The 115343-nt window shown below is 44.5% G+C and carries 98 protein-coding genes, 3 tRNA genes, 2 pseudogenes and 1 other annotated feature (2 of these 104 cut by a window edge); of the genes and pseudogenes, 79 read left to right on the forward strand and 24 right to left on the reverse strand.

The window, feature by feature from the left end; genetic code table 11:
- The 5 genes from AB4114_RS13875 to AB4114_RS13895 all read left to right on the forward strand — a co-directional run.
- On the forward strand, positions 1-246 hold the final stretch of the coding sequence (locus AB4114_RS13875) for an ABC transporter permease (protein ID WP_441988987.1). It extends 687 nt beyond the left edge of the window; 246 of the gene's 933 nt are visible here — the last part of the coding sequence; its start codon lies beyond the left edge, outside the window; it ends in the stop codon at positions 244-246.
- A 13-nt stretch (positions 247-259) separates the two neighbouring features.
- The gene (locus tag AB4114_RS13880; RefSeq protein WP_441988988.1) at positions 260-1297 is read left to right on the forward strand and encodes an ABC transporter ATP-binding protein; all 1038 of its coding nucleotides are present in this window, start codon (positions 260-262) and stop codon (positions 1295-1297) included.
- Positions 1290-2264: an ABC transporter ATP-binding protein gene (locus tag AB4114_RS13885; protein ID WP_441988989.1), complete on the forward strand. Its 975-nt coding sequence runs from the start codon at positions 1290-1292 to the stop codon at positions 2262-2264. Before AB4114_RS13880 ends, AB4114_RS13885 begins: the two co-directional genes overlap by 8 nt.
- Positions 2265-2421: 157 nt before the next feature.
- Complete coding sequence (gene bshC / locus AB4114_RS13890; protein ID WP_441988990.1) at positions 2422-4056, forward strand: bacillithiol biosynthesis cysteine-adding enzyme BshC; 1635 nt, start codon at positions 2422-2424, stop codon at positions 4054-4056.
- Between the two features lie 11 nt (positions 4057-4067).
- The gene (locus AB4114_RS13895; RefSeq protein ID WP_441988991.1) at positions 4068-5330 is read left to right on the forward strand and encodes an adenosylhomocysteinase; all 1263 of its coding nucleotides are present in this window, start codon (positions 4068-4070) and stop codon (positions 5328-5330) included.
- A gap of 703 nt (positions 5331-6033) precedes the next feature.
- Here the strand turns inward: AB4114_RS13895 and AB4114_RS13900 are convergent.
- On the reverse strand, positions 6034-6195 hold the full coding sequence (locus AB4114_RS13900) for a hypothetical protein (protein WP_441988992.1): 162 nt from the start codon (positions 6193-6195) through the stop codon (positions 6034-6036).
- A 148-nt stretch (positions 6196-6343) separates the two neighbouring features.
- Here AB4114_RS13900 and AB4114_RS13905 point away from each other — a divergent pair, with 148 nt between their 5' ends.
- The 28 genes from AB4114_RS13905 to ileS all read left to right on the forward strand — a co-directional run bounded on the left by AB4114_RS13905 (position 6344) and on the right by ileS (position 38006).
- The gene (locus AB4114_RS13905) at positions 6344-7429 is read left to right on the forward strand and encodes a DUF4349 domain-containing protein (RefSeq protein WP_441988993.1); all 1086 of its coding nucleotides are present in this window, start codon (positions 6344-6346) and stop codon (positions 7427-7429) included.
- A gap of 127 nt (positions 7430-7556) precedes the next feature.
- Positions 7557-7994: a division/cell wall cluster transcriptional repressor MraZ gene (mraZ, locus tag AB4114_RS13910; protein ID WP_056612672.1), complete on the forward strand. Its 438-nt coding sequence runs from the start codon at positions 7557-7559 to the stop codon at positions 7992-7994.
- 69 nt (positions 7995-8063) lie between these two features.
- Positions 8064-9014, forward strand: a complete 951-nt coding sequence (gene rsmH, locus AB4114_RS13915) for a 16S rRNA (cytosine(1402)-N(4))-methyltransferase RsmH (protein ID WP_056612670.1) — start codon at positions 8064-8066, stop codon at positions 9012-9014.
- 18 nt (positions 9015-9032) lie between these two features.
- Complete coding sequence (gene ftsL2 / locus AB4114_RS13920; protein ID WP_441988994.1) at positions 9033-9482, forward strand: cell division protein FtsL; 450 nt, start codon at positions 9033-9035, stop codon at positions 9480-9482.
- A gap of 15 nt (positions 9483-9497) precedes the next feature.
- The gene (locus AB4114_RS13925; protein ID WP_441988995.1) at positions 9498-11798 is read left to right on the forward strand and encodes a penicillin-binding transpeptidase domain-containing protein; all 2301 of its coding nucleotides are present in this window, start codon (positions 9498-9500) and stop codon (positions 11796-11798) included.
- An 86-nt stretch (positions 11799-11884) separates the two neighbouring features.
- Positions 11885-13813: a stage V sporulation protein D gene (locus tag AB4114_RS13930; protein WP_441988996.1), complete on the forward strand. Its 1929-nt coding sequence runs from the start codon at positions 11885-11887 to the stop codon at positions 13811-13813.
- 112 nt (positions 13814-13925) lie between these two features.
- Positions 13926-15416, forward strand: a complete 1491-nt coding sequence (locus AB4114_RS13935; RefSeq protein ID WP_441988997.1) for a UDP-N-acetylmuramoyl-L-alanyl-D-glutamate--2,6-diaminopimelate ligase — start codon at positions 13926-13928, stop codon at positions 15414-15416.
- A complete protein-coding gene (locus AB4114_RS13940; protein ID WP_441988998.1) occupies positions 15413-16795 on the forward strand; it encodes a UDP-N-acetylmuramoyl-tripeptide--D-alanyl-D-alanine ligase in 1383 nt (460 codons plus the stop codon). The genes AB4114_RS13935 and AB4114_RS13940 overlap by 4 nt, the downstream gene beginning before the upstream one ends.
- 75 nt (positions 16796-16870) lie before the next feature.
- Entirely contained in the window at positions 16871-17806 is a 936-nt protein-coding gene (mraY, locus tag AB4114_RS13945) for a phospho-N-acetylmuramoyl-pentapeptide-transferase (RefSeq protein ID WP_216626309.1), read from the forward strand.
- Between the two features lie 3 nt (positions 17807-17809).
- The gene (gene murD, locus AB4114_RS13950) at positions 17810-19204 is read left to right on the forward strand and encodes a UDP-N-acetylmuramoyl-L-alanine--D-glutamate ligase (protein WP_441988999.1); all 1395 of its coding nucleotides are present in this window, start codon (positions 17810-17812) and stop codon (positions 19202-19204) included.
- Positions 19205-19306: 102 nt separating this feature from the next.
- Positions 19307-20404: a stage V sporulation protein E gene (gene spoVE / locus AB4114_RS13955; protein ID WP_441989000.1), complete on the forward strand. Its 1098-nt coding sequence runs from the start codon at positions 19307-19309 to the stop codon at positions 20402-20404.
- 7 nt (positions 20405-20411) lie between these two features.
- Positions 20412-21482 (forward strand): undecaprenyldiphospho-muramoylpentapeptide beta-N-acetylglucosaminyltransferase, encoded by a 1071-nt coding sequence (locus AB4114_RS13960; protein WP_441989001.1) that lies wholly within the window; start codon positions 20412-20414, stop codon positions 21480-21482.
- A 212-nt stretch (positions 21483-21694) separates the two neighbouring features.
- The gene (gene murB, locus AB4114_RS13965) at positions 21695-22600 is read left to right on the forward strand and encodes a UDP-N-acetylmuramate dehydrogenase (protein ID WP_441989002.1); all 906 of its coding nucleotides are present in this window, start codon (positions 21695-21697) and stop codon (positions 22598-22600) included.
- A 15-nt stretch (positions 22601-22615) separates the two neighbouring features.
- Positions 22616-23884, forward strand: a complete 1269-nt coding sequence (gene murA / locus AB4114_RS13970; protein ID WP_441989003.1) for a UDP-N-acetylglucosamine 1-carboxyvinyltransferase — start codon at positions 22616-22618, stop codon at positions 23882-23884.
- A 113-nt stretch (positions 23885-23997) separates the two neighbouring features.
- Complete coding sequence (locus tag AB4114_RS13975; RefSeq protein ID WP_441989004.1) at positions 23998-24834, forward strand: cell division protein FtsQ/DivIB; 837 nt, start codon at positions 23998-24000, stop codon at positions 24832-24834.
- Positions 24835-25132: 298 nt separating this feature from the next.
- Positions 25133-26377, forward strand: coding sequence for a cell division protein FtsA (ftsA, locus tag AB4114_RS13980; protein ID WP_441989005.1), 1245 nt, complete (start codon positions 25133-25135; stop codon positions 26375-26377).
- 30 nt (positions 26378-26407) lie between these two features.
- The gene (gene ftsZ, locus AB4114_RS13985; RefSeq protein WP_436235902.1) at positions 26408-27532 is read left to right on the forward strand and encodes a cell division protein FtsZ; all 1125 of its coding nucleotides are present in this window, start codon (positions 26408-26410) and stop codon (positions 27530-27532) included.
- Positions 27533-27765: 233 nt separating this feature from the next.
- On the forward strand, positions 27766-28689 hold the full coding sequence (spoIIGA, locus tag AB4114_RS13990) for a sigma-E processing peptidase SpoIIGA (RefSeq protein ID WP_441989006.1): 924 nt from the start codon (positions 27766-27768) through the stop codon (positions 28687-28689).
- A gap of 149 nt (positions 28690-28838) precedes the next feature.
- The gene (sigE, locus tag AB4114_RS13995) at positions 28839-29561 is read left to right on the forward strand and encodes an RNA polymerase sporulation sigma factor SigE (protein WP_171635332.1); all 723 of its coding nucleotides are present in this window, start codon (positions 28839-28841) and stop codon (positions 29559-29561) included.
- A 160-nt stretch (positions 29562-29721) separates the two neighbouring features.
- Positions 29722-30504, forward strand: coding sequence for an RNA polymerase sporulation sigma factor SigG (gene sigG / locus AB4114_RS14000; protein ID WP_056612640.1), 783 nt, complete (start codon positions 29722-29724; stop codon positions 30502-30504).
- Between the two features lie 142 nt (positions 30505-30646).
- Positions 30647-30946: a YlmC/YmxH family sporulation protein gene (locus tag AB4114_RS14005; RefSeq protein ID WP_056612638.1), complete on the forward strand. Its 300-nt coding sequence runs from the start codon at positions 30647-30649 to the stop codon at positions 30944-30946.
- A 112-nt stretch (positions 30947-31058) separates the two neighbouring features.
- The gene (gene pgeF / locus AB4114_RS14010) at positions 31059-31919 is read left to right on the forward strand and encodes a peptidoglycan editing factor PgeF (RefSeq protein WP_441989007.1); all 861 of its coding nucleotides are present in this window, start codon (positions 31059-31061) and stop codon (positions 31917-31919) included.
- Between the two features lie 43 nt (positions 31920-31962).
- The gene (locus AB4114_RS14015; protein ID WP_441989008.1) at positions 31963-32649 is read left to right on the forward strand and encodes a YggS family pyridoxal phosphate-dependent enzyme; all 687 of its coding nucleotides are present in this window, start codon (positions 31963-31965) and stop codon (positions 32647-32649) included.
- Between the two features lie 53 nt (positions 32650-32702).
- Positions 32703-33125 carry a cell division protein SepF gene (locus AB4114_RS14020; protein ID WP_441989009.1) on the forward strand — a complete coding sequence of 141 codons (423 nt, stop codon included), beginning with the start codon at positions 32703-32705 and terminating at the stop codon, positions 33123-33125.
- A gap of 40 nt (positions 33126-33165) precedes the next feature.
- Positions 33166-33438 carry a YggT family protein gene (locus AB4114_RS14025; RefSeq protein ID WP_157256863.1) on the forward strand — a complete coding sequence of 91 codons (273 nt, stop codon included), beginning with the start codon at positions 33166-33168 and terminating at the stop codon, positions 33436-33438.
- A gap of 2 nt (positions 33439-33440) precedes the next feature.
- Positions 33441-34223, forward strand: coding sequence for an RNA-binding protein (locus AB4114_RS14030; protein WP_441989010.1), 783 nt, complete (start codon positions 33441-33443; stop codon positions 34221-34223).
- Between the two features lie 151 nt (positions 34224-34374).
- On the forward strand, positions 34375-34851 hold the full coding sequence (locus AB4114_RS14035) for a DivIVA domain-containing protein (protein ID WP_171635339.1): 477 nt from the start codon (positions 34375-34377) through the stop codon (positions 34849-34851).
- Between the two features lie 72 nt (positions 34852-34923).
- Positions 34924-35172: a binding site (T-box leader), on the forward strand.
- Between the two features lie 65 nt (positions 35173-35237).
- Positions 35238-38006, forward strand: coding sequence for an isoleucine--tRNA ligase (gene ileS / locus AB4114_RS14040; protein WP_441989011.1), 2769 nt, complete (start codon positions 35238-35240; stop codon positions 38004-38006).
- A gap of 71 nt (positions 38007-38077) precedes the next feature.
- Here the strand turns inward: ileS and AB4114_RS14045 are convergent, their stop codons facing one another.
- Positions 38078-38815, reverse strand: a complete 738-nt coding sequence (locus AB4114_RS14045; RefSeq protein WP_171635343.1) for a molecular chaperone DnaK — start codon at positions 38813-38815, stop codon at positions 38078-38080.
- Between the two features lie 139 nt (positions 38816-38954).
- Here AB4114_RS14045 and lspA point away from each other — a divergent pair, with 139 nt between their 5' ends.
- The 3 genes from lspA (at position 38955) to AB4114_RS14060 (ending at position 41680) form a co-directional block, all read left to right on the forward strand.
- Complete coding sequence (gene lspA, locus AB4114_RS14050) at positions 38955-39473, forward strand: signal peptidase II (protein ID WP_436242956.1); 519 nt, start codon at positions 38955-38957, stop codon at positions 39471-39473.
- Complete coding sequence (locus AB4114_RS14055; RefSeq protein ID WP_441989012.1) at positions 39448-40398, forward strand: RluA family pseudouridine synthase; 951 nt, start codon at positions 39448-39450, stop codon at positions 40396-40398. Before lspA ends, AB4114_RS14055 begins: the two co-directional genes overlap by 26 nt.
- Before the next feature lie 127 nt (positions 40399-40525).
- Positions 40526-41680 (forward strand): aminotransferase A, encoded by a 1155-nt coding sequence (locus AB4114_RS14060; protein ID WP_441989123.1) that lies wholly within the window; start codon positions 40526-40528, stop codon positions 41678-41680.
- Positions 41681-42483: 803 nt separating this feature from the next.
- On the opposite strand, the gene AB4114_RS14065 is transcribed toward AB4114_RS14060, so the two are convergent.
- The 4 genes from AB4114_RS14065 to AB4114_RS14080 form a co-directional block, all read right to left on the reverse strand.
- Complete coding sequence (locus tag AB4114_RS14065) at positions 42484-43605, reverse strand: N-acetyldiaminopimelate deacetylase (protein ID WP_441989013.1); 1122 nt, start codon at positions 43603-43605, stop codon at positions 42484-42486.
- Between the two features lie 27 nt (positions 43606-43632).
- On the reverse strand, positions 43633-44343 hold the full coding sequence (dapD, locus tag AB4114_RS14070; protein WP_310227073.1) for a 2,3,4,5-tetrahydropyridine-2,6-dicarboxylate N-acetyltransferase: 711 nt from the start codon (positions 44341-44343) through the stop codon (positions 43633-43635).
- Positions 44344-44415: 72 nt separating this feature from the next.
- Positions 44416-46293: an ABC transporter ATP-binding protein gene (locus AB4114_RS14075; RefSeq protein ID WP_441989014.1), complete on the reverse strand. Its 1878-nt coding sequence runs from the start codon at positions 46291-46293 to the stop codon at positions 44416-44418.
- Positions 46290-48014 carry an ABC transporter ATP-binding protein gene (locus AB4114_RS14080; RefSeq protein WP_441989015.1) on the reverse strand — a complete coding sequence of 575 codons (1725 nt, stop codon included), beginning with the start codon at positions 48012-48014 and terminating at the stop codon, positions 46290-46292. The genes AB4114_RS14075 and AB4114_RS14080 overlap by 4 nt, the downstream gene beginning before the upstream one ends.
- 408 nt (positions 48015-48422) lie before the next feature.
- Between AB4114_RS14080 and pyrR the strand changes: the two genes are divergently transcribed.
- The 7 genes from pyrR to pyrE all read left to right on the forward strand — a co-directional run bounded on the left by pyrR (position 48423) and on the right by pyrE (position 57237).
- Positions 48423-48971 (forward strand): bifunctional pyr operon transcriptional regulator/uracil phosphoribosyltransferase PyrR, encoded by a 549-nt coding sequence (pyrR, locus tag AB4114_RS14085; protein WP_171635353.1) that lies wholly within the window; start codon positions 48423-48425, stop codon positions 48969-48971.
- Between the two features lie 5 nt (positions 48972-48976).
- Positions 48977-49876 carry an aspartate carbamoyltransferase catalytic subunit gene (locus AB4114_RS14090; protein ID WP_441989016.1) on the forward strand — a complete coding sequence of 300 codons (900 nt, stop codon included), beginning with the start codon at positions 48977-48979 and terminating at the stop codon, positions 49874-49876.
- Between the two features lie 89 nt (positions 49877-49965).
- Positions 49966-51249: a dihydroorotase gene (locus AB4114_RS14095; RefSeq protein ID WP_441989017.1), complete on the forward strand. Its 1284-nt coding sequence runs from the start codon at positions 49966-49968 to the stop codon at positions 51247-51249.
- Positions 51250-51432: 183 nt separating this feature from the next.
- Positions 51433-52605, forward strand: a complete 1173-nt coding sequence (carA, locus tag AB4114_RS14100) for a glutamine-hydrolyzing carbamoyl-phosphate synthase small subunit (protein WP_441989018.1) — start codon at positions 51433-51435, stop codon at positions 52603-52605.
- Positions 52592-55801, forward strand: coding sequence for a carbamoyl-phosphate synthase large subunit (gene carB, locus AB4114_RS14105; RefSeq protein ID WP_441989019.1), 3210 nt, complete (start codon positions 52592-52594; stop codon positions 55799-55801). The genes carA and carB overlap by 14 nt, the downstream gene beginning before the upstream one ends.
- A gap of 15 nt (positions 55802-55816) precedes the next feature.
- On the forward strand, positions 55817-56545 hold the full coding sequence (pyrF, locus tag AB4114_RS14110; protein WP_441989020.1) for an orotidine-5'-phosphate decarboxylase: 729 nt from the start codon (positions 55817-55819) through the stop codon (positions 56543-56545).
- A gap of 50 nt (positions 56546-56595) precedes the next feature.
- Positions 56596-57237 (forward strand): orotate phosphoribosyltransferase, encoded by a 642-nt coding sequence (gene pyrE, locus AB4114_RS14115; protein ID WP_441989021.1) that lies wholly within the window; start codon positions 56596-56598, stop codon positions 57235-57237.
- 194 nt (positions 57238-57431) lie between these two features.
- Here the strand turns inward: pyrE and AB4114_RS14120 are convergent, their stop codons facing one another.
- Positions 57432-58313, reverse strand: a complete 882-nt coding sequence (locus AB4114_RS14120) for a LysR family transcriptional regulator (protein ID WP_441989022.1) — start codon at positions 58311-58313, stop codon at positions 57432-57434.
- 112 nt (positions 58314-58425) lie between these two features.
- Here AB4114_RS14120 and dapA point away from each other — a divergent pair, with 112 nt between their 5' ends.
- Positions 58426-59310, forward strand: coding sequence for a 4-hydroxy-tetrahydrodipicolinate synthase (gene dapA, locus AB4114_RS14125; RefSeq protein ID WP_441989023.1), 885 nt, complete (start codon positions 58426-58428; stop codon positions 59308-59310).
- Between the two features lie 21 nt (positions 59311-59331).
- Positions 59332-59715 carry a RidA family protein gene (locus AB4114_RS14130; protein ID WP_441989024.1) on the forward strand — a complete coding sequence of 128 codons (384 nt, stop codon included), beginning with the start codon at positions 59332-59334 and terminating at the stop codon, positions 59713-59715.
- Between the two features lie 502 nt (positions 59716-60217).
- Here the strand turns inward: AB4114_RS14130 and AB4114_RS14135 are convergent.
- Both AB4114_RS14135 and AB4114_RS14140 read right to left on the reverse strand, forming a co-directional pair.
- Positions 60218-60721 (reverse strand): GNAT family N-acetyltransferase, encoded by a 504-nt coding sequence (locus AB4114_RS14135; protein ID WP_441989025.1) that lies wholly within the window; start codon positions 60719-60721, stop codon positions 60218-60220.
- A 24-nt stretch (positions 60722-60745) separates the two neighbouring features.
- On the reverse strand, positions 60746-62140 hold the full coding sequence (locus AB4114_RS14140; protein ID WP_441989026.1) for a dipeptidase: 1395 nt from the start codon (positions 62138-62140) through the stop codon (positions 60746-60748).
- Between the two features lie 225 nt (positions 62141-62365).
- On the opposite strand from AB4114_RS14140, the gene AB4114_RS14145 reads away from it, so the two are divergent.
- The 3 genes from AB4114_RS14145 (at position 62366) to AB4114_RS14155 (ending at position 62780) form a co-directional block, all read left to right on the forward strand.
- Positions 62366-62530 (forward strand): hypothetical protein, encoded by a 165-nt coding sequence (locus AB4114_RS14145; RefSeq protein WP_167356966.1) that lies wholly within the window; start codon positions 62366-62368, stop codon positions 62528-62530.
- Between the two features lie 89 nt (positions 62531-62619).
- Positions 62620-62696, forward strand: a tRNA-Met gene (locus AB4114_RS14150).
- A gap of 10 nt (positions 62697-62706) precedes the next feature.
- Positions 62707-62780 (forward strand) — tRNA-Ile (locus AB4114_RS14155).
- Positions 62781-62915: 135 nt separating this feature from the next.
- Here AB4114_RS14155 and AB4114_RS14160 read toward each other — a convergent pair.
- Positions 62916-63521 carry a DUF7010 family protein gene (locus tag AB4114_RS14160; protein WP_441989027.1) on the reverse strand — a complete coding sequence of 202 codons (606 nt, stop codon included), beginning with the start codon at positions 63519-63521 and terminating at the stop codon, positions 62916-62918.
- Positions 63522-63676: 155 nt separating this feature from the next.
- On the opposite strand from AB4114_RS14160, the gene AB4114_RS14165 reads away from it, so the two are divergent.
- The 7 genes from AB4114_RS14165 to AB4114_RS14195 all read left to right on the forward strand — a co-directional run bounded on the left by AB4114_RS14165 (position 63677) and on the right by AB4114_RS14195 (position 69801).
- Positions 63677-64930 carry a hypothetical protein gene (locus tag AB4114_RS14165; RefSeq protein ID WP_441989028.1) on the forward strand — a complete coding sequence of 418 codons (1254 nt, stop codon included), beginning with the start codon at positions 63677-63679 and terminating at the stop codon, positions 64928-64930.
- Between the two features lie 60 nt (positions 64931-64990).
- Positions 64991-65716, forward strand: coding sequence for an ABC transporter ATP-binding protein (locus tag AB4114_RS14170; protein ID WP_441989029.1), 726 nt, complete (start codon positions 64991-64993; stop codon positions 65714-65716).
- Positions 65703-66455 (forward strand): ABC transporter permease, encoded by a 753-nt coding sequence (locus tag AB4114_RS14175; protein ID WP_441989030.1) that lies wholly within the window; start codon positions 65703-65705, stop codon positions 66453-66455. Before AB4114_RS14170 ends, AB4114_RS14175 begins: the two co-directional genes overlap by 14 nt.
- A 12-nt stretch (positions 66456-66467) precedes the next feature.
- Complete coding sequence (locus AB4114_RS14180) at positions 66468-67892, forward strand: sensor histidine kinase (RefSeq protein ID WP_441989031.1); 1425 nt, start codon at positions 66468-66470, stop codon at positions 67890-67892.
- Positions 67893-67910: 18 nt separating this feature from the next.
- Positions 67911-68606 carry a response regulator transcription factor gene (locus AB4114_RS14185; RefSeq protein ID WP_441989124.1) on the forward strand — a complete coding sequence of 232 codons (696 nt, stop codon included), beginning with the start codon at positions 67911-67913 and terminating at the stop codon, positions 68604-68606.
- Positions 68607-68638: 32 nt separating this feature from the next.
- Positions 68639-68917: a DUF2277 domain-containing protein gene (locus tag AB4114_RS14190; protein WP_056612580.1), complete on the forward strand. Its 279-nt coding sequence runs from the start codon at positions 68639-68641 to the stop codon at positions 68915-68917.
- A gap of 140 nt (positions 68918-69057) precedes the next feature.
- Positions 69058-69801 (forward strand): DUF1906 domain-containing protein, encoded by a 744-nt coding sequence (locus AB4114_RS14195; RefSeq protein WP_441989032.1) that lies wholly within the window; start codon positions 69058-69060, stop codon positions 69799-69801.
- A 65-nt stretch (positions 69802-69866) separates the two neighbouring features.
- Here AB4114_RS14195 and AB4114_RS14200 read toward each other — a convergent pair whose 3' ends face one another.
- Positions 69867-71204, reverse strand: a complete 1338-nt coding sequence (locus tag AB4114_RS14200; protein WP_441989033.1) for a hypothetical protein — start codon at positions 71202-71204, stop codon at positions 69867-69869.
- Here AB4114_RS14200 and AB4114_RS14205 point away from each other — a divergent pair.
- Positions 71180-72010: an alpha/beta hydrolase family protein gene (locus AB4114_RS14205; RefSeq protein WP_441989034.1), complete on the forward strand. Its 831-nt coding sequence runs from the start codon at positions 71180-71182 to the stop codon at positions 72008-72010. The two genes, AB4114_RS14200 and AB4114_RS14205, sit on opposite strands and share 25 nt — an antisense overlap.
- Positions 72011-72919: 909 nt before the next feature.
- Here AB4114_RS14205 and AB4114_RS14210 read toward each other — a convergent pair.
- Both AB4114_RS14210 and AB4114_RS14215 read right to left on the reverse strand, forming a co-directional pair.
- Positions 72920-74380, reverse strand: a complete 1461-nt coding sequence (locus AB4114_RS14210; protein WP_441989035.1) for an IS1182 family transposase — start codon at positions 74378-74380, stop codon at positions 72920-72922.
- A 113-nt stretch (positions 74381-74493) separates the two neighbouring features.
- A pseudogene (locus AB4114_RS14215) lies at positions 74494-75621 on the reverse strand (IS3 family transposase); the annotation flags it as partial.
- 360 nt (positions 75622-75981) lie between these two features.
- Here AB4114_RS14215 and AB4114_RS14220 point away from each other — a divergent pair.
- Complete coding sequence (locus AB4114_RS14220) at positions 75982-77007, forward strand: S-layer homology domain-containing protein (protein ID WP_441989036.1); 1026 nt, start codon at positions 75982-75984, stop codon at positions 77005-77007.
- A 205-nt stretch (positions 77008-77212) separates the two neighbouring features.
- On the opposite strand, the gene AB4114_RS14225 is transcribed toward AB4114_RS14220, so the two are convergent.
- Positions 77213-77806, reverse strand: coding sequence for a helix-turn-helix transcriptional regulator (locus AB4114_RS14225; protein WP_441989037.1), 594 nt, complete (start codon positions 77804-77806; stop codon positions 77213-77215).
- Between the two features lie 457 nt (positions 77807-78263).
- Between AB4114_RS14225 and AB4114_RS14230 the strand changes: the two genes are divergently transcribed.
- From AB4114_RS14230 to AB4114_RS14280, 11 genes and pseudogenes are all read left to right on the forward strand, one after another.
- Positions 78264-80222, forward strand: a complete 1959-nt coding sequence (locus tag AB4114_RS14230; RefSeq protein WP_441989038.1) for a glycoside hydrolase family 127 protein — start codon at positions 78264-78266, stop codon at positions 80220-80222.
- A 231-nt stretch (positions 80223-80453) separates the two neighbouring features.
- Complete coding sequence (locus tag AB4114_RS14235) at positions 80454-81884, forward strand: ABC transporter substrate-binding protein (RefSeq protein ID WP_441989039.1); 1431 nt, start codon at positions 80454-80456, stop codon at positions 81882-81884.
- 81 nt (positions 81885-81965) lie between these two features.
- Positions 81966-82880 (forward strand): carbohydrate ABC transporter permease, encoded by a 915-nt coding sequence (locus AB4114_RS14240; RefSeq protein ID WP_441989040.1) that lies wholly within the window; start codon positions 81966-81968, stop codon positions 82878-82880.
- Entirely contained in the window at positions 82877-83746 is an 870-nt protein-coding gene (locus AB4114_RS14245; protein ID WP_441989041.1) for a carbohydrate ABC transporter permease, read from the forward strand. Before AB4114_RS14240 ends, AB4114_RS14245 begins: the two co-directional genes overlap by 4 nt.
- A gap of 36 nt (positions 83747-83782) precedes the next feature.
- The gene (locus AB4114_RS14250) at positions 83783-84133 is read left to right on the forward strand and encodes a hypothetical protein (RefSeq protein WP_441989042.1); all 351 of its coding nucleotides are present in this window, start codon (positions 83783-83785) and stop codon (positions 84131-84133) included.
- A 373-nt stretch (positions 84134-84506) separates the two neighbouring features.
- Positions 84507-91196, forward strand: coding sequence for a DUF5695 domain-containing protein (locus tag AB4114_RS14255; protein WP_441989043.1), 6690 nt, complete (start codon positions 84507-84509; stop codon positions 91194-91196).
- 102 nt (positions 91197-91298) lie between these two features.
- Positions 91299-97016, forward strand: coding sequence for an Ig-like domain-containing protein (locus tag AB4114_RS14260; protein WP_441989044.1), 5718 nt, complete (start codon positions 91299-91301; stop codon positions 97014-97016).
- A gap of 91 nt (positions 97017-97107) precedes the next feature.
- On the forward strand, positions 97108-97203 hold the full coding sequence (gene prli42 / locus AB4114_RS14265; RefSeq protein ID WP_441989125.1) for a stressosome-associated protein Prli42: 96 nt from the start codon (positions 97108-97110) through the stop codon (positions 97201-97203).
- A gap of 1012 nt (positions 97204-98215) precedes the next feature.
- Positions 98216-99703: an arabinosylfuranosidase ArfA gene (arfA, locus tag AB4114_RS14270; RefSeq protein ID WP_441989126.1), complete on the forward strand. Its 1488-nt coding sequence runs from the start codon at positions 98216-98218 to the stop codon at positions 99701-99703.
- Between the two features lie 245 nt (positions 99704-99948).
- Positions 99949-100125, forward strand: a complete 177-nt coding sequence (locus tag AB4114_RS14275) for a hypothetical protein (RefSeq protein ID WP_441989045.1) — start codon at positions 99949-99951, stop codon at positions 100123-100125.
- 24 nt (positions 100126-100149) lie between these two features.
- A pseudogene (locus AB4114_RS14280) lies at positions 100150-100302 on the forward strand (iron-containing alcohol dehydrogenase); the annotation flags it as partial.
- A gap of 261 nt (positions 100303-100563) precedes the next feature.
- On the opposite strand, the gene AB4114_RS14285 reads toward AB4114_RS14280, so the two are convergent.
- Positions 100564-100636 (reverse strand) — tRNA-Val (locus AB4114_RS14285).
- A 266-nt stretch (positions 100637-100902) separates the two neighbouring features.
- On the opposite strand from AB4114_RS14285, the gene AB4114_RS14290 reads away from it, so the two are divergent.
- Positions 100903-101097 (forward strand): hypothetical protein, encoded by a 195-nt coding sequence (locus AB4114_RS14290; protein WP_028558119.1) that lies wholly within the window; start codon positions 100903-100905, stop codon positions 101095-101097.
- 48 nt (positions 101098-101145) lie between these two features.
- On the opposite strand, the gene AB4114_RS14295 is transcribed toward AB4114_RS14290, so the two are convergent.
- The 3 genes from AB4114_RS14295 to AB4114_RS14305 all read right to left on the reverse strand — a co-directional run bounded on the left by AB4114_RS14295 (position 101146) and on the right by AB4114_RS14305 (position 102162).
- On the reverse strand, positions 101146-101436 hold the full coding sequence (locus AB4114_RS14295; protein ID WP_236287618.1) for a hypothetical protein: 291 nt from the start codon (positions 101434-101436) through the stop codon (positions 101146-101148).
- A gap of 200 nt (positions 101437-101636) precedes the next feature.
- Positions 101637-101849 (reverse strand): alpha/beta-type small acid-soluble spore protein, encoded by a 213-nt coding sequence (locus tag AB4114_RS14300; RefSeq protein WP_056612568.1) that lies wholly within the window; start codon positions 101847-101849, stop codon positions 101637-101639.
- 154 nt (positions 101850-102003) lie between these two features.
- Positions 102004-102162: a hypothetical protein gene (locus AB4114_RS14305; RefSeq protein WP_171635404.1), complete on the reverse strand. Its 159-nt coding sequence runs from the start codon at positions 102160-102162 to the stop codon at positions 102004-102006.
- 287 nt (positions 102163-102449) lie between these two features.
- Between AB4114_RS14305 and AB4114_RS14310 the strand changes: the two genes are divergently transcribed.
- From AB4114_RS14310 to AB4114_RS14320, 3 genes are all read left to right on the forward strand, one after another.
- Positions 102450-102776, forward strand: coding sequence for a hypothetical protein (locus AB4114_RS14310; protein ID WP_056612566.1), 327 nt, complete (start codon positions 102450-102452; stop codon positions 102774-102776).
- Positions 102777-102953: 177 nt separating this feature from the next.
- On the forward strand, positions 102954-103505 hold the full coding sequence (locus tag AB4114_RS14315; protein ID WP_441989046.1) for a superoxide dismutase family protein: 552 nt from the start codon (positions 102954-102956) through the stop codon (positions 103503-103505).
- 22 nt (positions 103506-103527) lie between these two features.
- Positions 103528-104082: a hypothetical protein gene (locus AB4114_RS14320; protein ID WP_441989047.1), complete on the forward strand. Its 555-nt coding sequence runs from the start codon at positions 103528-103530 to the stop codon at positions 104080-104082.
- 72 nt (positions 104083-104154) lie between these two features.
- Here AB4114_RS14320 and AB4114_RS14325 read toward each other — a convergent pair whose 3' ends face one another.
- Positions 104155-104580 (reverse strand): CBS domain-containing protein, encoded by a 426-nt coding sequence (locus AB4114_RS14325; RefSeq protein ID WP_441989048.1) that lies wholly within the window; start codon positions 104578-104580, stop codon positions 104155-104157.
- Positions 104581-104679: 99 nt separating this feature from the next.
- Between AB4114_RS14325 and AB4114_RS14330 the strand changes: the two genes are divergently transcribed.
- Positions 104680-105138 (forward strand): divergent PAP2 family protein, encoded by a 459-nt coding sequence (locus tag AB4114_RS14330; RefSeq protein WP_441989049.1) that lies wholly within the window; start codon positions 104680-104682, stop codon positions 105136-105138.
- Positions 105139-105217: 79 nt separating this feature from the next.
- The gene (locus tag AB4114_RS14335) at positions 105218-105655 is read left to right on the forward strand and encodes a GNAT family N-acetyltransferase (RefSeq protein WP_441989050.1); all 438 of its coding nucleotides are present in this window, start codon (positions 105218-105220) and stop codon (positions 105653-105655) included.
- Here AB4114_RS14335 and AB4114_RS14340 read toward each other — a convergent pair.
- Together AB4114_RS14340 and AB4114_RS14345 are read right to left on the reverse strand one after the other, a co-directional pair.
- Positions 105652-107265 carry an ATP-binding protein gene (locus AB4114_RS14340; protein WP_441989051.1) on the reverse strand — a complete coding sequence of 538 codons (1614 nt, stop codon included), beginning with the start codon at positions 107263-107265 and terminating at the stop codon, positions 105652-105654. The genes AB4114_RS14335 and AB4114_RS14340 overlap by 4 nt on opposite strands.
- A 169-nt stretch (positions 107266-107434) precedes the next feature.
- The gene (locus AB4114_RS14345) at positions 107435-108187 is read right to left on the reverse strand and encodes an MBL fold metallo-hydrolase (RefSeq protein WP_441989052.1); all 753 of its coding nucleotides are present in this window, start codon (positions 108185-108187) and stop codon (positions 107435-107437) included.
- Positions 108188-108322: 135 nt separating this feature from the next.
- Here AB4114_RS14345 and AB4114_RS14350 point away from each other — a divergent pair, with 135 nt between their 5' ends.
- The 3 genes from AB4114_RS14350 to AB4114_RS14360 all read left to right on the forward strand — a co-directional run bounded on the left by AB4114_RS14350 (position 108323) and on the right by AB4114_RS14360 (position 110320).
- Positions 108323-109222, forward strand: a complete 900-nt coding sequence (locus AB4114_RS14350) for an alpha/beta hydrolase (protein ID WP_441989053.1) — start codon at positions 108323-108325, stop codon at positions 109220-109222.
- Positions 109223-109303: 81 nt separating this feature from the next.
- Positions 109304-109921: a stalk domain-containing protein gene (locus tag AB4114_RS14355; RefSeq protein ID WP_441989054.1), complete on the forward strand. Its 618-nt coding sequence runs from the start codon at positions 109304-109306 to the stop codon at positions 109919-109921.
- 90 nt (positions 109922-110011) lie between these two features.
- On the forward strand, positions 110012-110320 hold the full coding sequence (locus AB4114_RS14360) for a DUF1292 domain-containing protein (RefSeq protein WP_171635424.1): 309 nt from the start codon (positions 110012-110014) through the stop codon (positions 110318-110320).
- Positions 110321-110381: 61 nt separating this feature from the next.
- Here the strand turns inward: AB4114_RS14360 and AB4114_RS14365 are convergent, their stop codons facing one another.
- Together AB4114_RS14365 and AB4114_RS14370 are read right to left on the reverse strand one after the other, a co-directional pair.
- On the reverse strand, positions 110382-110801 hold the full coding sequence (locus AB4114_RS14365; protein WP_171635426.1) for a DUF1885 family protein: 420 nt from the start codon (positions 110799-110801) through the stop codon (positions 110382-110384).
- Positions 110802-110886: 85 nt separating this feature from the next.
- Positions 110887-112356 (reverse strand): aminotransferase class I/II-fold pyridoxal phosphate-dependent enzyme, encoded by a 1470-nt coding sequence (locus tag AB4114_RS14370; protein WP_441989055.1) that lies wholly within the window; start codon positions 112354-112356, stop codon positions 110887-110889.
- 172 nt (positions 112357-112528) lie between these two features.
- Here AB4114_RS14370 and AB4114_RS14375 point away from each other — a divergent pair, with 172 nt between their 5' ends.
- Positions 112529-113794: an MFS transporter gene (locus AB4114_RS14375; protein WP_441989056.1), complete on the forward strand. Its 1266-nt coding sequence runs from the start codon at positions 112529-112531 to the stop codon at positions 113792-113794.
- Between the two features lie 33 nt (positions 113795-113827).
- Positions 113828-114997 carry an MFS transporter gene (locus AB4114_RS14380; protein ID WP_441989057.1) on the forward strand — a complete coding sequence of 390 codons (1170 nt, stop codon included), beginning with the start codon at positions 113828-113830 and terminating at the stop codon, positions 114995-114997.
- Between the two features lie 73 nt (positions 114998-115070).
- On the opposite strand, the gene AB4114_RS14385 is transcribed toward AB4114_RS14380, so the two are convergent.
- Positions 115071-115343: the end of a TetR/AcrR family transcriptional regulator gene (locus tag AB4114_RS14385; RefSeq protein WP_441989058.1), read on the reverse strand. The gene runs 384 nt beyond the window's last position; only the last 273 of its 657 coding nucleotides appear in the window; its start codon lies beyond the right edge, outside the window; it ends in the stop codon at positions 115071-115073.

Consider the following 115343-nt stretch of genomic DNA (forward strand, 5'->3'; position numbering starts at 1 on the left):
ATTGTACAGATCACATTCGTTGTGCCATCTGCGATCTTTACGGAAGCATTCTTGAGTTTTATCGGTCTTGGTGTAAAGCCACCACTGGCATCGCTAGGTAACTTGCTGTCAGACGGTGCTAACTATATTCGGTTATATCCGCATCGCCTTATTTTCCCGACAATTGTGTTCAGCTTAATCTTGTTGAGCTTCAATCTACTCGGCGATGGGCTTCGTGATGCGCTAGATCCAAAAATGCGCAAGTAAGAAGKGGTGAATAATGATGAGCACCAAAGACAATTTACTAGAAGTGAAAGATTTGAGAGTTTCATTCCAGACTTATGCGGGTGAAGTTCAGGCTGTTCGCGGCGTATCTTTTTCTTTGAAAAAAGGTGAAGTGTTGGCGATTGTAGGTGAATCCGGCTGCGGTAAATCCGTAACGGCACAAACGCTCATGCGTTTAATTCCTACTCCGCCTAGTTATATAAAAAGCGGCTCTATCATGTTTGATGGGAAAGTGGATATTACCAAGCTTTCCAACAGACAAATGGAGAAAATTCGTGGCTCGGAAATGGGTATGATTTTCCAAGATCCAATGACTTCGTTGAATCCAACGATGAAAATTGGTGATCAGATCACGGAAGGTTTGATCAAGCACGAAGGTCTAAGTAAAAGTGCTGCAAGAGAAAGAGCTATTGAAATTCTTAAGCTTGTTGKGATCAACTCACCTGAGGGTCGTATTCATCAATATCCACACGAACTTTCTGGTGGTATGCGTCAACGTGTCATGATCGCGATCGCTCTTGCGTGTTCGCCTAAGCTTCTTATTGCAGATGAGCCGACAACAGCGCTAGACGTTACCATTCAGGCTCAAATTATTGATTTGATGAAGAAGATCTCTGTGGAAACGGACTCATCCATTATCTTGATTACACATGATCTTGGTGTTGTTGCTGACATGGCAGGGCGTGTTGTGGTTATGTACGCAGGTAAAATTATTGAGCAGGGCACTGTGGATGAAATATTCTATGAGCCACAGCATCCATATACATGGGGGTTGCTTCGTTCAGTGCCGCGGTTGGATACGAACACGAATGAGGAGCTTGTGCCGATTCCAGGTACACCGCCAGATTTGTTCGCTCCGCCGAAAGGGTGTGCCTTCGCAGCTAGATGTCCTTATGCGATGAATCACTGTCTGGAAGAAGATCCAGCACATTCTGTGCTGTCTGAAACACATTCAGCCGCTTGTTGGTTACTTCACCCGGATGCGCCGAAGGTTGAACGTCCTGTAGGAGTGGGAGGTAATAGGCATGTCTAAAACATTAGCTAAATCGGAACAACCGATATTGCAAATTCGCAATATGAAGAAACATTTTAATCTTGGAAACGGTAAGATCTTGAAAGCCGYGGACAACTTTTCTATAGAAATTAAACGTGGTGAAACGTTTGGTCTTGTTGGTGAATCGGGTTGTGGGAAATCCACAGCAGGAAGAACTATCATTAAACTTTATGACGCAACAGAAGGCGAAGTCATTTTCGATGGTGAAGATGTTCATAAGCTGACTGGGAAAAAATTGAAGGAATTCAACCGGAATATGCAAATGGTATTCCAAGATCCTTACGCATCCCTAAACCCGCGTATGACTGTCGGGAACATCATTGCTGAAGGTATAGATATCCATGGCTTATACAAGGGTGCAAAGCGTAAAGAACGAGTTATGGAACTGCTTCGTGCAGTTGGTTTGAATGATGAGCATGCTAGCCGATTCCCGCATGAATTCTCTGGTGGTCAACGTCAACGTATCGGGATTGCCCGTGCGCTAGCGATTGAACCGAAATTCATTATCGCGGATGAGCCGATTTCTGCTTTGGACGTTTCCGTACAAGCGCAAGTCGTTAACCTTTTCAAAAGATTACAAAAAGAAATGGGCTTAACTTACTTATTTATCGCGCATGATTTGGCGATGGTTAAGCACATCTCTGACCGTATCGGGGTTATGTACTTGGGAAGTCTTGTTGAGGTAACTACATCCGACGCGCTTTACGCGAAGCCGTTACACCCGTATACACAATCCTTGCTTTCTGCGATTCCGATCCCAGATCCGGAAATTGAACGTACTCGTGAGCGTATCATTCTTCAAGGCGACGTACCGAGTCCGCTTAACCCGCCAAGTGGTTGTCCGTTCCGTACACGTTGTCCGCAAGCGATGGCCAAGTGTGCAGATTCCATGCCGCCTAGCAAAGAAGTGGAACCGAATCACTTTGTTGCTTGTCATTTATACTAATGAGATTAGCCGTCCCGAGAGGGGCGGCTTTTTCTCGATGTTCTAAACGCGTAGTAATTGTAATTAGAAAAAATACAGTTTTGACGATTTCAGGGCTACCGTGTACAATTAAAGGATAGTTGTTTTATTTGTTATGAAGAGGAGACACTAGTCGCATATGCAAATGGAAACTTTTCAAYGGAAGAAAAATCAGACATTGGCGGAAGATTATATATCGGGTAAAGGCAAAGCAAAGTCGTTGTTCCCTTATCATTTTGGAAACKKGGAAGATTGGCAAGCTCGTGTCAATTGGTTGGACGGAGCTAAGGTTGCCCCACATGTCGGGCGTGAGCGGCTTGTAGAGGTGCTGGGAGCCTATAATCGACGCGTAGGGAATACGGAAGTCGCTCTGGCACATATCGCAGCATTAGGCGATCAGCAAACGCTAGCGGTTGTTGGCGGTCAACAAGCGGGATTGTTTGGCGGACAGTTGATGATCCTATATAAAGCTATCACGATTATTCAATTGGCGCGGGAATGGCGTACGAAGCTGCAACGCGCAGTCGTTCCGGTTTTCTGGATCGCAGGTGAGGATCACGACTTCGATGAAGTCAATCATGTCCATGTTCTTTCCAATACGCAGCAGATTGAGAAGTTGAAGGTGGAGCATCCAACTGGTGTAAGAACGTCTGTCAGTCGCCTGCCACTTTCCTCTGAAGCGTGGGAAGAGGCATTGAATAAGTTGGATCAATCGTTAATGGATACAGAATTTAAAGCGTCTTTGTTAGATAAAATGCGTTCAGCTTCAGGCGATGGAGCGACGCTTTCTGATGCTTTTGCTCGTTGGATGGCGATGTTGTTTGGCGAGTATGGGCTTGTGTTGATCGATGCGGATGAGCCTTCGGTTCGTGCATTAGAGTCATCTATGTTCGAGCAAATGGTAGAGCAGAATGAGTCATTTACCGCCTCCTTACTGCGCAGTCAAGCTGAAGTCAGTCAAGCGGGTTATGGGATTCAAGCAGAAGTACATGAGGATGCTGCGAACCTCTTCGTTTTCGCCGATGGTGCGAGGTTGCTTCTTCATCGTGAGGGAGAGCACTTTACGGATAAGAAAAATACGGTTAGTTACACGAAGTCTGAACTTCGTGATAAAGCGATGTCAACACCGGAACAGTTGAGTAATAATGTCATGTCTCGGCCGCTTATGCAGGAATATTTATTTCCGGTTCTGGCGACAGTGCTAGGCCCAGGGGAAATTGCTTACTGGGCGCTGACGAAGCAAGCGTTCGAACATTTTCATATGCGTATGCCGATTGTGGTGCCGCGCTTGGAGTTTACTTTGATTGAGGGCACGATAAAGAAACAGATGGACAAATATGAGCTTACTTTGACAGACGTTCTGGAACGCTTTGATGAGAAGAAACAAGCGTGGTTGGATGCGCAAGATACACTTCAGCTCAACGAACGGTTTGAAACTGTTAAGGAGTCATTCCTTAGCGCCTACGCTCCCCTTGTGGAGTCTCTCAGTGGTATTAATCCTGGTGTCAAAAAACTCGGTGATACAAATCTGGCTAAAATCGTGGAACAAATCGATTATTTGCATCATAAGGCAAGCGAAGCGTCACATACGCAATTCGATGCAGCGATCCGGCAGTTGGACCGTGTTCGACTAACTATTTTTCCGTTAGCCAAGCCCCAAGAAAGAGTGTATAATGGGTGTGCTTATCTGAATCGTTATGGGAATGCTTGGCTGCATCATTTACTTGAGACGCCAATACCTGTTGACGGCATGCATCGTATCTATTATTTGTAGGAGGAACGAAGATGACAACTGCAACAAACAGTATTGTAACTGACATGGCGTTAGCGCCGGATGGTCATTTGAAAATTGATTKGGTTCAGGCGCACATGCCTGTTTTGAATCGAATTCGTGAGCAATTTGAGAAAGAACAGCCTTTCAAAGGTTTGAAAGTAACAATCTCCTTGCATTTGGAAGCTAAAACAGCCTACTTAGCGAAGGTTGTTAAAGCTGGTGGAGCTGAAGTTACGATCACGGGTAGTAACCCGCTTTCCACGCAAGATGATGTATGTGCGGCACTTGTTGAAGATGGAATCACAGTATTTGCCAAATACAACCCGAGTCCAGAAGAATACAAAGAGCTTCTTGTTAAATCATTGGAATCCAAACCAGATCTCATTATTGATGACGGTGGCGACTTAGTCTCACTTCTTCACTCCGAGCGTAAGGATTTGGCTATAAATGTGCGCGGTGGTGCGGAAGAAACGACAACGGGTATTCTTCGTTTGAAAGCGATGGAAAAAGACGGGAAACTCGGTTTCCCGATGGTTGCTGTTAACGATGCTTACTGTAAATACTTGTTTGATAACCGATACGGAACAGGCCAATCCGTATGGGATGGCATCAACCGTACAACAAACTTGGTGGTTGCAGGTAAAACTGTCGTTGTAGTTGGCTACGGCTGGTGTGGTAAGGGTGTGGCTATGCGCGCTAAAGGCTTAGGCGCTAACGTAATCGTTACTGAAATCGATGCGATTAAAGGCGTTGAAGCGTATATGGATGGTTTCGCAGTTATGCCAATGATCGAAGCTGCGAAATTGGGTGATTTCTTCGTTACGGTTACAGGTAATCGCGATGTTATCCGTGGCGAACACTACAAAGTGATGAAAGATGGCGCGATTCTATCGAACGCGGGTCACTTTGATGTTGAAGTGAACAAACCTGAGCTAGAGGCGTTGTCTTCCTCCAAGCGTACAGTTCGACGTAACATTGAAGAATATCAATTAACAGATGGTCGCAAAGTGTATATCTTAGCTGAAGGCCGCTTAGTTAACCTAGCTGCTGGGGATGGTCATCCGGCTGAAATCATGGATATGACATTTGCGCTTCAAGCGATGTCCTTGAAATATGTGAACGATTCCTACCAATCCCTTGGAAATACAGTTGTCAATGTTCCTTATGTATTGGATGAGCAAGTTGCTCGCTTCAAGCTCGAATCGCTAGGTACGAGTGTAGATGTTCTCTCAGATGAGCAAAAAGCTTACCTAGACAGCTGGGATGAGCACTAGAATATTTAATGATGTGATATGAAGTGTGAAGTGATGATGATGCCCTTTGATCCACTGATGTGGATTGGAGGGCATTTTGGTTTGAGTTTGTTGGTGAGGGAAATCTGATGTTACAAGGGGAGTCTGGTGGGTGGGGGAATTAACTACATGAAATACTTTAATCGAGTAAGACTACTGTATGTTTGGCTCATTAACTTCATTAACTCATTAACTAATCACTAACCAACGGACCGCCCCCACGAGCGCTCACTCACAAATTGACTCACAAACCAAATCACAAACCAACGAACGAACCCGACTCACAACTCGACTCCCGGACTGATTTATGAACCGACCAACGTACCGATCCACGACTCGACCCGCGGACTGACTTACGAACCGGCCAACAAATCGCCCGACAAGCTCGCCCGCCAACCCGCGAACTAGTGTCATTTGGTCCTTTATTGTGGTTGGGGGTAAGTGATAGTTTGTTAGGGATGATCGGGGTCCAGGAGCAAATAGATGGAAATTGTACAGTTAATTTAGCTAGAATGGGCTGATTGACATGTTTAACTGGATTTTCTGTAGGTAATATCAGGGATTTTCGGCGATTTGAGCAATTGAGGGGAATTTAACTACATGAAATACATCTAAACCGAAAATTTGGAGATTTTCTTCTGAAATAGCTGTATGTTTTCCAGTTAAATATTGTGCAAAGTGCAATTCATGCCCCGCCAACCCTGCTAATCTGACAGATCATACCAATCCAGGTTATTACTAGCGGTTGTAGCCCCGCAAGCCCCGCAAGCCCCGCAAGCCCCGCAAGCCCCGCAAGCCCCACAAATACTCTCAAATACCCAGCAATCCGCAGCCAATGACCGCTCAAACCTCACTCCGATCACACAACCATTCCACCAATCGCAAAAATCTTTAGCACTTTTTCACCGTCTGCGTTGTTTCCATGCAACTTTCGTGTATAGCATTCCGTTTGAAGGGTGTATAACCTATAAATGGAAATTGGGGGTCATGTTGAAATGAACATAAAGACAAGAGTAAGCTTAACGCTATTAATCGTCATGTGTATGCTGGTATTGGCGGTACTGGCAGGATGTAGTTCCTCCTCCAAGAGCCAACAAGACGCGTCCATGGCCGCTTCCAAAGGTGAAATGAATAGCGTGCAAAAGTCAGATGCGACATCGGATAAGTTTGCCGACGCGAAACAAGTGAATCAAAGCAACGCGGCTCCCGCGGCTGAGGCGAAGGAAGCAACGGCCAAAGCTCCCGCGGTGGATGGTAAGACAGCTGCGCCAAATGTTGTGATGCCTCCTAGCGGGAACGACCAAGAGGCAGGTTTTAACCGCAAACTTATTTATCGGGCTAATCTCGTGATGCCAGTTGAAGACTATAGTAAAGCTCAAACCCAGCTAAGGGATCTCGTTGCCTTAAGTGGCGCTTACATCTTGCAGTTTTCCGAGAGTGCGAATACGGGTGAAAGGGGTGGGACGTATACGATTAAAGTCGCAGCGAATGGTTTTGTATCTATGCTGGACGGCCTAGAAAAGATAAGCCCCGCGCTCCAACGGAATGTACAAGGTCAGGACGTGACGGAAGAGTACGTGGATCTAAGCTCTCGTCTAACGGCGAAACAGCTTGTTGAGACCAGATTACTAAGTTTTATGGAGAAAGCATCGAAAACGGATGATTTACTAGCTTTTTCTAATGAGCTTGCTAAGGTACAAGAGGTAATTGAGCAAATCAAAGGCAGGATGCGTTACTTGGATCAAAATGTTTCGTACTCCACCATCGAGCTGCGCATGTATCAACAAACTGGTAAAAAACCGTTGCTGTCTGACCCGAATGAACTAACTTTATCGGAACGTGTGGAAAAAGCATGGGGCTCTAGCCTGAATGTTTTGGTCGCTGTGATGCAAGGTGTCCTCGTTTTCCTCGCTGCCGCGGTACCCGTTATGGTGATATTACTTCTTATTGCACTCCCAATCTGGGTATACAGGCGCAAGAGGAACGCACAGTTGAAGGCATTGCGGTTGCAACTGAAGGAGCAACAAGTATCTGAAAATACACCCCATGATACGGAACAAGGAACAAAAGGCACAGAATAGACCTATAAAACGAAAAAAAATTAATTAATCCTGCTAACTAAGCAGGATTTCTTTTATTTTTAGCGAATATTGATTCAAATGTGGTGAAAAGTGGTACAAAGTGGAGGGAAAGGGGGGGCTTGATGCTATGTTTATGGGTGAATATCAACATAGCATTGATGAGAAAGGCCGAATGATCATTCCGGCTAAATTTCGTGAAGCCCTTGGCGAAGCTTTTGTCATCACCCGTGGTCTGGATCAGTGCTTATTTGTATATCCGCAATCCGAATGGTTAATTCTCGAACAGAAGCTGAAAGCATTGCCATTAATGAAGTCAGATGCACGTGCATTTACCCGGTTTTTCTTCTCTGGTGCAACAGAGTGTGAGCTTGATAAGCAAGGGAGAGCTAACATTCCAAGCAATCTCGTCGACCATGCCAAGTTAGAGAAAGATTGTGTCGTTATCGGTGTTTCTAATCGTGTGGAGATTTGGAGTAAGCAAGTTTGGGAAAGCTATGCCAATGAGTCTGAACAGTCATTCAATGAAATAGCAGAGAAGCTGGTCGATTTTAATTTTGATTTATAGAAATTTAGTGTTTAAGAATATGCTTACGAAGTCAGTTTTGCCAAGGCAAAACTTTTAGGAGGACAACGAGTGTTTCATCATGTGACTGTACTTAAAGAAGAATCTGTAGAAGGTTTACATATAAAACCAGATGGCGTTTACGTGGATTGTACAATGGGAGGCGCGGGACATAGCTCGCTTATCGCTTCCAAACTAGGACCAGAAGGGTTACTCATTGCCCTTGATCAAGATGATGTTGCCTTAGCCAATGCCCAAACGGTGCTTGCACCCTATCTAGATCGCGTAGCTATTATCAAAAGCAACTTCAGAGAAATCGAGCACGTACTACGCGGTGTACCCAAAGCTATGAAAGATGGCAGACCCCAGGTTGACGGCATTTTGTTCGATCTAGGTGTATCTTCTCCACAGTTGGATGATGGTGATCGCGGATTCAGCTACAACCATGATGCGGAGCTTGATATGAGAATGGATCGGGATACGCTGCTCACAGCTAAAACAATCGTTAATGAGTGGCCAGCTGACAAAATTGCTAAAGTTTTATTCGAATATGGGGAAGAAAAGTTCTCAAGACGGATTGCTGGTGTCATTGTGGAAGCAAGAGAGAAGAAAACGATTGAAACGACGGGTGAACTCGTGGAATTGATCAAAGAGGGGATCCCAGCTGCCGCAAGACGGACAGGGGGACACCCGGCCAAACGCAGCTTCCAAGCATTAAGAATTGCTGTGAATGACGAGTTAGGCGCGTTTGAAGAAGCGCTTCAGCAATCACTGAACTGCTTGGCACCTCAAGGACGCATTGCAGTCATTACGTTCCACTCCTTGGAGGATCGCATCTGTAAACAGTTTTTTGTGAAAAATGTGGAGAAATGTACGTGCCCGCCAGCTTTTCCAATGTGTGTTTGTGAGAAGGCTGGAGATTTGAAGCTCGTTACACGTAAACCAATTCTACCAAGTGAACATGAATTAGAAGTCAATCAAAGAGCCAGATCGGCAAAATTAAGAATAGCAGAAAAGCTTTGACCAAGGGAGGAATAAGCGATGTCATATATTCAAGGCAATTTGGCACTTGATCCGAAACGCAAACCGAATCCACAGCAGCGTGTTAAGATAAAAGAAACAACCAAGGTTGTTTATCGCAATTCCTCATTGCCAGCGCAAGAGAAAATGCTCTATTTATTCACAGTTGTACTATGTGTTATCGTTGCTGGCGTGATCATTTGGCGGTTTGCTGCGATCTATCAGATGAATGCGAATATTTTGAAAATGCAAGGTGAAATCCGTGAAATTCAAGCACAGAACAGCGCGCTCAAGCAAGAAGTTGAGAAGTTGCAAAGTCCGGATCGTTTAAAAGAGGAAGCAGTACGTCTCGGGTTTAATTTACAAGATGTGAAGCAAGGTGAAGTCGTAGCTCAATCTACGAAAGCGAAATCTGGTACAACATCAACTGCAACGAGTGGCAAAAGTACGAAAGCTGCTTCTAAACCGTAACAGGCAGGTACTCATATGACAAAAAAAATTAAGTTACGTTCTTTGCTACTTGGAGGGTTTTTCACCCTTCTTTTYGTTGTCCTCATGGTTAAAGTCTATTGGATTCAAGTGGTAGAAGCATCCTGGTTGCTAGAGAAGGCTGAGAAAAGATGGGAAACGGATAAAGTGCTGGCTCCTGTACGCGGTTCGATTTTGGATCGTAATGATAAGGTGCTCGCCGTAGAAGCAACAGCTTATACGATTGCGCTAAATCCGAAAGTGATTGATGCTTTGCACATTGCTGAGGATGTGACTCAGGKATTAGCGGATATTTTGAAGGAATCTGAGGCGAAGCGTGCCGAGCTAGTAAATAAGATTCGCGAAAGAGCAACGAAAAAGAATCTCGATGGTACAGACTTCGCTGCCAATGTAGAAGTGCGCAACGAAGGCTGGAAGATTGAGAAAGAGAAAGCGGATCAAGTTCGCGTGCTCATTGCCAATCTACAAACGAAGCTCAAGCTGGGCACCAGAGCGAGCGTAGGAATTTCAATTCTTGAAGATGAGAAGCGATACTATCCGGGTGAAACGTTGGCATCTCATATTCTAGGGTATACGAACAAAGAAGGTGAAGCATCGCTTGGCCTAGAGTTGAAATTGAACGATACACTTAAGGGTATTCCGGGGATGCTAAGTTATGAAAAAGATGGTAAAGGTGTAGAACTTCCCGATGCCAAAGTTAACTTTAAACCTGCGGAAGATGGAAACAATGTTAGACTCACGATCGACAAAAACATACAGTTTTATTTAGAGAGCGCTTTAGCAAAAGTCAATGACAAATGGCATCCGAAAAGCCTGACAGCTATCGCGGTTGATCCGAAAACGATGGAAATTCTAGGGATGGCAAATACGCCGAACTTTAATCCGAATACGTACTGGAATTATGATCCGCAGAAAGATTTTAGAAATGGCGCCGTTTCTTCCCGATATGAACCTGGATCTACCTTTAAGTTAGTTACCCTAGCAGGAGCGGTGGAAGAGGGATTGTTTAATCCGACAGAAACCTATCAATCGGGTTCGATAAAAGTCTCAGACCGTATTCTCCATGACCATAATCTCGTCGGATGGGGGAAAATCACCTTCTTAGAGGGTCTGAAGAGGTCTAGTAACGTTGCTTTTGTAAAGCTAGGAATTGAGAAATTAACTCAGAATAAGCTGCGTGATTATATTAATAAGTTTGGTTTCGATCAAAAAACGAACATCGATATGCCTGGGGAAGTCTCAGGTCTAATTGACATGAAATATCCGTCTGAGTACGCTACAGCGACCTACGGACAAGGAAAAGTCGTTGTGACAGCCATCCAACAAACCGCAGCTTATGCAGCCATTGCGAATGGTGGTAAATTGATGTGGCCCCACATTGTGAAGGACATTCTTGATCCTAAAACTGGCAAAGTAATCACAGCGTATGAACCCCAAGTAATCAGACAAGTTGTGAGTCCGCAAACGGCAACGCAAGTGAGTGGTTATTTAGAGCAAGTCGTATCCGACCAAGAAGTAGGGACTGGTAAGCTTGCCTATATGGAGGATTATCGGATAGCAGCCAAGACGGGGACAGCGAATATCGTACTTCCTGGTGAAAAAACGTACTCATCCGATACTTGGGTAATCTCGTTTATTGGCTATGCGCCAGTAGAAGATCCACGGATTTTAATTACACTTATCGCAGATCAGCCTGATTTAGGTGGGAATTATCATTTAGGCGGTCAAGTCCTAGCGCCTGCGTTCAAAGAAATAGTGGGTGAGTCTTTGCAGTACATGGGTGTTGCCTCAAGTAAAAAGCCGAAAACGATCACTAAAGAAGCGAATCGTCTTAATGTACCGAATTTGTTAGATATTACATCGACAAGCGCTAAAGATACGGCCAAAGATATTGGCCTATCGCTTGAAGTGTTCGGTAAAGGTGAGAAAGTGGTTGATCAGTTCCCGAAAGCTGGCACTCAAATTCTATCAACGCAGCATATTTACGTTGCCATGCAGCCTGTCGAGGAAATGCCGCTTCCTAATCTAGTTGGCAGATCTCTGAGAGACGCTGTTGAGACATGTTCTTTCTTCAAAATTGATTGTCAAACCTCAGGGGAAGGGTATGTATCTGAACAATCCGCAGCAGGAGAAGGACGTGGCGTAACGCTGCAACTTAAACCGTTAAGTGATAAAACAGATACGGCAAGCGGATCAACCCCTGTTGCGGCGCCTACAGGTTCACCGATGCCCTCATCAACGCCTAACGCCAAAACGGAGACACAACGAACGACAACGACAGCAAATAAACAACGTTAGTGAACAGCTTGTTCTAACCCTTGTTTGTCCCGAATAGTCATGTTAGGAATGAACATGACAATAGTGGGAAGGGAGACTGAACGTTCATGCGGGCTTCTAACGTTACCGTTCGTCGCAGATTGTTTACGGCGTTAATCATTGGAACTGTCATCTTTACAGCACTTATTATCCGTCTTGCCTATGTTCAACTTTGGATCGGACAAGACCTCGCGAAGTTGGCAGAGAACAGTTGGCGAAGAGAGATTGGTTTTGCACCCAAACGAGGCGAAATTCAAGACCGTAATGGCTTGACGCTTACGTATAGTATGAGTACCCCTACACTTGTGGCGATTCCTATACAAATTAAAGATGCTCACGCTACAGCCGCTAAGCTGGCAGAAGTGTTGGATGGCAATGAAGATGACATATACAAACAAATTACGAAGAAAGAAATGCAAAACTATATAAAGCCTTCGGGCCGTAAAATTACGATAGAAAAGGCGCAGGAAGTGCGTAATTTGCAACTGCCTGGCATCATCGTAGCGGAAGATAATAAGCGCTACTATCCGTATGGTTCGCTTGCAGCGCATATCCTTGGCTTCGCAGGGATAGATAAAGGGTTAACGGGGATTGAGTCGAAATATAATTCACAACTGACAGGCATCGCAGGCAATATTGCCTATATGACAGATGCAGCAGGCCGGAAATTAGCAGGTACAACAGATACCTACACACCGCCGAAAGATGGGCTAAACGTGAAGTTGACCATCGACAGCCATCTGCAATCAGTGATGGAACGTTCGTTAGACCAAGCGATGGTGCAATATCAAGCGCAGAATGTCATTGCCATCATGATGGATCCGAATACCGGCGAGATCCTGGCTATGGGCAGCCGTCCGACGTATGATCCAGGCAAATATATGGAGTCGCCGGCTGAAACGTATAATCGGAATTTACCAATTTGGAAAACGTATGAGCCGGGTTCTACCTTCAAGATTATTACACTTGCCGCAGCGCTAGAAGAAAAGAAAATAGATTTAAAGAATGAACAATTCTACGATCCAGGTTCCATTGAAGTTGGGGGTGCTCGGTTACGGTGTTGGAAACGTGGTGGACATGGCAGTGAAACAATGTTGCAAGTTGTTCAAAATTCATGTAACCCGGGATTCGTCGTGATGGGGCAGCGATTAKGCAAAGAGAAATTATTCGACTATATTTCCAGATTTGGTTTTGGTAAAAAGACAGGTATTGATCTTGGCGGTGAAGAGAATGGGATTATGTTCAAACCATCGCAAGTAGGTCCAGTGGAGTTAGCAACAACCGCTTTCGGTCAAGGGGTTTCTGTGACACCGATCCAGCAAATTACTGCGGTCTCAGCGGCGATCAATGGCGGCAAGCTATTTAAGCCTTATGTTGCCAAATCCTTTTCCAATCCAGATACGGGTGAAGTTGTCGATGTTGTTGAGCCAGAGTTAGTCCGGAATGTGATCTCGGAGGATACGTCCAGACAAGTTCGTGAAGCGCTGGAGAGCGTTGTCGCGAAAGGGACAGGGCGCAATGCGTTTATTGACGGCTATCGAGTTGGCGGAAAAACAGGAACAGCCCAGAAAGTTATTAATGGACGTTATTCACCTGATGAGCATATCGTGTCATTCATTGGCTTTGCGCCAGCGGACAATCCGAAGATTGTAGTCTATGCGGCTGTGGATGACCCGAAAGGGATCCAATTCGGTGGTCTGATTGCAGCTCCGCTCGTCAGAGATATCATGGCAGATGCACTGCGTTACATGAAGGTTGAACCGGACAAAAATCAACTTGATAAAGAATATCGCTATGGTGAAATTCCAATTGTTGAAGTGCCGGACTTGGTTGGAGCGTCAGTTGATGATATATTAGAAGACCTGAACATGAATTTTAAGCTGGCCAAATCAGGGAATGGRAAGTATGTCATCTCTCAAGCACCTAAAGCAGGCTCACGTGTGGATCAGGGTTCTACAATTCGTATATTCTTATCAAATGTGGATCCAGAGAAATAGAGAAAACCTTACGGTTTTAAAAAAAAGATTTACAAAGAAGACATGTTTAGCTTTTCTACTTGCATAAAATTGTCCATAATAGATAGATAAATCTAGGAAGAGAGGGTTGCTTATGAAACTGCAGGAGCTTGCTTCCGCTCTGCTCATTACCCACATACATGGCGATAAAGACACGGAGATCACGGGAATTGAGGCAGACTCTCGTAAAATAAAACAGGGAGATTTGTTTTTTTGCATCCCTGGATTAACAGCTGATGGCCACGACTATGCCCCCAAAGCGATTGCGCTCGGGGCTTCTGCTCTTGTCACGGAAAGAGTTCTGGATGTACCTGTCCCTCAACTCGTGGTGAAAGATGCTAGATATGCGATGGCGGCTCTTTCCTCCCATTTCTTCGGATATCCAAGCAAAGAGCTCAAGATTATCGGTATTACGGGGACGAACGGTAAAACAACCTCTACGTATATATTGGAGAAAATCATCGCGGATCAAGGTTATGTGACAGGGTTAATGGGTAATATCCATATCAAAATTGGTGAGGAATACATAGAAAATAAAGCCACGAATACACAGGAAGCTTTGGAACTACAACGTATTCTAAGAAAAATGGCGGATGCAGGGACCGATTATTGCATCATGGAGGTCTCTTCTCATGGTCTTGATATGGGAAGAGTGAAGGGGATTCAATTCCGTTCAGGTATATTTACGAATTTGACACAGGATCATTTGGATTATCACAAAACGATGGATGGCTATGCGGCAGCAAAAGGATTGCTATTCTCTCGACTTGGTAATGGTTTCTCCGAGGATCCGAATGCTCGCCAATATGCCATCCTTAATGCGGATGATGAAGCTTCACAGACGTTTCATCGCTTGACAGCTGCACAAGTCATTACGTATGGCATTGAAAAAGATTGCGATGTGCGGGCTTCCGATATTCGGATGACTTCACAGGGGACGGAATTTCAACTGCATTCCTTTGCAGGTGAAGCTTCCATTCGCATGCAATTGGTAGGGAAATTCAATGTGTATAATGTATTGGGGGCAATCGCTGCTGCTTTAGCGGAAGGGATTCCTTTGGAGGCCATCCGTACTAGTATAGAGCGTATTGCAGTTGTAGAAGGCAGAATGGAAGTTGTCAACGAGGGACAGGATTATTTGGTCTTAGTCGACTATGCGCATACGCCAGATGGTTTAGAGAATGCTCTTTCTACCTTAAGTGAATTCGCAGAAGGTAAGATTATTACCGTTTTCGGCTGTGGCGGTGATCGTGACAGAACGAAACGCCCAATCATGGGGAAAGTTGCAGCGCACTACAGCGACTTTGTATTTGTGACGTCTGATAATCCTCGGACGGAACATCCAGAGGCGATTCTTGCAGATATTGAGCCTGGGCTTAAAGAGGTTAATTACCCAGAAAATCAGTATATCTTACTGGCTGATCGTAAAAAAGCGATACAAAAGGCTATTGAAGAGGCAGGCCCTAAAGATGTAATATTGATAGCGGGAAAAGGCCACGAAACGTATCAGGATATCATGGGTGTCAAGCATGATTTCGACGATCGTTTGGTGGCTAAGGCTGCGATAAGKGGGAGAACACAGTGATTCAGCGTACATTAGGTCAAATAGCAACGATGCTCCACAGCGAGGTGTCGGGTGTTCATGGCGACATTTTGATTAAAGGAGTTTCTACCGATACACGTTCCATTCAGGCTGGCAGTCTGTTTATCCCGCTTATCGGAGAGAATTTTGATGGTCACCAGTATGCGGAAGATGCCTATCAGAAGGGGGCTGCGGCCATTCTCTGGCAAGATGACCATGGTGCGGCGCCAAGCGGTATCCCTTACATTCTAGTTGAGGATACACTCACAGCCCTTCAGGGTCTGGCTAAAGCATACCGAAAAGAACTATCGGTGCGAATCATCGGCATTACTGGCAGTAATGGGAAAACGACAACCAAAGATTTGGTTGCAGCTGTCCTAGGAAGCACCTATGAGGTTCATAAAACAAAGGGAAACCTGAATAACCATATTGGTTTACCACTTACACTCCTGCTACTTGAAGAAACGACGCAATTTGCAGTCGTCGAAATGGGCATGAGCGGACGCGGCGAAATTGCTTTATTGTCTGAAATCGCAGAGCCAGAAGCTGCTATTATCACCATGATTGGTGAGTCGCACATGCTTCAGCTAGGTTCCAGAGATGAAATCGCCCGTGCGAAAGCGGAAATTGTTACCGGCATGCCGAGTGACAGCTTGATCATTTATAACGGGGATGAGCCGTTAATTGAACAAGCACTGGGCGAGCTGGTGCTGCCTGTGGGCTTGCGACGTATTCGTTTCGGTCAAGGCCACGATAACGATCGCTACCCAATCGATATCCGGATGGATGCGGATGGCGCTTACTTCACCATCAATTCATCGGGGTACGAGGAATTGTTCATTCCCTTGCTTGGCACGCATAACGTCGTGAACACGCTCGCGGCCATTGCCGTCGGCGAGGCCTTCGGCGTCACGCCAAGTGCTGTTGCAGCGGGGCTTCGCGCGCTGCAGATGACAAGCATGCGCATCGAGAAGCTCACGGCAGCCTCTGGGCTGACCGTGCTTAACGATGCTTACAACGCCAGCCCCGCCTCGATGCGGGCGGCGATTGCCCTGACCGAGCAGCTGAGCGGCTTCGGTCGGAAGTTCCTCGTGCTCGGCGACATGCTGGAGCTTGGCGAGCACGAAGAGCAGTTCCATCGCGGCATTGGCGCGATGTTGTCCCCGGAACGTGTAGACTACGTCTTCACGTTCGGGCGTCTCGGCCGCTTCATTGCGGATGAAGCGACTCCGAACTTCCCGCAGGCGCAGGTGCGCGCCTACGACGACAAGGCGCAGCTCGCGGAGGAGCTCGCGGCACTCGCACGCGCCGAGGATCTCGTGCTCGTGAAGGGCTCGCGCGGGATGCGGCTCGAGCAGGTTGTCCATAGCTTATTAGCCTAATAGAATGCCTTAATTGAAATAGAGTGACGGAAATGAGCAGGGGGAACCAACGTGGAAAACGCGGTATTATTAACAATGGGTGTGGCATTTGTGCTTGCGCTAATCATGGGGCCATTATGTATACCTATTTTAAGACGGATGAAATTTGGTCAGCAAATTCGTGAAGATGGCCCGCAGGGACATCTCAAAAAACAAGGTACACCAACGATGGGCGGGGTCATTATTTTACTCGCGCTTTCCTTGGCTACGCTTCGTTTTGCTGACAAAAATACAGATTTACTCATTTTATTAATAGCTTCATTAGGTTATGGACTTGTTGGCTTCCTTGATGACTATATCAAAATTATTTTTAAGCGATCATTGGGACTTACAGCAAAGCAAAAACTGTTTGGTCAATTATTGATTTCAGCCATTGTCTGTTATTTACTTGTTATGCAAGGACACAGCACAGATATTTATATTCCTTTCGTTTCGTATCATATGAATGCGGGTTGGTTGTATTTCCCGTTAATGGCCATTTTGATGCTGGGCGCTTCGAATGCCGTTAACTTTACAGATGGCTTGGACGGCTTGTTAGCGGGGACAAGTGCAATTGCATTTGGGGCTTACACCATTATTGCCATGAATAATACACAACCTGAAGCAGCCATCTTCTCAGCAGCAATGGTTGGTGCTGTACTTGGATTCCTCGTCTTCAATGCGCATCCTGCCAAAGTATTCATGGGTGACACCGGCTCTTTAGGAATCGGTGGTGGACTTGTGGCTGTTGCCATTTTAACGAAAGCAGAACTTCTTCTAGCTATCATTGGTGGAGTTTTCTTAATCGAAATCTTATCTGTTGTGATCCAAGTGGTATCTTTCAAAACAAGAAAGAAACGCGTATTCAAAATGAGTCCGATTCATCATCACTTTGAGTTAGTTGGATGGTCCGAATGGCGAGTCGTAATTACTTTCTGGGTGGTAGGTCTAGTGCTTGCTGTGCTCGGATTATATATGAATGAGGTGTTGTAGAACATGAAGCATCCGCGGGATTATCGTGGACTTGAAGTGATCGTACTTGGCTTGGCTCGCAGCGGTGTCGCTGCAGCTAAGCTTTTTCATCAAAAAGGAGCTCTCGTCACTGTCAATGACAAAAAGGAACGAAGCGCGTGCCCTGAAGCCGACGAGTTGGAGGCTCTGGGTATTTCTGTTGTTTGCGGGTTTCATCCGGAGTCCCTCGTGCATGAGGGGGTTGCGTTAGTTGTGAAAAATCCTGGAATTCCGTATTCGGTAGACCCGATTCGTAAAGCAGAAGAGCTAGGTATTGAGGTTGTGACAGAGGTTGAGGTAGCTTATCAATTCTGTGAAGCGCCAATTATTGGGATCACGGGCTCCAACGGGAAAACAACCACAACTACACTGATCGGCTTGATGTTGGATGCAGCGGGCTTGAAGCCGGTTGTCGCAGGCAACATTGGCCGTGCTTTAACGGAAGCTACACCTGAGGTGACAGCTGAGAATTGGATGGTTGTTGAATTAAGCTCGTTCCAATTAAAAGGCACAACAGCGTTCCGTCCAAACATTGGTTTATTTTTAAATGTATATGAGACACATCTGGATTATCATGGCTCCATGGACGATTATATCGCCTCTAAAGCCAAAATTTTTGAAAATCAAACAGAAGCTGACACCGCTATTTTGAATTGGGATGACGAAGTGTGTCGACGTTTGATGCCAAGTTTGAAGGCAAAACAGTTTCATTTCTCATTGAAAGAAAAGCTTGCTTATGGCGTCTATTTGGATGCGGAGACGGACTGTCTTGTGTATGCAAACGGTCAGAACTCTGTCCAATCCATTATGCCGGCTTCTGAAATGGGCATGCCGGGTAGCTTTAACGTTGGAAATGCCTTGGCAGCTGCTGCAGCGGCCATTACAGCTGGCGTAGCTCTGCCTGTGATTGCTAATGTGTTGAGAAACTTCCATGGCGTAGAGCACCGTCTGGAGCTTGTGAGAGTACTGGATGGCGTAACTTTTTACAATAACTCTAAAGCAACGAATTCAGCTGCTACTGTGAATTCAATAGAGGCTTTCGATCAATCTGTTGTTTTAATTGCTGGCGGTTTGGATCGTGGTTCGGATTACATGGAGCTATTGCCAACTTTCCGTGAGCGTATCAAAGGAATTGTTACAATCGGGCAAACAAAAGAAAAAATCAAGCATATTGCCGAGTTGGCAGGGATTAGTAAGGTACAAACCGTCGATACTGCTAAGGATGCAGCGGACGCGGTTTCACAAGCCGTGCAGCTTGCCTGGCAAATGTGTGAACAAGGAGACATCGTGCTTCTATCACCTGCTTGTGCAAGTTGGGATATGTTTCCATCCTATGAGGACAGGGGACGCATGTTTAAGGAGTCCGTGCATAACCTTTAAGTAGGGCTTATCCACTCGAATGGACTAGTATTAGAACAGAACGATGTCTTCTGTAAACTAGTTAGTAAGAGGAAGCCCACAACTGACAAAGAGGTGTCTGTAATGGGTAAAGCACGCTCCGCTCCTGACATTTGGATTATTATTCCGACCTTGCTGCTTTTGACAATCGGCGTTATTATGGTCTACAGCGCTAGTAGTGTACTTGCGTTTCGTGAGTTTGGTGATTCTTTTTATTATTTAAAAAGACAACTGATTTTCGCCGTACTAGGAATTGTAGCGATGTTCTTCACGATGAATGTTGATTATTTGGTGTGGAAACGATTTGCTAAGTTGGCCTTGTTTGTTTGCTTTGGCATGTTGGTCATTGTTTTGATTCCTGGTATCGGCGTGATTCGTGGCGGTGCCAGAAGTTGGCTAGGTATCGGAGCTTTCGGGATTCAACCTTCTGAATTTATGAAAATAGGGATGATTCTCTTTCTTTCCAAGATGCTATCCGAAAATCAGTCCAAGATAACACTGCTTACCAAAGGGTTGTTGCCGCCTCTAGGTATTATGGGGTTGGCATTCGGTCTGATCATGCTGCAGCCGGACTTAGGAACTGGGGTTGTACTCGTTGGTGCGTCACTTCTAATCATTTATACGGCTGGCGCGAGATTGCTGCATCTTTCCTATCTAGGTATGATAGGAGTTGCGGGTTTTGTTGGTCTCGTTATTGCCGCTCCCTATCGTCTTAAGCGGATCACAGCCTTTCTCGACCCATGGCAAGATCCACTTGGTGCTGGTTATCAATCTATTCAATCCTTATATGCGATTGGACCAGGCGGATTAGTAGGACTTGGACTCGGGATGAGCCGGCAAAAGTATAGTTACTTACCAGAGCCGCAAACCGATTTTATTTTTTCGATCATCGCTGAAGAACTTGGTTTTATTGGAGGCACATTGGTTCTGCTGCTCTTCACCATCTTAGTATGGCGGGGAATGCGTGCGGCCATTACGGCACCAGATACATTTGCCAGCTTAATAGCAGTAGGAATTATCGGCATGATCGCCGTTCAAGTCATTATTAACATCGGCGTTGTTATTGGGATGTTCCCGGTAACGGGTATCACGCTGCCATTCATAAGTGCAGGGGGGTCTTCACTGACACTCATGCTGACATCTGTCGGCATCCTGCTTAATATATCCCGCTATTCGAGGTGACAGGGGAATGAAGACAATTGTATTTACCGGAGGAGGCTCCGCAGGCCATGTAACCCCTAATTTAGCGCTGATGCATAAGCTGAAGCAGCAAGGTTGGGATGTCAAATACATAGGCTCGGCTACAGGTATTGAAAAAGAGATCATTGATCGGGAAGGGGTTTCCTTTTACCCGATTTCTTCTGGGAAATTGCGTCGATATTTTGATCTCAAAAATATAAAAGACCCATTTAAAGTCATGAAAGGTGTTTATGAATCGTATCGGTTACTTAAACGTTTGAAACCCGCCATAGTCTTTTCGAAAGGCGGGTTCGTTTCCGTTCCTGTCGTTCTTGGGAGCCGTATGAACAATATTCCTGTTATTATCCATGAATCCGATATGACGCCAGGACTGGCGAATAAAATTTCGATCCCATTTGCAACGAAGGTATGTGTGACATTTCCTGAATCCCTTTCGCATATTAAGGGCGGGAAGTCTGTTCTTACGGGCTTGCCGATCCGTGAACATATTAACAGTGGTAAAGCAGCGCGTGCGCTTCAGCTTTGCGATTTCCATTCTCAGAAGCCTGTGATATTAGTTATGGGTGGAAGCTTAGGGTCGCAGGTGCTGAATCAGGCTGTGCGCGCTAACTTAGGTCGCTTACTCCAACAATTTCAAATTGTGCATCTGTGTGGCAAAGGGAATGTGTCTGCCCAGCATCTTCAAACCCGTGGATACAAACAATTTGAGTACTTGAACGAAGATCTTCCTGATGTGCTGGCGATGACGGACCTCGTCATCTCTCGTGCAGGCGCAACGTCTATCTTTGAGTTTCTAGGTTTAGAGAAACCTATGCTGTTAATCCCGCTATCCCGTCAAGCCAGTCGGGGGGATCAAATTCTGAATGCAGCATCTTTTCAGAAGGCAGGTTATGCCGATGTGATTCAGGAAGAAGATTTAACCACTGAAGGACTTGGCGATCATGTCGAAGCGCTTTATAAGAACCGCGAGACGTATAAATCAGCGATGCAATCACGTAATGAGAGTGATGCCGTAGCTGCTATCGTGAAATTGATCGAAACGCATAGCCATTCATTGTGAATTTGTTAAAGCGTATAGGCGATTGTCACACTCTAACCGATTTTACATAAACTACACTATAACCGTGACAGACACCTAAGGCTTCATAAGTGAACAAGGAACGAAGAACGGCCGTCTTCGCTCAGCTCCTTATGACTGAAATGTTAGAACTTGTATGTCTAAAATCTTACATTTCTACATTTCGCCCTACGTTCTGTGAAGGAGGTTTTCCCATGCAGAAGTTAATAGCCGACTTACAGGCATCAAATATTGGCGAGATAAGAACGAATGAACGACTAGCTCCATACACCACTTGGAAAATCGGCGGTCCGGCTGATTGCTTGATTATTCCTCACTCCAAAGAGCAGGTAGCTGCATCTATCAAGTTTCTTCATGAGCGTGGCGTACCTTGGACCGTTATCGGTAGGGGCTCCAACTTGCTTGTCGGAGACAAAGGGATTCGAGGCGTCGTGATTAAGCTGGGCCAGGCGCTTGATACCCTTCGTTTTGAAGGCGCGATGGTATATGCAGGAGGTTCCTATTCGTTCATTAAATTGTCCGTACTCGCAGCCAGAGAAGGTTTGACCGGACTGGAGTTTGCTTCAGGAATCCCCGGTACTGTGGGAGGCGCCGTCTACATGAATGCAGGGGCTCACGGGTCCGATGTGTCACGCATACTCAAGCAGGCTGAAGTCATCCTGGCTACAGGGGAATTGGTCGTCATGCAGGCAGAAGATTTACAATATGCTTATCGACATTCTATTTTGCACACATTGCCTGGCATTGTAACAGAGGCTGTCTTTGAATTACAGGTTGGAGACCGCAACGAAATTGCAGGGGCTATGGCTGCTTACCGAGACCGGCGACTGCGTACCCAACCTTTGCAATTAGCTTGCGCAGGAAGTGTATTCCGCAACCCCGAAGGGGGCTTCGCAGCGAAGCTCATCGAAGAAGCAGGCCTGAAAGGCAAACGTGTCGGTGGAGCAGAGATCTCTATGCTTCACGCCAATTTCATTGTTAACACAGGAGAAGCTACAGCCGAGGACGTTCTTGCCCTTATCAACGAAGTACAGCAGATCGTAGAGCAATCGTACGGTATTAAGCTAGTACCTGAGGTTCTGGTAATGGGTGAGAGGTAAATCGGAGGTGGAATTTTGGAGAAGCTCGTTATCGAAGGTGGAAGACCTCTTACGGGAGCCATCCAGATACACGGCGCTAAAAACGCCGCATTACCCATATTAGCTGCATGCTTACTTGCTAGTGGTACGCATACTTTACACAATGTTCCTAATCTGCTCGATATCGACACCATGCTTCGAATTCTTCGTTCACTTGGTTGTCGAGCCGAGCAGCAAGGAGATACAGTAACCATAACAACATCCACAGTTCATTCCTCCCACATCCCCGAAGAATTGATGGGTCAGATGCGTTCTTCCATCTTTCTCATGGGTCCGCTACTCGCTAGATTCGGCAGTGTCACAGTATATCAACCTGGTGGTTGTGCGATCGGCGAACGTAAAATTGATTTGCACCTCAAAGGTTTGCAGGCTCTTGGAGCTGAGATTGAAGAATTTTCCAATAAAATCGTCTGTACGGCAGAAACCTTACAAGGTAATGAGATATTCTTGGACTTTCCTAGCGTCGGGGCGACCGAGAATATCATGATGGCCGCCGTGAGAGCGGAAGGTACGACAACGATCTATAATGCTGCTCGCGAGCCAGAGATACAGGATTTGCAAAATTTCTTGAATGCGATGGGCGCGGATATTATTGGAGGAGGAACGGATACGATCACGATTCGTGGCGTTACTACGTTGTCTCCTTGCACATATCGGATTATTCCAGATCGTATTGTTGCAGGGACCTTTCTAGTTGCTGCAGCGGCTACCAGAGGTAATATTACTTTGGAAAGAGTAAACCCTGCTCATTTAACATCGGTTATCCATGTGCTTAAGCGTGCAGGTGTTCAAATCAGCGCAGACGGTGATATAATACATGTAAGCTGCAAGGCAAGACCCAAAGCAGTTGAACGTATCGTGACGTCGCCTCATCCWTCTTTCCCAACGGATTTACAATCACAAGTCATGGTGCTCTTATCTCTAGCAGATGGATTAAGTGTGATGAAAGAAACGATATTTGAAGGTAGATTTAAGCACGTGGATGAATTGTCCCGAATGGGCGCAGATATTCGCGTAGATATGAGTTCAGCCTTTATCCGTGGTGTGCCTAGATTGTATGGAGCTACTGTTGAAGCAACTGATTTACGGGCTGGTGCTGCTCTTGTAATCGCCGGTCTAGCTGCGCATGGCACAACGATCGTTGAGCAAATTCATCACATCGATAGAGGTTATGATAGGATCGAACATATGCTAGTCAGACTTGGTGCTTCTGTGCGTCGTCAAGCTCCGGTTCCCAGTGAGTAATAGCTTGTGTGGCTATCGCGTATCCCTTCCTGCAAACAGGAGGGGATTCACGATATTCATTTTAAATGTGTGGCTTCATTCAATGTAATAAATATAAATAGGTGGTGCCCCTCTTGTCCGAAGATAACAAAGTACCAACGCTGCCTGTACCTAAGCCGCGTACGCGTACGAATCGGAAGCTGCTTGCTTTTTTGATCATTTTTTTCCTAACTGTTCTAGTCATTTTGTTCTTCCAATCCTCACTTAGTCGGATCAGTCGGATTGATGTTGAGGGAAATGTGCTATTAGCCTCCGATTCAATTGGACAAGCTAGTCAAGTTGCAGTGGGAGATCGTTTTTTTGCTGTAAGCTCCAAGACGATTGGACAGCGGATCTCTGAGATGCCTATGATCAAGAATGCTGCCGTGGAGAAGATGTTCCCAGGAGTCATTCACATTCAAGTCGAAGAATTCCCTAAAGTAGCTTTCCAAATCGATCCTAATGGTAAAAAGCAAGCTGTGCTCGCAGATGGCAACGTCATTGAACTGCCAGCTGGCAGCGGTATCCCGCTCGATATGCCAATCTTAACGGGGTGGACCGATACGGATCCGAATAAAGCGGCGCTTTGTAAAATACTAGGGGAAATCCCGCAGAGTGCTTTGTCAGACGTTTCAGAGATTAAGCCGGATCCTTCGGAATCGTACCCTGACAAAATTAAGATATATACACGCTCACAATTTGAAATCCATACAACCATTTCCTATCTGCCTGATCGAATAGATAACCTGCCAGGTTATATTGCTGGTTTAGCAGAGGACCACATTTCCAATGGCGTCATTACAATGCTCGAAGCTGAATACCACACACCATTTGCAACAAGCGGGGATTCCAAGACAGATAACAAAACAGATTCCAAAACGGAACCTAAGACCAACCCGAAACCTACGCCGAAAGCAACACCAAAGCCATAACAACCGCCATAGTGCRGAGAAACTCACAAAAATTCTAGCAGAGACTACTCAATCTCTGAAAATAATGTTAAAATTAGTTTTATGGTTAAATAGGCTCTATCTGCATACTCTATTTTTTCTTGTATTTACTAGGCGAAATTGTTTGCATTTTACAACATTGAAATGAGAAGTTGAAGTTGGTTTTCAAATGCAAAAAAAATGTTGAAAAAAGAGGGAATATGGCGGTTGTGTGGAATACGTATAAAAGTATTTGTGAAGATTTTGCAATTTTACCTAAGTTACAGGAGGTGCCAGGGGCTTGAGCAACAATGATATCATTGTTAGTTTAGACATCGGTACATCCAAAGTTCGAGCTATTATTGGGGAAGTTGTTAACGGAACCATTAATATAATAGGAGTGGGATCTGCCGAGTCAGAGGGTATTCGTAAAGGCGCAATCGTTGACATTGATCAAACGGTACATTCAATTCGAAGTGCCATTGATCATGCTGAACGAATGGTCGGTATACAAATTTCCGAGGTTTACGTTGGAATTTCAGGAAATCATATTTCTCTTCAATCAAGTCACGGCGTAGTTGCTGTTTCAAATGAGGACCGTGAAATCGGAGAAGAAGATATTGATCGCGTCATTCAAGCGGCTAGGGTCATCGCATTACCTCCCGAACGTGAAATAGTTGGAGTTGTACCTAAGCAATATTTGGTTGATGGGCAAGAAGGTATTAATGATCCACGCGGAATGATCGGTGTTCGTTTGGAAGTTGAAGCGACGATTATTACTGGAGCGAAAACGGGCATACATAATTTAATGCGTGTTGTGGAAAAATCCGAACTGAAAGTTGCAGGACTTATTCTAATGTCGCTCGCATCTGGTAATTTGGCACTTTCCAAAGATGAGAAGGCTGTAGGGACCGTATTGGTTGATATTGGAGCTGGAGCAACGACGATTGCTGTCTTCGACGAGGGTAATTTAGTTGCAACGTCAACGATTCAGATTGGCGGAGAATTTATCAGCAATGATATTTCTATTGGCTTACATACGCAGTTGGAAATTGCTGAGAAGATCAAATTGAAATATGGCTGTGCATCCGTTGATGATTCCGCGCCTGATCAAGTGTTTAAAGTGACGAGAATGGGCAGCAATGTTGAAAAAGAGTTCTCTCAGGTTGATCTTGCAAATATCGTTGAACCTCGTGTCGAAGAGATTTTTCAATTAATTCGTGCCGAAGTTCACCGTTTGGGATTTGGAAATCTTGCAGGTGGGTATGTACTTACAGGTGGAACAGTTTGTATCCCAGGTATACTGGCGATTGCACAATCCGAACTGGCTACATCTGTACGCATTGCAGTGCCTGATTTCATCGGGGTACGTGATCCTTCCTACACAAGTGGTGTTGGTATTATTCAATTCGTCTCCAAATACATGAAGAATCGTAATTCAGGCATCACCAAAAAAGTGGCTGCAAAGACTACCAAAAAATCCTCCGATAGTCAAAAGCCAGGTTGGGTTGATCGAGTTAAAAATTTCTTCAGTGAATTCATTTAGTGAACGTTAAGTTAGGGGGATATGGCTCATATGTTTGAATTTGATATGGATTTAGACCAATTGGCTCAAATTAAAGTCATTGGTGTTGGTGGCGGCGGTAGCAATGCAGTTAATCGCATGATTGAAAACGGTGTTAAAGGTGTAGAATTTATTACCGTAAATACGGATGCACAGGCGCTTCATCTGGCCAAGTCCGTTCATAAATTGCAAATTGGCGATAAATTGACCCGCGGTCTTGGTGCAGGTGCAAATCCTGAAGTCGGGAAGAAAGCAGCAGAAGAGTCAAGGGAGACGATTCTGAATACGCTTCGCGGCGCAGATATGGTGTTCGTAACGGCAGGTATGGGCGGCGGTACAGGTACAGGAGCTGCTCCAGTCATTGCGGAAATCGCAAAAGAGGTGGGCGCACTTACGGTTGGTGTGGTGACGCGACCGTTTACTTTCGAAGGACGTAAGCGTTCTTTGCAAGCGGAGCAAGGGATTGCTGCATTGAAAGAGAAAGTAGATACACTTATTATTATCCCGAATGATCGTCTACTTGAGATTGTTGACAAAAAGACTCCGATGCTTGAAGCATTCCGCGAAGCGGATAATGTTCTACGCCAAGGTGTTCAAGGGATCTCTGATTTGATTGCAGTACCAGGACTTATCAATTTGGACTTTGCAGACGTTAAAACGATTATGACTGAACGCGGTTCCGCCCTTATGGGGATCGGGGTAGCTACAGGTGAGAATCGTGCGGCAGAAGCAGCGAAAAAAGCGATCTCTAGTCCTTTGTTGGAAACTTCAATCGAAGGCGCTCGTGGTGTTCTGATGAATATCACAGGCGGTATGAACCTTAGCTTGTACGAAGTGAATGAAGCTGCTGATATCGTGGCATCTGCTTCTGACATTGAGGTAAATATGATTTTCGGTGCTGTTATCGATGAAAAATTAAAAGATGAGATCTTAGTTACGGTTATTGCAACTGGTTTCGAGCATAAAGCGGCTCCGATTCATCAATCTATCAAACGTCCGGTTTCACCAGGACAACCAGAGACGTCAGCACCTGACAATCGCTTAAATAATCTTAAACCATTTGGCGCACAGCCTTCTAATGATCAATTAGATATTCCGACTTTCTTACGAAATCGCGGACGCAATACTGACAAATAATTACATAATAATTGTCTAGAGACCGAAGCCCTACTTGATGTAGAAGCTTCGGTTTTTTGTTGTTCTGTAAGCTTTTCTCCTGTGGACAAGCCCGCGCTAACTGACAAAAAAAGTAGCATCCTACTAGCATGTTTAGACAGACTTTGAACTTGGAATCCAATATACTGATTTAGAACCTTAAAGTTTCGTCACGAAATTGCTAGATAGTGCCCTTCTTGGAGGTGAGGCATGGCATGGTCGTCTATGCGGATCTCATTTTCCTGTTGAACTTTCTGGTGGATGCAGCGTTACTATTGGTCACTGCAAAAACGCGGAAAATAGCGTTCACATGGTGGAGAATTGCACTTTCTGCAGCATTAGGGGCTTCTTATGTCGTTATGATGTTTTTACCAGTTCCAACCTTGCTTTTTACATTTTCTGTGAAATGTATGTTCTGTACAGGTATGATTATGACCGCTTTTGGTTACGGTTCCTTACAAAATTTATTGCGGAATATGGGAACTTTTTTACTCATCAATTTTGCTGTTGCTGGTGGGATGTTCGGCATCCATTATGTGCTTGCCTCTTCCTCGGATGTTATGAAGGGAATCGTATTTACGCAATCTGGTGTCGCCGTATTCCAATTTCAAATCGGCAGCATCTTGTTTGTGGTCCTACTGCTGCTTCCTCTCATCTGGTGGTTTAGAACCGTATTTCAAAGCAGTAAGCAGCGTGAGGTTATGACGAGCTATTTGGCCGAGGTCACGATTCACATTGGGGATTTCAGTGCAACCTGCAAAGGGTTGATCGATACGGGTAACCAACTGTATGATCCATTGACACGAACACCCGTTATGGTTATGGAAGTATCGGAATGGGGAGATGTTCTGCCTGAGCAATGGCTGCAAAGGATACGCTCATCAGATGTGGATCAAATCATCAGCGGCTTAGGGGTAGAGGAATTTATCTGGCAGGATCGTTTGCGACTCGTACCTTACCGTGGGGTCAACCGGAATACGCAATTCATGCTGGCGATTAAACCCGATAAGGTGGTGATTATTCATAATGAATCGCAATTGGAGGCAACGAAGGTGCTTATAGGGCTCGACGGAGGGAAGCTGTGCAGCGATGGTTCCTACCAAGCCATTATCCATCCTGCATTGATTCAAGCAGGCTAATGTTTCAAGATAAGTTGTCAGTACAAGATTCATGAGAGGTTCAACGGCAGTACATGGTTTAATACTATAAAGTCAGTTTTCCATTGGAAAACGCAGCTTAGCTTACGATGAAAGTTTTGCTATGGCAAAACTCTTAGGAGGAAACTAACATGTTCTTGAAGTGGAAACTGCTCTTTCAACTAACGTATTATCGCATTTTGATGATGCTAGGACTCAAAGGTGAGGAAATCTATTACATAGGTGGTAGTGAAGCATTGCCACCGCCGCTTACTCGTGAAGAAGAAGAATACTTATTGGAAAAATTACCATCTGGGGATGCAGCTATTCGAGCTATGTTGATTGAACGCAACCTGAGATTGGTTGTCTATATAGCGAGAAAATTCGAGAATACGGGTATTAACATCGAGGACTTGGTTTCAATTGGAGCGATTGGTCTCATCAAAGCAGTAAACACATTTGACCCCGAGAAGAAAATTAAGCTGGCTACCTACGCATCACGCTGTATCGAGAATGAAATTCTGATGTATTTGCGCAGAAATAGTAAAATTCGAACAGAAGTATCGTTTGATGAACCGTTGAATATTGATTGGGATGGTAATGAGCTTCTATTGTCTGATGTATTAGGCACAGAGAATGATACCATTTACCGCAATATCGAAGAACAAGTTGATCGGAAGCTTTTACATAAGGCGCTTGATAAGCTTAGTGAACGTGAGCGTATTATCATGGAGCTGCGGTTCGGGTTGCAAGATGGGGAAGAAAAGACTCAGAAAGACGTTGCAGACCTGTTAGGTATTTCGCAATCGTATATCTCTAGATTGGAAAAACGGATTATTAAGCGGCTTCGCAAAGAGTTTAACAAGATGGTCTGAAATTTTTTTTTGGCAGTAAATGTCGAAATTGTTCAGGTGTCACGGGAGGGAGCGAGTCAGTACCCTTTTGTCAAGTGGCTGAGCAAGGGATAGGACAGGAATAAATCGACCGCTCACGGGGATAATTAACAGTAATGTTTCTCCTTGGGAGGTAATCACGGTGACCCGAAATAAAGTTGAGATATGTGGAGTTGACACCGCTAAACTGCCTGTGCTAACCAATGCAGAGATGCGTGAGTTGTTCACTGACCTGCAAACAAAACAGGAACGAACTGCAAGAGAGAAATTGGTCAATGGCAATTTAAGGTTGGTACTGAGTGTGATTCAACGGTTCAACAATCGTGGAGAGTATGTGGACGATCTCTTCCAAGTTGGCTGTATTGGTTTGATGAAAGCCATTGATAACTTTGATTTAAGTCAAAATGTCAAATTCTCGACCTATGCTGTACCGATGATTATAGGTGAGATACGCCGCTACTTACGAGATAATAACCCGATTCGCGTTTCTCGTTCCTTGAGAGATATTGCTTACAAAGCGTTGCAAGTTAGAGACAGTCTAACGAATCAAAACTCACGCGAGCCATCTATTTATGAAATTTCTGAAGCCTTGAACGTACCGAAAGAAGATGTTGTGTTCGCGCTTGATGCCATTCAAGATCCAGTATCCTTATTTGAGCCCATTTATCATGATGGAGGCGATCCGATCTATGTGATGGATCAAATAAGCGATGAGCGCAATAAAGACATGTCATGGATTGAGGGTATCGCATTGCGAGAAGCGATGCATAAGTTGAATGCTAGAGAAAAGATGATCCTTTCAATGCGCTTCTTTGAAGGGAAGACCCAGATGGAAGTGGCAGATGAGATAGGCATTTCTCAAGCACAAGTTTCAAGGTTAGAGAAATCGGCTATTTGTCAGATGCAGAAACATGTGAAATCCTAAGTGCAATTAACAAAGACTGGAACGGCCTTGGTAGACAAGCCGTGAAGGTCTTTTTTTGTTTGACAGGACATTTTGCCCATAAGGCACATATACTAATAAAAAATCAGTACAAATTCTAATGAGATATGTGGTGATAGGCCTCATGAAAATATCTGATTTCCAGACGAAGGACGTAATTAATATTGTGGACGGCAAAAAGCTTGGACAAATCAGTGATTTAGAGCTTGACCTGCGTCAAGGACGAATCGAATCCATTGTTGTTCCGAATCAGAGTCGATTTTTTGGACTGTTTGGAACAGGGACCGATGTTATCATTCCTTGGAAGCATATCGTGAAAATTGGTGCAGACGTTGTGCTCGTTAAGCTAGAAGACGTACGGCCATATCGACAAACGGACGACACCGAAGTGGTATATGAGTTTAATCGTCAATTTAAAAATTGACGTTGGACACACGGGGACGCTGTATCAGCACTAGAGCAGCTGATCAGGCATCGTGTGTCTTTTTATTTTGTGCTAAAGTAGAGATATACAAAAAGGGTTGGAGGGATTTGCATTGGAACCATTTGTCATACAACCGTCCTTACATTCAGAAGAGGATCAACCAGTCCTTTTACCAATAGCTCCGTGGAAGTCATTATTTCCTGAGATTACTGCCGGCTTCAGCTCTCGTTTAGGTGGAGTAAGTCAAGCCCCTTTTTCAACGCTAAATCTCGGTTTGCATGTGAATGATAACCAGGAGGATGTCGTGCGTAATCGAGAGCGCGTTGCAGACGCTGTAGGACAGCCATTTACATCTTTTACATATGCGGAGCAGGTACACGGGAAAGACATTGCTATCGTCAGTCTGAACGAGCAGGGCATGGGGCGTGATCGTAGAGAAACAGCTCTTCAAGCGAAGGATGGATTTATAACAAAGGAGAAAGGCATCGTACTCTGTGCGCAATTTGCGGATTGTGTGCCGTTATTTTTCTATGATCCCGTTCAGCGTGTGGTGGGTCTTGCCCATGCAGGTTGGAAAGGTACTGTGTTAAACATTTCCATGGCTACAATATCCTTAATGACACATACTTTTGGTAGTCAGCCAGGGGATATCCGAGCAGCAATAGGACCCTCAATTGGCGCCTGTTGTTATGAGGTTGATCAGACGGTCGCATCGCGTGTTATGTTGGTTTTTGAGGAAACGCAGATATCGGCCGAGGAACAAGATGCTATTATTACCGATAAAGGCAACGGGAAGTACATGTTGAATTTGCAATTATTAAATCAGAAATTGATCGAGCAAGCAGGAATTTTGTCGTCCCATATCGAAGTAACTCAGTTATGTACGAGTTGTCGAACTGAACTCTTCTTTTCGCATCGAAAGGAAGGGGGTTCCACAGGGCGAATGATCGCTTGGATTGGTCTTCACCCCTAAGGAACAGGAACAGGCAGCGTGTTTGAATTGAGGTGTAGAGAGAATGAGCGTATTGGAACGCAAACAAGAGGTTGAAGCTCGGATAGCAACCGTATGTCGGGAGTCAGGCCGTCAAGAAAATGACATTAAGATCATCGCAGTAACCAAATATGTATCTTTAGAAACGACAGAACAAGTATTGAATACCGGTCTACATCATATTGGGGAAAATCGTTGGCAAGATGTAAAGCCGAAGTGGGAAGCTTTGCATGAGCGTGGTACATGGCATTTTCTAGGACATTTGCAGACGAATAAGGTGAAGGATGTCATTGGCAAATTCGCTTATATTCATTCATTAGATCGGATGTCGCTAGCGAAAGAGTTAGACAAGCAAGCTGCTGGTTTGGGAATAGAAGTCAATTGTTTCTTGCAAGTGAACATTTCTGGTGAAGCTTCGAAATATGGCGTATCGCCTCAAGATTTCTTTCAATTTGCTGAAGAAGTAAGCAAGCTTGCTCATATTCGTGTATGCGGATTGATGACGATGGCCCCTTATGAGTTAGAATCGGAAGAAACGAGACCTGTTTTTCGAGGATTACGTGAGCTTCGGGATCAATTGAATGAACGTAAGTTGTTCCCTTATGAAGTGAAAGAGCTCTCCATGGGGATGTCAGGCGACTTCGATGTGGCCATTCAAGAAGGTGCAACTTGGGTTCGTTTGGGTACTGTATTAGTAGGCAAAGAAGGCTAAGGGCATGAGGAACTGGATTCCGATGTGTATGATTTCGATAGGAGGGAAGCGCTATGGGTGTGTATAACCGATTTATGAACTTTCTGGGACTTCAGGAAGAGGAAGAAATTGTAGAGCGTGAACGGATTGTAGAATCAACAGAAGAACCTGAAACCAATCCATACGAATTACGTAATAAAAATAAGGCGAATGTCGTCAGTATTCATTCACAGAAGAATTCACGCGTTGTGCTTAGTGAACCTCGCACTTATGAGGAAACACAAGACATTGCAGACCATCTACGTGCTCGTAGAGCGGTTGTCGTTAATTTGCAACGAGTTCGCGGCGATCAAGCAATCCGAATTGTAGATTTCTTGAGTGGTACGGTTTACGCATTGAATGGGTCTATCTCTAAGCTTGGACCGAATATTTTTCTCTGTACACCAGACTCAGTAGATATTCATGGTCATATCTCTGAGATGATGGGCGAGGAATAGACGCATATCCCCAAACACATAGACAGAGGTGGGAAACAACGTGGATAACGTTTACTCTTTTTTAAGCGTTTTGACAGAAATTTATTATTTCATGATTATTGGTTACTTGATCTTATCTTGGTTTCCAAACGCACGTGGCAGTTTTGTCGGTGGACTGCTTTCGAAGCTGGTTGAACCGTATTTGGCTCCATTCCGCAAAATCATACCAAGCATCGGTTTCATTGACCTCTCGCCAATCGTGGCGTTGATTGCATTGAAATTTGTCGTCATGGGTATCTTTGCTGTTCTTGATTTCATCGTGGGGATTTTCTAGTCTTGACGAAGGATATTTATGGACATTTTCACCAAGACGAGCATCATTTTGTTGATAAAGCCTGGGATTGGATTGAGCGAGCTGCCGAGCAGCATGCCGTGAAGTTAACCGATTTCCTCGATCCCAGACAGGCTTTCATACTCAATTCACTCGTCAACCGACACCCGGATGTACATTGCCGACTGGATGGCGGCTATGAAGCAGCAGAGCGTAAGCGTGCTATTATTGCGCCTGACTACCGCAACTTGGATAGTGAAGACATGGCGATGGCCGTGTTAGCTGTATCCTCAGGGGATGGCAAATTTCTTACGTTAGAACACGGAGATTACATGGGCGCCATTCTTGGACTCGGCATGAAGCGGGACAAGGTTGGCGATATTCATGTTATAGAGGGTGGCTGCCATTGCTTGGTGACTCAAGATGCAGCAGACTATTTGCATTTGAATTTATCACAAGTACATAGAGTACATGTCCAAACGGAATTGCTCTCTTTAGATAAGCTGGAAGTAGCGCAAGCGCAATTGGATGAGCTCCATCTATCCGTTGCCTCCATGCGAATGGACGGAATTGTAAGCGATGTATTCCGGCTTAGCCGAGCCAAAGTATTAATACCGATCCAAGCCGGTCGTTGCCGCGTGAACTGGAAGTTAGAAGAAGATCCAAGCAAGCCACTGAAAGAAGGCGATATGATCTCCTTACAGGGTTTTGGTAGGTTCAAAGTGCTTGAAGTGGAAGGCGTATCGAAAAAAGGTCGAATTCGTGTGAAGATTGGCAAGTTTGCATGATCGTGGATAATTTATCCACGAACTTTGCAGGAATTGCTAATTTTCTGTCGAACTGAACTGTATAGACATGGGTGTAGGCTAGCTTTCAGACGAGCTCAGCTTATGCTTACGAAGTCAGTTTTGCTGCGCAAAACGCTAAGGAGGGGCACTGATGCCATTAACACCGCTAGATATACATAATAAGGAGTTTTCACGTTCGTTTCGTGGTTATGATGAGGATCAAGTGAATGAATTCCTAGATCAAGTCATCAAGGATTATGAAGCGCTTATTCGTGAGAATAAGGATTTGCAGAATCAATCGATGGCCTTGCAGGAGCGTTTGGATCACTTCACGCATATTGAAGAATCGCTGAGTAAAACAATCATCGTGGCTCAAGAGGCTGCGGATGAAGTAAGAAGCAATTCGAAGAAAGAAGCGCAGTTAATCCTGAAAGAAGCGGAGAAGAATGCGGATCGGATTATTAACGAATCATTGACGCGTTCTCGCAAAGTAGCTCTTGAGATCGAAGAACTCAAGAAACAAGCGTCCATTTATCGTACGCGCTTTCGGACTTTACTTGAAGCACAGCTTGAATTACTGAATACAGAAGGCTGGCAAAGTATGCAGTTTGAACATAAGGAAGAGTAGGCATGGAGCAGTAGGCAGGTATCATATTGACTATGCTTGTCAGATTGGGTATACTCCTGTTAAAAGTATCGCAATAAAGCTATGACTGGAACGAGTAGGGCGTTATGAGCAGTGTCAGCGAATTAGGGTTGTGGTGTGAGCCTAATCTCTGCAACGTACCGAATATCCCCCAGGAGCGTCTCTTGAACCCAAGTAGGGAGAAACGGGTCATGCCGTTACACATGATCGAGTGAAGAAGCTCTGTTCGACTCGCCTTTAGGCGCGTGTTCATGAGGCTTTTTAACGAGGGTGGTACCGCGAGTTGAGTTTCTCGTCCCTTTTGGGATGAGAGGCTTTTTTTGTTTTTTTAGACTAGGATAGATTGAACCAGGAGTGGAGTGGTAAAGATGGATTATGGAAAAACATTAAACCTATTACAAACAGAATTCCCAATGAGAGGTAATTTGCCGCAGGCAGAGCCGAAAATGCAAGAGCATTGGGAAGCAGAAGACATTTATGCGAAGGTACAAGAAAGTCGTAAGGGGAGAACGAAGTTCATTTTACATGATGGGCCTCCTTATGCGAATGGAGATATTCATATCGGTCACGCACTAAACAAAGTGCTAAAGGATATTATCGTACGTTTTAAAACACTGCAAGGCTTCGACGCGCCGTATGTGCCAGGTTGGGATACACATGGCTTGCCAATCGAGCAAGTGATTACGAACAGCGGGAAAGTCGATCGTAAGAAGATGACGGTTCCCGAGTTCCGTGAATATTGCAAAGAATACGCCTTGCAGTCCGTTGAGAAGCAGAAGAGTCAATTCCAACGCCTTGGTATCCGCGGAGATTGGAAAAATYCGTATATCACGCTACAACCTGGATACGAAGCTCAACAGATTCGTGTCTTCGGTACGATGGTACAGAAGGGCTTCGTTTACAAAGGCTTGAAGCCTGTGTACTGGTCCCCATCGTCTGAGAGCGCATTGGCTGAAGCAGAAATCGAGTACAAAGAGAAAACTTCAACATCCATTTACGTCGCTTTTCCAGTAAAGGATGGCAAAGGCAAGCTTCCAGAAGATGCTGCCATCGTCATTTGGACAACGACAGCTTGGACATTACCAGCGAACTTAGGTATTTCCTTACACCCTGAATTCGAGTACGCAGTAGTTCAAGCGAATGGGAAGAAATATGTGCTGGCACAAGGTCTTCTTGCAACAGCTGCGAAAGAAATCGGCTGGAGTGAATACGAGGTATTATCGACAGTAAAAGGTAGTGAGTTGGAGTTTGTTACTTGCCAACATCCTTTCTACGATCGCGAATCTCTTGTTATGGTTGGCGAGCACGTGACACTAGAAGCGGGTACAGGTTGTGTTCACACAGCTCCTGGACACGGGGAAGACGACTTCGCTATCGGTCAAAGATATAACATTGGCGTGTTGTGTCCTGTTGACGATCAAGGACATTTTACGGCTGAAGCACCAGGGTATGAAGGCTTGTTCTATGAAAAAGGCGGCAAGCTGATCATTGAGAAGCTGCAAGAGAACGGTCTTTTGTTAAAAGCTGCTGACATTCAGCATCAATATGCACACGACTGGCGTACGAAAAAGCCTGTTATTTATCGTGCTACGGAGCAATGGTTTGCGTCGATCGATAAGTTCAGACAAGAGATGCTGGATGAAATCAAGCAAGTGAAATGGACGCCAGAGTGGGGCGAAGTACGCCTACACAACATGATCGCTGATCGTGGAGACTGGTGTATTTCCAGACAGCGGGCGTGGGGCGTTCCGATTCCTATTTTCTACTGCCGCAGCTGTAATGAGCCACTTGTTAACGAGCAAACAATTGAACATGTTGCCCAGTTATTCGAGCAAGAAGGTTCGAATGCTTGGTTCATCAAGGATGAGAAGGATCTACTTCCACACGGCACTAGCTGTACCAAATGTGGTCACGGTGAATTCCGCAAAGAGACAGACATTATGGACGTATGGTTTGATTCCGGTTCCAGTCATGTTGCGGTTCTCGAGTCGCGTCCAGAACTTCAATGGCCTGCTGATTTGTATCTAGAAGGTTCAGACCAGTATCGTGGTTGGTTCAACTCTTCCCTGATCACTGGTGTAGCAACGAGAGAGAAATCGCCGTATAAAGGCATTCTGAGTCATGGCTTTACACTAGATGGCGAAGGGCGCAAAATGTCCAAATCCATCGGTAACACGATTGATCCGAATGTGGTTTGTGGCAAATTAGGCGCTGATATTCTTCGTCTATGGGTTTCCTCCGTGGATTATCAATCCGATCACCGAATTTCGGACAATATTTTGAACCAAACGACTGAGGTATATCGTAAAATTCGTAACACTATGCGCTTCCTACTTGGGAATTTGAGTCAGTACAATCCGGCTACAGATCGTGTTGCTTATGCGAGACTATCCGAACTTGATCGCTATGCGTTGATTCGTTTGAACCGCATGATCGAGAAAGTTATTAAAGCTTATGAAGCCTACGAATTCCATGTTGTGTATCAAACAATTCACCACTTCTGTGCGGTAGAAATGAGTTCCTTTTATTTGGATATCATCAAAGATCGTCTGTATGCGAATGCGGCTGAKGATCCGGCACGTAAAGCGTCACAAACCGTGCTATACGCTGCTTTGACTGCGATTACGAAGCTTATTTCACCGATTCTTCCTCATACTGCGGATGAAGTTTGGAAATACATTCCAGGTGTAGATTTAAGCTCAGTGCAACTTGCTGAATTACCGGAAGTAGAAACGAGTGTTTATAACGAAGAGTTGGAGATTAAATGGAATTCCTTCTTGGAAGTACGTGATGACGTGCTGAAGGCGCTAGAAGAAGCGCGTAAGGAGAAAGTCATTGGTAATTCCTTGGGGGCAGCCGTGAATTTGTATCCAAATGAAGCGATGTTTGCTTTGTTGACACAATTCGTGCAATTGGATCAGTTGTTCATCGTATCCGCTGTTAACCTTCACCCCGTCGGTACTTCTGTACCAGAAGGTGCACTTCAGTCCAAAGATGTTGCCATTGCCATCGCTGTTGCAGGCGGTGAGAAATGTGAACGTTGTTGGATAGTAACGCCAGAGGTTGGGCACAGTAAGGAGCATCCAACACTCTGCGTCAGATGTAATGATGTTGTGTCTGCTCATTATCACGAGTAGAGGAACCAAACGAGCTTGCGCGACATGCGAAGCTCGTTTGTCCTGTTTTTAATCAGGGTCATTTCTTGTATTTATTCATCGTCTAAATCGGCAGTTCTTTCGGGTTCAAGAAAAGGATCGCCTTCATCGCTGTGCATATACTCGTTATAGGCTTTACTTCGTACAATGGTAACATGTTCACCATAGAGATCAGTGGCTACAAAGCTTTCGAATGACTCTACATAGCCTTCTAACTCGTCGGCTTCAATGTACATGTCATTGTAGCTTTCTACTTGGTTGCTTTCTGCGAAAGCGGGGGTATTTGAAGTTCCCCAGCTTTCAACGATTTGCCAGGCATCTTCACCATCAAATTCTGTTTCGTTGTTTTTCTCATCGAAGCTCGTACGCCCGAACGGTGGATAAAGAACCTGCTCTTCAACAGGACGTCGGAACGATTGGTCGGGATCAGGCACATGTTCTATGCTGTACAAAGTTGTGGGAATGGCTTGCAGGCGCTCATACGGTATGGGTTGGTGGCTAAAAATACAAACGCCATAATCGCCACTTTCCATACGAGCTAAAGCTTCATTGACTTGTTGTAAATGCATCTCTGCGTGTTCATTAAGCGAAATGTCTTTCGCTCGTTCAAAAACTTCGGACCCGATATCACCGGGATGATTATCGTACATGGAGAGCTCGCCTATGGAATCTGAGAATGAATTTGCGAGTCCAAATTGATCATTTGAAGCGAAATGCTTTTCTAGTGCAACCTTTTCCTCCAACAGTTGTACATATAAGGATTGTAATTGCTCTTCGGTTAAATGGCTCATAGGTCATACAGCTCCCTTCTAACAGCTCATTCATACCGTTTATGATGCCGATAGACCGCTTTTTTTAGTGAGGTAATTCCTTGAAAAATAGGAATGTACAAGCTTTTCACAATGTAGGAGGTACTCTTAGATGAAATATTTGAAATATTACCTGTATGCACTTCTTGCATTTATTCTTGATCAAGTTACGAAATGGATCATTGTGAAAAAAGTACCGCTCGGCGAAGAGCGTCCTGTCATTGGGGATTTTTTCATGATTACATCCCATCGTAACCGTGGTGCGGCCTTCGGTATTTTACAAAATCAACGTTGGTTTTTCATCATTGTTACTATACTTGTGCTGTGCGGTATTGTTTGGTACATGCAGCGCACCATTCGTGAAGGCAAAGTGTTGCTTCCATTCGCGTTGTGTTTACTTTTTGGAGGAGCATTCGGTAATTTCGTAGACCGTGCTTTGTTCGCAGAAGTTGTGGATTTCTTCCAGTTTACCTTTGATTTTAACTTCTTTGGCAAGGAAGTCGATTATATCTTCCCAATTTTCAATGTAGCGGATTCATGTATCGTTGTCGGGGTTATCCTGATCTTCATTGAATCGATTCTAGCTTCACGAAAAGAGAAAAAAGGAGCAACACATGAACACAAACCAGACCTCACCTGAGTCCGTGACTCAAGAGCCAATTGAATGGACGGTTGAAAATCAGTTTGCCAACGAACGGATCGATAAATTTATTACAGAAGCGTTGGAAGAAGATATTTCTCGAACACTTGTCCAACAGTGGGTCAAAGATGGTCATGTTAAGGTGAATGGGAAAGCAGTAAAGCCTAATTATAAATTGTCTCTGCATGATGTGATTGCGTTAGTGGTTCCAGAGCCTCAAGGCGTGGAGTTGCTGGMTGAAAACATTCCTCTGACTGTTGTATACGAGGACAGTGATGTGATCGTTATCAACAAACAGCGTGGACTCGTAGTTCATCCAGCGCCTGGACATTACTCGGGCACCTTAGTGAATGCGTTAATGTACCACTGCAAGGACTTATCTGGCATTAATGGTGAGCTTCGCCCAGGTATTGTGCACCGAATTGACAAGGACACCTCAGGCTTAATCATGTCAGCCAAAAATGATAAGGCTCACGCAAGCCTTGCTGAGCAATTGAAGGCACACACGGTTAATCGCAAATACATTGCATTGGTACACGGATATATTCAACATGATCAAGGGACGATCGATGCGCCGATTGGACGCGATTCTCATGATCGTAAGATGTATACCGTTACGGAGAAAAATAGCAAAACCGCAGTAACGCACTTCGTCGTTATCGAACGGTTTGGTGACTTTACTTTAGTTGAGTTAAAGCTGGAAACGGGGCGTACGCACCAAATTCGCGTGCACATGAAATTCATAGGCCATCCGTTAGTTGGGGATCCGATGTATGGCAAAAGCAAAGGCATGTTGATGGATGGTCAAGCCTTACATGCGGCTATTCTAGGTTTTACACATCCACGAACAGGGGAATGGATGCAGTTCGAAGCGCCAATTCCTCCTGATATGGAGAACCTCATATCAACGATACGGACAACATAGTTCTTGTTCAAATATAAAAATTTATATGTTTCACAATATAAGTTGGTTATATTTCTGGATAAATGCTTCCGTCCAAGAAGGACGGCGTAGCCATTTATTTCGAATGGAGAGAGGAGAGCTACTCATGTTGGAGCATTTGATTAACCCGCAAGTCAAAGATATTCAAATATCAGGTATTCGTAAAATTTCGAATCTAGTCAGCACGATTCCTGGAGCTTTGACCTTAACGATCGGACAGCCTGATTTCCCTACGCCGCGGCATATTATCGAAGCGGGACAAAGAGCTTTGGATCAAAACAAAACGGTCTATACGCAAAACCCTGGTTTAATCGAGCTTAGAGAAGCTGTTTCTAATTTTGTGAAGGTCAAGTATGGCCAGGAGTATCGCGCGGCGGATGAGATTATCGTCACAGCAGGTGCTAGTCAAGCGGTTGATATCACGTTGCGGACGATTTTGACACCAGGCGCAGAGGTCATCATTCCAGCTCCGATTTATCCTGGATATGAGCCTTTGATTCACTTAGCGGGTGGCGTTCCTGTCTATGTGGATACAAGAAAGAATGGCTTGAAATTAACAGCTGAGCTATTGGCACCATACCTAACAGAGAAAACACGTTGTGTTATTCTATGTTATCCGTCAAACCCGACAGGTCAGGTGCTCACAGAGAAGGAAATTGCTGACTTGGCCGAGTTATTGGCAGACCGGGAGCTATTTATTTTATCCGACGAAATCTATAGCGAGTTGGTGTATGGGGTTCAGCATCGTTCCATTGCGACAGTCGGCAAGTTACGCGAAAAGACAATCGTCATTAATGGCTTGTCCAAATCTCATGCCATGACAGGTTGGCGTGTAGGGTTTACAATGGCTCCTGCGTACCTCACAGCACATATGGTGAAGGTGCACCAATATAATGTGACTTGTGCTAGCTCAGTGAGCCAGTATGCCGCTTTGGAGGCTTTGACGGTAGGGATCGATGATGCACTTCCGATGCGTGAAGCTTATGTAGCTCGTCGGGATTATGTCTACGATCGTTTGATCGCAATGGGGATTGAACTAGAGAAGCCGGATGGCGCTTTCTATTTGTTCCCGTCCATTGCAAAGTTCGGTTTAACATCGCAAGAATTTGCGATGAGGCTGCTGCATGAAGAGCATGTTGCTGTCGTGCCGGGAGATGCTTTCACTTCCTACGGGGAAGGCTACATCCGGATTTCATATGCCTATGCACAGGAAGTGCTGGAGCAATCGCTGGATCGACTTCAGCGGTTTGTAAGCAAGTTGTAAAAGGGACCATCGCTGGTAGCAGCGGTGGTTTTTTTGTGGAATTTGGAGGGACCACTAGCTGCTGCTGCCTAAGCGCAAACCGCGCGAACCCTGAGCAGCACTCCAACAACCGAACCCGAAACCCGAACCMMGAACCGCCAACAAAATAAAAAATGATACACCTCTGACCACCTAGCTGTCCATCAATAAATGGAAAACATACAGTTAATTTCCTCGTTTCAGACCCGAATTTATGATTAGATGGAAAATCTACAGCTAATTTCAAAGGAATGGTTAGTTTAAAGTAAAATGAGCACAATTAGCTACATGAAATCCAGTTATTTGTATTTTGGAAGGTGTTTTGGCAAAAATAGCTACATATAATCCAGTTAATTGATTTGTTGCGGTTGAAAGTTGGGGTGGAGAATTAGGTGGATTGAGCTGGAAAAGTAGGAATGGTGTACTTGTGGGAAATGAAGTAGAGGGAAAGTAGGAATACTAAGTTAGTGGGAATAGTGTTGAAAGAAAGTAGAAGTAGTAGAAGTAGTAGAAATAGTTGAAATAGTTGAAATAGTTGAAATAGTGTGATTGTGGGAATTGGGGTGGAGTAATAATGAGTGTGAAAAAGTGGAGGAAAGTTTGATGCTGAAATAGAGTGAGAGCTGTTGAAGTAAACTTAGATAGCTGTGTTAGTAGTAAATGGACAGGATAGAAGATGGAGTGAGGAAGTAGAGGGAAATGAACTCAATATCCAATCATCAAACATACAAAAAGCCTCCCAATCAACCAAATATAACTTTGGTTGATCGAGAGGCTTATTCATTTTAGCTAGACTTATATCGCAAGTATGCTGTAATCGTATCGATAGCTACATCAATGGCGCGCTCATCGGGATCAAGTTTGGCATGATGCAGGCCATGCGGTGTATCCACACCTAACCAGAACATAAAGCCTGGGATTTTCTCCAAGAAGTAACCAAAGTCTTCGCCGGTCATGGCTTCAGTACACTCGAACAACGAAACGTTACCGCGTCCACGAAGCCAGTCCATGAATTCCACGGTTAATGCGGGATCATTATACACTTGACGGTAATTCGAACCCCAATCAATCGTGACTTCGCATTCAAAGGAAGCTTCAATGCCCGCGGCAACCGCTTCGATGCGTCCTTTGATCTTGTTCATGGAAGCAGCAGATAAGGTGCGAATCGTGCCCTCTAAGCGAGCTTTCTCCGCGATAATATTCTGCTTCGTCCCAGCTTCCATTTTGCCAATCGTGATCACAGCGGAATCCAGCGGATTCACGTTTCGGGACACGATGGTTTGAAGCTGCCCAACCATTTGCGTTGCCGCGATGATCATATCATTCGCTTGATGCGGGTAGGCCGCATGGCCACCTTTGCCAAGCAGATCAATGAACAACTCCGATGTGTTGGCAAACAAGATTTCAGGTCGGACAGCGATCGTACCGACAGGATACTCTGGCGCAATATGGAGCGCAACCATCTGGTCAGGCATCCAATCTTGCAATTCCTTGGCAGCTAGCATCGGTAACGCACCGCCAGGACCTTCTTCAGCTGGCTGGAACAACACAACAAGATCATCCTGCATAGGATTCGCCGTGAAGTGTGTCACAACCCCCATGCCGATAGACATGTGAAAATCATGCCCACACGCATGCATATAGCCTGGATGCTGAGAAGGGAAGGGCAACGTCGTCTCTTCCGTGATCGGAAGCCCATCCATATCTGCGCGATAACCAAACCGCTTACTCGGGTTTAATCCTTTGATATAGACCAGAATGCCCGTGCGCCATGTGCGGATCGTAAGACGCTCCTGCGGCAGCCTGGCCAATTGCTCAAGTAAAAGCTGCTGCGTTTTGAACTCTTGGAATCCCGGCTCTGGGATTTGATGCAACTGACGTCGCAGCTCTACAAAAGGGCTAAGCATAACGATTTCCTCCAGATCTAGTTCACCTTATAGGGTACGTAGGTCTGCTAGAATTTCGGTTTTGGATTTAGTTTTGTCGTCTACTTTCTTGATGACGCGAGCAGGTGCACCTGCAACGACTGTGTACTCTTCAACATCTTGCGTTACGATTGCTCCAGCTGCTACTACGGAACCTTTACCGATTCGTACGCCTTCAAGAATAACCGCGTTAGCGCCAACAAGAACGTCATCTTCGATCACACAAGGTTGAGCAGAAGGTGGCTCGATAACGCCAGCTACAACTGCGCCAGCGCCAATGTGACACATTTTACCTACTTGTGCACGTCCGCCAAGAACAGCGTTCATGTCGATCATCGTGCCATCACCAACGGAAGCACCGATGTTGATAAGTGCGCCCATCATGATAATCGCGTTATCGCCGATATGTACTTTATCGCGAATAACTGCGCCTGGCTCGATGCGTGCATTAATGTGTTTCAAATCTAGCATAGGAATAGCAGAATTACGACGATCATTTTCAACTACGAAATCAACAACTTTATCTTTATTAGCTTCTAGAATCGGCTGAAGCACGCTCCATTCGCCGAAAACGACACCGCTTCCGCCAGTAATGAAGGATTGGCTGCCTTCGCCGAACTCAAGGCCTTCCAGGTTTCCTTTTACATATACTTTCACCGGAGTTTTCTTTTTGCTTTCTTTAATAAATTGGATAATTTCTAGGGTATTCATTTCAGACATGGTGACATCTCCTTCAAATTTATGATTGACTCTCCTATATTAGCAGAAAGGAGGCGTGAGAGCCAACCTGTTTCATACAGCTTCTTGTGCAAATTGACTGTTATAGAGCTCCGCGTAGAAACCTTGCTGCTCCAGAAGCTCCTCATGCGTGCCTTGTTCGATGACGGTTCCTTGATTCATGACTAGAATCAGATCAGCTTCACGAATGGTAGACAGACGATGAGCAATGACGAAACTTGTACGATCGGCCATCAAATTATTCATCGCACGTTGGATAGAGACTTCTGTCCGCGTATCTACGCTGCTCGTTGCTTCATCTAGAATCAAGATGGCCGGATCAGCTAGGATCGCACGGGCAATCGTAAGCAATTGCTTTTGACCATGGGATAAATTGGACGCTTCTTCATTCAAAATCGTATCATACCCATCAGGAAGTGTTCGGATGAAATGATCCGCATAGGCAGCGCGCGCCGCGTCAACAATATCTTCCTCAGTCGCACCAACCCGCCCATAGGCGATATTGTCACGGATTGTGCCATTGAAGAGCCACGTATCTTGCAGTACCATACCGAACAGCCCGCGGAGGTCACTTCGCGTCATATGGCGTGAATCAACACCATCGATGGAAATGCGACCGTTTTGCAATTCATAGAAGCGCATCAGGAGATTGACGATCGTTGTTTTGCCTGCTCCTGTAGGTCCAACAATGGCAACAGTTTGTCCTGGTTTTACATCGATATTCATATTCGTAATTAATGGCGTATCTGCTTTATATGAGAAAGTGACATCTTCAAACTGTACATGACCATGAACTTCTTGAACTTTTTGCGAGTCTTTCTTCTCAAGGACTTCTTCGGGTTCATCTAATAATTCAAAAATGCGTTCAGCCGCTGCAATCGTTGACTGTATCACGTTAGCGATATTCGCCACTTGCGTAATTGGCATACTAAACTGACCGGAATATTGAATAAAAGCTAGAATATCACCAATCTTAATCGCATTATGCGTAACCATAATACCGCCAATGACGCTAACGAGAACATAGCCAATATTCCCGATAAAAGACATTACTGGAAAGATAAGCCCTGAAATAAACTGAGCTTTCCAGCCGGAATGATACAGCCGGTCATTAATTTCATTGAATTTATCAACAGATTGCTGTTCTCTTCCAAAAGCTTTCACGATCGTGTGTCCGGTGTACATTTCTTCGACATGTCCGTTGAGCTCGCCTAGGGTACGTTGCTGTCCTTTAAAATATTTCTGAGAACGGGTAGCAATCATTTTGGTTCCCAAAATGCTAAGCGGCAAGGTGATAATAGTAGCTAAGGTGAGTAGAGGACTTATTGTCAGCATCATGATAATAATCCCGATTAACGTAACGATTGACGTGATGAGCTGCGTCAAACTTTGCTGCATCGTCGAGCTTATCGTATCCACATCATTCGTTGCTCTGCTCATCGTATCCCCATGACTTCTGGCATCGAAGAAAGATAAGGGAACACGCGTAAGCTTCTCACTAACATCTCTACGTAAATTAAATACGATACGCTGTGTAACTTTTACCATGATTCGTTGTTGGATATACATTAATATGGAGCTGAATACGTATAGAGCAGCTAGGATAATGACAATTTGGAGAATCGCATCGAAATCGATTTTGGCACCAGCGATGCCTTTCATCTTACCGATTGCGCCTTCAGATAGCTTGGTGACGGCATTACCCATTAATTTCGGGCTAATAATGCTAAATAGCGTGCTTAGGATAGCCGCAAGGAGAACAAAAGATATGGAGACGCGAAAAGGCTGCATATACGCTAGTAGTCTTTTCAAAGTACCCTTGAAATCCTTCGCTTTCTGAACAGGCATCCCCATGCCCATACCGCCTCGGCCCATAAAACCCGGATTCATGCCGCCTTGGGGGCGCTGTGGTTCTTTCGGTTTGTCACTCATGCACTTTCCTCCTCTGATAGCTGAGAAGCAACAATTTCTTGATAGACCTCACACGTTTTCATGAGTTCGCTATGTGTGCCAATACCCGCGATTCTGCCTTCATCTAAAACGATAATTTGATTAGCGTCCATAATGGTGCTAACACGCTGAGCGACGATAATCATCGTGGCACGTTCTGTTTCTGTTTTAAGGGCGGCGCGAAGCTTCGCATCCGTTTTGAAATCTAAGGCGGAGAAGCTATCGTCGAAAATATAAATATTCGGTTTGCGAGCAAGTGCCCGACCTATGGCAAGACGTTGCTTCTGACCACCGGACAAATTGGTGCCGCCTTGTGCGAGAACGGACTGGAAGTTGTCTTTCATACCGCCAATAAAATCGGCAGCTTGTGCCGTAGTTGCTGCACGAGTAAGCTCTTCCTCTGTGGCTAGTTCATTCCCGAATCGGAGGTTATCAGCCACTGTACCAGAGAAGAGAACGGCTTTTTGCGGAACATATCCGATTTGTTCACGTACGCTTTCAAGTGCAATTGTAGGGAGGGGTTGTTCGTTCAACGTGATTGAACCGGACTCGACATCATAAAACCGCAGAAGTAAATTAATGAGTGTGGTTTTGCCTGAACCTGTTCCTCCAATGATAGCTGTAACCTCACCTGGTTTAGCACTGAAGGAAATATCCTGGATAGCAGGTTGCTCTGCACCAGGGTAACTGAAGGTTACATGGTTAAAATTAACCGTAATTTGGTCCTCGTTCAGGTTAACGGCGTTCTTAGCATTGTGTACGACGGATTCGATAGCCAGTACTTCATTAATACGAACCGCTGAAGCAGATGCACGGGGAATCATCATAAAGATCATGGTCATCATAAACATACTGAACATAATTTGCATGGCATATTGAATGAAGGCCATGAGATCGCCGACTTGCATTTGACTATTATCAATACGAATCCCGCCATACCATAAAATAACAATCATGCCGAGGTTGAATACAAGCATCATGATCGGCATCATTGTGGCCATGATGGTGTTAACTTTGATTGCAGTTTGCGTGAAGTCTTGGCTGGCACGCTCAAATTTAAGCTTCTCATGGTTCGAGCGGTTAAAAGCTCGAATGACACGAATACCTGTTAAATGTTCCCGCAAAGCAAGGTTGATGCCGTCAATTTTGATTTGCTGTGTTTTGAATAACGGAATACCCTTACGCATAATAACAACAATGACCAGTACTAGAATCGGGATTACGGCGATCAATACAAGAGCCAAATGCGTATCCTTGTAGGTAGCCATGATAACACCGCCGATAAGCATGGTTGGTGCCCCAATGAACATCCGCATCATGACAACCAACTGTTGAACCTGAGCGATATCATTCGTCGTTCTCGTAATCAGTGATGACGTGCCTAGCTTATCAAATTCATTAAGGGAAAAGCTCTCGACATGGGAGAAGAGCTTGCGTCGTAGATCCCTTCCGAAGCCAGTTGCTGTCTTGGCAAGCAGATAACTTGCCACCATGACACAGGCCATCCCGCCCATTGCGACGAGCAGCATATAAGCTCCAAATCGCAGAATATAACTGACATCACCTTTTACCACACCGACATCTACAATGTCAGAGAGGAGAGTCGGCAGATACAGTTGAGCTAGTGATTGCAGAAGCATCAATGTAATGATGACAACCACTGAAACTCGGTAAGGCTTCAAAAACCTAAACAATTTGAACATAGTTTCCTCCTTAACCTTTTGGCCACAACGATACTAAATAATAGGAAATAAAGATAGATTTATATGTAAATTATAACACATGCTCCAAGACTTGCCCAAGGAATGATCTATGTATGATGTCAAAAAAACATTGACTTATCCTGTCGAAAGTGGCATAATTCTTTTAATTACATATGTGCCTTTAAAAACAGTCCAGAGAGGCTGGCAAGGTAAAACGATAAGAAAAGTCGGGTAATACTGAATCGAGAATTCAGTAAGCTTAAGGATGTGCGCATCCAGCAGCCCCGCTCTATCTCTTTATGCACTCGTAAACTCCTTGCCAAGAATTGGGCAAGGAGTTTTTTGGTTTTACCACCAGAAAACGTATGTGAACGCTGACGAAGATAGTTTAGCCAGGAGGCGAAAACGATGAATGAGACCGCCGAACACACCATTATTGATGAAATGGGAATTCGTAGAGCACTTACGCGGATTGCACACGAGATACTGGAAAAGAATAAAGGTGTAGAGAATTGTACCTTAATTGGTATTCGGACCCGAGGCATTTACTTAGCGAAGCGCGTAGCAGAACGGATTCTAGAAATTGAAGGCGTACCGATTCCAGTGGGAGAGATCGATATCACTTCTTATCGCGATGATCGCGTGAAAGTCAGATCGGTGGAGAACGTGCAAGAAGGCGGCAAAATGCAAATCCAAGATCGCAAAATCATCCTTTTCGATGATGTGCTGTATACCGGCAGAACGGTAAGAGCCGCGATGGATGCACTAATTGATTTAGGCCGACCGCAAATGATTCAACTGGCTGTACTTGTGGACAGAGGGCATCGTGAGTTACCCATTCGGCCTGATTATGTGGGCAAGAATGTACCGACATCCAAGAGTGAGAGCATAGAAGTGATGTTAACGGAAATTGATGATAAAGATGAAGTTATTATCCAGAGGGGGAAACAGGAGTGAGTAGCATGAGCACAACAACAACTAGACATTTCTTGGGACTGAAAGGCGTAAGTGCGGAGGAGATCACAAGCATTCTGGATCGTGCAGCCTATTGGGAACAAAGCCCTAGCAAAGTAAATAACCAATTCCATGGGAAATTCGTTTCCAATTTATTTTTTGAAAATAGTACAAGAACTCGCTTCTCCTTTGAGCTAGCGCAAAAACGTCTCGGTGCAGATGTGCTGAACTTCTCGTCAGCCGAATCMAGTGTACAAAAAGGCGAGTCCATCTACGACACTGTTCGCACGCTTGAATCCATGGGGATTGATGCTGGTGTAATTCGACTGAAGCCTAATGGTGTGCTTCAAGAGCTTGCTGAGAAAATCAAAATCCCGCTCATCAACGCGGGGGACGGCAATAACGAGCATCCAACGCAAGCGTTGCTTGATTTCTATACAATGCGCAAGCAATTCGGCGCAATCAAAGGTTTAACAGTCTCCATCATCGGAGACATTCTACACAGTCGCGTGGCTCGTTCGAACCTCTGGGGGCTGATCGCTCTTGGAGCCAAAGTGCAGTTCTGTGCTCCTGCCAGTATGCAGGCTCCTGAGCTAGCCGAGTTCGCGCCATATGTCAGCTTCGAAGAAGCTTTGAAAGCCGATGTCGTCATGATGCTTCGTGTACAGCTGGAACGTCACGATACAGGGCTTATCAAATCAGCTGAAGAATACCGCGAACAATACGGATTAACGGTAGAGCGTGCAAGCCGCATGGCGCCTCATGCGATCATCATGCATCCAGCTCCAGTAAATCGCAATGTGGAGCTAGATGATGAACTCGTGGAACATGAGAAGTCCAAGATCTTTACACAAATTGCTCATGGTGTGCCGATTCGTATGGCTGTCATCGAACGAGCTTTATCATAAAAACACCCCACAAAGTGAAGCCAAGCTCTGAAGTTGATTCCGATTACTTTGCGGGGGCCCCAAACGAATACTAGGAGGACAATATCACAATGGGAATTTGGATTCTAAACGGACTTACCGTTGATGCGAATAATGTACAAACGAAGAAACATGTTTTAGTCGAAAATGATAAAATTACACAGGTCGTTGATGCTTCTAATGGTGAAGTACCACAAACAGCKGGTCATGAAGTCATTGACGCTGCTGGCAAGCTTGTATCACCTGGTTTCATTGATATGCACGTGCATTTGAGAGAGCCTGGCTTCGAACATAAAGAAAACATTGCAACTGGAACACGTTCTGCGGCAAGARGCGGTTTTACAACAATTGCTTGCATGCCAAATACAAGACCGGTTATTGATACCGTAGATACGGTAAATTACATATTAGATAAAGCAGCAACAGAAGGTGTTGTGCGCGTCATTCCTTACGGAACGATCACGAAGAACGAGCTTGGTCGTGAACTAACGGACTTCGCAGCGTTGAAAGAAGCGGGAGTAATCGGGTACACGGACGATGGCGTTGGCGTTCAAAGCGCGCAAATGATGAAGGATGCAATGGCGCTTGCCGCATCACTCGGTATGCCAATCATCGCACACTGTGAAGATGACACATTGGTTGTAGGAGCGCCGGTAAACGAAGGGACTTTCGCGACAAAGCATGGTCTGAAAGGTATCCCGAATGAATCCGAAGCGATTCATGTTGGCCGCGACGTATTGCTAGCGGAAGCAACTGGGGTACACTACCACGTATGTCATGTCAGCACAGAGCAATCCGTTCGCTTGATCCGTCATGCCAAACAGTTCGGCATCAAGGTTACTGCAGAAGTGTGTCCGCATCATCTTCTTCTGTCAGAAGAAGACATTCCAGGGATGGATGCGAACTGGAAGATGAACCCGCCCCTACGTACACCGCGTGATGTACAGGCTGTTATCGAAGGATTGGAAGACGGCACGATTGATATCATCGTAACGGATCATGCACCGCATACGGAAGAAGAGAAWGCCAAAGGCATGATGATGGCACCATTCGGAATCCTTGGTTTCGAAACAGCATTCTCCTTGCTGTATACGAAATTTGTACTTACAGGCAAATGGACACTTGGCTTCCTAGTGGATCGCATGACCAAAAAGCCTGCTGACGTATTCGGTCTTCCATACGGAACTTTAGAAGTGGGCAGCGCGGCAGACATTACAATCGTTGATCTGGATACAACGAAAGCAGTTGTGAAAGAAGAGATTGTTTCACGCAGCAAGAACACCCCGTTCATCGGTTGGGAGCTGCAAGGTTGGCCGGTTGTTACGATTGCTTCCGGTAAAGTTGTATACTCTTGAGTTCAAGAAATAGCCTTAATTTTAAAGCCTAAATCCCGAGAAGCATCTATACGATTGCGTTAAAATCGTGTATATTTATACAGAAAGATTAATCTTTATGCAAGTCCTTGAATCATTACATGGTAAGCATGACATCTGCGGTTCGTGAGAACCGCCTGACAATAGCGAAGGAGTTGAAAGAACATGCAGGCAAGATTGTTGCTGGAAGACGGCACTCTTTTTACAGGAAAATCGTTCGGTAGTGAAGGTGAATCCGTCGGCGAGGTTGTATTCAATACAGGGATTACAGGTTATCAAGAGGTACTTTCGGATCCTTCATACTGTGGACAAATCGTAACGATGACGTATCCACTACAAGGAAACTACGGTGTGATTCGCGATGACTTCGAGTCCGTGCGTCCATTCATCCATGGTTTCGTTGTGCGTGAACATGAAGAAATCCCAAGTAACTGGAGAGCTCAGTATACACTTGGCAGCCTGTTGAAAGAATACGGCATCGTTGGGATCAGCGGTATCGACACACGCATGTTAACTCGTAAAATTCGTCACTACGGCGTAATGAAAAGCATCATCACAACGTCCAATAAATCCGTTGAAGAATTGATGGCAACTCTTAAAAACACGCCGCTTATGACGGATCAAGTTTCCCGTGTTTCCACGAAAAGTGTATTCGGTGCTCCTGGACACAAAGAACGCATTGTACTCGTTGACTTCGGTGCAAAAAGCGGAATCATTCGTGACCTTAGCAAACGCGATTGCGATGTTGTGGTTGTTCCACAGAATGCAACTGCTGAACAAATTCGTCGTTTGGCACCAGACGGTGTATTGCTTTCTAACGGCCCTGGGGATCCGAAGGATGTTCCACACGCAGTAGAAATGATCAAAGGTTTGCTCGGCGACATTCCACTGTTCGGAATTTGCTTAGGCCACCAATTGTTCGCACTAGCTTGCGGCGCGGATACAGATAAATTGAAATTCGGTCATCGCGGCGGTAACCACCCGGTTAAAGATTTGATTTCCGGTCGTTGCTACATTACATCGCAAAACCATGGCTACACCGTTAAGGAAGATTCCGTACAAGGAACGAACCTTGAAGTGACGCACATTAACAATAACGATCGCACAATCGAAGGCTTACGCCACAAGCAATATCCAGCATTCTCGGTTCAATATCACCCAGAGGCAGCACCTGGACCATTCGACTCCAGCTACCTGTTCGATGATTTCATCTCGCTGATTCGTCAGCACAAACTAGATAACCCACAGCAGCCGCGCCAAGCGCAAATGCTTGCTCAGTGGAATGCTTCCACGGCATTGACATCTGTGAAGGAGGAACTGCAATATGCCAAAAAATAATACACTCAAAAAGATTCTCGTTATCGGTTCCGGACCGATCGTTATTGGTCAAGCGGCGGAGTTCGACTACGCTGGTACGCAAGCTTGCCAAGCATTGAAAGAAGAAGGTATGGAAGTTATCCTGATCAACAGCAACCCAGCTACGATCATGACAGATACGAACATGGCTGACAAAGTATACATCGAGCCGATCACACTTGAGTTCGTTACACAAATCATTCGTCAAGAGCGTCCCGATGGTTTGCTTCCAACACTAGGTGGACAAACGGGTCTTAACATGGCCGTTGAACTTGCTCGTGCAGGCGTTCTTGAGAGCGAGAACGTTAAGCTTCTAGGAACACAACTTACAGCGATTGAGAAAGCGGAAGATCGTGACCTTTTCAGAGACTTGATGAGAGAACTCGAGCAACCAGTACCAGATAGCGTTATCGTCACAACAGTAGCACAAGCGGTTGATTTTGCTAATGAAATCGGCTTCCCGATCATCATTCGTCCTGCGTACACACTAGGTGGAACAGGCGGCGGTATTTGTAACACGATGGAAGAGTTGACGGAAATCGTTGCTTCCGGAATTCGTTACAGCCCAATCGGTCAGTGTCTCGTAGAGCGCAGTATCGCGGGTATGAAAGAAGTCGAGTACGAAGTTATGCGTGATGCGAACGACAACTGTATCGTTGTGTGTAACATGGAGAACTTTGATCCAGTTGGCGTACATACAGGCGACAGTATCGTAGTAGCTCCAAGTCAAACATTGTCGGACCGTGAGTACCAAATGCTGCGTTCCGCATCCTTGAAAATCATTCGTGCCTTGAATATCGAAGGCGGATGTAACGTTCAATACGCGCTAGACCCACATAGCTTCCAATATTATGTAATCGAAGTTAACCCGCGTGTAAGTCGCTCTTCAGCGCTTGCTTCCAAAGCAACTGGTTATCCAATTGCGAAAATGGCAGCGAAAATTGCGATTGGTTACACACTTGATGAACTGGTTAACCCTGTTACTGGACAAACGTATGCTTGCTTCGAACCAGCACTGGATTACATCGTATCCAAGATTCCACGTTGGCCGTTCGATAAGTTCACAGCAGCAAACCGTAAGCTAGGAACACAAATGAAAGCGACTGGCGAAGTTATGGCGATTGGCCGTACGTTCGAAGAGTCCATTCATAAAGCGATTCGTTCCCTAGAAATCGGTGTTCACCGCTTGTTCTTGAAAGAAACGGATTTACTAGATACAGAAACATTAGAACTTCGTTTGGTAAAACCAGACGACGAGCGTATCTTCTTACTAGCAGAAGCGTTCCGCAGAGGCTATACGGTGGAAACACTGCAAAATTTGACGAAAATTGACTGGTGGTTCTTGAACAAACTAAGTGCGCTTATCGCGTATGAAAAGGAAATTGCAGCGAAGGATTTGACAGCTGAACTTATTTTCGAAATTAAGCGTAAAGGCTTCACAGACCGTGCTGTTGCGGAAATTCGTACATTGGCAGGCTGCTCGACCTTCACGAAAGAAGCGGACGTTAGAACATTCCGTTTGCAAAACAACATCAAGCCAGTATACAAAATGGTAGATACATGTGCGGCTGAATTCGAAGCTTCCACACCGTACTACTACTCCACATACGAGCAAGAAGATGAAGTAACCGAAACGACGAAAGAAAAGGTTGTTGTTCTAGGATCTGGTCCAATCCGTATCGGTCAAGGGATCGAGTTCGATTACTCCACGGTTCACGCGGTGTGGGCGATTCAAGCGGCTGGTTATGAAGCGGTTATTATCAACAATAATCCAGAAACAGTTTCAACAGACTTTAACACTTCAGATCGCTTGTACTTCGAGCCATTGTTCTTCGAAGATGTTATGAACGTAATTGAGCGTGAGCAACCAATCGGCGTAATCGTTCAATTCGGTGGTCAAACGGCTATCAACTTGGCTGCACCTCTACACAAAGCTGGCGTACGCATCCTAGGTTCTGACCTAGAAAGTATCGATACAGCGGAAGATCGCAAGAAATTCGAAGCTTTGCTTAGCAAAATTTCAGTAGCTCAACCTCCAGGAGGCACAGTTACATCGGTCGATCAAGCAGTTGGTACAGCAGCGAAATTCGGTTATCCGGTTATCGTTCGTCCTTCCTACGTACTAGGTGGGCGCGCGATGGAAATCGTCTACTCCGATGAAGAGCTTCTTAGCTACATGGAATATGCAGTGAAAATCAACCCTGAGCATCCGGTTCTAATCGACCGTTACATGCTGGGTAAAGAGGTAGAGGTTGACGCGATCTGTGATAGAGAAACGGTTCTGATCCCAGGCATCATGGAACACGTGGAACGCGCAGGGGTTCACTCCGGTGACTCGATCGCTGTGTATCCGCCACAATCCATTTCAGAAGAGATTAAGCAACAAATTATCGATATCACGACGAAAATCGCCTTAGAGTTGAACGTAATTGGTCTAGTAAACATCCAGTTCGTTATTCATAACGATCAAGTGTATGTGATCGAGGTTAACCYGCGTTCTTCCAGAACAGTACCTTTCTTAAGCAAAGTGACAAACATCCCGATGGCGAATGTGGCAACACGTGTAATCATGGGGCAAACACTTGCAGATATGGGTTACCAAGGTGGTCTATGGCCAGAAGATAAATACGTTTCTGTCAAAGTTCCGGTATTCTCCTTCGCGAAGCTACGCCGCGTAGATACAACACTCGGGCCTGAAATGAAGTCCACTGGTGAGGTTATGGGTCGTGATGTGAACTTTGCAAAAGCCCTGTACAAAGGTCTCATCGGTGCTGGTATGAAGATCCCTGCTGCAGGTTCCGTCGTGGTCACCGTAGCGGATAAAGATAAAGACGAAGCGATTGAAATCTTGAAAGGCTTCTATCGCCTAGGTTACAAAATCATTGCAACAGGTGGAACTGCCGAGGCAATTGCACAAGCAGGTCTTCCAGTTACAACGGTCAACAAGCTTAGTGAAGGTTCACCAAACATTCTTGACCTCATCCGCAGCGGTGATGCTCAGTTCGTCGTGAACACATTGACTAAGGGCAAAACGCCTGAGCGTGACGGCTTCCGCATTCGTCGTGAAGCAGTAGAGAACGGTGTAGTATGTATGACATCGCTCGATACTGTAAGAGCGCTAGTGAATATGCTTGAAGCTATCAACTTCTCCTCACGTGCAATGCCAATACATGTCTAAAGGATGGTGCCAAACATGAGTACGTTAACTCGCAACGATGTTACCGGACGCATCATGGTCGCCTTGGACTACGCGAACGCGGAAAGTGCTGAAGGGCTGCTTAAGCAGCTCGAAGGCATTCCGTGTTATGTAAAGGTAGGAATGCAGCTGTTTTATGCTGCAGGTCCTACCTTTGTCGCGAGTCTGAAGGATCGCGGCTATAAGGTGTTCCTCGACGTGAAAATGCATGACATTCCGAACACGGTCAAGGGCGGCGCGGAGAGCGTGACGCGCCTTGGGGTTGATGTGTTCAATGTGCATGCAGCCGGAGGCAAGTACATGATGGAGGCTGCCTTGGAGGGTGTCGACAAGGGGCTAGCTGTAGGGGCAGCACGCCCGATTGTCATCGGCGTGACGCAATTGACCAGCACCTCGCAGCAGGTGCTGAATGACGAGATCGGCCTTGCCGGTACAACCGAGCAGGCCGTCATTCGGTACGCCCGCTTGGCGCATGCCGCGGGGCTTAACGGGGTTGTCGCGTCACCGCTTGAGGTGACAGCGATTAAGGCGGCTTGCGGTGACGGCTTCGTCACCGTGACGCCAGGCATCCGCCCGGCGGGGGCCGACATCGGCGACCAGTCGCGCATTATGACGCCGGCTGAGGCGTTCGCGCAGGGGACGGACTATGTCGTGATCGGGCGACCGATCACAGGCGCAGCGGACCCAAGAGCAGCAATTGAAGCGATTATCGATTCAATCGTGTAGGTTGTAGTTTCACTTAAATCKATCTAAAACTTGAAAGGAACGGTGAGCGTATGAGTAAGCTTGAAACAATCGCACAGCATATTGCAGCGTCGTTATTAGATATTGAAGCCGTGGCTCTTCGTCCACAGCAACCTTTTACATGGACATCGGGATTGAAATCTCCGATTTATTGCGATAATCGTTTGACCATGTCACACCCTGCGATCCGTGATGCGATTGCCGATGGCTTCGTGGCCTTGATCAAGGAGAAATTTCCTGAAGCTGAGGTTGTGGCAGGAACAGCGACAGCTGGAATCCCTCATGCAGCATGGGTAGCTCAGAAGCTTGGTCTTCCGATGATCTACATTCGCGATAAAGCGAAAGGACATGGCAAGGAGAACCTGATTGAAGGTACTGTGAAACCAGGTCAAAAAGTCATCGTCATTGAAGATTTAATTTCCACAGGAGGCAGCTCGTTGAAAGCGGCGGTTGCCGTGAAAGATGCGGGAGCTGAAGCACTTGGCGTACTAGCGATTTTCTCCTATCAGCTGGATAAAGCAACAGACGCATTCGCGGCGGCAGAAATGCCACTTCACACACTTTCTAACTACTCAACCTTGCTTGAGGTAGCTTTGGAAAAAGGGAAGATCCAACAAACAGATATGGAACTTCTACGTTCTTGGAGAGTCAATCCATCCGCTTACGGCGTATAATTGATTGCTTCTGTGACGGAAATTGACGAACGGTGTAGGATTCCTCTATACTTGAGTGGTCTTGCAACAGACAACAAGATTCTGCGTATACCAGCAGGTTACCGTTCGATCGGCGCCACACTGGGGTGCAACTCTTGAATTTAACTTTCAATTCGAAGAAGCTCTACCTTTTCGCAAAGGTGAGCTTCTTTTTTTCATTCCGCGGGTTGGTTAGTCAACAATTGAATAAACGCTTGTAAGGGTTGGGACATCCATTTTTTCGGATGCAGCACTAGCTGTAGGTCCATTGATAGTTGGTTATGTGTAAAAGGAAGCTGGGCAAGCTTGCCGATTGTCAACTCATTCGCTACCGTGATCCGAGGTAACAAGGCGATGCCTAAGCCGCTCATCACACATTGTTTGATGGCTTCAACATTGCCTAACTCGAAACCGATCTGTAAGGCGACGGCATTGTCTTTAAGTAATCTTTCAAACTTCCCTCGATAGATACATCCTTCTTCGGTGACGATAAATTCCGTGTTCCCTAGGTCGGCAAGCTGAATATCGGATTGTTGCGTTAAAGGGTGATCTAAGGGTGCAACGAAGACGAGTTGTTCTTCTCGGACACTCGTGCAAGAGAGAGTGGGATCTGCCGGATATTGATCTAATAGAAGGCCAATATCATAATCTCCTTCTTTGACCTTGGTGAGAATGGAGGCTTCGCTGTCAGGATAAAGCTGGATATTTAATCCTGGATACAGCTGTTTAAGCTTATGTAAAAAAGGTGGCAGATAATAGGCTGCTAATGAATTGATCGTACCGATGGTCAACGTTCCACTAACTTGATTGGCTATCATTTCCTTGGATTGATCATAGAGCTCTAACAATTGTTGCGTTATCACAAGTAAGCTTTCTCCAGGTGGAGTCAGACGTAATTGTCGGCCGTACCTTTCAAATAAAGGGACTCCGTATTCACGTTCCAACTTTTGAATTTGCATCGTAATGCTCGATTGAGCATAGCCTAGTTCTTCTGCGGCACGTGTGAAGCTTTTCCTACGGGCAACCTCCCGAAAGGTGCGGAAATACGTTAGATCCATATATAGCCTCGCTTTATTATCAATATTTTTGATGAGTTCTATCATTTATTATAGCTAACTGTGATGAAGAGTTCCATGCTAAAGTAAATGTACAAACAAACGAGACTGGGAGATGGTTATTTTGCTAAAAGAACAAGACCTACAGGGGTTATATGTACCCATCGTCACACCTTTTGATGAAGAGTTTGAAGTGGATGCTGCATCCTTTTATAATCAGGCTTATAACTTGTTTCAAGATGAAATAGATGGATTAGTTGTCAATGGAACGACAGGAGAATCGCCAACGATCACGAAAGACGAGCTTGGGGTGTTGTTTGCTACAGCTCAAGCCGCTCGCGACGCTGCTCACGTAGATGTGCCTTTAGTCGTAGGAACAGGTACGAATGATACGCGTTCAACTGTCCGCCAAACAGCAGAAGCAGGCAAACTTGGTGCAGAAGCTGCATTAGTTGTAGTTCCCTATTATAACAAACCAAGTCAGCAGGGGATCATTGAACATTTTCGCCAGGTGGCGGTGGTTGGTGTGCCGGTGATCTTGTATGATGTGCCGCATCGCACAGGTGTGACGCTTGAGTTGGACACGGTTCGAGCCATCCTTGATCTCGACGGCGTCATCGGGATGAAGGACAGTACGCCTAACACTGGGCTGGTCACAGAATTGACTAGACTGGGCTCTAAACCAGTTCTGTGTGGCGAGGATACGTTGCTGTATGCAGCACTGCAGTCCGGCGCTAAAGGGGTTATGAGTGCTTCAGCAAATGTGGAGACGGAGAGGTTTGTTTCTTTTATCCGCAGCTTTGTTAGCGGGGCACATGAGAACAGCCGGCGAGAGTTCGAGRAGCTGCTTCCACTTATTCGTCTTCTATTTCAAGAGCCGAATCCTGCTCCGATCAAATGGCTGCTACACCAACAAGGCGTCATCGGATCAGGCGCATTACGATTGCCGTTATTGCCGGTGACAGAAGGATTACAAGCGAGATTAGCAGCATATTTGTAAAAAGAAAGGAGCGATCGTGTAATGAATCGAACAAGAGTGTTTACGGGCTCACCTTGGGAGCCGGTGGTTGGCTATTGTCGAGCCATTCGTGTAGGTGACCGAATCGAGGTTGCTGGGACGACAGCGATGAAAGACGGCGAGGTTGTTGGCGTGGGCAACGCTTACGAGCAAACGCGGTTCATCCTTCAAACGATTGAACAGGTGCTTCTAGAGCTCGGTGCACAGTTATCTGATGTCGTGCGAACTCGTATGTTCGTGACGGATATTTCGTTATGGGAAGCGTTCGGCAAGGCGCATGGGGAATATTTCCGTGACGTGCAGCCTGTTGCGACAATGGTTGAAGTGAAGGCGCTGATCGACCCGCGATTGCTGATTGAGATAGAGGTAGAAGCGATTGTGTTGTAGGATGAGTAGATAGACGCAGTGTGTGATCAATGAATGAATGGTGAGTAGAGTAGAGTAGAGTAGAGTAGAGTAGAGTAGAGTAGAGTAGAGTAGAGTTGTGTATTGTGTATTGTGTTTGGAAAGTAGTATGTAGCGAATAGCGAATAGATGGATTTTCTCCATCTAATAACGCAGATTACTGGTGTTTTTATTGAATAGATGGAAAATGTGCAGCTAATTTCTGTTGGTTTGAACAATATCCTCCGATTCATCTGGATTAGCTGTAGAAAATCCATTTATTTCAAATTTGGAGGCAAAACAGCTCGATTTAGCTGCATTTTTTCCATTTAAATGAAAGTGGAACCTCAGAAATCTCATTTGTTACCCAAACGATCAACAAAAAAAGCGCCACAACTCGCAAGCTACGCGAAATTGATTTCGCGAGCAGGAGGAGTAGCGCTTTTTATTTTACGGATTTGACAGCCACTGTCGTGTGGCAGGCACCGCGTGGAACGAGTATCGACTACCCAACACGTTTGCCCAGAATGATCAGATCCCGCTCAACGCCATCTAACTCAGCGACGCCTGGCAGATGCGCCCAATTCGTGAATCCGAATTTGCGGAAAAGCTGCAGACTCGGCTCATTGTGCCCAAATATAAAACCTAACAAAGATTTGAGCCCCAGCTTGGGACTAGCTTCAAGTGCTTGTTCCATCAAGTATCGACCGATGCCCTGGCCCCGATAGGTTTCATCCACGTAAATACTAACTTCGGCTGTTGCGTTATAGGCGGGACGCCCATAGAAAGATTGAAAACTCAGCCAGCCACATATCCCGTTCTCATTTTCAAGCACCCAAAGTGGACGGAAGTCAGAAGAATGTTCGTGAAACCAGCGCTCCCGTGAAGCTGTTGTAACGGGTTCTGTATCGGCCGTAACCATGCGTCCTGCAATCGTGGAATTGTAAATACGTACGATTTCTGCTAAATCTTCTATTTGTGCATCACGCAAGTGTAGTGGATTCCCCATAGATGTTACTCCTTTTACCCTAGCTTAGTTAGATTCTAAAGTAGGCGCTGCCAATGCTGCTAGCTTCAACCAGTAACGACTTATCGTCTCTGTCCCATTGTCCCAATTCATCAAATGGAAATGCTCATTCGGAGCATGAAGATTTTCCCCAGGTAGCCCAAAGCCCATAAGCACCACAGGTGCATCTAGGACGCGACCTAACACTTCGACAATCGGTATCGACCCTCCGCTACGTGTATAGACAGGCCACTCACCGAAAGTTTCTTCATAGGCTTCTGCCGCCGCAACCATAACGGGTTCATCAATCGGTGTAATGAATGGATTCCCTCGCAATTGGCGATCTAACGAAACGGATACACCTGGAAGAGATTGTGTATGAATATGAGTCTCGACTAAATCCATGATTTCTTCAGGGACCTGCGCAGCGACGAGACGACATGCAATTTTGGCAGTAGCGCGATTTGGAATGATGGGTTTAATCCCCTCACCTTGGAAGCCGCCACTAACTGACGTGATCTCAAGCGTAGGACGGGACGTCGTTTGTTCATAAAAGGAGAAACCTTTCTCCCCATAGAGCTCCGTGACGTTCAAATTCGTGCGAACCTTGTTTTCATCCGGCTCCACTTTCTTGAAGGCTTCGCGCTCTTTGTCTGAAAGTTCGATAACACGATCGTAGAACCCTTGTACAGCAACACGGCCATTTTCGTCATGGAAAGAGCTGAGCAGCTTAGTCATTGCGTGAATCGGATTCTGTACCGCACCGCCAAAAAGACCCGAATGCAGATCACTATTGGCACCATCCAGCGTGATTTCGAAACCCGCAAGACCGCGAAGTCCATACATCAGAGCTGGTTTACCAGGACCGTGCATTTGTGTATCAGAGAGTACGATGGAATCAGCTTGCAATTTCGCAGCATGTTCTTCAACAAAGGCAGGGAGATTCTTACTAGCAATTTCCTCTTCACCCTCGATGCAGAATTTCACGTTAACCGGAAGTGAACCCTGCGTTTGTAGAAAGGCTTCAACAACCTTCACATAAAGCAACAGTTGGCCTTTGTCATCCGTACTACCGCGACTGAACAGCTTATTATCACGGATTACGGGTTCAAAAGGAGGTGTTTCCCACAATTCTAATGGCTCAGCAGGTTGCACATCATAATGACCATAAATCAGCACCGTCGGTTTGCCGGGGGCATGTAACCAATCGGCATAAACGACAGGGTGGCCTTTCGTAGGCATAATTTCAATGTTTTCAAGTCCAGCCTTTTGTAGAGATTGAGCCGTCCACTCCGCGCATTTCAGCATATCCGGTTGGTGCTGTGCAACTGCACTTATGCTAGGAATTCGCAAGAATGCCATCAGTTCGTTTATATGTTCATCCCTATGCGTGAGTAGGTAGCTTTTGATTGTTTCGATCATGGGTGTTTTCTCCTTTTTGTATTGCCAAAATAGTCTACATCACTTAACTTCCCCAAAAACAGGGAAAATCCTGCTATGCCTGTAAACCGTCACATTTTATTTGTCATACGGTCAAATAGAACGGCTTTTTCCATATTCGAGCGTAGGCGAATACAGCCTGCTAATAAGAGAACCTTTTTATGGATAAGCTAAATGTAACGATCTGACTATCATGGAGGGATACGCATGAACTGGATATATTGGGCCAAATTATACGATTCGAAGTTTCAAGCGGGTTGTTTAGCGAAACGTATGGAAGAAGATTGGTGGATCTATGGGTATGAGTGCCCGCAGGAAGTTGAGGTTTATAAGTCGAAGAAAGGACGCTTTGGCGTCAGATACAACACATAAATGCTTCCATTATGCATAAAATTAACGCTTGACTAAGCCATCTCCGTTGGTGTATATTTATTTTTGTCGCTGTTGAGCGGCATACATGACGCGGGGTGGAGCAGCTCGGTAGCTCGTCGGGCTCATAACCCGAAGGCCGCAGGTTCAAATCCTGCCCCCGCAACCAAATTTCATTTGGGCCTATAGCTCAGTTGGTTAGAGCGGTCGGCTCATAACCGATTGGTCGGGGGTTCGAGTCCCTCTGGGCCCATAGCACGGAAACCCTTGTAAATAAGGGTTTTTATTTATTTTAGAGACAAAGCAAGCCTCTCGTTCTCATCAGTACAGATGGAAACRAGGGGCTTGCTTTCTGTTTGTGAACGTCTGTGCACTTTACTTTAAATTATTATTGTTTTAACTGTTTCAGCATGGTCCCCCAGATTCTCAATCCCGTCACCCATAGCGTCACGGCTGAGCCGAAACCGATAAACGTAGACATCATAATGATAGACACATTGCCGAACGTAGCGTTGATGGGTAAAAACAATGAAATGATGCCTAGCATACACATGACAATACCCGTACCATAATAAAATTTTTCTCGAAATAATGTAGCTAGAGGAAAGAAATGAATGCCAACAATCATCGCCATGACAGGGAAAAAGACTTCAAAATGATCAAGCGTATTGCAAATGACACTGGCAAGAAAGATCGCAACACCTTCCAATCCAAATATCAAACCGAATTTTCGATTTATTCGTTTCGTGTCTTCTTTTTCTTTCGGTGTAATAGCATGATTCATGCTTCTAGATTTACCGAAAAGTGAAATGGCTCCGCTCAGTAAGATAATTGTTACAATAGTTGAAAGTACAAGTGGCCATGGAGCTCCAAGTTGATGTGACCCAACAATACCAATGGATGCCCAGAGCGCGCCAAAAAATGTCATGAACATGATGCCATTGGCAGCTCCTAGGACAGCTGATTTAGACGGTTTTACAAATTCACTCATCATTCATCATACTCCAATCTTATAAATTTAGTTTCTACGCAGTCATGGAAAGAGTTAATACTTTGTTAATAATCCATTTAGATGGATTCAATAAGCGTATATTAAAATAACTAGTAAGGAAACGTTTCCCGCAAATTGTTTTAAAAAGGAGAAGAGAAATGAAACTTAGCAAAAAATCAATTACAGTACTTTCTTTCACAGTTGGAGCTTGTTTATTTGTATCTACCGCTTTCGCTGATGCGATGCTTGGATCCGGGTACGACCGGCTGAAGGGTTCAGTCAAAAATACGGCTTCTATGATGGAAAGTGGTTTAAACAATTATACGGTTGAGATGCTGTATACATTGAAAGATAATGATCAAATTTTGCTTCAATCGTCTAATTTCCAGAAAATGGATACAGTGAACCAAGTAAAAGAGAATAACGAGGTAACGAAAAACGCCAAAGGTGAAACGACCTCCAGATATACGTATGCTGACAAGAAACAATCCATTGACAAAAACGAATTGGACAATACATATTATGTATTTGACTATTCGGATGAGATGAACCGAAACCGTAAAGGGCCAGCCGAATTCCATAATCCTTTTAAAGAAAAGGGAGCAACAGAGGTTGAGAAAATCGTTGATGCAGTAGTTGGCTCATTGAAAGATTATGTACAAGTTGAAGAAGGAGCAGACGGCGGTAAAGTGTTCTCCGGAAGTTTGTCGGAGGCACAAGTACCGGCCATCGTGAATGCAGTCTCCTCCTTCGGTATCAAGCAAATGCTGGATAATGAAAGAGATTTACCAGACATAGAGAGCGATATTTTCGTGAAAAAGGTTGTAGGTTCGGCGAATGAGAACAAAGGTGGCTATCTAGAAAATCTGACGGGTGAGATTACGCTGTCCGGAAAAGATAAAAATGGGGTTCAGCATGACTTAAACCTCAATGTCATGTTAAAGATTTCTAATATTGGCAGTACGAAGATTACCAAGCCTGATCTAACCACGGCTAAGGTTGAGAAGGTTAGTCATAATGGCGGATTCAGTTCTAAATATGTGGGAACCTATCAAAATGATATTATTATGGACAAAGACGGTAAGTTCATGAAGATTGGTGAGAGAACAGTTAAAATAACAAGTGTAGATGGAGATAAAGTAACAGGAACGTATTCCGAAACCGTAATTCCTGGTTTTGAGAGTCAGTATCCAAACAAAGATGTATTCAATTTCGAATTCAACATGGCGACATCTCCGATGTTTACTTACACAGATTCGAAGGGTGAACAAAAGCAAGGTATGGTTCATCCCAACCAAACAGGTAAAATTTATTTTGATATGAATCTAGAGATGAGCGATAAAAATGCTTACAAACAAAGCAATAGCATGAAGCCTTTTTATGATGGCGAATTTAGCCGCGTATTTGAATAGAAATGATTCTCAGGAGGCGGCGTATAGCGGCTTCCTGAGATTTTTTAGGGAGATGATGAATTGTCAGTCAAGGCGATTGAAATAACGGGCTTAACGAAGTCATTTACGAATGGCCGAGGAATCAGCGATTTAAATCTAGAGGTAGATCAAGGGGATATATTCGGTTTTCTTGGACCTAATGGTGCTGGGAAGACGACTGCGATGAAGATGATTACAGGACTTATGAAGCCCGATCAAGGCGATGTGAAGATTTTCGGAGCGAGCGTGGCAGAAGACTATGTCAATGCTATGAAACATGTTGGCTGTATCATTGAAACAGCGGAATCGTATCCCTATTTGACGGCCAATGAAAACTTGAGACTGTTTGCAAGATTTTATCCTGACATCGATCAGCGAAGAATTGACGAATGTCTTGAAATCACAGGAATGCTGAAATATAAAAATGAGAAATCACAAAAATTTTCGCTCGGGATGAAACAAAGACTGGGGATAGCGGCAGCGATTCTATCGAGACCGAAACTGTTAATTTTGGACGAGCCTCTCAACGGACTGGATGTGGAAGGGATGTTGGAGATGAGGAAGTTGATCAAACAGCTGTCCCAGGAAGGCACGACTTTCTTTATATCCAGCCACTTGATTCACGACGTGGAATTAACGTGTTCGAGGATCGGGATTATTTATGGAGGCAAGTTGGTTAACGTCGATTATACCCAAAATATTCTGTCATTTTATTCGTCGCTTGAGAATTATTTTGTTAGTGAGGTGGACAGGAATGGTAGGCTTTAAAGCTGCATTTATGAATGAATCTGTGAAGCTGCTTAAAAAGAAAAAAATCATGGCAGCTGCGATACTATCCATTCTTGCCGTAGTGATCGGTCAAATTGCGGTAACAACGATTAAGCATGGCCTTGGATTGAGAGTTGTAGGGAGTGTTGAATTTCCTATAGCTGTACTGACGTTTATTGCCTATACGCTATTACCGTTATTTGCAATATTTGTAGCGATTGATATGTTTAATGGCGAATCCTCATCGAACACGATGAAAATAACTCTTCTAAGACCAGTGTCCAGATTCGGCGTATTTAGCGCAAAAGTTTTGAATTTAGCGCTGTTTATTGCTGGCAACTTGTTGTTTATTATGGTCCTTTCGCTAATAGCTGGGTTTATATTCAACCCTTCGTCCGCCAGTTTGGTTGGAATCGTAAAGGTACTAGTGTCATATGGTTTAACGTTTTTCCCTGTATTTGTGTTTGCGCTTATCGTCGTGTTGTTATCCAATCTAATTCAGGGAGGGCTAGCCGTATTTTTTCTGTCCATACTTGTGTTTATTGGCTTTAATTTCCTAGGCATTGTATTCTCTTCCTATTCGAGTTTTTTTATCACGTCAATGTTTGACTGGTATACCCTTTGGATATCTGAATCCATCAATATCTTCAAAATAAGCCGCCAGATTCTAATTATGCTCGGTTGTGGTATCATGTTATTTACTACGGKGTATTACTTGTTTGACAGAAAGGACATATAGAAAGGAATCTACATGCACTTAACAAAACGTTTTTTCACGATGAATACGCTAGCTGTGCTGTTTTCCATTGGTTTGACGATCTTGGCTGTCATTATTTTTGTTGCTACGTATACGAAAGTTTTGGGCCGTGAAGCCGGTATAGAGCAGTTTCAACGAGCGTTTGAGGTTCGTGCAGCCATCAGTGAGATTAAAAAAGAAGCGCTGACCCTAGGGTTCGAGGGACTCCTTGATAAGACCTATCAACAAGACCTCACTGATCGTGTGAAGGTTTTGAATGCTAGTGCGATCCTAATTGTGGGTAGAGAGGTAATGTTCGCCACGCAGCATTTTAATAAAATAGATATCGAGAAAAGTTTAATGCTGTCCAGTGAGTCTAATCGCAATGAAATCGAGCTTGATGGCCGAACGTATTTGTTTAACCGAGCGGATTTCAAACTGTCATCTGGTGATTCCGGTATTCTGCTGCTGCTTGCGCCAATCAAGGTGAATACAAAGGTATATTGGATGCTTGGCATCTTTACGATTAGTTTTTTCACAGTTGTATTTTTGCTGATGAATGCTTGGATTTCCTATAAATTCTCACGAAGTATTATTATTCCGATCTCCAGATTGAAAGATGCCGCGGTCAAAATTAGGGAAGGCGATCTAAGCGGCGAGATTTCCGAGGATGGCGAGGGCGAAATTCGGGAATTAGGGATAACCTTGGAGTTAATGCGAATCAAACTGAAGGAATCTGTGTATTTACAGCAAAAATATGATGATAATCGAAAGTTTCTAGTTTCAAGTATTTCACATGACTTAAAGACGCCTGTGACTTCCATTAAAGGCTATATCGAAGGTATTATTGATGGCGTAGCTAAGACGCCTGAGAAGATGGAGGAGTATCTGGAAACCGCCCGTTCCAAGGCTATTTTGGTCAATGCGATGATTGATGATCTTCTCTTATATTCCAAACTCGATTTGAATCAGCTTCCTTACCATTTTGAGAAGAGCGATTTGACCAGTTATTTCGAGGATTGTGTTGCTGATCATAAATATGAATGTGAGAAGGCAAATGTAGCCATAGCCTTAATAAATGAATTAAAAGAGCCTGTCAAAGTATTAATTGATGGCGAAAGATTAAAGAGGGTCGTGCAAAACATCATTGACAATGCCATGACGTATGCCGGAAAAGCAAATGGCAAGATTGACATCATACTAAGGGAAACTAGAACATCTGCGATTATTGAAATTAAAGATAACGGAAATGGTATACCCGAGGACAAGCTTCCATTTATATTTGAACGATTTTATCAGGTAGATCCTTCAAGAAAGAATGGAAGTGGACTGGGTCTAGCTATAGCTAAGCAAATTATTGAAGGGCACGACGGGAAAATATGGGCAAAGAGCGCCGTAGGTGAGGGAACTGGGATTATGATATCACTTAAAAAGTTCTAAACATGTTCGGAGGTTATGATGAAAAGAATTTTGATTGTCGAGGATGACCAGAGTATTGCCAATTTGCAAAGAGATTATCTGGAATTGAGTGGTTACTCCGTTAAGATGGTAAACAACGGCACGGATGGTCTGAGAGCGCTCAAGGAGGAAGCGTTTGAGCTTGTTATCTTAGATATCATGCTGCCCGATATAGATGGATTTGAAGTGTTGAGAAGCATTCGTGAGCATGATGATATTCCCGTGCTTCTAGTATCGGCGAGAGCAGAGGAAATTTACAAAGTGAATGGACTTGGCCTCGGTGCGGACGATTATATAACGAAGCCATTCAGCTCAGGGGAGCTTGTGGCACGAGTAAGTGCTCATCTGAAGAAGTTTGAGCGGATGAAGGAACGGTTTGGTAAAGGCATGGAAGGGAGCTCGATCCAGATCAGGGGTCTTGAGCTTCAGAAAGATGCCAGACGCGTATTTGTGAACGGAAATGAAGTGGTTCTTGCTCAAAAGGAATTTGACCTGCTTCTGTTTCTTGTTCAATATCCTAATCGGGTATTTGGCAAGGAGGAGTTATTCGAGCGGATCTGGGGAATGGATGCGATGAGTGACGCGTCTACGGTAACGGTCCATATTGCTAGAATTAGGGAGAAAATCGAGGAAACTCCTTCTAAACCTCAATACATAGGAACCGTTTGGGGATCGGGGTATAGATTTATGGTATAGTAAATGGGATACTTGGCCCGAAGGAGTACGATATGTGCCGAAATATTAAACCACTTTTCAACTATGAACCGGTCGTGACAGAGGATGAAGTTCGGGCGGCGTCGCTGCAATTTGTGCGCAAGATCTCTGGGTTTACGGAGCCTTCAAAGGTGAATGAAGCAGCGTTCCAGTTGGCTGTGCAAGAAGTAGCATTGGCAGCACAGAAGCTCATGGACTCTTTGGTTACGAATGCGGAGCCGCGGAATCGAGAAGTAGAAGCGCAGCGAGCCAAAGAACGAAATGCAATTCGCTTTGGCACGAAAGAAGTATAATCGATTGAAGGAAGAGGCTTTTCTCCATGGAGAAGAGCCTTTTTTCAAGCCMGAGAACGGGACTTTAGATGCCTGATGGTGTCGGGTCTCGTTCTTTTGGCATATGCTGTGAATACCAAATGGAAAGTAGGTGATGGCAAGTGACGAAAGGGTTTGATTGTTCAACACCGCTTACGGCACAAAAAGCGGCTGCTTTCGTCGGACAGGGTTATACATTTGTTGCCAGATATTTGGTGCCAAGTGGTGCAAAAGCTTTAACGAAATCAGAGTCTGACGCAATTAGTGCAGCTGGCTTACAGTTGGTTTCTGTTTTTGAGACAACGGCGAGTCGTGCTCTTGGTGGTAGAAGCGCTGGTTTGGCGGACGGGGCAACAGCTTTGCAGGTTGCTGCACAAGTGGGTCAGCCGGAAGGTAGTTGCATCTATTTTGCTGTTGATTTTGATGTATCGGCTGCCCAGATGGATTCGGTTATCGCATATATTAAAGCAGCGAGCGAGGCTACACCTGCTTACACGACGGGGGTGTATGGTTCATACGCCGTCATGGAGGCTGTATATGCTGCTGGGGCTTGCTCTCGATTCTGGCAAACCTATGCGTGGAGCGCAGGTAAGAAATCGACATTTATTAACATTTATCAATACCTAAATGATGTCATGCTGAATGGTATTGCTATTGATTATGATGAATCGTACGGAAATGAAGGTTGGTGGAATAAACGGGTTACACCAGAACCACCTACCTATCCGCTTACTGTGAAAGATGCCAATGCGATCATTCCTTTTCTTTCTGCGGGATATGAGGCAACCTCATCCGTAGCTGCACAGAATGAGTTCCATCGACTCGCTAATGAGTTACGCAGGGTTTCGGGTCAATCTTTGGAGTAATACCGGTGAATAACAAATATGTAAAGCCCGACTGCTTTGGGACTTCCAAAGTGGCCGGGCTTTTCTCAATGGATCACCGCGCTGCGTATGTACCACCGATCTTGTACAGATGCACGTTCAAGATGGAAGAGCACGCGGCGACTAGACGTCGCGGAGGCTTTAGCAGCTGTCATCGTTACATCGACAGCTGTGTCGAACTGCAGGAGCTGGGATGTATCCAGCTCCTTGAACTTGGACAGGCGGCGCATGCTTCGCACATGCATCGCCTGTTCTTGCCCTGTGGTGACCTGCAGCAGCTGCAGGTCACCTTGGTGTGCGGCGCTGATCCAGACGTCGATCAGCGCCCAGGGCGAGAGCTTGCTGACGTAGTCCAGCAGCAAGCCTGCGGCTCGGTGCACCATGACCTGGTGCGCCGGGTCAACGGAGCGGGAGCCGTGGGTCACGCTCCCGAGGAAGTGAATACAGAAATGACCATTGAAGTCATTTCCCGGTATCCCATCACCGCCATGCGGCATGCCATGCATGGAGGCGGCGAGCGTGCGGCCATTGAGCTTCACTAGGACCGCTCGGCGGTCCCAGCTCCATTGGCCGCCATAAATGCTTTTGAGCGTCGCGGAGTCGGTTTTCGTTAGCGGCTGTACATCCGCATGGTGGGAGCCCGCGCGACGCTGCCCTTCAAAGCTAAGTCCGCTCATCACATCAACGACGGTAAATGAACTGAATTTGGGGAGAACCAGACTTGCTTCTTCCCAAGGCAGCATCTCGCCATAATGCTTCGCGCGAAGGGTTTTTACTTGCATGTGAAGCGATTCCTGAGCTGATTTGGGGAGAAGGATATGTTGCTTCGAAGTCCAATCAATGACGTCTCCGTTTGGGGTGACCCCAAGAAGGATGGTTTGCCCCTTTTTGTTATACGTGAGTGTGGTGTCTGGGGGAATCGCTTCTAAAGAAGCATCGCCTGCTGTACCCTCTTCCAATGCGCGTTGTAATGCTTTATTGACGAAGGTAAGTTCAGTTTGATAAAGAGCTCCTGGCGATGCTTTGACTTGAAGTTGAATGGTTCCCGCCTCGACGGCCGTCTCTTTGTGTAATGGTTCCATATGCTGTGCTTGTGAACGGCTGTTAATTCCTTGACTCAAAAGCTGAGTTAGAAGGAAGGTGAGAAATAGTAGTCGCAGCTTACTGCGATTTAGGCTTGATAACAGGGAAGCTTCCTCCTTTATTCGTATGGCATTTGTGTCAAAGATGCGAGTTGGCTGTTTGACATGAAATTTAAAGGCTCGGTTGGCTAAAGTTGTCTTGTCTGAGTTAGATTGTGATAAAATGACAAAAGTATACGATTGATTAATGATTTGGTAACGAGAGGAAGGAGAAACAGATGGAGGACTATAAAGGAATACCATTTGAACTACATATGTCAGAGCAGCGTATCGTACGAGGCGATATTTATAAAGCAAAGCAAGAACCGAGTAAGGGCACATTATTACTACTGCATGGTTATAAAGGCTTCAAAAACTGGGGAATGTTTCCCTATGTAGCGAGCGAATTAGCAGAAGCTGTTGATGTCGTTGCCTTGAATTTTTCCCATAATGGGGTGGGTGAAGATTTGATGGATTTTACAGAGCTAGAGAAATTCGCAGGTGATACATATTCTAAAGATCTAGAGGACTTGCAAGTTATTATTGCAGATATTCATAAACACGTAGGTACGGATAAGCCAATCCTATTACTGGGTCATAGCAGAGGAGCGGGCGTGAGTTTGATCTATGCCTTGGATCATCCTGCGGAGATTACAGGCGTTATCAGTTGGAATGGGATTACTCATGTAGACTTGCTCACACCTGAGAATAAAGCGGAGATGAGGGCCACTGGCCGCTCCTATACCTTGAATGGACGAACGAAGCAGATGATGCCACTCAATCTCGAAATCCTAGAAGATATGGAACGCAACGTAGAGAGATTTGATATTGTTGGCAGAATTCGTGAAGCCGCCTTCCCAATTACACTTGTTCAAGGCACGGAAGATGGGGAACGGTTGATCAAAGGTTCTGAGAAGCTAATCGCTAACAATGCAGCGATTCAATKGGTGAAGATTCCAGGGGGCAACCATACCTTTGGGAGTGTACACCCGTATCAAGGATTGACGCAGCCACTGAGAATGGCGATTGAGGAGACGAGAGGTGCAATACGTAGCATGCTGAATCTGTAAAATAGGTGCTAGAGGGCTTTCTGGGAGTAGACTTAGCTAAAGAACCCTGGGAGGGTTCTTTTTGCGTATGGGGAGACGTGAAGGGAAGATGACGCAGTTGTAAGTTAGACTTTACTTTCGTGATGGAAAAACAAAACCCGTGCAGCACTTGGCTTCACGGGTTTCAGTTACGTATGAACTGTAGTGGGCTCGAACCACTGACCCCTACCCTGTCCATAGAGTGCTTAGGTTTTTAACAGTATCCTAGTATGTCCGCAAGACATCTAGGGTAGAATTTTTTAATGTTCATTTCTCCGTCTTATTCTCGCAATTTCCTGTAGTACTTTGAAGACTGCTACCATCCGTGCTACCACTCAAACAACGTTTTTTTAAACTACCTTTGCACCTTAGCCAGCACGGCATCCCATGAAAAATGCAGCTTAAGGGGTTCAATCACCTGCATTTTTTATTATCAGCGTGTCCAAAGGCGCGCATTATCTAGTTGGTGAAAGTCCAACCAAGGGAGGAGCCAAGCATGAGGAAACGTTTACCCATGAAAAAAACGGTCGTTACCTACACTCAGGCTGCCTAACATTTTCGAAGTAACGTAAATTGATTTATTTGCAGGATTTCAAACAAAGAAAGCACGGAGGACCGAGTTCTTTCTCCATAAGGAATTTCCCCATTTAGAAATCTACTGCACGCATATAAAAGGGTAACTTACGGTCGCGACAACTTGAACTGGACCCTCTGTCAAGGACACTTGAAAAAAAGAGCGGATTAGGTATAAGAGGCCAACAAAAGATGATTCCTGTATTGCACGAGGCCACTGAAAAACTTGCGTTTTTAATTAGATGAAGTTATTCTTCAAATCAAAAAAGCGATGTTCCATTCAAATTCGATTGGAATATCGCTTTTTTCTTCATTCTTTTATTTTGATTCTTTCATAAGTGTAACGATTCGCTTTAGATTAACAGAAAATATCGCCATGGCACCTTGCATTTGCATACCCATTAGACCCGAGGAAGATGCCACATCATACCCGTGTCTGTGTTTTAGTTCACTATTTTTCGCCTCGATTTTATAACGTTCTTTCGATTTTCCTTTGAAATCATCGCTGTTTTGAAAAACTTCTTGTTCCTTATGTTCTGTAGATTTGATGGTTACGGAATAGGTTTTACTTTTCGCTCCTTCTTTATAACACCCATTCCTCAAAGGACATATTTTGCATTTTTCAATATCAAACATGTAAGTATCTTTTTGGTTTTGATTGATGCCTTTCTTCCCTGTGCGCGCTTTGCGAATCGCCATATGTCCTGCTTTACATACGTACATTCCAGCATYCTTATTGAACTCAAATTCATCCTCTTTTTTACGAACGCCTTGCGTAATATTGGGATTTAATTTAGCTACCAATTGTAACTTATTTTGATTTGCGTACTCAATATTATCTTTTTCCGAATATGCAGTATCACCGATCACTGTATCGATTTCCATGCCTGTCTCGCGGCTTTTTTCAATCAATGATTGGAGTTGCTTTCCATCACTTTTTTCGCCAGTTGTGATTACAGCAGCTGTAATAATACGTTCTTCGTTCATCGCAATATGTGTTTTATAGCCAAAGAATGAGGAATCGGCTGTTTTGTGACCCACACGTGCATCTGGATCATTTGAGAGTAGAAGATGTTCGTGGTGATCTTCTACAATTTCTCTTAAATAGTTCAGCTTTTCTTTTACTTTTGGATATTCGCGAATGGCTTCCTCGTTCTCCACGACTTGAATGACTTTTTGGCAATAGTCGAGTTCATCTTTCAACTCTTCAGTCGTTGTTTTTGGCGGGAATTTATCTTTCATCTTTTCATCAATTTGATAAACTGCTTTTCGTAGCAACTTAGACTTCTCAATCAGAATCTCCTTTGGTGATTTCTGATTGAAACGAGCTTTCGTATGTGTGGCATCCACAATATTGGCATTGCTTTTAATGATTTCTTTTTCCAATGCGATTTCCACTGTTTTTCGAATAAGCATGTCGAGCAGGTTCACATCTTTCAAACGAAGTTTACGAAACTTCGTTAAAGAGCTCGGATTGATGACGCCATCTTCCGGCGCCATATCCAAGAAGTATTTAAAGGACATGTCGTATTTAGAACGCTCCACGATATCCATATCAGATAAATCAAAAATCGATTTCAGTAATAAATATTTGAACATACGAATTGGAGGCACAGCATTACGACCGTTATCTAGGCAGTATTTATTCTGCAATTCGTCTTGGACAAAAGAAAAATCAACGAGGTCATTAATTTGACGTAGCAAATTATCTTTAGGGACTACGATATCGTAAATCGCCATAAAAGGACTGAGAGTAAGAGATTGCTGGTTTGAAATCATCCGAGACACCACCTAGAATAAGTACAATCATTATACAGCAAAACAGGATACCATTCTTCGAAAAATCGAAGATAGGAATCCTGTTTATAAGTAGGGACTTTTTCAGTGGCCTCGTATTGCACAGGGGTCATCTTTTTAATCCCCACTGGTACCGATTATTGTTGTAGTAGTGCATGTAAGAGTCAATCCTTCGTTGTAATTCTCCAAGTGTTGAACAACTCCGGTGGTCAACATGGTCCTTCATATGCCCGAAAAAGGACTCCTGCGGCGCATTGTCCCAACAATTCCCTCGTCTAGACATGGTTTGCCCTAACCCTTTTTGCTTCAAAAGATCTTGGTATTTGGGACTCGTATAATGACTTCCTTGATCAGAATGGATAAATGCATTTTTGTGCAGCTTCAGCCTTCTTTGCTTTACCAGTGCGTTAATCGTATCTGTTGCAATATCCAGTGTAAGGCTATTGGATAGGTTGTAAGAAAGGATCTCTCCTGTTGAAGCATCTAGTATGGTCGACAAATAAGCCGTCTCTGAGCGGCCATAGGGGAGGTAGGTAATGTCGGTGAGCAAGGCAAGCCCAGGAACCCCTTTTCTAAAATCACGCTTTAAGCTGTTGGGAAGCGTTCGATGTTCTTGAGTCGCCTTTGCCATACGTTTGTAGGGATTGGGTTTTCTATGAGGACATACGAGGTCGAATTTCTTCATAAGCCTGCGGATTCTCTTCAGGTTGTAGATCACGCCAAATTGGTTCTCAAGGGTCATCTTTATAGAACGAGAACCCTTTTTGAAGCCTTTTTTAAAATAACTTACTCTTGCTTAGATTCTTTCCTTTGACTACCAGCAACCTTTCTTTCGTGTCTAGTTTTTTTAACAATTCCACCTGAGACTCAAGAAGACTAATTCTAGCTTCCTGTCTTGTAATGACTTCTTCCTGCGTTAGTTCAAGCTTCAAGKGGCGTCCAGAAGATTCCTTACGTGAGTCAGCTAATACAATAATTCCATCTTTTTCGTACGCTTTCTTCCAGCGGTTAGCGCTTTGTTCAACTCGCTTCATTCCAATTACGCTAACATCAAACCCATGAGCTTCAAAGATTTCTCTAGGGGTTTTTCCTGACATGTAAAGGTCGATGAACAACCGCTTAAATTCATCGGCATAGATGATTGATTTCTCGCTTATCTTAACAACATAGTTATTCGTTGATAAATGCTTTCGTTCTTTTTCGCTAAAGATTTTCTTAGACATGTTGTAATCCCCTCCGGTGCTTACTCTAGTATACAAAAAAAGATACCCACAGTCTGAACACTTTTTCAAAGTGTCCAGACTATGGGTACCAGTGTATACTTTGTTACTTTGCACTATCCTTTTTTATACTTCTCGTAATCATCCCCGTTGCCATGTGGGAATTGGATACAAAATGATTGACTTCAGCAGATACGGAATGTATCATGTGATTCATACCGTATCTAAGATACGTATTGTATCTATATGTACAAGCACTGCCAACAACGACTTCGCAGACGTGCTTTGAAGTATCGAATAATTTGTAATTATGATGGAAGGAGTAGTGAACTCCTCCTTCCAAATAGGAGAGGATGGATCATTGTGAAACGTAAAACAATTCTTGTAACACTAGTCTGTAATTTATGTTTTTCTTTTGTATTATTAACTCCAACGTATGCGGAGGATGCTTCCAAATTTGTAATGACTACTTCAGATTCCGAATCGGATTCCAGCGAATTTACTATCACTTTAAAAGGACAGAATATTCAAGATTTATATGCGTATGAAGCGAAATTAAGATTCGATACAAGCAAGCTTGAGGTTGTCAAGACTGATACGAAAATAGAAGGATTCTCTGTTTCTCCTATCGTTAAGGATAATCAAGTTACGTTTGCTCATACAAAAATAGGAAATGTGGATGGCGAAAAGGGAGATCTAGATATAGGTACAATCACCTTTAAGGCAAAAAAAGTAGGGTCAACGGACATAAAATGGACCTCAATGAAAATAGTAGATCACAATATGAAAAGTCAAGCTTATACTTTGAATGAATCTGCGGAATTTACCAAAATTTTCAGTGATCTTATAGGACACTGGGCCAAATCGGATATCATGATGATGGTAGATAAAAATATTGTAGATGGTATGGATGACGATCATTTCGCACCAGACACCAATGTGACTAGGGCACAATTTGCAGCCTTACTTACCAAAGCACTAAACCTGAAGGAGGGCAACGATAAAAATCCGTTCACGGACGTTGCATCTGGCTCATGGTATGAGAATACGGTGAAAAAAGTTTATGCTGCAGGTATTATCAACGGCGTTTCCGAAAATGAGTTTGCACCCGAGGCGTATATTACACGCGAGGAAATGACAGCGATGCTGATGAGAGCAAAGTCTCAGGCAACAGGAACTAAATTGGATGACATGACTGTTAACTCATCGATTCATTTCAATGATGAGAATGCAGTAAGTGATTGGGCGAAGAATGTGGTTAACCTTGCTGTTGGATCGGGATTAATGAACGGCAGAACAGATCAAGAGTTTTCCCCTCAGGAGCATGCAAACAGGGCAGAAGCGGTAGTCGTGCTTAAGAGACTATTATCTGGTTTAGGGACTTTATAAGACTTGAAGAATTATGGGAAATTATTCGTCTGTCTTCTCTGTTGTTGAATGGCACAAAACAATAGTATCTAAATGGAGGGAGTAGTTATTTTTCGCTTGCACTAAAGTAAAAAGGCTGTTATCCGTAGGAACTCAGAAAGTTACAGCCTATGAAGGGGGAATACCCGAAAAGGGTAGCCGTCCCCTACTATTCGATTGCACAGCGTCAAACTTTCTGAGGATGCCCAATAAACTTTTTGCGAAAATTTAGTGGAGAAATGTCTTCATGCGTTGAAAAGCAAGATGAAAAATAAGTGGCATGTATAAAACCGACCTCTTCCGCAATGCGGGACATCGACCACTCCGTTTGAATCAATAGTTTTTTTGCCTGTTCGATCCGATACTGCAGCAAATAATCCATCGGTGTCATGCCGTAGACCTTGAGCATACATTTGGCCATATAATTGGGATGGTAGTTCAACTCTTTTTGCATGAGGGAATTAGTTAGTTTAGTTGTATAGTTTTGTCGAATAAACAGCTCTATTTTCTCGGCTAATTGGATAGCTGTTGAGTCGGTTTTCGAGGCGAGTTCTTGATCTAAATGCTGTATGAAAAGCTGGAAAGTAGCTTGCTTTTTCCAATTTCGCAAAGAGCGAGGCTCATTATCCAACTCAAAAAATTGTTCCAAAATGTCAAGTGATTTTTGCGAAAGTTTTTTAAACTTGGGAAGATAAATGGAACAAACTTCACAGTGATTTAGATATGCGGTTTTTTTGTGATTATTGATTAGGGCAGCTTGGTTGTCCATACATTGATCCATGTTGCTGCATTCCTCCCATGAGCCAAACGTATGGAAGTGTATCCAAATGATCTCGGTATCACTTAAGCAAGGCGCGGTTCCGTAATGGCTGGAATCCGGCCTKAGAATAAAAGCTTCTCCAGGCTGAATGACCCATTCATGGCTGCCTTCACCCAAATGTAAACCCCCTTTTTTTACCATGATAAAATCAAAAACACCAATACTGTTCCGGCTAATATGCCGCTCTCCTTCGCGATAAAAAGCTCGACCGCAATCGATAAAATAAGGTACGGGTGGTGAAATAAAGTGGAGAATTGAAAAGTTGGAGCTGATCGTTTCCAATGTTGTTTCCCCTTTCAATGTTGTAATTTTTAAAAAACTGGTTGTAAACGGCTGTATTCATTCTATCGTACTCCATGTAATATTAAAAATAAAGCGCTACCAAATATGGATGATTCGAAAGAAGGTGCTACCTAATATGGGGAAATTAGTAATCTCTAGACCGCTGCCACTCAAACAAATAAACATTGTTGATGACTTTTGGTCTGGATATATTCAACTGGTTCGAAATATCGTTGTTCCCTATCAATGGGAAGCGTTGAATGACCGTGTTGAGGGTGCCGAGCCCAGTCACGCGATCCGCAATTTTAGAATTGCTGGAGGACTAGAGCAAGGTGAGTTTTACGGAATGGTATTTCAAGATAGTGATGTTGCAAAATGGCTCGAAGCGGTCAGTTATTTGCTGGAAACTGGGAAGGATCCTGACTTAGAGCGCGTGGCGGATGAGGTGATCGAAACCATTGCCAGAGCGCAGCAAGCGGATGGATACCTGAACACGTACTTTACTTTAAAAGAGCCGAAAATGAAGTGGACCAATCTAGCGGAATGTCATGAATTGTATTGTGCAGGACACATGATAGAAGCTGCGGTAGCTTATTACTATGCAACAGGGAAAAGAAGAATTTTGGATGTGGCTTGTCGCTTAGCTGACTGTATCGATAATGTCTTTGGTCCGGGCGAAGGGAAAATTCAGGGATATGATGGTCATCAAGAAATTGAACTGGCACTTGTCAAACTTTATCATGTAACCGGTGATCAGAAGTATTTGCTGTTAAGCCAATTTTTTCTAGATGAACGGGGGAAAGATCCTAACTTCTATGAGATGGAGTATAGACGCCGCAATCAAACGAAACATTTCCCCATGCTGGATATGGTCTTTGACCGTTCCTACAGTCAAGCGCATTTGCCAGTGCGCGAGCAGCAATCGGCTGAAGGCCATGCGGTGCGTATTGTTTATATGTGTTCCGGAATGGCGGACGTGGCAGCCGAAACCGGCGATTTGGAGCTGCTGAAGGCGTGTCGGGATCTATGGAACAATATCGTATCGAAACGGATGTACATAACGGGAGCAATTGGGTCAATGGCGCACGGAGAGTCATTCTCGCTCGATTACGATTTACCGAACGATACGGCTTATGCTGAAACTTGCGCTTCAATCGGATTAATCTTTTTCGCACATCGGATGCTGCAAATTGAAGCCAAGGGCGAGTATGCTGATGTCATGGAGCAGGCACTGTATAACACAGTTATCAGCAGTATTTCCCGTGATGGAAAACATTTCTTCTATGTCAACCCGCTTGAGGTTTGGCCGGAAGCCTCTGATAGAAATAAAGGCTTCAGCCATGTGAAGCCCGAACGGCAAGGGTGGTTCGGATGCGCATGTTGTCCCCCAAATATAGCAAGATTTCTGGCTTCGCTGGGTCGTTATATTTATACAGTGAAAGAGCGTACGATCTATACACACTTGTATGTGGGCAGTGAGATGATCTTTGATATTGACGATCAGAAAGTACGGCTAACTCAGCAATCGCAGTTTCCTTGGAAAGGTAATGTCCGCTTTGAAGTTTCGACAGAGCAGGAAATGGAATTCACATTAGCGATGCGAATACCAGGCTGGAGCACGGGGGCTGTAATTCGGGTCAATGGTGCACTTTGGCAATGGGAGGATTCGGTTGTCGATGGTTTTGCGTATATCCAGCGAAAGTGGCAGTTAGGGGATACGATTGAACTTGATCTTCCGATGTTGGTTAGTTGTATGAAAGGCCATCCATTAGTTCGTGAAACGATTGGCAAAGTAGCTTTGCAGCGCGGGCCGATCGTATACTGCCTGGAAGAAGCGGATAACGGGGCTAATTTGCATCAAATTAAGTTGAAGCAGCAGTCCGAACAAAATGTTTCTTTTGACGAGGATCTATTGGGAGGCGTGTTGACGATAACGGCATCTGCTCAAAGAGTGCAGTCCGACGATTGGGGAGAGCAGTTATATAAAGCGAATGAGGAAATAACGACGGAGTCGGTGACAGTAACCTTCATTCCCTACTTTGCTTGGGCAAATCGCGGTCGGGGTGAGATGACAGTTTGGGTAAGAACGGAATGATTTGAGCAGGATTTCAACTTTCGGCTTAAACCTGCAAAGGTTCTAGTATAAAACAGAATCCTTAAGGAGGTATTTCACTAGAAAAAAATAATAATGAAGTAATAGTCTAGTAGGCGTTGGAATGTCCTTCCTGCGAAGTAGGAGGGAAGGTTTCAAAGGTTTGTAAGGGAAGTTCTTCCTATCTGCCTCGGCATATGCCGGGAGCCTATTCAACTCATTGGAGGCGTTAATATGGGGTCAACTAAACGAGTTTGGAAAATCGCAACGTTAGCAAGTATGGTGCCAGTTTTAATTGCTGGATGCAGTTCTACTACGACAAGTACAAGTACGTCCGCACCTGCAACAAGTGCTCCTGCTGCCACTACCGCCACGGCCACGGCCACGACGGCGACGACGGCGACGAAGGGTGAGAAGGTCAAGATAACCTATTCGATGTGGGGAAGCGCAGAAGAAGGAAATACAACTCAGAAGGCGATAGATAAGTTTAATGCTTCCCAAGACAGAATTCAAGTAGAAGTGGTTGCGATTCCTTGGGAAAGTTACATCACCAAGCTGAATACGATGGCAACAGCAAAGCAATTGCCGGATGCGGGTATGTTAAAGGAGGACGCAGTAGTCCAGTGGTCTTCCCAAGGCATGCTGAATGATGTAAGTGCCATGTATGAAGGAACAGGCAGCAAACCGCTGGACAGCCTGGCCTACAAATATAAAGGCAAAACCGTAGCATATGCTGCTGCCAATGAAATCCTCCTCCTTTATTACAACAAAGACATGTTTGACAAAGCGAAGGTGTCCTATCCTCCATCCTCTTTGGACAAAGCATGGACATGGGACCAATTCGTAGAAACAGCCAAGAAGCTGACGGTTGACAAGAAAGGCAAGCATCCTGGCGAGGATGGATTTGATCCACAGGGCATTGTACAGTTTGGTGCATCAATCGAAAACCTGGCGTGGCAGTTGGAAACCTGGGCGATTAGCAATGGCGGCGGCTACTACAACAAGGACGGGACAGAGGTGAGAATCGGGGAAGACGCTAGTATCGAAGCGATCCAGAAAGTTGCGGATCTGTACTTGAAAGATCATGTTGCTCCATTGTCCGTTGGGCAGACTGATGATGGCATTCAACGCACCATTATTGCAGGAACGGTTGCAATGGCCACAAACGGTGCGTGGAATGTAGGAACCAGCTTGAATACAGCCAAAAAAGAAGGACTGAATTACGGCGTGGCCGTATTGCCTTACATGAAGGAAAAGACCACGCTCAACACGGGCGGCGCCAATGTCGTATTCTCCCAGACTAAGCACCCGGCCGAAGCTATGGAATTCCTCAAATGGTACACTTCCGAAGAAAACAACTGGGGACTCATTTCAGAGGGGATCTGGATGCCTACTTTGGAGAAATGGTATAAGGATGAAACTTTAACCCACAAATGGGTCGACAATCCGAACTTCCCTCCATATGCCCAATATAAGTCTGCGGTAGTCGATTATGCACAATCCTCCGCTGCGAGACCTGCTTCTTGGTTCTATACGAATAATACGACGGAATTTAACAATTTGGTCGGATCGACTCTAGGGGATGTATGGACCGGAAAGACGACTGCGAAGGATGCCATTACCAAAAATCTTGATAAGTTGAAGGCAGCCAATAAAGGCAAATAATTATAGACGAATAAAACGGAAAGGAAGGATGACCGCCAAGGCCAAGTAAATGTCGGTCATCCTTCAAAATTGAGGTGAGGTATGGAAAATATAAAAAAACTGCCGAAACGGCGCTACCGTAGTGAGCAACGTGTTGCTTATATATGCTTAATTCCAGCTTTCCTCGGACTGATTTTTCTTACTTATCTACCCCTTTTAGGGGTGCTGGGCATCAGTATGACGAATTGGTCAGGTTTAACAAAACCTGAATTTATTGGATTTGATAATTATATCAAACTATTTACTACCGATCCTTATATTAAAGATTCGATTTTAGCGACGCTCTATTTCTCCTTTTTGTCCGTAATTGGCAGCATGATTTATTCACTTTTTATCGCTTTACTGTTAAACCGTAAAATTCCAGCAAGGGGCTTTTTCAGAGCTGTATTTTATGTACCGTTTGTTTTGCCGTCTGTCGCCATATATGTAGGATGGTCCTGGCTTTATGAGGCTAATTTTGGATTTTTCAACTATCTTCTCTCTGAAATTGGATTGAAGAAAATTCTCTTTATTGCGGATTCAGATTATATTGTTCCTTCCCTTTCTTTGATTGCAGTCTGGCTGTCAGGCAACTTGATCGTTATCTTTTTGGCTGGGCTGCAGAATGTTCCGAGTATCTATTATGAAGCGGCTGAAATAGATGGCGCGAATGGATGGAAACGCTTCTGGCACGTCACCGTGCCCAGCATCTCACCGATCATCTTTTACAACTTGTTGTTAAGCCTTATCGCCAATTTCCAGGTGGTTACGCCATCCCTTGTTCTGACCAATGGCGGACCTGGCAATGCTTCCCGATTCATGACTTATCTGATGTATGATCAGGCTTTTGTAAATAACAGGCTGGGCTATGCAGGTGCGACGACCTTTATTATTTTCATCATTATTGCTATCTTTACTACTATTTTATTCAAAACGTCGAATCGGTGGATCTTCCAAGAAGGGGGGGACGAAAAATGAGTGAAACGGCATACGGTAGAATAAAGAGTAAGAAACGTAATGAACGAGTGTTGAACTTGATTACGCTTATCGTCGTCATTTTCTTTGCCATAATCGTATTATTTCCAATATGGTGGATTTTCCGTACGTCTTTAATGACGAATGCCGAGATCTACAGATATCCGCCATCTCTATTACCCAGCAAATGGCTGTTTTCCAACTATGAAAAAACACTAGGCATATTCAAGTACTGGAAGTATCTATGGAATACAATGATTATTATCGTCCCTTCCTGTTTGGCAGGAACGTTTACGGCCACCTTATGCGGATATGCTTTTGCAAGATTAAGGTTTAGGGGCAAAAAGTTCATCTGGACTTTGGTCATTGGTTCTATGCTTTTGCCCACCATGGTTACACTCATTCCTCTGTACATTGCGTGGACCCAGGGTCTGGGAATCCGTGACAGTTATCTGCCTATAATTCTGCCTTATTTCTGCGGAGGCGGTGCTTTTAATATCTTTTTGATCCGACAGTTTATCGTTAGCATACCGAGGGAACTAGACCAAGCTGCAACGATCGATGGCGCCGGATACTTCCGCATCTTGTTCCATATTATTATACCGGCAATCAAGCCCGCCATGATCGTCGTAGCATTATTTATCTTTATTGGTCTATGGAATGATTTGCTACAGCAGTTAGTTTATATTAATTCAAGCAATAAATACACCATTGCGTTGGGGCTTACCAATTTTAGAGGCCAGTTAAAGACAGATTGGGCATCGACGATGGCAGCCACTTGCCTGTCCTTTATTCCGGGCGTCATTTTCTACTTAATTGGTCAAAAATATTTTGTAGAAGGAATCACAATGACCGGGATAAAAGGTTAGTCCGACCTCCTGTTTATTGAAGTCACGCATTTTGCGATGGTCGTCGAACGCATAGTGTCGAATCCTAAGGTGCACGAAAATGCTGGAAAAATCGCTTTGCAAAATGGCCCGCTAGTTTATTGCTTGGAGGGAGTGGATAATGGCTCAGAACTTACGGATATTTGTCTTCCCGTAGATTCTGAATTCGTAGCGACGTACAGGGAAGATATCCTAGACGGTATCGTTGTGTTGTCCGGAGAKGGGCTACGTTCTGATATATCCTGGAAAGATGAGCTGTATAGACCTGTCATAAGGGAGGAAAAGAGCGTCAAAATCTCAGCCGTTCCCTACGCATACTTGGGGAATCGGAAACCGGGCGAAATGACGGTTTGGATACGCGAAAAATAACAACATCATAAGGGACTCCGTACCGTGGAATGGCGCAAGCACGTTTGAAGTACAGGGTTTGTTTTGCTGTTCACAATTTTTCTCGAAAATTCACAAAGGAGGTGGATGAGTTCCGGATAATTGTTGCTTAGGAGACTATTTTCGGAGGTAGGAATGTGACCCAGACGGTGGCAGACTAGTTTAATGCTTCCCAAGATGTAATCGAAGTAGAAATATTAGCGTTAACTTTGGGGAACTACTTGATGAGGTTGAATTGGCTTGCAAAGCAGGTCAATTAGATGGCGTCATCCTCCATCTAATTGGTCAAAGGTATTTCGTAGAGGGTATTACCTTGGGAATGCATTTGATTGATTTCCAAAAACAGGAGGTAAATATGAAAACGATTACAAAAAGTTTGGTCTCACTGGCTTCCGCGTTGCTGGTGTTTTCCGGGGCGCTGCCCTTGGGGATTAACGCGGTGCCTTCGGTAGCCGCAGCAACGGCTGGTATCTCCAATGCTAGCCTTTCTGCCAAGATCGGTGATTTAGGGCAGATTGAAGAACTATTAATCAAAAATAACCCTGCAAACAAAAAAGGCAATCCTATCAATTTTGTTTTGCCCAACAATACATCACCACAGAACGACGTCCAGCACCAATGGATGGGCGAAATGCTTTTTTCTTACCGCACCGGTGACAGTAAACAATTCCCTGACGATAGGACTGGTTTTGTAGAAGTTGATACAAACAAAACATTGGCGGCTGGTGGGTCAACAAAGTTTACTACCATCAATCCTACTAACCAATATTTTTCGAAGACGGCTTCACCAGACGGCAAGAAAGTGGAAGTCAACTTTATCGGACAGAATCTTGAATCCGCAGCTGCTCGGGTGATGAAAGGCTTTGACGTGAAGTCTGTATTTAATACGGATACCGAAGATGGTTCGATGCAATGGGAAATCACGGTAAAAAACAAAAGCAGTAAATATATTGAATTCGGTGATATCGGCCTGCCGATGCCTTGGAATAACAAATATTTATCTACATCAGATACCTATGACAACCGAGTTACTGTACATAATTTTGCCGGTGCCGACAGCGGGTATTCCTATGCCATCCGCACGAGCGGCGAAGGGAATTTTATGATGTTTGCCCCAGTGCCGGAGAGTGGCGCACGCATTGAATATGTTGATTATTGGTTGGGTGACACGGGTGAACTGCGCAACGGAACTACTTACTCAAACTGGGTCGGTGACAGCGGCGGCTGGTTTCCGGGGCTGAATGTTCTATATATCCATTCCAAAGATATACAGAAAACCGGTCGAGGATATTTTAAAGATGCCACCAGCCTGGTATTGGCGCCAGATGAGCAAAAAACATATAAGTTTAAATTTTCAGCGGTACGCGCAGGCGACAACAGTCCGCAAGTAAATGCCCAAAGTCCAAATAATGCTTCTACTTCTATGGAAGACCGTGAGGCTAACCTTCGCTCTACCCTGTACAAATCAGGTATGATTGATGCAGTTGCGTTGCCCGGCTTCCAAGCTGCGATCAATATGCCCGTCATGCTGGATCTGCATTACGACGACAGACTCATCGACGTACAGTCAGTAGATATTCAGTCTGTAATCGAGAATGATCCATTTGATGCAGCACATATCCCGGTTATCAAGTCCGGCCAGACCAGAAGCGCTATGGTCAACAATTCCCGCGCCGGACGCGGACTTCCTGATGGGAACCCGGGATATACAGAATCCGTACAGTTTGTGGAAACCAAGATTATAAACGGTGAACAGCATCATCTCTATTCGCTCAATTTTGGCAATATCGGCAATAACAGCGTTCGTGTGGATTATAAGCTGAAGGCCGATACTGAACAAGTGAATAAGTTTACTCAGTTTGAATTCAATATTCTTGCTGAGCTTGATAAAACATCGCAAGCTCACTCCGAATTTATGGTAAACAAAACGCAGGATAAGGACCCGAATAGTCCTACCTTCGGAATCTATCGTGACTGGTATCTTACAACCGGCATTGACATGACGACCAGCCATTGGGGAGATGACTGGAGCCACGATAACATCAACTTCATGACCATGAAGAATTATCTCGATCCAAGTCCTACTGAAATTAGATCAATTGAAAACTACCTGATCGACTTTATGTGGCAAGATTATATGAAAAATACGCAGAATACTTTTACGGTTGCGAACTACCTCAAAGATTCAGGTGTTTACACAAATGTAGAAAAACCCTATGTACGGACGTTTTCTGAAATGATGGAATCCACTGGCTATTTCAACATGTATCGGATACAAAAGGCATATCCCAATTTGTTAGAGTATCGTGAAACGCCACAATACTATCTGGAAAAGGCCTACGGCATATACTTTAACCGTGTCTCAAGCGGAGCAACTGGATTCTATGGTGAACAGCAGGTACCAGATATGATTGAGGCACTTAAAGAAGAGGGAATGATGACTGAATATGCGAATCTGAAAGTGAAGTTCGCACAAACCAAAGGACGGAACATTACAAACGCCGCTTATCCTTACGGGTCAGAATTTGAATATGACAATACTGGCGAAGAAGGGGCCTATTCTGCAGCCAAGGCGTTGCGCACATACTACCCTGGAGACGCGCGGGCGGCAGCAGCCTTGAAAAGCATGGAATTGGATGACTTGAAGACTCGTGCAATGCGAGGCATTCAGCCTAACTGGTACTATTATTCCGTACCAGTATTCCGCGCTGGCGAAGGCTGGTGGAATTTCCAATATACTGCTTCTTTAGCGGGATCTATCATGGATGACTGGCTCCGCTATCAGGATAACGGGAAATCCGGGGAACAGGCTGCTATCGCACAACAGCGCAACTATGCGGCGAAGATTTCAAACTTCAACGCCGTCAATATGGGGCAGATTTCGGCACAGTCTGTGGGCGGCATCGCTTGGAGATATAATGCCCAGAAGGGAGGAACTGGTACCAAGAACGTGAACGATGGTGGTACTCGCGTTATGAACAACGGCTGGCAGGACTTTTCTGGCGAATCAGAGGAAGGACTTTATGGCTCACTATTGCGTATCAGTTCTGATATCGTCACCGATCCGATATTTGGTCTTTTCGGGTATGGAGCTTCGGTCACTGACGAAGGCGGCACTTACCATGTCACACCAAAGGACGGTTTTGGCAAGCGTATCAACCTAATAAATGAAAAAATATACCTAGTCTCGGAAAGTGATAAAATTGAAAGTGCGGAGATTCAAAAAGACGGCAAGGCATTTAAATTGCAAATCTCGAATCTTGCTAAAAGTAAGCACGCTTCAAAGATTACTTTCGATGGGGCAGGAGTAGAGAATGGCTATTATACAATTAAGCTAGATGATAAAGATGCCGGACAGTTCTTTGTACAGAACAATAAAGGTACTGCTATGATCCAAGTGAGCAGTGCGCTAACTGCTGAATTGACCATTGAAAAGACAGATACGGGTGTAAATCAAGCCCCGCAGGTTACTGCAAAGTTGGAGACGCAAAATCCACAGGCGATGATTCCGTTTGTGATGAACGGAATTGTGACCGATGACGGTGCACCGAATGGCGCGATGACCTACCAATGGGAAGTTGTCAGCACTCCGGAAGGTGGCAATCTGATCTTTAAAAATCCTAAGTCAGTAGCCACAGAGGCAAACGGTACCAAAGGAGGCTCATATACGGTCAGACTCACTGCAAATGACGGGCAAGAGAGCGTTTCTAACGAACTGACCTTCGAGTTGGCCGCTCCGCCGGAAAAACAGCCTCCAGTAATTGGCGTAGTGACTGGGGTACAGGATGCTTCGAATAGCAGTATTCTCGTATTATCCGGCAATGCGACCCCGGATCCAGTGTACAGCTCGGTATTTGAACCCGTGTGGACGTATGGATGGACAGTTAAGCAAAAGCCGGTTGGCGCAGCGGATGTTACTTTTGTCAATGGCGATAAAGCAAATGCATATGCCCACATAAGCAAGGCAGGCACCTATGTGTTTACCTTTACAGCGGTTGATGAAGGCAAGATGTCCAGCAAGGATGTAACGATTAATATCTCAAAAGACACCGATGGCTCATACAAGGCAATCAGCGTTGTGACACAAATTAACACGGTCCCTATACTTCCACAACAGATGGATATTCTGAATAACGACGGATATAGGCAAAGTGTGATCCAGTGGAATGAGGTTAATCCAGCCAGCTATGCACAAGCAGGTGAATTCGTAGTCGAKGGTAATATCGTAGACAGCGAATTGAAAGTACATGTCACTGTATATGTTGTAAAAGCACAACCTCAAAACAACGCGCTGACTGCAAAGCCTTCTGCCAGTTTCTCTGGAAGTGACGGATATCCTGAAGCGATGAATAACGGTAACACTCCAAAAAGTTCATCGGATTTCTCAGCATCTAAAGGTGCCGCTAACAGTGCATGGCACAACTGGGGAAAAGAAGGTGAACCAGCATGGGTAATGTATCAATGGGATGAGCCATTCCTTGCCTCTTCGATGGATGTATATGTCTTCAAAGACGGTGGCGGGAATTTCCAACCCACGGATATGAAGCTTCAGCTTCGTGATGTGGATGGAAATTGGTATACACCAAGAGGAGTAGTAGGACTTGGGAATGCATTGAATAAATTCAACACTACCACCTTTGAGACAGCATATATTACAGGCGCTCGGCTTGACATGAAACCTGTCACCGTTGGGATCGGTATTCTGGAATGGAAGGTAAATGGATTTACAGGAGGGATAGATAAGTCGCAGCTGGTACAGGTTATTAACTTTGCAAATTCATTAAAAGCTGCGAACTTCATTGATCAAGGTCTTGCGCCGATTGCTGCTGCGAAGGCGGCCGCTTCCGCTGTGATGAGTAAAAAGGATRCTACAGAAGAGGAAGTTGCTCAGGCAATTGCAAATCTGCTGAGAGATCTGCGGTTGCTGAGTCCGAAAGATAAGAATATGGCGTTTGTAGCCAGTGCCTCAGCCAGCTTCACTTCATCTTGGGAGAGTCTACCAGCGCTTAATGACGGGTTAAAAACTGCCACAACTAATCCGCATTGGGGTTCGTGGGGCAATACAAGCTCTGAGGAATGGGTGCAATATGATTGGCCGCAGGGCGCAACAATCCAAAGCTCAAATCTGATGCAGTGGACTGATAATGGCGGCATATTAGCTCCTACAAAGTACACATATCAATACATCCCGAAGAATAGCATAACGAATGAATGGGTAACGGCAGGGACCGTTACCACAGGTATCGTAGCTCTTACTACTCCGGTAGGATCGTCAAATATATTTGGATTTGACCCGGTTCTGGAGGTTAAATCTCTGCGTGTTACGATGACAAAGAAAGTCCGGGATGGTAATGGTGTTGGCTTATGGGAATGGGAAGTTGTGCAAGGGGTGCCGGTAACAGGTATTATCGTGACCGGTGCAGGTAATACGACAACTGTCGTAAATGGTGGAACACTTCAAATGAGTGCAGCTGTCCTGCCTGTTGGTGCAAGCAATTCAGCAGTCACTTGGCTGATACAAAATGGAACAGGTTCGGCAACAATCGATGCCAATGGTTTACTGACAGCGACTGGTGTTGGAACGGTCACAGTGACTGCAACGGCTAGTGATGGTTCTGGTGTGACTGGAACGCTGCAGATAACGATCGGGGCCATTTCCATACCTTTGTCAACGAACACAAGCATCCAAATGGCCGTCAGTCACCCGAATTTGATATCGATTGATGCGCTTAACAAAGCGTTGAACGTCACAGGTGGAACAACGTCAGATCAAGTCATCACACAAGTCACTTCCACAGATGAATCGACACAAAGCTATTCGGTTACTGATGTAAATGGTTCAGTTAAGAGTCCCGGCGTACTGGTCAGCGGAGATAAGCTCGTAGTAACGGCAGAAGACGGAACTACACAGGCCGCTTATACGATCCAAGTCGCTCAGCCGACAGCAGCTGACATTGCTGCGGGAATCACAAGCTTAGCTGCACCAGCGAAAGATGCGACAAGTCTGACTCTTCCATCCGTACCGGACGGATACACTGTAGCCGTTAAGAGTTCGGATGCTACGTCAGTCATTCAAACGGATGGAACCATCTTTCCGCCAAGCGTAGAGACAACAGTTCATCTTGTCCTGGAAGTGACACGGACATCAGACAACACCAAGGCAGTTACTGGCAGTCTTCCAGTCTTTGTTCCGGCTAAAACCGTTGCAGCAGTTCCTACAGCAACGTTAACAGTAACCAGTGCAGTTTACTCGGGTCAATCGTTTGATCTGACTTATGGATTAAGCGGCTTGGGTTCGAGCGTCAACGGAGGCATTTATGCTGAAGAGTTGACAGTCAATTATGATTCGACGAAATTGCATCTAAGCGCAGTAACCTCAGTAATCGATGGCATATTTGTGACTCAGTCGGGAACACCGGGGCATATTCGAATCGTGTCGGCGAGCGAAGGCGCAGCACATGCCATTAACGCCAGCAACAGTGGAGCGATCTTGAAGCTGAGCTTCTTGGCAAATCCTGCTGATCAGTCCGCTAGCAGCACGGTTTCCTTGTCGGGTGTGGTCGTCTCCGATAGTCATGGTGTTGAGACGCAGGTTCAGGGCGCAACCAGCAGTGTTCAAATCACAGTTGTAGATAAAACAGCATTGACAACACTGATCGCAACTGCACAAGCGAAGCTCAATGCGGCTGTGGAAGGAAGCTATCCGGGACAATATCCAGCCGGATCGATAGCAACTTTACAAGCGGCGATTACTAATGCGCAAATTGTAGTTAATAATGCAGTAGCCACACCAGAGCAAGTCACTCAAGCGGCAACTGATTTGAATGCTTCGATTCAGGCGTTCCTTGCTTCGATTAACGTAGCCCTTCCAGGAGATGTTAACGGAGATGGCAAATTCAGCATCGGAGACCTCGCCATTGTTGCTAGTCACTACGGCGAAACTGCAAGCGATGCGAACTGGATGGCAAGTGCGGATATTAATCATGATGGTGTGATTGATATTATCGATCTTGCAGCTGTAGCGCACAAAATTATTACACAGTAAAGATGTTCAAGGTTTAGAGGAAGGCGGCTATCGGCAGCGCCTTCCCCCAAACTTATTTGCGAGGATGGGTATTGCCATTTAATATTCAATAGGAGGTAGCAAATGAGAAAGTTTAAAAAAACAATTGGTAGGAATATTTTGGGAACTGCGATTGTCCTGTCATTAATGACAGGTTATAGTTCATCTGTTTTTGCCGTAGATCCTGGCTTTGTGAACAATAATGATGCCGGGATGCCCGTTTTTACGAATCCAACGGGTACGCAAGTAGTTCCAACTGAACCAGCTCCATATAATGCAAGTCGAAGTATGATGATGGATATGTACCAAGCGGATCTGGCAGCAGGAGGAACTTCCTTCTGGATGGACAGCTTGCTCGCTCGGAAGGGGAATGACCCGACAGGCACCTATTTGATGACACGTGGTAAAGCCTTGTATGCGTATACAAATAGCGCCACTGTCATTGGATTTGGCAATAATATCGCTTATTTTGATTTGTTGAATCAAAAAGGCTACTCGATTCAAATCCCTGGAGTCACTTTTACCCAAGATTCATCTAAAAGATTGCAAACGCCAAGTTACTGGTCAGCTTTCTATAATGCGACAGGTTACACGCTGGAAGAAACCAAATTTATTACAGATAACAACGTCGCTGTCGATAACATCATAATTACTAATACGACGACATCATCTAAAACATTTACGTTGACGGCCGATTCACCTTTTGCCACGACGGCATCGGCGGATGGAACGGAGTTGACAGGTACATTCAACGTGCGAAACAATTTAACGAAAGTGTACCCAAGACTCAGTGGTACGGGGATGACTGCGAGCAACGGCATTTTAACAAGGAGTATAACATTAGCCCCAAATGAAAAAATTTCGTTGAAATTCCAAATGGGCTTTATTACAACTGAAATACCTGAGTCGACGACGGATTACAATCGGTTTAGAGCGTACGATGCGAATACGGCGTATATAACCCAGCTTCGCGAATATAACAAATGGTGGGCAGACAATGTTCCTTACATGGATGTTGCCGACGAAAATATTAAAAAGATTATTTACTACAGATGGTGGTTAAGCAGATTTAACTTTCTTGATGCGAATATCCCAGGAAACGACTACCAATTCCCCATCTCCGTAGAAGGTGCACTCGGGTACAATAATGCGATTGTATTAACGCAACCGATGCATATGCAGGATCTTAAATATTTAAGAAATCCCATATACTCTTATGGAGATTGGGTTTCAGCGGGGGAAGTTTCCAGGGACAGTCTGTTTACAGATAATCCAGGAAAACCATCCAACTGGAATAACAGCTATTCACAGTACATTGGGGACTCCGCTTTTCAAACCTATGAAGTCCACGGTGGCCAGCCTAAAATCTTAAATAATCTTGCGCGATATGCGGAAAAAGACGCGAAAGGTCAGCTCGCTCGATTTGATACGAATAAGGATGGGGTTATTAACTATGATTGGGGTTCATTGACTGGTAATGATGGGGACGGAAACGCGTTCCACTATTATGAGAAAAGAGGAAACATCAATCAGGATCGGACTGAAAGCGCATTCGTTTACGGAAACGCTATGGCCTCGGCGAAGGCATACCAATTAGCCGGTAATACAGCCAAGGCTACAGAAATGTTTGCTTTTGCCGATTATCTCAAAAATTCATTTTTATCCGTTATGTGGGATGAGTCATCGAAAATGTTCTTGCAGAAAGATTTACTAACGAACACGTTTATTCCTTGGAAAGAGGCTAATAATTACTACGCCTTCCAAATTGATGGCCTTGTTCCTAAGGATGATCCCAAATACTTAGAATCTCTCAGATACTGGGGGGATAAGACGGAATTCCCGGTATTCCCGTTCTATACCGCCAATCAGAAGGATAAGGCGATATCCGTAGCGCAAGGTGTAGGGGGAACTAACAATTTTGCTAACCTAAACGCATCAGGCAACATTCGCCTTTTCACAGAAGTGCTAAGAAAATATCCGAACCAACCTTACATTACTGCCGATATGTATAAGAAATTGATGTATTGGCTTGGATGGTCGACAGCCTACCAAGGTAATATCAATTATTTGGACAATAATGAATATTGGTTCAACTGGAATCCGACGACTCAACGAATCGACGGAAGATCCGGAATTCATCATAATATTCTGGGTAACTACAATTACTCGGTTATCGAGGATATTATGGGGCTTGTACCGCGAACGGATTCTACAGTAGAATTATCGCCGATTGACATCGGATGGGATCACTTTACCGTAAACAACATGCGTTATCATGGTAGTGATGTCACCATTATCTGGGATAAACCAGGAGACGGCAAAACTTTTTATCCAAATGTGCAAGAAGGTTATTCAATGTATGTGAACGGACAATTAGTGCTTAGAACGGATAAGCTGGCTCATTTGGAATGGAATCCGACTACTGGAGCTGTTACGGTTTTGGATACAAGCAGCGCAAATGTAGAAGTACAGAACAGCAATACCCAAATGAAGTCCTCTGCCGAAGTAGATTTGAACACCTACAACAGAGCTGCAGATTTATTCCAGAAAGCTGGTGTGGATTTGTCGCCGGAATCTGGCGGCGCTGCAAACCTGTCTTTGGATCCAACGACAACGATGACAGCTTCGTATACAAATTCTCTAACATCTGCGGCAAATACGAAATCTGGATTTACGATCAGCGGTAACTTCTTCACTTCGGGTTCTTTTACTGCGAATCCTCCGATTTGGGGAACAAAAGGGTCGACCAATGCGCAGGAATGGCTGCAGGCAGACTTCGGATCACCGAAAACATTTGACGATATCAAACTATATTTCTATAACGATAAACCGGATGTGTTTTACAGGGAGCCATCCATGTATGTGGTCCAGTACTATAACGACGCAACATCGTCGTGGACGGTTATTCCTAAGCAATATAAATCACAGCTCGTAGCCAACTACAATCATGTTCAATTCCCAACGATTACTGCACAGAAAATAAGGGTATTGATGACTCCAAAACCAGGAGCTAGTGTTGGCGTTAAGGAATTCCAAGTCTTCAATACAGGCGTGATTGCTCCGGAAGCTGTCAATACACCTCCTGTAGTTATTGCTCAACAAGATGCTACGGCGAAAATTCCTTTAAAGGCGAAGCTGATTACGAATATTACGGACGATGGATTACCTTCCGCCACGATTGAAAGTAGTTGGGTGATGAAAAGCGGAGTCGCGGGCGGCCAGGTATCTTTTACGAAAGATGCATCCGGTAATACGTTAGCTTCATTTAACAGACCAGGAAACTACGTGCTGACTATCAATGTCACGGATGGTGAATTGACCACATCTGTTGATGTCACAGTTACTGTAGACGCTCTTCCTAACTCTGTTAACTTAGCTTTACAAGCAACACCTAGCACTTCCTTTGTATCATCTTTTGAAAATCTGAATGCCATTAACGATGGTCGCAGTGATCCTGCCAGTTCAACAAGTAAGGGCAGCGGGGCATATGGTAACTGGAATAGTTCCCCCAAGACGCAATGGGTGGAGTACACTTGGGGAACTCCTGTGAATATTAACAAATCCGACGTATATTGGTGGACGGATAACGGCGGAATCTTGGCGCCTACGGCAAGTAAGCTTGAGTATTGGAACGGCACCGCTTATGTGGATGTTCCGAAGGCCGTCGGTAACGGGGTAGCGCTCAATAAGTATAATACAACAACATTCTCACCAATCACGACGACTAAATTACGGATGACTATAACCAGAGGCACACAATGGACTGGAATCTTGCAATGGAAGGTTTACGCTACGCCGACAATTAGCGTAAAACCGGTGAAGGTAAGCACACTGCACGATGTTCTGCCAGTTCTCCCGCCTAAAGTAACCAAGAATTTCGAKGATGGTTCAACGGTGACTGCAAGTGTAATATGGGATCAAGTGACACCTGCGCAAGTGGTGACACCTGGCAGCTTTACAGTAAAAGGTGTTGTTGACGGAACGAATATCGAAGCTGAAGCAACTGTATTCGTGAGGGTAACGAATGAAGTGACGATTAATAGCATACCAGATGAAAATGTCACTACTTTAGTTGGTCAAACACCTATCCTGCCATCGGTAATCGAAGCTTATTATAACGACGGCTCGATTGATAATATCAACGTGCCAGTGACTTGGGAAACCTATGATCCTAATTTGTTAAACCAAGCCGGAACATTCACTATTCGGGGTACGGTACCTGGTACCTCAGTATTAGCCAAAGTCAATGTTACAGTTATCCCAGGGCCTATTACATCGATTACAAATGCAATTGCTTCAACAATCGCTGGGGTAGCGCCTGTATTGCCGCCAAAAGTGAATGTGGTCTACGATAACGGTTCGAATGCTTCGGTGGACGTCGTATGGAATATAACTCCGGCACAGTATGCGACTCCAGGAACGGTTACAATTGATGGGGCCGTTGCCGGGACCACAATAGCAGCCAAATTGACTTTAACGGTAACAGCTAGAGCAGTTGCTAGCATTGCGCCAGTTAACGTAACGACTAATCCGGGCACAGCTCCAGTACTTCCATCCGTCGTAACAGCAACATATAATGACTCGACGATTGCATCGTTGAATGTTACATGGGATGAGATTGATCCTGCGAAATATGCTGCTGTTGGAACATTTAGTGTAAATGGTACGGTTGCAGGCACGACGGTGAAAGCAGTAGCGAACGTATCCGTTATAGCCGTTCAACCGTTTATTACAAGCATTAGCCCTGTAAGTGTATCAACAACAGCGGGAACTGCCCCGGTATTACCGTCATCTGTAACCGTAACTTATAATGACTCGACAACAGCATCTCTCCAAGTCACATGGGATGCGATTGATCCAGCAAGCTATGCAAGTGCGGGAACAATTAGTGTAAATGGTACGGTTGACGGTACGTCGATCAAAGCCGTGGCCAATATTATTGTAAATCTATTGGATGTCATCACATCCAACTTAATTGGACCTGATGATACTCATCAAGTCGTTTATCCAGGCCAATCGTTTGATATGACCTATGGATTAAGCAACCCGGATCCGATCTTAGTTGGTGGCATTTATGCCGAAGATTTGATCGTTAATTATGATCCGACACAATTACAGCTAAGTGCGGTTACTTCGCTGATCGATGGCATTTTTGTGAGCCAAACTGGAACACCGGGGCACATCCGTATCCTCTCGGCGAGTAAAGGGGCAACTCATGCCATTAACAGCAGCAATAGTGGAGCGATCTTGAAGCTGAGTTTCTTGGCAAATCCCACTGCGCAGTCTACGAGCAGCACAGTCTCCTTGTCGGGCGTGGTTGTCTCCGACAGCCATGGCGTAGAGAAACAAGTGCAAGGCGCAACCAGCAGCGCTCAAATTACAGTCGTTGATAAAGCGACTTTGACGACGCTGATCGCATCTGCACAAGCCAAGTACGACACGGCTGTGGAAGGAAGCTATCCGGGTCAATATCCAGCCGGATCGAAAGCGGCTTTACAAACGGCGATCGCGACGGCGCAAGCTGTAGTCAATAACGCTACAGCCACACCGGCTCAAGTAAGTCAAGCGGCAATTGATCTGAATACGGCAATTCAGACATTCCTTGCTTCGATTCACGTAGCGCTTCCAGGCGATCTGAACGGCGACAATAAATTCAGCATCGGAGACCTCGCCATTGTTGCAAGTCACTATGGTGAAATCGCAACTGATGCGAACTGGTTGGCAAGTGCGGATATCAATAATGATGGTGTCATTGATATTATCGATCTTGCTGCTGTAGCACATAATATTATTTCGCAGTAAATAAGTAATTGGTTTGGAGGAAGGCGGCCATCGCACGGCGCCTTCCTCCAAATTTATTTTACGAGAGCAGTGGAAAAAGAAGTGAATCGTGGTGCTTTCCAAAAAACGATGGTTTAAAGTCGTTATTTACTTGATGCTGACTATTATGGTGTTATCTAGCTTACTTTTTACCGCAGGCCTATTGTAAATTCCTGATCCTGTCATAGAAAAAGAGGTGAACTGTCTTGAAGAAAAGAGTAGGTTTTGCAATCTTGGTTGCGAGCGTCATTGTAGCTATGACAGTACCTTTTTTTATTATAAAATATCAAAGGCTTCATCGGATTCCTATTTGGCTATTGTCGATGGAGAAGGGATAACGAAAGCAGAGTTTATGGTTTTTTTTTAAGACTCAAAAAGACAAGTTACTTTCCGAAAAGATATTACCGACATAAATACCCAAACAGATTTCTGGAAAATTAAGATTGACGAAGATACTGCAGAAGAGGTGGTAAAGAAGAATACCTTAACTAAGCTTAAAGAACTTAAGATTCAGCTACAAAAAGCAAAGGAGAATAATCTTGCCTTGGATTCAAATGACTTACAAAATGCAAAAGGTGAAATATTGGCGACCTTCGCGGTCTCCACGGTACGTTTACCTTTAACGATGCGGACAACGCATCTAACGTACGCTTTAAGTGGGAGATGGGAGGAGGATCGCTGTATKATGCAGGTTGCTATCCAATCAGCGCGCAAGGCTGATTTTGAACAAGGAACCATAAGCAGCTCTTTTATCCCCTGCTCATGATTATGTGGATATGATGGCTTCAGGTCTGATCGAGTTTGCAGATGGATTAGCTCTTACTTTTGAATGCGGCATGTGGTAGTCCTTTCGAAACACTTTAGAAATTTATGGAGCGAAGGGGCGGATAGAAGTGCCATTCACTTATTTGTGTGAGGCAGACAGCACGGCCGATTAACGGTACAACCAGAATAGAGACGACTGCGAGACTAAATCAATATGCGCTGCAAATTGATGATTTCGCCTCCAGCATTCATGGAGAACGTCCTCTGCGTTTTCAACCGGAAGATGCCATTCGAAATATGAAAGTCAACGACAGTTGTATGGAGTCTGCGGCTAGAAGAATACGGAACCAGCTGTAACATTTACCTCAATATGTTGGAAAGGTTGTGGAATTGTGACGGAGCAATTAAAAGCCAAAATGAAGATAGATAAGGATTTCAAGATTGGAGATATTGACAATCGGATTTATGGCTCTTTTATTGAACAGCTTGGACGAGCTGTTTATGGAGGCATATATGAGCCTGGACATGAAACTGCTGATGAGAAAGGCTTCCGTCAAGATGTGATGAAGCTTGTAAAGCAGTTGAAAGTTCCTGTCATTCGCTATCCCGGAGGCAACTTTGTTTCTGGCTATAATTGGGAAGACGGAGTAGGGCCGGTAGAGCAGAGACCAAGAAGACTGGAGCTTGCCTGGAAGACCATAGAAACAAACAGTTTTGGAACGAATGAATTTGTACAATGGGCCAGAGAAGTTAATGCAGATGTTATGATGGCTGTAAATTTAGGGACACGCGGTGTAGATGAAGCACGTAATTTGATCGAGTACTGTAATCATCCGGGTGGGACCTATTGGAGCGATTTGAGAAAATCACACGGATACAAAGATCCGCACAATATTAAAATGTGGTGTCTCGGAAACGAAATGGACGGCCCTTGGCAAATCGGTCAAAAGACGGCTGACGAGTATGGAAGAATAGCATGCGAAACAGCAAAGGTGATGAAGTGGGTGGACCCTTCTATTGAATTAATCGCATGTGGCAGTTCTTTCCGCGCAATGCCGACTTTTGGACAATGGGAAGCAACAGTGCTTGAGCATACCTACGAACACGTAGACTATATTTCACTCCATACTTACTATGGCAATCCGCAAAACGATATTTCCAATTACCTTGCCCGCACGATGGATATGGATCAATTCATCCGATCAGTTATCGCCACTGCAGATTACGTACAAACCAAAAAAGGCAGCAAAAAGAAAATTCATCTTTCTTTTGACGAGTGGAACGTATGGTATCACTCCTTGGAAAGCGACAAAAAAATGTCTCCTTGGCAAATTGCTCCTGCGCAACTAGAAGACACGTATAATTTCGAAGATGCTCTGGTCGTAGGGTGTATGTTGATCACTTTGCTGAAGCATGCAGACCGCGTAAAAATGGCTTGTTTGGCTCAGCTTGTTAATGTGATCGCACCTATAATGACAACGACAGGCGGTCCGAGCTGGTGCCAGACTATCTTTTATCCATTTATGCATGCATCGCTATATGGAAGAGGAACGGCTCTACTTCCACTGGTCTGGTCCCCGGTATATGACAGTAAAGATTTCACGGATGTGCCTTATCTTGAATCTGCAGCAGTATACAATGAGGAACTGGAAGAGCTTACGATCTTTGCTGTTAATCGTGACGAGAAGCGCACGCTTGTTTTGGAATGTGAAATTAGAGAATTTGCAGGCTATAAAGCGATCGAACATATCGTTTTGGAAAATGAAGATTTGAAAGCTGTGAATTCACAAGATAAACCTGATCAAGTAGTTCCGCATAATAACAGAACAGTGCAATTAGACAATGGGCTGTTGACAGCTGAGCTGCCTAAAGTTTCATGGAACGTGATTCGTCTGAAAAAATAGAATTGTTATACTCAACTGCAAAGAGTGTAGGTCGAATGATTGTATTCGACCTGCACTATCCTTATTATATGTATTTAAAAATGATATTCGGAGGCTCTTTTTACATTTTTCTGCTTCGACAATTTTTGCTTTCATGATTTTTTCTGAAGCAGATACCATTCAGCCGGATATGCAGGTGTTTAACAATGAATCGGAAAAGCGTCCGGAGCTTCGCAACATTCAGGACTATCAGACGGGTTCCATTTATGAAACAAGAATTATTATCGATAACCATACTGGAGCTCATTTGGATGCGCCGTTACATATTCTGGAAAATGCGATTGAAAGAGGTTGTCGCAGGCTACTATTTTTTCATCCTTGCTCCTCTGAAATTGAAGGGAATTGAGGCCGCTCCGGCTAGGGCTATCCTGCTTGGATTTTGATTGACTACTTTGGGAGATATAACTATGAACAATTTTGAATTTGAAAATCCAACTCGCATTTTTTTTGGTCAAGGAATGGTTGACCGGCTTAGCGAACAGGTTGAGTCGTACGGCAAGAACATTTTGCTTGTCTATGGGGGAGGCAGTATCAAGCGGAGCGGACTATACGACCGTGTTAGAATATTTGCTGACATTAATAAATTCGCTTCTGCCTAGGATGTAGAATATAGTAAAAGCTGACCGCACACTGGTCAGCTTTTTTTATGTTGCTTATGGGAAGCACGATTAGGTAATTTCCTATAGATGAAATCCCGTTAACCTTATAATGAATCACTATATGACCAGAATATGACCAGTAGCTCATTTAAGGTACAAAACTGAAGAAAATAGCGTTGGAAATAAATGAAAAAAGCCTTGATTATCAAGGCTTTCACGGTATGACCTGTAGTGGGCTCGAACCACTGACCCCTACCCTGTCAAGATAGTGCTCTCCCAGCTGAGCTAACAAGTCGTTTATAGATACAGGTATCAATATACCAAAAAACCGAGAGACTGTCAATTGTTGGGCGGAGTTACTTCCGCCAGAAAAAAATCAGCTTATGCAGGATGGAATAAGGCTTTCGTCTCTTTTTGGACCGAGGAATGAAGGAGAATGGCTCCGATCTGGTCATGGAAGTGAAATTAATGTACCATAATTCAGCGATGTTTCCTAGTATAGCTTTCATCTTGCGTGAATTTATGGTAACTTGAGAACATTAGAGTTTGGGAGGATTAGCTATGACGAAACAACAACATCGTTGGAATTTACGTTTAAAGAGTAGTAATGTGTATTTAGGTACGGTGTACCTTGGCGACCCACTACCTGAAGTGGAAGATGTGATCATGATCGGCGAGAAGAAATATACGATTCTTGAGCTCGGAAGCACGCGCGACGCAAGTGACGTTTTCGTAGAAGAAGTGAAGAAGAAGTAATGGAAATAATCGAAGGAGCAGATCCAAGTGATCAGCTCCTTCTTTTTTTTATGTGATGTGGTATAAGGACGCAAGGCAATCAACGAACATTTTGTTATACTCTTCACGTGTGAGGTCTTTACTGCAAGCGATGTCTCTTCCCAAAAATTGAAACCAAGTAATTTCTGTAAGATTTTTCTTATACACAAACTTGTCATGCTGAATAAGAAAGGTATCATTTTCGAAAAAAGGTACTTTGTCAAATTGCAGGGCTGGTTCGTTTTGCTTTTCGCTCACTAATGTGGCCAGAAGAATTAACATGCGGAAAGGATCGCGGAAAATTTCGTATTGCGTGGTCATGGTTTCAACACTCCTTTTTCGGGTATCCAAGCAAGGTAATCATACTAAAACCAGAGGATTAATTATAGATGTTAGCTTAAACTGGTGAGGAAATTCAAGGGAAATCAGAGGAATTTGAAGGAAATAGAAAAAAGACTGAAGTCACTCTAAGGAGGATCGAGTGATTCAGTCTTTTTTGAGCTTGCTCCTACATCAAAGGATTAGCGTTTGTAGCCGCCTAAAGATTGTTCAGCCATTTGCACTAATCTTTTTGTGATGTTGCCACCGATTGAGCCAGCATCACGTGTTGCCAAATTACCGTTGTAACCAGATGGGGAGAGAGGGACACCAATTTCCTGAGCGACTTCATACTTCATTTGATCAAGTGCTGCCTTTGCTTCTTGTACGACTAAAGTGTTTGATCTGTTAGCCATTCAAAATCATCTCCTTTTTATTGGTACACCAGTATTATTTGAATGTTCAGAATATTTATTCGCTGAAATTAAAAAAAATTTTAGTATGTAAAATCAATAAACCCCCAACTGTGAAGTTGAGGGGGATATTTGATCATGTATGATAACGGTTACATTATTCTTCGGATTGTTCTGCTTCTTCCTCTGCAGCAGCTGCTTCTTCAATCGCTTCAGCGATTACTTCTTCAGCCTCTTGACTTACCACTTCTTCAGTGGATTCAGCAGAGTTTTCTTCTTGCTCATTTTGTTGTACTACTTCTTCTTCTTGGCTCATTTTTGTCACCTCCTCTGATACGTATAGTAACATTGTAGCACTTCTAATAGGTTATACAAGTAGGTTGAGAGCGAATCTATCAGATTTAATGTAGTCTTAATAGTTTTGTCATTCTATAGCGGAATTGTCATGCAAAATAAGTCGAATACAAGGAGAAAACCCGCTATTTTAGAGGGTTTCAGCTTGTATGCATGTTTTATTTTGCTATGAATATAAATGAGGCTAAGCAACAATATTTAATGTTTTACTATGCTGAGTTTCTATGAAAACTCATAGGAGGAATCCGAATGAATCGGTCGGATGTTATTTTAGAGCTACAACTTGTACCGGAATTGTTGAAACAAGCGGAAGCCATTTATGTCGATGCCGTATCTGAATTGAATTGGGCAAAGCATATGCTTCTAACGAAGGAGTATGAAGTCATTGGTGAAGGGCTCGTAACAGGAAAGAATGAGCTGCAGCGGCAGGCGGAATTATGGCCATACACGAAAGAGTTGCAAAAACAGGTTCTACAGATGGAAGACGCGGTTGAGCATACGAAGGTGGAATTTCACTTTTACAAACGAAAATTAGAAAACCTACAAATCATCGCTAAGCTCATGACTATTTTATAATCTCATTTAAAACGAACATGGAAGAGGATGCCTGTAATCGAAAGATTGCAGGTTTTTTGCCTTTTCAAAGGAGGAATTAGAAAATTTGTTAGTTGTTATGTGGTTATCGTGAGGGGCAGTTGTGCATCCTAAGGGTAGAATATACCAATGTGAAGTATTACAGGAGGATTGTACATAATGAAAACAGTTCAAATGATAATGACAGCAAGCTTGGGTCTCGTGATAGTGACAGGGTGCCAATCAGTTCGAAGTACCTCAGTATCAGAAGCCACCACATCGCCGGAAACGATTCGTGTAGCGCTCATAGGATCTAATAACCAATCAGTAGGTTCTGCGCAATTAACCGCTGTAAGAGACGGTGTACAGATCGATGTAGAAGTCAGCGGACTTTCTCCTGGCCTTCATGGTCTGCACATTCATGAGAAGGCTATATGTGAAGCACCAACGTTTGATTCGGCAGGAGTGCATTTCAATCCACATATGAAGGAGCATGGCTTCCTTAATCCGAAGGGTGCACATGCCGGTGATTTGCCAAATCTCATTGTAGATGCACAAGGTAATGGACGATTTAGCAGTGTTACGAAAGCCGTCGTCTTAGAAAAGGATAAGCCTAACTCGCTATTTAAACCGGGCGGAACTAGTTTAGTTATTCATGAGAAAGCAGATGACTTGAAAACAGATCCTTCTGGCAATTCGGGTAAGCGTATTGCATGCGGTGCTGTGAAATAAGGGAAGGAAGGGTTTCGACAACATGATCAAAACACAGGATCTCAAGCTGCAAATGGATGAATTAACCAAACAAAATGATATGGTACTCATTGAATTAGAGCAAGTCAAAAAAATGTTGATCTCAAGTGCGCAAGGCTCACAAGACAGCCAGGGGCAGCAGCAAGCTTCCTCTAGCGATGGAACTGCTGCGTCAAACAACTCGACACAAGATACGTCCCAGGGTCAAGGCCAAGGTCAAGGTCAAAGTCAAAGTCAAGGTCAAGGTCAATCACAAGCTCAAGGCCAACCACAGGGTCAGAATCAGAACCAAGGTCAAAATCAAGGTCAAAATATGAAATCAGACCAAGGGAATTCGAATAATCAGCAAGTCACTGATTTGGCGAATGAACTTTTGAAAATTAAAGATTTAGTCGTGAAACTGGAACAAAAAACGTCCCAGTACGTCAGCAGTCAATCGAATGGCTCGCTAACGGAAAAGGATGCGGTGAATCTCATTTTGACATTAATGAATGGGATGGTTGACTGGGCGAGCGAATTTGTCTCGTCTAAGGCTTCTTCCAATGGACAAGTGCAGTAACAATATCCCATGTAAAAAAGCAAAAAAGGCTGAGTCTCTCAGCCTTTTTACTATGCCTATAAAATAAAAAAATTAGGACTGTACAACGTTGGCTTGTAAATTCATTTGTTTGGCGCAATACTCGATAATTTCGCTACGTCTGACAATTCCAATGAATTTGTCGGAATCATCGACGACAGGTACGAAGTTTTGTGCTTTTGCCAAATCAATCAGGTCAACCATCTCGGCATGAATATGAACGGGTTTATTTTTAACACGTAAAGGAACCTCTTCAAGTACATGGCGATGAGCGTTCTCAAAGCCGATATGCGCTGCATTCTTGAGAAACCAAAGTAAATCTCCTTCCGTAACGGTTCCTACATAATGTCCATCATCAGAAAGGATCGGAACAGCGGTATATCGATGATACTCCATGCGCTCCAACGTTTGACGAAGGGTTGCTTGTGGAGTCGCGGTAATGACCTCGGATTTAGGTAACAGGAAAAAAGCGATATTCATCAGTCACACTCCTTACATAAGAATCAATGTGTCTAGTATAGCAAACTTTGCGCATAGAATCTAAACCTGTGATGGATGCTAGTAGTGAGGTGAATGGAAATGAATCGAGCATTGACTACAGCTGTGATCGGTATTGGAGCCGCTCAAGCCATCAAATTACCATTAACGTATATGTTCAGTAAAAAATGGGATTGGTCACAATTGGTTCAAACTGGTGGTATGCCAAGTTCGCATTCTTCTGGCGTTACGGCACTCGCTACCTACATTGGGATGAAAAGAGGCTTCTCAGCCATAGATTTCGCGGTGAGCTCCATATTCGGCGCTGTCGTCATGTATGATGCGATGGGCATTCGTAGATCCGCTGGAGAAATCGCGGTAGAAGTGAATGATTTAGACGAAAAGGTGGAGCGGATTGCCCAGCAACACCCGGGGATCTATCACGCCAGAAGAAGGAAAGCGCTAAAGGAACGATTAGGTCATTTACCACGGGAAGTTGCAGCTGGTGCTCTGTTAGGATTTGCGATTGGTGCTTGCAGCTACTTATTGGAACGAAAGTAAAATGTGTAATCACTCATGTGGACAACTTTTTCGGAATGGGATAAGATCAAGAAACGATCTTAGAGAGGAAGATGCCCACATGAAAACGATTCGTGTTACAACAATGGATCAACTGAAAGCTTGTTTTGCTGTACGATTTAACGTATTTGTGGATGAACAGCAAGTACCTGCACATCTTGAGATGGATGAAAAGGACGACTCTCCTGAAGCCTGCCATCATTTGCTCATCATGGATGGTGAAGCTCCGATTGCGACTTCTAGATGGTATGAATTCCAAGAAGCAATAGCCAAATTGCAACGTGTCGCTGTCTTGAAAGAGTATAGAGGAAGATCCCTTGGGAAACTACTCATACATGCTATGGAACAACAGGCTCTCGAGCTTGGTTGCAAATATGCAATTCTAGATGCGCAATGTCAAGCAGAAGGCTTTTACAGTCAGTTAGGCTATACGGTGATCTCCGATGAGCCTTTCTATGATGCCGGAATTTTGCATGTCAGAATGAAGAAAACTCTTTAACTTACAGCTGAATTGTCATTCCCATTGGTCATATTAACGGCAAGTGGGAAAGTAAGAATAAATCGTGTCCCTATACCGAGCTCACTCTCTACTTCTAATGTACCTTGATGATCCTGTACGATTTTATAGCAAATCGATAATCCCAAACCTGTACCCGTTTCTTTGGTTGTAAAGAAGGGATGGAAAATCTTGTCGAGTTGATCACTCGGTATGCCAGGACCATTATCCGCAATGACTAAAGTCGCGTTCTTCTGATCGCGGCTTAATTTCATGTGGATTGAACCGTTTGATTCCATGGCTTCGCAAGCATTCTTCATCATGTTTAATAAGAGTTGTATCATTTTATCTTGATCCATAAGCATGTGAACGGCATAGGTTGACTCATGAAAATGGATCTCATGTCCCGAGCTGGTCGCTTCGGACTCAATGAGCGAAATAACTTTGAGCACGCATTCATTCAACGAATGGGTTTGAAAGACAGTTTGGTGTGGTTTGGAGAATTGAAGGAACTCACCAGTTAAATCACTCATCCGATCAATCTCATCCATGATGAGTCCATACCAATTTTCAATATTGTAATCGCTTGCTTTTGATAATTGCAGAAAACCTTTAACCGTTGTTAAGGGATTTCGAATCTCATGAGCCATACCAGAAGCTAGTTCACCGACGACACGTAGTTTCTCTGAGCGCTGCATTTGCTCTTCACGTTTTAACCAAGATTCACGTTTCTTCATAAATAGATTATGCTCCGCGTGCAAAATAAGATCATCTTTCGTCAACGMGTCTTGAGGAAAGATGGCAATACCATATGTATTTTGGATCCCAGTAAGCTTAGGGAGTTCAGAATCAAGCTTCTGCTGATAGGAGGCTGTTGTCAGAAAATCTTTGTTAAGCGGCATAACGACAGCGAATTCATCGCCGCCATATCGCGAGATAAATAGTGCTTCTTTGAATAGGATTTGAAGGAGATCAGCCATTTGCTTTAGTACGAAATTACCAGCTTGAAATCCGCCCGAGGTATTCATTGCCTTCAGATCCGTGCAGTCGATAAGAAACAGCACAAGGGGTTGATGAAGTTTGATTTGCTGCTCGAGTCTTCGATGACATTCTTCATAATTATAGAGACCAGTTAGGGAGTCTTTTTGCGTTAATAAATGTCGCTCATTGCGGATACGTTCCAATTTGCCACTGCGGAGATGGATGGTTCGTGTTAGCCAAGTGACGGCAGCAAAGTCGAGGATACTCATGGATCCAAACATGGATTCCCTAGATGCCGAATGCGTGATGAAATTAACCGTAGATAAATAAATGATCATGGCACTTACGGAAAATCCCCATGCTCTCCACGTATTTTCTTCCTTGAAGGAATAATGTGAAAGCGTTAATAAATATAAAGGATAGCATAAGGCAGATTGTCCAAGTGCGTGAAGAGAACCAATGAGGAGTAGTTGAAGCCAAGGCATAGCCGGGTGTGAAGAGTGGAATCGAACGGATAAGACAAATAGACAAACAGCTAGAAGAAACAAAGGGATATTCAAGTCCGAATGCAGATAAATCGTATATAGGCCATACAAGATTACATACACATAATAAAACCCATTGATATTCACCGTATCAGCTCCCGATTGGAAATTTCCTCCGTTCATACACTCTTGTGACATGTTCTATGCTTGTCATAAAATCCCTGCTGTTCACGAAAAAAAAATGAAAAATGAAGGGGGGAATTATCGAAAGAAGCCCTGAGAAAATGAATTCTCAAGGCTTTAGTTTGCGGCAAGATCAATCGGAGATCTCGATGATTTCATGTTTGTGGATAAAGGTCATGGGACCTGTTTGACCAATGAATTCTGTCATGTGATCGTCATAGTGCATCAAATATATGAGTTTCTGAATATCCTCTGGAAGGGTAAGTAGTTCTTCCAATGTTGTGTGAACATATCCAGGTCCGTTTAATTGACAATCGTGAAAAATGGTGTGACAATTTCTTGTATGGGCAACTTCGTTGATGAGAAAGTCTTTATTAAATTGCAAATCAGCACTATAGAATGTCCGGTGATTAATGAACATCGAATAGTTAAGTTTCTGGGCAATGTGCAAGGTAGGGATGATTTCAATTGTTAGCTCTGGAGATAGTTGATAAGGTACTCTTTCCTGTAGAAAAACCAGTTCGAAATAGTCCTGAAGCTGATGGAAGCCATCCTCCGGATTATAGAGTCCGCCTTTCAAACTATTTTCCCAAAGAACTTCAGCTAATGCCTCTGTAACATAAAGAGTCACACGTTTGCGGTTATATTGATAGAATAAACGAAAGGCTACTTCTTCAAGGCCGCCTATATGATCAGCATGAATATGTGAAATAAGAATTCCATCAATTTGATCGAGCTCTATCGCAATCTCGCTAAGTGATTTAGGCACTGTGGGTCCACAATCAATAAGAATAGTGGCATCGGTAGTTCGAATTACTGCACTTGTATTGTAATACAATTTGGAAAAGGCACTGCCGGTTCCCAACATTTGAATTTGCAAACTCATTCAGTGTCCTCCAATTTTCGACAAAATCCATCTTTTTCTAATGTAACATGGGAGGTTGCTGTCTTTCAACCACTATATATAGAATTAAAGAAACAGTAAAGTGAAAGTAAACAAATAGAAGGTGTTGATTTCATAATGATTGGGTTACTTGTTAGTAGTATTCTTTTGCTGATTGTGCTTGGTGTTGTTGGTCTTTCAACCTACGTGGGGTGGCAATTAACGCATCCTAAACGGAAGATTGTGGATGATACCCCAGAGAATTATAACTTGCACCGAAAGGATGTCTCATTCCCAAGCCGAACAGAGGGGGTGCTGTTAGATGGCTGGTACTTGGAATCGCCCAAAGCGCCGTCCTTACCTGAAACCAAGACAGTCATCATGTCACATGGTTATGCGGGTACACGTCTAGAAAAAGGTCTTCCAGCCTTGTCATTGGCTCAAGCACTTGTGAATGCAGGCTATCATGTTCTGATGTTTGATTTTCGGAATTCAGGACGGTCAGAAGGGAAAACAACCACAATTGGCTTCCTAGAGAAGGAAGACATCCTTGGCGCTATCGATTGGGTACAGACCTATGCTAGCAAACCAACGGAAATAATATTACTTGGATTTTCGATGGGAGGCACGTCGTCGATCTTAGCTGCTGCGGAGGCGAAAGATGTGGCAGGTGTCATTACGGACAGCGCATTTAGTCAATTACTTCCTTATCTCAAAGAAAACTTGCCGGTGTGGTCAAAGCTTCCACGCTACCCTTTTACCCCGTTGATTCTATTTATTTTGCCAAAATTGATTGGCGTGAATCCACATGCTGTTGATGCATTAGCTGCCGTTGACCGGATTGTGCCAAGGCCTATCTTGTTCATTCACAGTAAAGACGATCAAGCTATCCCTTATACCAATAGTTCCCAGATGTACAAGCGTCATCCAGAGGATTTTGAGCTATGGATTACAGAGAAAGCAGGGCATGTCGGTACCTTTCAGCTAGAATCAGAAGCATATATTAAGCGTGTACTGAATTTTATTGCAAAATGTTAAATTCATCGCAACTCTTCCTAAACATCGGCGTATAAAGATGCAGACAGACAGATGACTAACGAGGTTGGAGGTTAAAGAGAGATGAAAGTTCAGCGCATTTTTACGTTGATGGTTGTGTTCTTTGTTTTAAGTACGGCTGCGGTGGTAGCCTCTTCGATATGGGGGGATTATAAAGGGTATAGTATCGCTAGATTAGTCGTAAACAATCAAACGAAGGAATTCGCAGATTCCGATGTTCCGCCGCTTATTGTGGATGGCAAGACGGTACTTCCATTACGTGCAATGAGCGATGCTCTACAGTCCCTTCTCAGATGGGATGATTCGAGTAAAACAGCTTATTTGTTCAAGCCCAATGTACATATGTTCTTTACAACGGAAGTTCGTAAAGATTCGGCGATCGTCCCTTTCGGCGTTGTTGAACGAGGGAAACAAGCGGATTTTATCGTGTTCGCACAGGTAGATAACTTGAAAACAGGCATTAATTCCGTTCGCGTTTCCATTGTTTCTCCAAGTGGAAAAAGTGTAATTACACCTGTCGAGAAATCAATCTCCGATTCCAAAGAATCGTTCTGGTTGAAGGTTCCTGTCTATGGTGTTTCATTCGATGAAGCGGGTACCTATGTTGTTAAGTTTGCTATGCAGCAAAATGGAAGCAGTGAGTACTCTGTCGTTTCGGAAAAGCAAATTCAATCGGAGTAAAGCAAGCAGGGATTATCTGGTTTGACCTCTTAATATGAAAATGTTAGGATATTTAAGTAACTTATTACTTAATGAAATGAGGTTCTGCCTGTGAGCGATGAGAAGCATGTGCACGGCCCGGACTGTGACCACGATCACGACGAGCAAGGGGAAGACGTTTTTATCGTTACGGACGAGAACGGTGTAGAACATGAAATGGTCATGGTATATACCTTCCAATCTCAGGAGCAAGCGTATGCTGTTTTACTCGATCGTAATGATCCTGAAGCAGACGGCGTGATTTTCCGTGTTGAAGAAGAGGACGAAGATGCATTCCTCGTTAACATTGAAGATGAAGAAGAGTGGGAACGTGTAGTAACGATTTACAATGAAATCGTGGCTCAAGAAGGCGAAGAATAAGAGCTATACATAAGAACCCCCTAGCAGAGTGATCTGTTAGGGGGTTTCTGTTTGTGTTCATTCATTTTCTAGGATTGAAATACATGATTCTACCGTTAAATAGATGAAGTTCAGCTTTCAGAAGTTTGCCCAAATATTTGCAGAATTCATTGCCTTTGCTCTTGTCACCATGTGTGGCATTGTCAGGTAATACGAATTGCACGAACTGGCGCTCTTGCTCCTGGTTTTGTTCAGAACCGACCCCAACCACGATCGTATGATATAAAGCGTTGGTGCCTTTCAAATAAAACCATTTGCCTTCGCCTTCCGGCTTCGTCTCAATCGTATAAGGGAATCCGGCTTCGTCATACTCCCAACCAAGCTGTTTGGCTGTCAGGCTAAGTTGATCCCGATAATGCAGCAGCTTGTCCTTGATTTCATCCAAGGTAAGTGCCGCGACAGCGGATCCTGTTACGAATTTAATATAAGCGCTTTGAGCCATTCCTTGATCACCTCATTCGCAAAACATCACCCATATCATAGCATCATGTAAACGGTTTTACAATATATCCCTCAGGGTAGAGAGCTTAGAAGATGGCTTGTGTTTCTACGATCACTTTCACCTGTTGGACACTACGGTCTTCAGGCCCTTTAACAGGTAATCCGACCTCTACATGCTCAACGATATAATCAATTAGCTCCTGTGTAATAACTTCACCAGGGAGCAAGATCGGAATGCYGGGCGGGTACACATAGATGAATTCAGCAATGATACGATCGGCAGAGTCTTTAAAAGGAAGGATTTCCGTTTCTCCATAGAAAGCATCACGTGGTGTCAATGTCAATTGTGGGATCGCAGGAACCTTGATGACAACTTCTTTAACTTCGGCAACATCATCATTGATGTGAGATAACTCTCGCAAAGCCTTTAATAGAATGTCTACATTCTCTGGTGTGTCTCCTGGTGTGAAAAGACAGAGGATGTTGTACATGTCACTCATCTCGACTTCGATATTGTAGTGATCTCGCAGCCAATTCTCTACTTCAAAGCCCGTGACACCTAGCTTACGAACGTGTACGCAGATTTTGGTAGGATCATAAGCGTAAGTGGCTTCATCCCCGAGAATTTCTTCCCCGAAGCAATAGAGGTTCGGAATCTCGTTGATTTGCTTGCGCGCGTAGTGAGCAAGCTGAATCGTGCGTTCTGCCATTTCACGTCCGTTCAGAGCAAGGTGACGGCGAGAGGTATCTAACGAACCTAGTAAAATATACGAAGTCGACGTCGTAGTCAGCATCGAAATGATCGTCTGAATACGTTTCGGATTCACACGATTTCCTTTTACATTGAGGACGGAGCTTTGCGTCATGGAACCACCAAGCTTATGTACACTTGTAGCCGCCATATCAGCACCAGCATCCATAGCGGACATCGGCAGTTTCTCGTGGAAATGAATAAGGACACCGTGCGCTTCATCTACAAGTACGGGCATATTGTAGCTGTGTACGAGATCTACGATTTCCTTAAGGTTCGTACATACACCATAATAGGTAGGATTAATGACAAGCACGGCTTTCGCATCCGGATGCTTTTCGAGTGCACGGCGAACAGAACGAGTCGGAATGCCGTGATCAATTCCTAGATTTTTATCACGAGCAGGTTGAATGAAAACAGGCTTAGCTCCAACGAAAATAATTGCGGCTAGTACGGATTTATGGACATTCCGCGGCACGATAATTTTATCGCCTTCGGAACAAACGGTCATAATCATTGTCATAATCGCTCCGCTCGTGCCTTGCACAGAGAAGAACGTGTGATCCGCGCCAAACGCATGCGCAGCCAGCTTCTGAGCYTCTTCAATAACGCCCATCGGCTGATGAAGATCATCTAGCGGTGCTATATTGATGAGGTCGATGGAAAGGGCATTATCGCCTATGAAAGCACGAAACTCCGGGTCCATGCCGACTCCTTTTTTATGGCCAGGAATGTGAAACTGAATTGGATTTCTTTCCGCATGCGCAAGCAATGCAGAGAACAGGGGTGTACGGGTATGATCCACCTGATTATCGCTTCCCTTCTATCGTGGATTGCTTGTTCAAAAGTTGCAACAAACAAAATGAGTATATCAAACTAGAGATTTGATGCAAGTTAATTTTTTCAAAATAGTTTGCACAAAATGGGGTCAAACTAACACGGAGAAGTATAAATAGGCAAATAAAAGGAGAAATCGGATGATTTGGATGCGGAAATGGCGGGATAATCGGCTTTTCTCACCATTTGTGATGGAATTGTTAATTATTATGTTCGTCGTAGAATTTGTAAAGGGAGCCTTGCTTTTAACTGTTTTGCCGGTTTACATGACTACATCGCTCGGTGCTTCTGCATTTGTTATCGGATGGACGTTGGCTGCGCAATATATTGGCGATAATGTATTACGTACACCTGTGGGATGGATTATTGATCGGCTAGGATATCGTGTAACTATGCTAACAGGTGTGTTGTTGACTTTCCTTTCCGTTATTATCATGGCAATCACAACCCAATATCTGTGGATGATCGTTGGTTGTGCACTACTCGGATTTGGGACAGCCCCATTGTGGCCATGTGTTATTACAGGAACGACTGAAGTAGCAGGGGATGAGGGGAAAGCGACGATCATGAGCGTCGTTTATATGGCATGGCTGTCTGGGGTAGGGCTTGGTCCTGTGGCGATTAACTTCTTCGTTGGTGAAAATAACTATGCCTTTGCATTCAAGCTGCTTATCGGCTGTATGACGGTAGTCGTGCTGGTCGCGCTCATGCTTCCACGCAAACAGAAGGTAGCTAACACGGCTCGTGGTTTAGGGGAGGAACAGGTTGCCCTCAAGCTGCATCACGTACAAAAGCCTACTTGGTTACATCGAGTATCTACCTATTTAAGCGAGGTTCGGAAATCGATGTCGATAAGCCCTCTGATGTTTCCGGCTATGTTTGCTCAGACATTTGCGCTAGGGATATTAACGCCGATTCTTACGCTCTATGCCAAAGAAGTATTGATGCTATCTTCCTTTCAATACAGCCTATTTTTGGTCGCTGGAGGTGCGGTTACCGTTATATTTCTGATTCCAATGGGCAAAATGGTAGACCGCTTAGGGATTCGCCCGTTTTTACTTATCGGGTTTACACTTAGTGCAGCAGCCTTACTTCTTTTCACTTACGTGAAATCCATGAGCATGCTGTACATCTTAGTGGCGCTGCTTGGTGTAGGTTATGCTTTCATTATTCCTTCTTGGAATGCGTTGATTGCTTCTGCCATTCCGCCTGAGAAAAGAGGGGCAGTTTGGGGGTTTTTCCTCACGATTGAAGGATGTGGGATGATAGTAGGCCCTATTGTGTCGGGTAAGCTTTGGGACGTATATGGATATCATGCGCCATTCCTTACGAGTGGATTTGTACTTATCTTGTTACTTGTTCTTCAAATGTTCATTTCCATCCCCAAAAAAGGTATGGTACGATAAGGAAAAAGAATTGGTTTGGAGGCTTAATGCATCATGAATAAACAGATTGGAATCATCATGTTGTTGCTGATGACGATCTTTATTGGTTTCGGAATTATCATTCCAGTGTTGCCAGAAGTCGTGACTGGAGCGGGAGCGAAGTTTCATAACGCCGTACTCTTGTCGGTGTACTCGGCAGCTTCCTTCTTAATGTCTCCTATCTGGGGAGGCTTATCGGATCGTATTGGGCGTAGACCGATAATTCTAATCGGACTGCTGGGCTTTAGTGTGAGTTTCTTAATTTTCGGCTTCGCCAATGATCATTTATGGATCATGTATGTATCCCGTATTCTAGGCGGCTTATTCTCAGGCGCGGCGACAGCTTGTGCTGTAGCTTATGTAGCAGATATTACAACGGCAGAGAATCGGACCAAAGGTATGGGCATGGTTGGGATGTCGATTGGGCTAGGCTTTATTTTCGGACCAGCACTTGGCGGAATTGTTAGCAAATGGGGAACGTACACGCCATTCTTTGTAGCTGCTGCGCTTTCATTTGCTTCATTCCTCTTAGCGGCTGTGATACTTAAAGAATCCTTGACATCGGACAAACGCAGATCTTCGAAAGAAAAAGCGCCTTCGCGCTGGACTGCTTTCGATGGTGCTTCTAAGTACTTGTACGTATTGTCATTCTTCGTGTCGTTCACGTTGGCAGGACTTGAAGCAACGCTTCAGTATTATCAAATGGACAAAATCGGCGCTACGCCGTTTGACATCGGCATGATGTTCCTCGCGAGCGGCATCGTCGGCGCCTTGATCCAGGGCGGCGTCGTACGCCGCCTCGTGAAACAAGGTGCCGAACAGCTCGTTATCGGCATCGGTTTATTGCTTTCAGCAGCTGGCTTCTTCCTGCTGCTGTACTCCAGCAGCGTCGTAACCGCTGCGATTTACTTGTCGGTCTTCGGCGCAGGCAACGCGCTGATCAGACCGTGTGTGACGTCGCTGATTACGCAGCGTACGAAGGTTGGACAAGGCGTCGCGACAGGCCTCAGCTCCTCCATGGACAGCCTGGGCCGCATAGCAGGCCCGCTCCTTGGCGGAGCGGTGTTCGCGATCGCCCATTCGCTGCCGTTCATCATCGGCGGCGTGCTTTGTCTAGCTGCGATCTTACTGCTGCAGCGCTTCATTATGGTTGATCGCCAAACTACCGCGCAACGAGCGGTTTAGCTGTACACAGAAAAGCTGCACATCCATTTCTCCGGAAGGAGAGGGGGTGCAGCTTTTTGTTTGCAACAGCACGCTATCGTGGCGACAGACCATACAAAATGAACTTAATCGTATAGTCAATTTCTTTCTCTTCATCCCAGTCCGCATCAGGGTCAAGAAGAAAACGAGCAATGAGAAAGCCGACTATCGTGGAAACGATCAGACGCATTGTAGTTGGCGCAGGGAGTTCAATGATTTGCCCCTGCTTTTGGAAATGCCGAATGGCTTTATAAGCTTTCTCCAGCACCAGAACGGCCACTGTTTCTTTAAATTGTTCGCGAAGCTCGTTGTGGAACGGGATTTCATG

It is taken from the genome of Paenibacillus sp. 2RAB27 (assembly GCF_052115445.1).
In the GTDB taxonomy this organism is placed as follows: domain Bacteria; phylum Bacillota; class Bacilli; order Paenibacillales; family NBRC-103111; genus Paenibacillus_E.

What these genes read in the sequence shown, in the direction of transcription:
- AB4114_RS13905 (WP_441988993.1), top strand. Translation starts at nt 6,344, where the DNA reads ATGAACATAAAGACAAGAGTAAGCTTAACGCTATTAATCGTCATGTGT.
- mraZ (WP_056612672.1), top strand. Translation starts at nt 7,557, where the DNA reads ATGTTTATGGGTGAATATCAACATAGCATTGATGAGAAAGGCCGAATG.
- ftsL2 (WP_441988994.1), top strand. Translation starts at nt 9,033, where the DNA reads ATGTCATATATTCAAGGCAATTTGGCACTTGATCCGAAACGCAAACCG.
- mraY (WP_216626309.1), top strand. Translation starts at nt 16,871, where the DNA reads ATGGGTGTGGCATTTGTGCTTGCGCTAATCATGGGGCCATTATGTATA.
- murD (WP_441988999.1), top strand. Translation starts at nt 17,810, where the DNA reads ATGAAGCATCCGCGGGATTATCGTGGACTTGAAGTGATCGTACTTGGC.
- spoVE (WP_441989000.1), top strand. Translation starts at nt 19,307, where the DNA reads ATGGGTAAAGCACGCTCCGCTCCTGACATTTGGATTATTATTCCGACC.
- AB4114_RS13960 (WP_441989001.1), top strand. Translation starts at nt 20,412, where the DNA reads ATGAAGACAATTGTATTTACCGGAGGAGGCTCCGCAGGCCATGTAACC.
- murB (WP_441989002.1), top strand. Translation starts at nt 21,695, where the DNA reads ATGCAGAAGTTAATAGCCGACTTACAGGCATCAAATATTGGCGAGATA.
- ftsZ (WP_436235902.1), top strand. Translation starts at nt 26,408, where the DNA reads ATGTTTGAATTTGATATGGATTTAGACCAATTGGCTCAAATTAAAGTC.
- spoIIGA (WP_441989006.1), top strand. Translation starts at nt 27,766, where the DNA reads ATGGTCGTCTATGCGGATCTCATTTTCCTGTTGAACTTTCTGGTGGAT.
- sigE (WP_171635332.1), top strand. Translation starts at nt 28,839, where the DNA reads ATGTTCTTGAAGTGGAAACTGCTCTTTCAACTAACGTATTATCGCATT.
- AB4114_RS14005 (WP_056612638.1), top strand. Translation starts at nt 30,647, where the DNA reads ATGAAAATATCTGATTTCCAGACGAAGGACGTAATTAATATTGTGGAC.
- AB4114_RS14015 (WP_441989008.1), top strand. Translation starts at nt 31,963, where the DNA reads ATGAGCGTATTGGAACGCAAACAAGAGGTTGAAGCTCGGATAGCAACC.
- AB4114_RS14020 (WP_441989009.1), top strand. Translation starts at nt 32,703, where the DNA reads ATGGGTGTGTATAACCGATTTATGAACTTTCTGGGACTTCAGGAAGAG.
- AB4114_RS14035 (WP_171635339.1), top strand. Translation starts at nt 34,375, where the DNA reads ATGCCATTAACACCGCTAGATATACATAATAAGGAGTTTTCACGTTCG.
- AB4114_RS14045 (WP_171635343.1), bottom strand. Translation starts at nt 38,815, where the DNA reads ATGAGCCATTTAACCGAAGAGCAATTACAATCCTTATATGTACAACTG.
- AB4114_RS14065 (WP_441989013.1), bottom strand. Translation starts at nt 43,605, where the DNA reads ATGCTTAGCCCTTTTGTAGAGCTGCGACGTCAGTTGCATCAAATCCCA.
- dapD (WP_310227073.1), bottom strand. Translation starts at nt 44,343, where the DNA reads ATGTCTGAAATGAATACCCTAGAAATTATCCAATTTATTAAAGAAAGC.
- AB4114_RS14075 (WP_441989014.1), bottom strand. Translation starts at nt 46,293, where the DNA reads ATGAGTGACAAACCGAAAGAACCACAGCGCCCCCAAGGCGGCATGAAT.
- AB4114_RS14080 (WP_441989015.1), bottom strand. Translation starts at nt 48,014, where the DNA reads ATGTTCAAATTGTTTAGGTTTTTGAAGCCTTACCGAGTTTCAGTGGTT.
- pyrR (WP_171635353.1), top strand. Translation starts at nt 48,423, where the DNA reads ATGAATGAGACCGCCGAACACACCATTATTGATGAAATGGGAATTCGT.
- carA (WP_441989018.1), top strand. Translation starts at nt 51,433, where the DNA reads ATGCAGGCAAGATTGTTGCTGGAAGACGGCACTCTTTTTACAGGAAAA.
- pyrF (WP_441989020.1), top strand. Translation starts at nt 55,817, where the DNA reads ATGAGTACGTTAACTCGCAACGATGTTACCGGACGCATCATGGTCGCC.
- pyrE (WP_441989021.1), top strand. Translation starts at nt 56,596, where the DNA reads ATGAGTAAGCTTGAAACAATCGCACAGCATATTGCAGCGTCGTTATTA.
- AB4114_RS14120 (WP_441989022.1), bottom strand. Translation starts at nt 58,313, where the DNA reads ATGGATCTAACGTATTTCCGCACCTTTCGGGAGGTTGCCCGTAGGAAA.
- AB4114_RS14130 (WP_441989024.1), top strand. Translation starts at nt 59,332, where the DNA reads ATGAATCGAACAAGAGTGTTTACGGGCTCACCTTGGGAGCCGGTGGTT.
- AB4114_RS14135 (WP_441989025.1), bottom strand. Translation starts at nt 60,721, where the DNA reads ATGGGGAATCCACTACACTTGCGTGATGCACAAATAGAAGATTTAGCA.
- AB4114_RS14140 (WP_441989026.1), bottom strand. Translation starts at nt 62,140, where the DNA reads ATGATCGAAACAATCAAAAGCTACCTACTCACGCATAGGGATGAACAT.
- AB4114_RS14145 (WP_167356966.1), top strand. Translation starts at nt 62,366, where the DNA reads ATGAACTGGATATATTGGGCCAAATTATACGATTCGAAGTTTCAAGCG.
- AB4114_RS14160 (WP_441989027.1), bottom strand. Translation starts at nt 63,521, where the DNA reads ATGATGAGTGAATTTGTAAAACCGTCTAAATCAGCTGTCCTAGGAGCT.
- AB4114_RS14165 (WP_441989028.1), top strand. Translation starts at nt 63,677, where the DNA reads ATGAAACTTAGCAAAAAATCAATTACAGTACTTTCTTTCACAGTTGGA.
- AB4114_RS14180 (WP_441989031.1), top strand. Translation starts at nt 66,468, where the DNA reads ATGCACTTAACAAAACGTTTTTTCACGATGAATACGCTAGCTGTGCTG.
- AB4114_RS14185 (WP_441989124.1), top strand. Translation starts at nt 67,911, where the DNA reads ATGAAAAGAATTTTGATTGTCGAGGATGACCAGAGTATTGCCAATTTG.
- AB4114_RS14190 (WP_056612580.1), top strand. Translation starts at nt 68,639, where the DNA reads ATGTGCCGAAATATTAAACCACTTTTCAACTATGAACCGGTCGTGACA.
- AB4114_RS14200 (WP_441989033.1), bottom strand. Translation starts at nt 71,204, where the DNA reads ATGGTATTCCTTTATAGTCCTCCATCTGTTTCTCCTTCCTCTCGTTAC.
- AB4114_RS14225 (WP_441989037.1), bottom strand. Translation starts at nt 77,806, where the DNA reads ATGGATCAATGTATGGACAACCAAGCTGCCCTAATCAATAATCACAAA.
- AB4114_RS14230 (WP_441989038.1), top strand. Translation starts at nt 78,264, where the DNA reads ATGGGGAAATTAGTAATCTCTAGACCGCTGCCACTCAAACAAATAAAC.
- AB4114_RS14235 (WP_441989039.1), top strand. Translation starts at nt 80,454, where the DNA reads ATGGGGTCAACTAAACGAGTTTGGAAAATCGCAACGTTAGCAAGTATG.
- AB4114_RS14240 (WP_441989040.1), top strand. Translation starts at nt 81,966, where the DNA reads ATGGAAAATATAAAAAAACTGCCGAAACGGCGCTACCGTAGTGAGCAA.
- AB4114_RS14245 (WP_441989041.1), top strand. Translation starts at nt 82,877, where the DNA reads ATGAGTGAAACGGCATACGGTAGAATAAAGAGTAAGAAACGTAATGAA.
- arfA (WP_441989126.1), top strand. Translation starts at nt 98,216, where the DNA reads ATGAAGATAGATAAGGATTTCAAGATTGGAGATATTGACAATCGGATT.
- AB4114_RS14275 (WP_441989045.1), top strand. Translation starts at nt 99,949, where the DNA reads ATGAAACAAGAATTATTATCGATAACCATACTGGAGCTCATTTGGATG.
- AB4114_RS14290 (WP_028558119.1), top strand. Translation starts at nt 100,903, where the DNA reads ATGACGAAACAACAACATCGTTGGAATTTACGTTTAAAGAGTAGTAAT.
- AB4114_RS14295 (WP_236287618.1), bottom strand. Translation starts at nt 101,436, where the DNA reads ATGACCACGCAATACGAAATTTTCCGCGATCCTTTCCGCATGTTAATT.
- AB4114_RS14300 (WP_056612568.1), bottom strand. Translation starts at nt 101,849, where the DNA reads ATGGCTAACAGATCAAACACTTTAGTCGTACAAGAAGCAAAGGCAGCA.
- AB4114_RS14305 (WP_171635404.1), bottom strand. Translation starts at nt 102,162, where the DNA reads ATGAGCCAAGAAGAAGAAGTAGTACAACAAAATGAGCAAGAAGAAAAC.
- AB4114_RS14310 (WP_056612566.1), top strand. Translation starts at nt 102,450, where the DNA reads ATGAATCGGTCGGATGTTATTTTAGAGCTACAACTTGTACCGGAATTG.
- AB4114_RS14315 (WP_441989046.1), top strand. Translation starts at nt 102,954, where the DNA reads ATGAAAACAGTTCAAATGATAATGACAGCAAGCTTGGGTCTCGTGATA.
- AB4114_RS14320 (WP_441989047.1), top strand. Translation starts at nt 103,528, where the DNA reads ATGATCAAAACACAGGATCTCAAGCTGCAAATGGATGAATTAACCAAA.
- AB4114_RS14325 (WP_441989048.1), bottom strand. Translation starts at nt 104,580, where the DNA reads ATGAATATCGCTTTTTTCCTGTTACCTAAATCCGAGGTCATTACCGCG.
- AB4114_RS14330 (WP_441989049.1), top strand. Translation starts at nt 104,680, where the DNA reads ATGAATCGAGCATTGACTACAGCTGTGATCGGTATTGGAGCCGCTCAA.
- AB4114_RS14335 (WP_441989050.1), top strand. Translation starts at nt 105,218, where the DNA reads ATGAAAACGATTCGTGTTACAACAATGGATCAACTGAAAGCTTGTTTT.
- AB4114_RS14345 (WP_441989052.1), bottom strand. Translation starts at nt 108,187, where the DNA reads ATGAGTTTGCAAATTCAAATGTTGGGAACCGGCAGTGCCTTTTCCAAA.
- AB4114_RS14350 (WP_441989053.1), top strand. Translation starts at nt 108,323, where the DNA reads ATGATTGGGTTACTTGTTAGTAGTATTCTTTTGCTGATTGTGCTTGGT.
- AB4114_RS14355 (WP_441989054.1), top strand. Translation starts at nt 109,304, where the DNA reads ATGAAAGTTCAGCGCATTTTTACGTTGATGGTTGTGTTCTTTGTTTTA.
- AB4114_RS14365 (WP_171635426.1), bottom strand. Translation starts at nt 110,801, where the DNA reads ATGGCTCAAAGCGCTTATATTAAATTCGTAACAGGATCCGCTGTCGCG.
- AB4114_RS14375 (WP_441989056.1), top strand. Translation starts at nt 112,529, where the DNA reads ATGATTTGGATGCGGAAATGGCGGGATAATCGGCTTTTCTCACCATTT.
- AB4114_RS14380 (WP_441989057.1), top strand. Translation starts at nt 113,828, where the DNA reads ATGAATAAACAGATTGGAATCATCATGTTGTTGCTGATGACGATCTTT.